The following is a 115,343-nucleotide window of genomic DNA, read 5'->3' on the forward strand; positions in this document are numbered from 1 at the left end:
GGCTCGTCGCGCTGGATGAAGACGATGCTGTTCCCGGAGGGGTCCAGGAGCGTGAAGCGGGAAGCGCCGGGACGGTACCTGGTGATGCGCGGCAGCCCTTTCGCGAGGACCTTGCCGTACGACGTGCGCATCGCCGCGGTGAACGCTGCGTGGTAGGACGCCACGTCGTCGACGAACACCAGGCAGCCGCCCGTGTCCTCGTCGGCCGGGTCGATCCCCTGGGGTGCCTTCTTGTAGTCCAGCTGGAAGCCGCTCATCGCGAACGAGAGATAGAGGTACGGCTTGTGCATCTCGTACGCGACGTCGAAGCCGAGCGCCCGGTAGAACGCGGTGGTCTCCTCGCCGGAGACACAGGGCAGCATGGGGACCGTCATCTCGTTCGCCCGGATGCCGGCTGCCGACGAGGCGGTGGTCGGCAGGTCGGTGGCGTTCTGGTTCACGCAGGACTCCTCGGGGGTCGGGTGCCGGGGAAGGCTAGACCGGATCGCGAAGGGACGCACATGAAATCGTTTTCGCGCCGATAGGAGCGACTCCTCGGCCCGGCCCCCACCGCCGAGGACGCGCTCGCCCACCTCACCGACGAGCTGCGCACTCGGCAGCACCAGTGACGCAACACCGGTAACCGGGCTGATCACGCCCGTTGCCGTGCCCGCACCACCCCGATCAGGACGTCCACCAGCACGAAGGCCGCGAGCGTGTACCCGACGAGCGGGAGGAACCACCCGATCGCGACGGCGCACACGACCACGGCGGCCAGGCCCCACCACGGCGCGCCGCGCAGGGCGCCGCGGACCGGCGGCGGGCCCGCGAGCGCGCGTGGCTCGCGGGTCGGCCGCCGCTTCCACCACATGAGGTACCCGAGCACCACCATCGATCCGATGCCCAGCGCGAGGACGAAGAGCACGATCTGGTTGGCCAGGCCGAACAACAGTCCCATGTGCAGGTCGATGCCCCAGGTGGTGAGCTTGGCCGCCAGCGGGAAGTCCGCGAAGTCCGCCTGGTCGACCACCTCCATGGTGCTTCCGTCGATCGCGACGGAGTCGCCGGCGGTCGGCACGCTGCTCTTGTTCTCCTGCACGACCCACGCGGTGCCGGGCTCGGCGGGCGGCTTGATCTCCACCTCGCCCGTGTTCACGTTGACCCGCTGTGCGATGGCGAGCACCGCGTCGAACGTCGCGGGGTTCGCCACGCCCGTGTGCTCGCCGGGCGCTCCCCCGTGCCCCGCATGCTCGTCGTCGCCGGCTGGAGCGTCGTCGGACAGGGCCGTGCTCACCGACGGGGTGAGCCAGCCGAGGCTGGTGCGCAGGGTCTCGACGTTCGCGCCGCCATGCTGGGACCAGGTGATCCCGGTGACGGACAGGAACAGCGCGGCCAGCACCACGACGGCGCCGACGGTGGTGTGCCAGGACAGCACGCGCCGGTAGCCGGTCCGCCGCCGCTTCGGTCGCGCGACGACGCCGGTGACGGCTGCAGCACGACGCGCGGCGCGCAGCCGGAAGATCCACAGCACGAGCCCCGCGGTGGCGACGATCCCGAGCCAGGAGGCCGCGAGCTCGCTGTACAGCCGCCCGGGGTCACCCAGGTGCAGGCTGCGGTGCAGGTTCGAGACCCAGGCGCGCAGCGGCAGCGAACCACTCGAACCGTACGCGACCAGGTCGCCCCGGACCTCGCCGGTACCGGGGTCGACGAAGATCGCGCGGGACTCGCTGGGTCCCAGCCCGTCCTGGCCGAACATGACCCGCGTGGTGTCGCCCGGCTCGGGCGCCGGGCGCACCGCTGCGAGCACCGCGTCCTCGCCGACGTGGTCCTGGGCGGCCGCTATCTGTTCGCCCAGGGTCAACGACGTGCCGGTGACGGGGGCGTGCAGCTCGTGGTCGTAGACCACCTGCTCCAGCGCGGGGGTCAGCGCGTACAGGGCGCCGCTGGTCGCGGCGACCAGGATGAACGGGCCGATCAGGAGGCCCGCGTAGAAGTGCAGCCGCCGCAGGAGCGGGCCGAACCACGGGCGGCGCCCCTGGTTCGGCGGGTTCGCGGAGCTCGAGGATGTGGGGTCGGTGTCGGCGGGGAGGTTCTGGTCGCCGGCAAGCGTCTCGGTCATTGAGGAGCCTGCTTTCAGGTGAGAAGGGTTTCACCGACAAAGCCGCCCTCGGCGCACCCCGGCGGGATGGCGAAGACGGCCGAGCCGATCGGCACTGTCCATTCGTTGAGCAGGTCGAGCTGGTCCAGGCGTTTCTGGATCGGGACGAACTGTCGGTCGACGTCGGCCTGGAACGAGACGAAGATCAGTCCCGACAGGGAGACCGCCTCCCCGATGGGCCGGTCGTCGTAGTTGTAGGCGCGCCGGAAGATCCGCTCGGCGGCGTTCTCGCTGCGCGCGCGGCGCACGTGGGAGAACTCCGGGATCACCGGGAACCCGATGGGCGTGGTGGCCTCGAAGTCGGGCTCGTCGAACTCGTCGGTGCCGGTCAGGGGCGCACCGTTGGACAGGTAGCGGCCCACCGACTGCTCGCGCCCGCCGCGGTCGAGCCGGTCCCACTTGTCCAGGTCCATGCCGATGCGGCGCACGACGGCGCTCGTCCCGCCCGCCAGCCACCCGTCGCGATTCCACACGACCTGGTCGAAGTCCGCGGTGCCGGGCGCCGGGTTGGACGTGCCGTCGACCTGACCGAACAGGTTGCGCATGGTCGTGCCCGGCCGGACGCTGCCGTGCGCGCGCCGGAACCCCTGCTGGCTCCAGCGCACCGAGGCAAAGCTCCGGGTGTCCTTGAGCAGCATGCGAGCGGTGTGCGCGACGGCGAGGGGGTCGTCCGCGGCGATCTGGAGCAGCAGGTCGCCGTCGCTGAACTCGGGCAGCAGCCGGTCGACGGCGAACGCGGGCAGCGCCTTCAGCCAGCCCGGCGCGATCCCACGCGCCCGGGCGACGAACCCGGGACCGAACCCGAACGTGACGGTGAGCCGCGCAGGGACCGTCGCCAGCTCGGGCTCGGAGTCCGCCAGCGCGGGGCTCCCCTGCGTCAGGCGCGCGGCGTCGTCGGTGAGGATGCGCATCATCCGCACCAGGTCCTCGCGGGTGGTGCCGTCGAGCAGGTCGAGCGCGACGAACAGGCCGTGGGCCTGGGCGGCGGTGTCGATCCCCGCCTGGTGCGTGCCGTAGAACCGCACGGTCTGCTCGCCGTTCAGCGCCACCCGCTCGGCGGAACCGTCGGACGTGGCGCTCACGGCGAGGTCAGCGCCGATGGCGGCGGCCGCGCCGACACCGGCGACAGCTCCTCCGAGGAGGAACTGCCGCCGGGTCGACCCGGCCCGGCCGGAGCTCACGCTCTTACCGGGCCCAGTCATCAGCGGTCCGTGCCCGTGCCGTCGGCACCCATGCTGTCGGCGTCGCCCATGTCCGTCTCGGCGTCGCCGCCCACGTAGTTCTCGTTCGCCCCCGAGAAGTCCTTCACGGGCGCCGTGAACTCATAGGTCGAGTCGTCGGCGAACGTGAGGGTGAACGCGACCTCCTCGCCCGCCTCCAGCGGGTCGGTGAGGTCCATCAGCATGATGTGGCTACCACCGGGCGCCAGGGTGAGGGTGTCGCCGGCGGGGATGACGAACCCGCCCTCGATCTCCCGCATGATCATCTCCCCGGACTCGTTCTCCACGGTCTCGTGCAGCTCGAGCATCGAGGACGCCTCGGTGGTCGCGGAGACCACCGTGACGTCGTCAGGCCCCGCGTTGGTCAGCTCGCCGAACGCGGCGGACATCCCGGAGTCGGCCGCCTTCACCCAGCCGTCGGAGAGCGTCACGTCCTGGCCGGCGGGTTCGGCCGCGCCGTCGGCGCCGTCGGGCGACGCGCCGGCGGTGGTGCCGCAGCCCGCGAGGGCCAGGGCGACCGTCGCGAGGACGACGCCCGACCGGAGGCCGGTCTTGCTCTGGGTCTTGCTCTGGGTCTTGCTCTGGGTCTTGCTCTGACGAAGGGTCAGCAGGTTCATCACGGGAATACCTCTCACACTGATCACACCGATTCCGAGGAGCTCGGCTCGTCGCCGGGCTCCTCGGCGCCGCCCACATCGCTGCGGCGGCGCAGGAACTGGACAAGTACGAGCAGGGCCACCGCGACGGCGGCCCCGCTCGCGCCGACGAGGGCGACCCGCCAGGGCCCCTCGTCCTCCTGTGCGATCTGAGTCTGCGTACTGCTCTGCGCGTCGGTCCCCGGCACGCTCGCCTCGCCCGGCTCGGCGGCACCGGGCCCAGCGGCGCCTGGTTCGACGCCGCCCGCCCCGTCGGCCAACGGCTCCCCGTCGCCGACGGTGAACGGGACGACACCCGTGATCGGGTGCCCGTCGGACGACACGACCCGCCAGCGGATCTCGTACCCGGCGTCGGGCATGCCCGGGTCGAGCACCGCCGTCACCGTGGGGCCGTCGACCGTCGGGACGGCGGACACCCACTCGGTGCCGGCGGCGTCGGAGACGACGACGGCGGCACCCATGTCCAGGACGTCGGCGGAGAACGTCAGGGACACCTCCGCCGGCGCCTCGGCCAGCTTCTGGTCGGACGTGGGGTCGCTGGAGATCAGCCTGTCGTGGGCGGACGCGGGAGCCGCCGTCGCGCACAGCGCGACGACAGCCACCGCGAGCCCGGCCACGAGGGGACGGGATCGGGGCATGGGAAACCTCTCCTCCGACGTCGCACAGCGACGTCAGCACGCACAGGGACACGGGGTCCCCGCTCGCCGCTCGGGTGCGCACGGAGTGAGCACAGGGCGAGCACGGAACAGACCACGGGCACCCGATGTGCCCGTGATGCGGAGCTCAGACCGCGTGCGGTGCGGGAGGTCCCCTGCGGAGCAGAGGGGAAAGCTGAGGGCTCGGGTGCAGCGACCGGAAGGTCGCGGCGACGACGCCGGGCAGGGCCGGGAGCACGAAGGAGCCGACGTGGTCGACGACGGCGCGCCCGCCGAGCAGCCAGGCGGCCGCCCGCGCGGCGAGCTCGCGCAGGCGGAGGAGCATCAGCTCCCCGCGGTACAGGACCGCGATCGTGACGACCGCGGCCAGGCCGTGCGACAGCCACATCGAGGGGTCGGCTTGCGCCATCTCGGTGGCCTGCCCGGCGGCCGGCGCCGGCGGCGTCATCATGCCTTCGTGCCCGGCGTGCACGCCGGACCCCGCGAGAGCCGGCCGGGATCCTGCCGGGGTGCCCAGCGTGAAGAGCACGTGGAAGAACAGCTGACTCGCGACGACCGAGGCCGAGAGCCCGGCCAGCGACAGGCGCCCCGACCAGGCGATGCAGATAGGCAGCGACAGAGCGAGCGGAACGACGATGCCCAGCAGGCCGGGCATCTCCCCGCCGCCGGCGATGTGCGAGATGAGGGCGACGAACGTGGCCGAAGACGCAGCGAGACCACCACGCAACGCGCGCGCACCCCTGGTGCGGTCGTCGCGTGCGGGCATCTGGTCGCCCTCCGTCTCACGGTCGGCCAGGTTCCGGCAGCTCGGTACGACGCCGTGGCCTGGAAAGTGTCGAGCGAAGCCTAGCCGCCAGGGGGCTCCCAGAACAGCACCGATCCGACATACTGGCGGCGACCGGGCGCCCTGCGCCCGCAGCTCGTCGTGCCGGGTGGGGTGCCACGAGATCGGTCAGTTGCACGCGGCTCGTAGTGAGTTCGGTCGGTTGCTCTGAGATCGGTCCATTGATTGACCGATCTCAGAGCAACCGACCGAACTCGAACTACGGCCGAAGCAACTGACCGATCTCGCGACCCCTGGGCCGTATGAGGTGCAGGACCACGGTCTCGATGAGGCCGAGCACGATCAATCCCGCCGACCACGCCCACCACACGCGCCGTGCGCCCAGCCCTGGCCGCATGGCGATAGTGTCGCGCGGGCGCCCGCACCGAGGGACCAGGATGCCGGGCACTGACATCAACAAGATCGGGGAGGCGGGCAGCTATGGCGGTGGACATCTCGCTCTACCGGGTCGATCAGCCGGGAACGAGCCCCCGGCGAAGGAAGCTGACGCTGCTGGGGTCCTACTCCGACCGTGGTGACGTGCTCGCGGAGGCGTGTGCGGCGACGTCGCTTCCGATGATGGTGCGGGTCAAGCCCTACGGGTCCCTGGTGCTGCTGCCAGGAGACATGGAGCAGTTCGTCGACGAGCTGCGCGAGCTCCAGCTCGAACCCTCAGCCAAGGCGGAGATCCTCGCGCTCGCCAGGGCCTGTGCGGCAGACCAGAACACGGAGCTGCACCTCGACGGAGACTGACCGGGTCGGGCTGCGCGCCGGCACGGCAACCCTCAGCCGACGACCTCCCGGCCCACGTCCCGCAGCGCGTCAAGCACCGTCCTGACCGCGAGCCGTTCGGCCCGGTCGGGCCGCAGGATCGCGACGATCCACCGCGCGGCGTCCATCCCGTGCACCGGCCGCAGGACTATCCCGGCGCCGGGCGTGGTGCTGTACCGGGGGAGCACCGCCACGCGGTCGCCCGACGCGACGAGCGCCTCCACCAGGCGGTTGTCGCGGAGCCGCTGGACCACCCGGACGGGAGTACCCGTCACGGTCTCGACGGCGATGCGCAGGTCGTCGAACGGGTAACCGAGCGGCACCCCGTACCACTCGTGGAGCACCAGGTCCTGCGCCGTGACCCGCGCCTTGGTCGCCAGCACATGGTCGGCCCGCATGGCGATGTCGAGCGGTTCGCGGAGCAGTGCCGCGGTGACCAGGTGCTCCGCTCCGGCGGGCACGGGTCCGGTAAAGCTGTGGCCGACGACGATGTCGTGGTCGGCCACGATCCTCGGATACTCCGACTCGGCGATGTCGACGTCGGTGCACTCGAGGCTGACCGCCGTGTCCGCGAGCCGGCTCAGGACCTCGGGCAGCAGGACCGCCGCCGCGCTCGGCAGCGCCGCCAGGCGCACGGTGCCCGACGCCGAGCCCAGGTACGCATCCCACCTGGCCTGCACCTGGGCGATCGTCCGCGCGACGTCGCGACCGCCGTCGGCCAGGAGCCTGCCTGCCTCGGTGAGCCGCACGCCCCGGCCGTGCGGCTCCACCAGCGGGATCCCGCCCAGCTCGCGCTGGGCCGTGCGGAGCTGCTGCGACACGGCCGACGGCGTCCGGTGGGTCGCCGCCGCGACCGCCGTCACCGACTGCCGGTCGGCGAGCTCGCGGAGCAGGTCGAGATGACGAGGATTCATGAAGGCAACCTACAAGGACCTGTAGAAAGTTTCGCTTGTCCTTCAGAGCCGCCGCCGCACACACTCGGGCCATGCCGATCTCGCACCGCCTGCTCGCCGTGTCCGTCGCGGTCATGTGGGGCCTCAACTTCATCGCGATCGACGCCTCGCTCGGTCAGTTCCCGCCGTTCCTGCTCGTGGCGCTCCGGTTCGCGATCATCGCCGTCCCGACCCTGCTCCTCGTGCCGCGTCCGCAGGTGCCGGTGCGCTGGCTGCTCGGGTACGGCATCGGCTTCGGCACGCTGCAGTTCCTGTTCCTGTACTGGGGGATGGCCGTCGGCATGCCGACAGGGCTGGCGTCGCTGGTGCTGCAGTCGTCGGCGCCGTTCACCGTGCTGCTCGGCGCGGTCGCGTTCCGGGACCGGGTGTCCGCACGGCAGCTGGTCGGGCTGGCCGTGGCGACGCTGGGGCTGGCAGTGGTGGGCTGGTCGCAGGCGCAGGCCGCCGCGTTCGCACCCTTCCTGCTGGTGCTGGCCGGCGGGTTCGGCTGGGCGATCGGCAACGTGTCCAACGCGCGGGCCAGGGCGGCGAACCCGCTGCACCTCACGCTGTGGATGTCGGTGGTCCCGCCCGTGCCGATGTTCGCGCTGTCCCTGGCGGTGGAGGGTCCGGACGCGATCACCGCCGCGTTCGTCCCCGGACCGCACCTGGTTCCGGCGCTGGTCGGGCTCGTCTACACGGTGCTGATCGGCACGCTGGTCGGATCCGGGATCTGGACATGGCTGATGGCCCGGCACCCCGCCGGCGTCGTCGCTCCGTTCTCGATGCTGGTCCCCGTGGTGGGACTCAGCGCGTCGGCGGTGCTGCTGGGCGAGCACATCGAGGTCGCGACCGGGCTCGGTGCGGCACTGGTGATCGGTGGTGTGCTCTGGGGGTCGTTGCGCAAGACCGGCGCTCCGGCCTCTCCGACCTCGGGCGGGAGCGTGGAAACTGTGGCCCCGCCGCCCTCGACGCGAGAGCCGGTCGGGTCATAAAGTGTGAAGGAATCGTGAGCGACTGTAGGTCCTCAACCGGAGGCGACCATGGACGTCGTACTGCTGATCGGCCGGGTGCTCTTCGTAGCGCTCTTCCTCGGGAGCACCGTCGGCCACCTGACCCAGACGGACAGCATGGCCGGCTACGCGGCGTCCAAGGGTGTGCCGATGGCGAAGCCGGCGACCATCGTCAGCGGTGTGCTGATGCTGCTCGGTGCGCTGTCCGTCCTGCTCGGCGTCTGGGGTGACCTGGGCGCGCTGCTCCTCTTCCTCTTCCTCGTCCCGACGGCGTTCCTCATGCACGGGTTCTGGCGGGAGACGGATCCGACCGCCAAGCAGATGGAGATGGTCCAGTTCAACAAGGACGTGGCGCTCGCGGGCGCGGCGCTGGCGTTCTTCTGGGTGTTCAGCCAGGATCCGGGCCTGACCCTCACGGGACCGCTGTTCTCGATGGGCTGACCAGTACGTCTTCCCATGACGACTCACCACAACTCACCTCGGAGGCAGTCGTGAAGTCAGGTCTGATAGTGCTCGGCGCCGTTCTTCTCCTCATGGGCGCCGTCTTCGCCTTCCAGGGACTCGGCTACCTCGCAGGCAGCGCGATGACGGGCGTGACGCTGTGGGCGGTCGTCGGCCCGATCCTCGCCGTCGTCGGAGTCGTGCTCATCATCTGGGGCGCACGAGCGGGCAGGCCCGGTAAGCACAGCTGACACAGGGTGTGGCGCTCGGGCGGCGCTGGCAGGGCTCGGCGGGACGGCCTCAGGCGGCCGGCCCGTCGGCGTCCTCCAGCTGCTCCGGGTTGGGCAGCCCGGCCAGGAACCGGAACGACACGAGCGCGACCAGCGTCGCGATGCCGCCCGCGATCAGGAACGGCGCGCGCAGGTCGATCCGGCCGAGCAGCCCGCCCAGCAGCGAGCCCAGCGGCATCGTGCCCCAGAGCAGCGTGCGCCACGTGCCGTGGACCCGGCCGAGCAGCCGGCTCGGGATCGCGGCCTGGCGCAGCGACATGACGAGGATGTTCCACGCCGTCGTGCCGCCTGCCGACAAGAAGTAGCCGAACGCGACGACGCCGAGCACGGGGACCGCGCCCATCAGGACCAGTGCCGCGAGCGAGAGGGTCTGCGCGACGGCCATCACCGGTCCCGCCCCGAACCGCTCCTTGAGCCGGTTGGCGACCGACGCCGCGCCGAGCGAGCCGACCGCGCCGGTCAGGATGAACGCCCCGTACCAGGCCTCCGGCAGGCCGAGCCGGTTCAGCACGTAGAGCACCATCGTGGCCGTGGCGGCCGAGAAGCACAGGCCGATCACCACGCTGATCAGCCAGAGCCTCCGCAGCATCGGGTTGCCCATGATGTACCGGAACCCGTCGGTGAACTGCCGGTACCAGGCGACGTGCGGCACGCCGCTCGGGTCGGTGTGGTGCCTGCCCGCCGCGGCGAGCGGCAGGAACACCGCCATGACGGCGGCCACCGCGTAGGTCAGCACGTTGATCCCGAGCGGCACCACCACGGAGACCGCGAACAGCGCCGAGGTGAGCGGGCCGGACAGGAACTGCTGGACGACGATCTCCCCGGCCTCGACCCGCGAGTTGGCACGGGGCAGGTCCCGCTTGGCGGCGATCGACGGCAGGACGGCGCGGAGTGCGCCGTCGTACACCGTCTCGAACGCCCCGTACGCGAACACGACGCCGTAGAGCCACCAGATGGTGAGCTGGTCCGTGGCGAAGAGCGCCAGCATGAGGACCGCGAGCAGCGTCCGGACGCCGTTGGCGATCGTCATGGCGCGCCGCCGGTCGATCCGGTCCAGCAGGATCCCGGCGGGGATCGAGAAGATCAGCCACGGCAGCATCGCCACGGCGGCGATCCCGGAGACGAGCAGCGGGTCGTCGGTCAGCCGCGCCGCCAGCAGGGGAGCCGCCACCCTTGCGATGCCGTCGCCGAGGCTGGAGCTGACGTTCGCGATGATGACGTTCCTCAACGCCCGCCCGAGCGGCTGCCTGTTGCTCACGACGCGAGCCTATGGGGCGATGGGTCGGCTCTCGCCAGTCCGCGAGGCCGCGGGTGTGCCCTCAGGGGGTTCCTCGGCCAGGCGGCCCGCGATCGTGCCCGTGATCTCCGCCAGGGCGTCGAGCTGCTCGGGCGTGAGCGCGTCGATGACCAGCCGCCGCGCCGTCGCGATGTGCCCGGGAACGGAGTGGATCAGCTCGCGTCGGCCGGCGCTCGTCAGGCCGACGTTGGTGGCGCGCCGGTCCTCGGGGCAGGGGGCGCGGGTGATGAGCCCGCGCTTCTCCAGGCGCCCGCACACGTGGGACAGCCGGGGCAGGGTGGAGACGGTGGCCTCGGCGAGCGCCGTCATCCGCATCGTCGGCCCGTCGCTGAGCTGGAGACTGGAGAGCACGACGAACTCGAAGTGCGTCAGCCCGGAGTCGCGCTGGAGCTGCCGGTCCAGCGCGGCCGGCAGCAGCTGGAACACGGTGGTCAGGCCGAGCCAGGCCGCCGACTCCTGCTCGTTCATCCGGGGTACGCGTCGCTTCACGTGCCCCATCCTAGCGTTTAGTTGACGCGACAAGTAATCGGTGCGAGACTCGGAGCGTTGGTTGTAGGAACAACTATTTTGGGAGCGCACATGACCACGGTCACCGTCATCGGAGCAGGAAACTTCGGCAGTGTTGTTGCGGGTATCGCGGCGAAGGGCGGGACCGGCATCCAGGTGCTCGCCCGCGACGTCGAGAAGGCGCGCGCGGTCGCCGGCCCGCTGGGCGGCACGGCAGGCACCGTCGGTGACGAGGTGACCGGCGACATCGTCGTGCTCGCGGTGCCCTACGGCGCCGTCGCGGACCTGGTCGAGGTCTACCCGAGCGCGTTCGACGGCAAGGTCCTCGTCGACGTCACCAACCCCGTCGACTTCAGCACCTTCGACGACCTCGTCGTCCCCGCCGACTCCTCGGCGGCGAAGCAGCTGCAGGACGCCGTCCCCGGCGCGAAGGTCGTCAAGGCGTTCAACACGAACTTCGGCGGCACGCTCGCGAGCGGCGAGATCGGCTCCGTGCCGACGACGGTGCTCGTCGCCGGTGACGACGCGGGCGCGAAGCAGACGCTCGTCGAGCTGGTCACCGCGGCCGGGCTGCAAGGGCTGGACGCCGGTTCGCTCAAGCGGGCCAGGGAGCTGGAGTCCGTCGGCCTGCTGCAGATGACGCTCGCAGGCGCCGAGAAGATCTCCTGGGGCGGCGGCCTCGCAGTGATCTCATGAGCACGCCGAACATCGTCCCCGCGTGGCGGCAGGGCAGTGTCGCCACCGCGGGGACGGCGCCCGACGGCACCCGGATGGACACCGTGGAGCTGCTCGTCCGCGACCTCGACGCCATGACCGCGTACTACCAGGACGCGGTGACCCTCGACGTCCTCGACCAGTCGGGCGCGAACGCGACGCTGGGCCGGGGCGGCGTGCCGATCATGGTGCTCCGCCAGGAGAAGGCCCTGCCGGGCGCGGACCCGCGCGGCGCCGGGCTCTATCACACGGCGATCGTCTTCGAGGACGAGCGGCGCCTTGCCGCGTCGCTCGCGTCCATGGCGCAGCGGGTGCCGGAGACCTACACCGGCAGCGCCGACCACCTGGTCAGCGAGGCGTTCTACTTCACGGACCCCGAGGGCAACGGCGTCGAGCTGTACCGCGACCGCCCCCGCGAGGAGTGGACGGTCCGTCCGGACGGGACCGTCGCCATGGCCAGCGAGTACCTCGACCCGAACCAGTTCCTGCGGCAGTGGCACGACCCGGCGGCGTCCGACACCGGTCCGTCCGCCGCCATCGGGCACGTGCACCTGCAGGTGGGCGACCTCGTGTCGGCGCGCCGGTTCTACGTCGACACGCTCGGGTTCGACGTCACCGCGCAGCTGGGGGATTCCGCCCTGTTCGTCTCGGCGGGCGGCTACCACCACCACATCGGCATGAACACGTGGCGCAGCGCGGGGGCGGCGCCGCGCGCCTCGACGCTCGGCCTCGGCGACGTCCGGATCCTCGTCCCCACCCGGTCCGACGTCGAGGCCCTTGCCGACCGCCTCCGGTTCCACGGCATCCCGACGTCCGACGACGGTGCGACGCTCCGTTTCGCGGACCCGTGGAACACGCGGCTCGCCGTGTCGCCGGAGACCGAGGGCTGATCGGCGGGCCGGTCGGCGGGCCGCTCGGCGGGTCACGGTCGTAGCCTGGTCGTATGCCGCGCGATCCGAACATCCCCGACGCGTTCGACGTCTACACGGTGGTCGTGCTCCGGCGCCCGCCGGACGCGCCGGAGATGTCGGACGAGGAGCTGGACGCGCTCCAGGCGCGCCACCTCGCGTACCGCGCCGAGCTGGCCCGCCGGGGCACCCTCGTCGCGAACGGCCCGTTCGACGCGCAGAGCGACCAGTCCTACCGCGGCATGTCGATCTTCGCGTGCGACGCCGCCGAGGCCGCGCGGCTCTCCGACGCGGACCCGTCAGTCCTGGCGGGCCGGCTCGCCTACGACGTCATGGAGTGGTGGGTGGGCGCCGGCTCGCTCGCCTTCCCGCACGCCGGCGGGCCGGTGGGCGACCGCCGGTCGATGCCCGACGACTGAGCGGTCGCGCGCCCGGCCCGGCCCCGACGCCTCGTCACTGACGAGGGACCGGCACGCCCGCGGCGCGCAGCCTGTCCTCGACGAGCGCGGTCAGTCGGGCCGACGTCGGCCACTCCTCCTGGCCGTGGGTGTTGACGATCCCGTACCGCGTGGCTGTGTCGGGCCGGGCCCGGAACCCCGCGGGCATCGCCAGCAGCTCGGGCTTGGCCAGCAGGTTCGCGGCGAGGGCCGAGGCCAGCTCCTCGACCCGCGGGTCGTCCGGGTCCCAGGACAGGGCCTCCCAGCTGCGCTGGGTCAGGTCGACGAACTCGGGGTCGTCGAGCCTGTGTTCCAGCTGGGTCACGAAGCTGTCGAAACCCTCCGGCACCAGCGCCCGGAACAGCACCAGCGCCTCGCGCTGGCCCGCGACGTAGTCGGGGCTGAGGCCGAGCTCGCGCATCCGCTCGAGGACCGCGCAGGCCCGGTCGGGGAGCAGCGCCCGGTCGTCGGCGAGCCGGTGCAGGGTGTCGCGGCGGGCGACCAGCTCCTCGATCTGGTCGGTCAGCCGCTGCTCGACGTCGGTGAGGGACAGGGCGAACCGCTCGGCGTCGGCGTCGAGCATGCCGCCGATGTCGGCGAGCGGCACCCCCGCGGCGGCCAGCGTCCGGACCTGCACGAGGCGCAGCAGGTCTTCCGACCCGTACCGCCGGTACCCGGAGACGTCCCGGTCCGGCTCCTCGACCAGCCTGAGCTTGTGATAGTGCCGCACCGTCTTGATCGTGACGCCTGCGAACGCCGCCGCCTGGCCGATGGTGATGCCGCCCGCCTCCCTGCTCATCGCCCGGTCCGGCCCTGCGTGCTCACGGTGGCGGCGAGCTCACGGACGACGGCGGCGACGGCGGGGGAGTCCTTGCGCAGGATGCTGCCGTGGTTGCTGGCCACCTTCGCGCCCACCTTCAGGTTCGGGTTCTCGACCAGCAGCGGGTCGAGGGTCTTGCGCATCTGTTCCTGCAGGTCGTCGCGGCTGCCCATGCCCTCACCGGACGCCACGACGTACCGGACCGGGATCGGCACCGTCTCGAGGATCGGCGTGAGGGCGGCGTGCAGCAGGTGTGCCTCGATGGCGACCTCGACGTGCTGCTCGCCGGAGAAGCGCGCGGCCATACCCAGCCGGGCGGCCAGCGGGATGAACAGCCGCATCCGGCGGAACACCTTACGGATCTCCTCGTGCTCGGCTGCCGTGGTCCAGCCGACCGGGAACGGGCCGTCGACGCCGACCACACCCAGGGCGCGGTCCGGGCTGCGGTGCGCCCAGTGCACCCCGAGCAGCGCGCCATAGGACCAGCCCACGAGCAGGACCTGGTCCACGCCCCGGGCCGCCAGGACGGCGTCGAGGTCGCGGAGGCACGCCTCGAACGAGTAGTCCGCCGAGAGCTTCGACCGTCCGCGGGCGCGCTCGTCGAAGGCGATGTGCCGGTAGCCGTCGCCGAGGTCGGCGATCACTCGCTTCCAGTGCCGCTGCGAGGCATAGGAGCCGTTGAGATAGATCACGGGAAGGCCGGCGCCACCGGTGTCGGTCACTGCCAGCTCCGTGTCGTCGACGGGGACCATGCCGGACCAGGAGGCGTTGTTCGGACGGGGTGCGTTCGTGTCGAGGTTGCTCATGCGACGAGCCTCCGGGTTGACCTCGGGTCAAGGTCAAGCCCCGGCATCAGACGTGCTCTTCGGCCGGCGGTTGCCAGCTGGCGCTGTGTCGGTCCAGCTCCGCGGTCAGGTTCTCGAACGCCGCCCGGACGCGCTCCTCGTCGTCGGTGACCAGGAGGTCGACGAGCAGACCGCGCAGCGTCGAGAGCAGCGACGTCGCCAGCACGGAGGCCTCCGGCTCCGGGCAGCCGTGGCGCACCAGGCCCGCGGCCAGCAGGGCCGTCCGCTGCTGCATCGACCGCGCCACGGCGTCGCGCAGCTTCGGGTTGTCGTGCATGGCGTGCCCGGTGATCGCGGTGAACAGCCGGATGTAGCGCCGCCCCTCGTCCGACGTCGCCCGCCGCCAGATGGTCTCCAGCGGTTCCGGGTCGTCGTCGACCAGGTCGGGCAGCGCGAGCGTCTGGGCGAGGACCAGGTCGACGATCGCGGCGACCAGGTCGTCCTTCGTCGAGAAGTGGTGCACCAGCGTCGCGTGGCTGACGCCGACCGTCTGGGCCACCTTGCGCAGCGACAGACCGGCCAGGCCGTGGTCGAGTGCGTGCTCGGTCGCGGCGCGCAGGACTTCTCCACGGCGATGTTCGAAGCGCAGCTTGCGGCCGTCCACGTGCTCGTTCACCCTCCGACCCTAGTCAACGACCGCCGTGCATCAATCTCAAGAATGTCTTGACCGAGTGGTAGAGCTACTTTATCGTCGGTTCGGTCAGTTGTTGTCTCACCGATCTCGAAGGGGCGATTCATGAGGCATCTGATCCGCAAGGCTGGTGCAGCGCTCGTCACAGGGCTGCTGCTCACCGGCACCGCCGTCGTGGGCCTGCCGGTCGCGCAGGCTGCCGACAACCCGTACGAACGTGGTCCCGATCCGACCGTGTCGAGCATCGAGGCTCGCCGTGGTTCGTTCGCCGTCGCCGACGTGAGCGTCTCGCGTCTTGCTGTCACCGGTTTCGGTGGCGGCACCATCTACTACCCGACCAGCACCGCCGAGGGCACGTTCGGAGCGGTGGCGGTCGCACCCGGCTACACCGCCTCGCAGTCGAGCATGGCCTGGCTCGGCCCGCGGCTCGCGTCGCAGGGGTTCGTCGTCTTCACCATCGACACGAACACCACCTCTGACCAGCCGTCCTCGCGTGGGGACCAGCTCCTGCGGGCGCTGGACTACCTGACGACGCGCAGCGTGGTCAGCAGCCGGATCGACGCCGACCGGCTGGCCGTCATGGGCCACTCGATGGGCGGCGGGGGATCGCTCGAGGCGGCCAAGGACCGGCCGTCGCTGCAGGCCGCGATCCCGCTCACGCCGTGGAACACCGACAAGACGTGGCCCGAGGTCAGCACGCCGACCTTGATCGTCGGCGCGGAGGACGACTCGATCGCTTCCGTCCGCTCGCATGCGGAGCCGTTCTACCAGTCGCTCCCCAGCGGTGCCGACAAGGCGTACCTGGAGCTGCGCGGTGCCAGCCACTTCGCGCCGAACACGGACAACACGACCATCGCCAAGTACAGCATCTCCTGGCTCAAGCGCTTCGTCGACGACGACCTGCGCTACGACCAGTTCCTGTGCCCGGCGCCGTCCACGAGCACGACGATCAGCGAGTACCGGAGCACCTGCCCGTACTAGGCCCTCTCGCCTGGGCCCGTCTCCGTTGGTCGAGCTTGTCGAGAGCCATCAAGGTCTCGACAAGCTCGACCAGCGAAGGAGGCTCGACCACCGAGGAGGGCTATGCCGGCCTCGGGAGCGTGAGGATCTCCGCCCCGTCCTCGGTGATGGCGATGGTGTGCTCGCTGTGCGCCGTCCGGCAGCCCGTCGCGCTGCGGAGGGTCCAGCCGTCGGCGTCGGTGACCAGCTCGTCGGTGTCCGACATGACCCAGGGCTCCAGCGCGAGCAGCAGCCCGGGCCGCAGCTTGTAGCCGCGGCCGGGCCGGCCCGTGTTCGGGACGTGCGGGTCCTGGTGCATCGTCGATCCGATGCCGTGCCCGCCGAACTCGACGTTGATCGGGTACCCGGCCGCGCTGAGCACCGCGCCGATGGCGTCGGAGATGTCACCGATGCGAGCCCCGGGGCGGGCGGCGGCTATCCCGGCCCGCAGGGCGCGCTCGGTCGTGTCGATCATGGCGACGCTCTCGGCCGGCCTGGTGTCGCCGACGATGAAGCTGATGGCGGAGTCCGCGGCGATGCCGTCCAGCGAGACGGCGAGGTCGAGGGTCAGCAGGTCGCCATCGGCGAGCTGGTAATCGTGCGGCATCCCGTGGAGGACGGCGTCGTTGACGGCCGTGCAGATGTAGTGGCCGAAGGGTCCGCGCCCGAAGGACGGCGCGTAGTCGACGTAGCAGGACTGCGCACCGGCGTCGACGATCATCGCCTTGGTCCACCGGTCGACGTCCAGCAGGTTCGTGCCGACCACGCACCGCTCGCGCAGCGTCTGCAGGATGGTGCCGACCAGGGTGCCCGCACCCCTGGCCCGGACCAGCTCGGCGGGGTTCAAGATCTCGATCATGGGATGCCCTTCGCACGTCTTCCAATAACTATCCCGGCCATACTATCCCGGTACTATGATCGGAAGCATGGTCAGGTTGCCGCTCACACCCGCGGAGGTCGAGCGCGGACAGCGTCTCGGCGCCCTTCTGCGTCGCGCCAGGGGCGAGCGTTCGATGCTCGAGGTCGCGCTCGACGCCCGCGTCTCGCCCGAGACCCTCCGGAAGATCGAGTCGGGTCGTGTCGCCACCCCGGCCTTCCCGACGGTCGCGGCGATCGCAGAGGTCCTCGGGCTCTCCCTCGACGCGGTGTGGGCAGAGATGAACCCCGCCGACGACGGCGTGGGTTCCGCCAGGACGGGTCGTAACGCGCGGGAGTGGTTGGCGTCGTAGATGCACGCGGTGCGGGCAGCAGCGGTTCAGGGCTCTCGCGGTGACCACCGGAGGGTGGACACCGCGAGAGCCCTGGCGGTAGTTCGCTCGTCAGCTGCGTGCGGCGTCGAGGATGACCCGGGTAACCGCCCCGGGCTGGGACATCATGACGACGTGCGAGCTGTTCACGTGGACCGTGGTGGCTCCAGCGCGTTCGGCCATCGCCCGTTCGGCCTCTGGCGGGATGATGCGGTCCTGGTTGGCGACGACGTACCAGCTGGGAATCTCTTCCCAGGCCGCCGGGCCGGAGGCGAGGAGCAGCGCACCGAGGGCGCCGGGACGCTGGCTGGCGGCCATGAAGCGGGCCTTGTCGCGAGGAAGGTCCTGGGCGAAGAGCCGGTGGAACCAGGCGGGGTCGATGTAGGCGTCGGCATCGTTGGGCGGCGCTCCCGGGTACGGGCGCAGGACCAGGTGGTCGGTCACCACGGTGTGGCCGCCGCCGAGGGTGTTGGCGGTGGCCACGTTCTCGCCCTCGGCAGGGGCGTAGGCGGCGACGTACACGAGTGCTTTGACGTCCGGGTCGCCGGTCGCGGCGTTGGTGATGACCGCGCCGCCGTAGGAGTGCCCGACGAGCACGATGGGGCCGGGGACGGTGTCGAGGAACTGGCGCAGGTACTCGCCGTCGGACACAGGCCCGCGCAGCGGGTTGGAGAACGCCAGGACCGGGTAGCCGCGGTCGGTCAGGCGGTCGGTGACGGCTTCCCAGCCGCTGGAGTCGGCGAACGCGCCGTGCACCAGCACGATGGTGGGCTTCGGGCCGGGGACCGGGTAGCCACTCTGACCGCCGTGCGTGCCGGCGGGCGAGGTGGAGCCCGCAACAGGTGAGAGTGCGAGCAGTGCCGTGGCGAGTGCGGCGATCAGAGCGGTGGGGCGGGTGATGCGTCTCCTGGTCATCAGGGGGCCTCCTGTCGGGGTGGGGACAGAAAAGATCATCCGCATCCGGCCGGGTGAACTGGACCACGTGAACCGCGTAGTCTCTCGCCGCCGGTCCTACCGTGGAGGGCATGGAAAATGCCGATGTGCTCCTGGGCCGTGATGACGAGCAGCGTCGGCTGGCCGCGCTCCTCGGCGCGGCGCGCAACGGACGCGGCGGCTCCCTGCTGGTCCTGGGGGAGCCAGGAATCGGAAAGACCTGTCTCCTGACCGAATCGGCACGGCAGGCGAGCGTCGACGTGATCCGGCTGGATGGGTACGAGTCGGAGTCGGCGATGCCGTTCGCCGCCGTACAGCGGCTGGCCACCACACTGCAGAGACACCACGCGGCGCTTCCAGAACGTCAGCGGCAAGCGGTACAGGTCGCGTCCGGTATGGCTGATGGTCCGGCACCGGACCGGTTTCTGGTCGGTCTGGGTGTGCTCGGGCTCCTGGCGGCGGCAGGTTCGGACCGGCCGGTGGTGTGCGTGATCGACGACGCGCACCTGATCGACTCGGAGAGTCTGGACGCTCTCGCGTTCGTGGCTCGTCGGCTCGCGGTGGAGCACGTCGCAGTCGTGTTCGCGGGCCGCGACGGGGAGGGGTTCGCGGACCGGGTGGGTGGCGTTCCGCAGCTGGTGCTGTCTGGACTCGACCTCGCCACCGCCGTCCGGCTGCTGAACCGGTCGGCGACGATGCCGTTCGCGCCGTCTGCGGCTGCGGCGATCGCACGCGCGACCGGTGGCAACCCGCTGGCCCTGATCGATCTGGCCGGTGACGCGCTCGTGCACGAGCTACCCGACCTGGGACTGGATGGGACACCGGTGCCCGTAGGCCAGCACCTCGAGGCGCACTACGTTCGCCGGGTGCGGCAGACAGGCCCCGGCGTCCAGCCCTGGATGCTCCTGGCCGCCGCGGACTCGACGGGAAACGTCGACCTTCTGACCGCGGCGGCGGCGAACCTGGGGCTCAGCCCCGACGGCGGCGACCGAGCCGAGATCGCCGGCCTCGTGGAGCTCGAACCTGTCGTCCGGTTCCGGCACCCTCTGGTGCGTTCTGCTGTGTACAACGCCGCACCCGGCGCCGAGCGCCGCCGGGTGCACGACGCCCTCGCCCGAGCGGCGGGCCGGCTCGGGCTCGTGCAGACCGAGGCGTGGCACGCCGCTCGTGCAGTGCTCGGGACCGATCCTGACGTGGCCGACCGGCTGGCTCATTCCGCGGATCTGGCGGCTCGGCGTGGTGGCCTGGCCTCGCAGGCGACCATCCTGACCCGCGCGGCCGAGCTCACACCATCCGGACCGGTGCGCGATGCACGTCAGGTCGGTGCGGCGGAGGCAGCTCTGGCGGCCGGGGCGATCCACGTGGCCCACCGCCTCGTCGACCAGACCGACCATCCCATGGCCGACGCTGTCACCCAGGGACGAGCCATCTCCGTGCGCACTGCGCTCGGACTGTTCTCTGGCGGCCCGGACGGGGTGCGGGGGGCAACGGCCGGGAATCTGCGGGCGGCCGACGCTTTCCACGGGCACGATCCCGAGCGAGAGCAACGAGCGCTGCTCAGTGCGTTTCACACCGCTTGTACCGCCGAACGAATGATCCTGGGCACGACCCCTGACGCCCTCGGCCACCGCATCGTCGCGGGCGCCGGAGTGGCCGACGGCCCTGCATCGGCCATCCTGCTCGGCCTCGGCGCACTGGCCCTCGAGCCCTACGAGCAGGCAGTCGTGCCCGCCCGGGCGGCGCTGGATGCAATCCTTGCGCTTCCCGATCACGACATGATGCAGATGGGCTCGGTGATCGCCTCCCTCGGGACATTCCTGTGGGACAACGAGGGACGTACCGCCGCTCTCGCCCGAGCAGCTGCCGCTGCTCGCGATGCCGGAGCGCTGCAGCTGGTCGACTCCCTGCTGTGGATCATGGCGCTGTCCGAGCTGTGGGGCGGCACCCTGCGTCGCGCCGTGACGTACGACGAGCTGGTCCGCGAGGTGCGCCGCGCCATGGGCTACGACGCGGAGAACGTCATCAACGCCGCCGTCATGGCCTGGACCGGGTCACCGCTCGAGGTCGTGGCGGCGATCGCCGACGGAGCGGACGCGACGGGGTTCGGCGGCGTCAGCTCGTCAGCGCGCGCGTCGGTCGCGGTGCGCCACCTCGCGGACGGGAAGTACCAGGAGGCGTACGAGCAGCTGACCCCGCTCGTCACCGACGCGTTCCTGCACACCACACCCACCTACTACCCCGACTATGCCGAGGCCGCTGCACGCAGCGGGCACCACGACGATGCCGAACGGGTCGCGACACTGCTCGCGCGGACAGCCGACGCGAACGGCTCGCCCTGGTGCTTCGGGCTCGCCCAGCGTGCGCTGGCCCTGCTCGGCACAGAGGACGCCGAGCCGCACTACAGGGCCTCGATCGAGGCGCTAGGCAAGACCGGTGCCGAGATGGACCTGGCGAGGTCCCACCTCGTCTACGGGGAATGGCTGCGCCGTGCCCGCCGACGCCGCGAGGCCGGCGAACAGCTCCGGCTCGCCCTCAAGCACTTCCGCCACAGCGGCGCCGACCTGTTCGTCGCGCGGACGACCGCTGAGCTGGCGCCCCTCACCGACTCCGGTGACATCGACAACTCACCGCGGGTGTTCGACCTGACGACGCAGGAGCACACGATCGCACAGCTCGCGGCGATCGGGCGCACCAACTCCGAGATCGCCGCGAACCTGTTCATCAGCCCCAACACGGTCGACTACCACCTCCGCAAGGTCTTCCAGAAGCTGGGTGTGTCTTCCCGACGTCAGCTCGCCGACCGCCTCACACCGACGCCGACCGAAGAGGATCCCGCCACTTCGTAGTCGGGGACGGACTACGAGGATCACGTGGTCCGGACCTACCGGGCCCCGAGGCAAGGTCGAGCTGTCAGAGCTCGACCGATACCGAGGAGGCCCACCATGCCTTACATCACCACCGACGACGGCGCTCAGATCTTCTACAAGGACTGGGGCACCGACGGCACGCCCGTCCTGCTCAGCCACGGCTGGCCGCTCAACTCCGACGCGTGGGAGGCGGCAGCGTTGTTCCTCGCCGAGCACGGTCACCGCGTCGTCGCACACGACCGGCGCGGCCACGGCAGGTCCAGCCAGAGCTGGCAGGGCAACGAGATGGACACGTACGCCGACGACCTCGCCTGCCTGATCGACGCCCTCGACCTGCGCGACCTGACCCTGGTCGGCCACTCCACCGGCGGCGGCGAGATCACTCGTTACGTCGGCCGCCACGGGACCGCCCGTGTGGCCAAGCTGGTGCTGGTCTCAGCGGTCCCGCCGCTCATGCTGCAGACCGACGACAACCCCGACGGGCTGCCGATCGGGGTGTTCGACGGGATCCGGGCGGGAGAGAAGGCTGACCGGTCCCAGCTCTACCGTGACCTGGCCGACGGCCCGTTCTTCGGCCACAACCGGCGCCAGGACGTCGACCAGGGGTTCCGCGACGCGTTCTGGCTGCAGAGCATGGCCTCCGGCCACCGTGGCGCCTACGAGTGCATCGCCGCGTTCTCCGCGACCGACTTCCGTCCCGACCTGGCGAAGATCGACGTCCCGACGCTGGTCATCCACGGCGACGACGACCAGATCGTGCCCTTCGACGTCGGCGGCAAGCGGTCCGCCGCGCTCATCGACGGAGCCACGCTGACCGTCTACGAGGGCAGCGGCCACGCGCTGCCCGACACCGACAGAGACCGCCTCCACGCCGACCTTCTGGCGTTCATCGACGCCTGACCGGCGTCGGACCGTTCACCACCGGACCCTTCACCACGAGGAGCAGCAGCATGAATGCAGCACAGCCTGACACCGTCGTCCTGGTCCACGGCCTCTGGATGACCCCGCGCAGCTGGGAGGGCTGGATCTCCCACTACGAGGCCAAGGGCCTCAAGGTCCTGGCCCCGGGCTACCCGGGCTTCGAGATCGAGGTCGAGGCCCTGCGGGACAACCCCGAGATCATCGCCGACCTGACGGTCCCCGAGACCGTCGACCACCTCGCCGCCGTCATCGAGGCACTGGACAAGCCGCCGATCATCATCGGCCACTCGTTCGGCGGCACGCTCACCCAGCTCCTGCTCGCCAGGGGCCTCGGTGCCGCGGCCGTCGTGGTGGACTCCGCACCCACAGAGGGCGTGCGAGTCAACCCGCTGTCCCAGGCCAGGTCCTTGTTCCCCGCGCTGAAGAACCCCGCAAACCGGCACCGCGCCGTCGGGTTCACGCCCGAGGAGTTCCACTACGCGTTCACCAACACCCTCTCGGCCGAGGAGTCCCGGCGGGTCTGGGAGCGGTACGCCATCCCCGCCCCGGGCAACTGGGTGTGGGAGTACGGCCTCTTCGCCAACTTCAAGCCCGGCCCCCAGGAGACCTGGGTGGACTACACCGCAGACCGAGCCCCTCTGCTGTTCATCGGCGGCAGCGAGGACCACATCATGCCGCCCTCGGTGAACAAGTCCAACGCCAAGCACTACGCCAAGTCGCCCGCGATCACCGAGTACTACGAGTACGAGGGCCGCGACCACTGGACCTGCGCCGCACCCGGCTGGGAGGCCGTGGCCGACCACGCCCTCACCTGGGCGCTTGCGCACGCGACGGCGAGCGACCCCGCCGTCTGACCTGCGTCGGCCCAGCTTCCCGCCGCACACGGTGGGCCCACCCGTACCGCGCAGAAGGCTCGCGGGTGGGTCCACGGTCCCGAGACCGAGCCCGGCTCGTTGCGTTCAGTCCACCAGCGCGCCGCCGGTCAGGTTCACCACCGTGCCGGTCATGGCTCGGGCGCGGTCCGAGGCGAGGAAGGCTGCGGTCTCCGCGACGTCGGCGAGCGTCGGCAGCCGCTTGAGCAGCGTCCCCTGCTGCATGGCGTCCTCCAGGAGCTCGTCGATCGACTGACCGGACGCAGCCGCCGAAGGCCCGAAGACGTCCTTGGTGTAGGAGCCCGCGGCGACCGCGTCGACGACGGCGTGCGGACGGATGTTGATGACGCGGATGTCGTGGGGAGCCAGCTCCGCGGCCAGCAGCCGGGAGAACGCCTCCTTGCCGGCCGCGCTCACGCCGTGGCCGAGGATGCCCTCGACCGCTAGCTTCGCACCCGGCTCGGACAGGTTCAGGATGACGCCGGGGCGCTCGCCGCCCATGTGCCGTGCCACGGCCTTGCTCGTGATGAAGAGCGTCCGCAGGAACCCGTCGATGGGCCGCATGAACTCCTCCAGCGAGAGGTCCGCGAGCGGCGTCCCCTGGTCGTGCATGACGCTCACGGCGTTGAGCGCGACGTCGATATGGCCGGCCGTCGCGGCGACGGCGGTGGCGTGACGCTCGACCGCTTCCGGGTCCGCGGCGTCGACGAGCGCCGTCTCGACCTTTCCGCCCGCAGCCGTGATGTCGCGCGCCACCGCGTCGAGCTTCGCCTGCGTCCGTCCGGCGATGAACACCAGCGCACCCTCCCGGGCGAACACCCGCGCGACGGCGCCGCCGATGGCGCCCCCTCCGCCGTAGATCACGGCGTTCTTGTTCTCCAGTAGCAGTCCGCTCATTGCTGTTCTCCAGGGGTTCGGGAGTGGTAGTCGGCCCAGGTACGACGGCGGGTGGTGGGGAAACTCATCGCGTGGGCTTCCGGGAGGCGGGGCGAGCGGCTCATGACGCCTCGTTCGCCGATGCAGGTGCCGTAGACGTACGTCGGAACGGTCGAGGTGGTCTCGGTCATCGCGTACCGGCGCGTCCGCTCCCGGATCGGGGGCATGGCCGGGAGCATGGGTCGACTCGACGGACGGGCTGAGGGAGCAGAGCCATGGGATTGACCGGACATGTCGTCGTCGCGCGGAGCGACGGCCCCCTCGAGCAGGTGTCGACGCTGGTGTCGCTCACGCCGCCAGGGTCGCCTGAGGGTGGCGTGACCTCGCGGTGGCCGGTCACCACGGGGTGGCAGGCGGTGGAGATCACCGCCGGCTACTGGGACGAGATCCGGTTGAAGGAGCTCATCGAGCTGGTCCGGGTGACGGGCGCTCCGGCGAGCAGCGCGTGGGTCCTGGACAGTGACTGCGCGATCGTGACCGGCCTGGCGCCAGGCGGCAGACCTTGGCGTGTAGGGCTGAACGTCGACACGCTCGTCGAATACGGACAGTACGATCCAGAAGCGATCCTGTGCACCGACGACACGGACATCGAGGAGTACGGCGACCGCATGCGGGCACACGTCCCGCACGCCGCCGCCGACCTCCTGGCCTGGGCGGCGGCAGCCGGATTCACCGGAGCGTCCCAGCGGGAGATCGAGGACCTGCTGCGGTCGACCTCCGTCTTTGCCGAGGACATTTGGGAGGACGTCCTCGTAGCGCTCGGCTTCCCGCTGCCGTGGACCGAGGCCCCTGCATCCTCGTGAGCGAGGCCGCGACCTACGCCCGCGTGATGCGGATGGAGCCCGACACGATCCGGGTGGTCATCCAGGAGATCCCGCGCGAGAACTGGGGCGTGGGCGGTGTGACGCTCGCTGATTCGGGTCAGGACGAGAGTCTTCCGCGGTAGCGCAACCTTTCGCCGGGCAGGCGGAGGGTTCGGGAACCGAGTATTCCGTTGCCGGCCGAGGCCGGAGCCCGTGAGGCTGTCCGTCGATGATGCCGTTGACCGAGATCGATCGTCTGAAGCGAACAGTCACCCCCGCGTGGGAGAGCCCGGTCGCTGACCAGGTCGCAGCGGCATGGGGGTACCCGGCCGGGACCGCGAAGTGGTGGCGTTCCAGCGCCTCCCATGTGTTCGTCCTGCCCGACCCGCGAGGGAAGCGGTACCTGCGGTTCGTGCCCGATGCCTACCGGGACGCCGGCGCGGTAGTGCCGGTAAGCGTCCTCATGCACCGGCTCGCTGCGGGCGGTGCGGCAGTGGTGAGCCCTGTTCCCACCGAGACGGGCGGCCTGACGGCGACGGTGCAGACGGCGCTGGGCACCATGCACGCCATGGTGGTCGAGGCCGCGGCGGGACAGGAGATCGACGCGGAAGACCTCACGGACGACCTGGCGCACGAGTGGGGCCAGGCTCTTGCCCTGGTGCACGACGGCGCGGCCGGAATCGACGACGGCCTCCCGGACGCCTTTGCCGAGCTGGCCGAGATCCCTGACCGGTTCGCCGAGGATCCCGCGTTCGTGAAGGCCGCCGCCCGGCTGGCCGACCGGCTCGCGCGCCTGCCGCGGGACCGATCGCGGTTCGGGGTGGTGCACGGCGACTTCGAGCTGGACAACCTGGCCTGGGACGCAGGCCGGGCGACAGCCTTCGACTTCGACGAGGCGGCGCTGTCCTGGTACGCCGCCGACGTCGCCTACGCCCTGCGCGACCCGACCGGTCCTGACGGGGAGCCGGACCCCGCCCGCAGGCACCTCGTCCATGCGTTCGTCGCCGGGTACCGCGGCGTGCGGGCACTCGATGACGCCGACCTGGCGAACCTGCGGCTGTTCGCCGGCGCACACGCGGCCTGCTCGGCGGTCCGCATCGCCCGTGCTCTCGAGTGGTCCGGAACTGACGAGCCGGAGTGGAGAGCGGAGCTCCGCGCCGACCTGACCGGCATGGCGGGCGCACAGCGGGACCTCGCTGTCTCTGTCGCCGAGCGGAACTAGCCGCCGTCCCGGCCGGATCCGGGCCCCGCACGCGGCCGCCCCGGGCGTCCAGCCCTTTTCGCGGCATACGTTCCACCGTTACGGAACCGTGATTTCCAGTGCTTGACCGAACAGAGGCATGCCCCCTACCCTCATGTTCACGTTAACTTGTTATCGTTAACATCGGGCAACGATGCCCAGCGGCCTTCAACGGAGAGTGGCGCATGACAGAGATTCCGGTCGTCGAACCGGCTGAACGGCGATGGCTATGGCAGTCACGCTGACGGGGCCGGTCGTCCAGTCCGAGACGCTGACGGTGAAGAAGCCGAAATCGCTGCTGAAGAGCATCGCCCGCAACAAGGTGCTGCTCCTCATGTGCCTTCCGGCGATCGTGTTCTTCCTCGTCTTCAGCTACGGTCCGCTCCCCGGTGTGTGGATCGCCTTCACGAGCTTCAACTACCGGGACGGGATCTTCGGCAGCGAGTTCGTGGGAATGCGGAACTTCGAGTTCCTCATCCAGTCCGGGCAGCTGTGGCAGCTCACGCGGAACACGCTGCTCTACAACCTGGCCTTCATCATCCTGGGCAACATCCTGCAGATCGCGCTGGCGATCATGCTGAACGAGATCAGGTCGAAGTACTTCAAGAAGATCAGCCAGGCCATCATGTTCCTGCCGTACTTCATCTCGGTGGTCCTGGTCGGCGTCATCGCGTTCAACCTGCTCAACTTCGACACCGGTGCGATCAACGCGCTGATCGAGCAGACGGGCGGCGACCCGATCAAGATCTACAGCACGGCGGGCCTGTGGCCGATCATCATCATCCTGTTCCAGCTCTGGCAGAGCACCGGCTACGGATCGATCGTCTACTTCGCGGCCATCATGAGCATCGACAACTCGTTGTTCGAGGCCGCTGCCATCGACGGGGCCTCGGCCTGGCAGCGCATCCGCTACATCATCCTGCCGAGCCTGAAACCGACCTTCATCATTCTTCTGCTGTTCTCGCTCGGCGGGATCATGCACGGCAACTTCGGGCTGTTCTGGAACCTGGTGGGCAACAACGCTGCTCTGTTCTCCACCACCGACATCATCGAGACGTCCGTCTACCGCATGATCCTCTCGCAGAACAACTTCACCTCGTCGACGGCCGTGGGGCTCTACCAGTCCCTGTTCGGGTTCGCCCTCGTGATGCTGGCCAACTGGATCGTCCGAAGGATCAACAAGGACTATGCGCTGTTCTAACCTGCGCCGTTCTGACAGAGAGGGGGCGTGATGAGTCACGTCGTCGCAGTGAAGCGGCCGAGGAAGGTCAGGCTCGACAAGAGCGACTACATGCTGCGGGGTATCTCCTACTTCACGGTCACGCTCTTCACCTTGTTCTGTGCGCTGCCTTTCATCATGATCGTCTCCGCCTCCTTCTCCAGCGAGGGCGCGATCATGAGGGAAGGGTTCGGGCTGCTGCCCAAGGAGTTCACGCTCGACGCCTACGAGTACATCTTCCGGGCCCCCCGGCAGATCATCGGCTCGTACGTCGTGACCATCCTGATGACCGTGTGCGGTACGGCGCTCGGGCTGTTCATCATCGCCATGACCGGATACGCCCTCCAGCGGCGTGACTTCCCCTTCCGGAACTGGATCTCGTTCTTCATCTACTTCACGACCCTCTTCTCCGCGGGCCTGGCGCCCACCTACCTCTGGGTGGCGCGTGATCTCGGGCTCAAGGGAAGCTACCTGGCGGTATTCCTCCAGCTCCTGATGACCCCGTGGCTCATCATCCTGATGAAGAACTTCGCGCGGTCCATGCCCTACGAGATCATCGAGTCCGGAAAGGTCGACGGCGCGGGGGACTTCCGGATCTTCCTGCAGCTCGCGCTCCCGATGATGAAGCCGGCGCTGGCCACTCTCGGCCTCTTCCTGGCGCTGGGCTACTGGAACGAGTGGTATCTCTCCTCGCTGTATCTGGGCAGCACCGTCGAGTTCAAACCGCTCCAGTACCACCTGTACAACATCATCAACACCGCGAATGCGCTCAGAAACTCGGTGGCAGGCTCGAACGTGAGCATCACCGAACTGCCGAGCAACACCCTGAAGATGGCGAGCGCCGTCGTCGCCACCGGGCCGATCGTGCTCCTGTACCCCTTTGTCCAGAAGTATTTCGTCTCCGGAATCACGGTCGGGGCCGTGAAGGGCTGACGCCCACTTTCATGAGTGCTCGGAACATCCGCAAGAACATCTGCAGTACGAACCATGATTCGAGGGAGTCTCAACGATGAGAAAGTCTTTCGCGAGGGTCGGGGCGGCAACGCTCGCCCTGGCCATGAGCACGGCAACACTGGCAGCCTGCGGTCCCAGCGGTGGGTCCGACTCCGGGGAGCCGACCGAGATCACCATGCTCGTCCTGGGTGACAAGCCGGAGAACGGCCGCCTGGAGGCGATGCTGGAGGAGCTGAACCCGCACCTCATCGAGGAGGCGAACGCCACCCTGGACTTCTACTACGTGGAGTGGGCCGACTGGCAGACGCAGTACAACACCCAGCTGCTCTCCGGTGACGACAGCATCGACCTGATCACCACCGCCACGGACTGGCTGTTCGCCTGGGAGAACGCGGAGAAGGGCGCCTTCCTGCCGCTCTCCGAGGAGATGCTCCAGGAGCACGCCCCGCGGACGTGGGAGCAGGTCGAGGCGAACGGGAACTGGGACAAGGTGACGCTCGACGGGGAGATCTTCTTCATCCCCGAGGACAACTTCACCCAGTGGACCAACCACGGGTTCTTCTACCGCGGCGACTGGGCGAAGGAGGCGGGCTTCGAGGACGGCACGATCACGAAGTTCGAGGACTTCACCACCTACTTCGAGTGGGTCAAGGAGAACAAGAAGGACGCCTACCCGTGGGACGTCGCTGGGGCCAACGACCACGCGCTGACCGGGTACCTCCAGGGGCACACCGATGGCCAGACCCTCCAGCAGATCACCGCGGGCAACTACTGGCCGTTCCAGACCACCGAGGCCGACCCCGACACGGTGACCTCCTGGTACATGGAGGGCGACGAGCTGCTGGAGGCCGCCGAGCTGGCCAAGGAGTGGAACGACATCGGCGTCTGGCGCGAGGACGCGCTGAACTACGACGGCGTCACGCGTGAGCTGTTCTACGCGGGTCTCTCCGGCGCGGACCAGCACCACGCGCAGACCTACATCGGCGCGATCGTCGACAACATGAACAAGAAGCAGCCCGGCTCCGACCCGAAGTTCTTCTACTGGGGTCAGGAGAACGGGAACTTCTTCCGGGACATCCCCACGCACGGGGCCATGGCCGTGAACGCCACCTCGGGCAACCCTGAGAAGGCGCTGGAGGTCTACGACGTCCTGCGCAACGACGAGGAGGCCTACAAGCTGCTCAACTTCGGCATCGAGGGCACCGACTACGTCATGACCGACGAGGGCAAGCTCGACCGTCCGGAGGGCTGGGACGAGACCACCGACGCCCTGGGGTCGAACTTCTGGGGCGGCCGGATGGACGAGTTCGAGCCGGACCGGGTCACGGACGCGCCGAACAAGCAGGAGATCTACGACGAGCTCGACGCGGCGGCGAAGGACTACCCGTACACGACCCTCATCGTGAACAAGGACCTGATCGACCCCTACCTGGCTGCCATGGGCGGCGTGCTCTCCGAGTACATCCCGCAGCTCCAGTACGGCAAGTTCGACGACCCGGCAGCCGCCATCGCGGACATGCGCGAGGAGCTGGAGGCCGCGGGCTACAACGAGGCGAGGGACGCCATCCAGGCCGACCTGGACGCCTGGGCGGAGACCCAGGGCTAGTTCGCCGTCTCGGTGGCCGAGCTGGTCGAGACACGGGTCCCGACCGGCTCGGCCACCGACAGCCGTACCACCGGCCACATCAAGAGACAGGGCGATCGTGAGCAAGATCTTCCACCCGGACTCACCGCTCCTGCGGTTCCTGGACAAGGTCGCGGACGTGATGATCCTCAACCTCGTGTTCATCGCGACGGCGATCCCGGTCGTCACGCTCGGCGCCGCTCTGACCGCCCTGAACTACAGCGCCATGAAGATCGTGTCCGGCGGGAGCACGTCGGTGGCGAGCGACTACCTCAGGTCGTTCCGGACGAACTTCAAGCAGGCGACGCTCCTGGGGCTGGCCGTCGTGTTCCTCGCCCTGGTCCTGGCGGCCTGGTACGTGGTCGTCGACAACCTCGACGTCCCCGTCATCGTCCGGATCGTCCTGCTGGTGGTGTTCTACCTCGTCGCGTTCCGGTTCGTGCTGGCGACGCTGTACGTCTTCCCGTACACCGCAACGTTCGAGAACACCGTCCTGGAGGTGCTGAACAACTCGCGCCTGATGTCGCTCCGGCACCTCTTCGGGTCCCTTGCCATCGCCGCGGTCACCGCGCTCCCCGTCGTCGTCACCGTCTTCTACCCGAGGGTGGCGGTGTACGGGCTGCTCTGGTTCCTCATCGGTTTCGCGGGCCTCGCCGTCGTGAACGCGGTCCTGTTCACGAGGATCTTCCGCACGTACATCACCGAACCCGCCACAGAACCCAGCACTGAACCCACCACCGAACCCGCCGAGAGCGAAGGTACGAGATGACGACGCAGACGGACGCCACCGTAGGGCTGCGGCCCTCCGGGCTCGTGCTCGACGGCGCCGAGCAGGTGCACCTGTGCGCCTCGCTGTTCTACTTCCGGGTGCCGCGCGAGGCCTGGGCGGACCGGCTGGCCCAGGTGGCGGCGTCCGGCTACACGCTCGTGGACGTCTACGTCCCGTGGAACTTCCACGAGACCGCGCCCGGCCGGTGGGACTTCACCGGGCGGCGCGACGTCGGCGAGTTCCTCGACCTGGCCCGCGACGCCGGGCTCGGTGTCGTCGCGCGGCCCGGCCCGTACATCTGCTCCGAGTGGGACGGCGGCGCGCTGCCCGCGTGGCTGACCCTCGAGGACGGCCTGGCGCTGCGGCAGGCCGAGCCGCGCTACCTGCGGCACGTCGAGGCATGGTTCGACCAGGTGATGCCGCTGCTCGCGGCCCGGCAGCGCGACAGGGGCGGCGCCGTCGTCGCGATCCAGGTGGAGAACGAGCTCGACTTCTTCGACACCGCCGACCGCCCCGCGTACCTGGCTCGGCTGCACGAGCTGACCCTCGGCCACGGCATCACGGTGCCCGTCGTGGCCTGCGCCGGGCAGGGCGACCTCGCGGGGGCCACCGGGGGAGTCGACGGCATCACTCCCGCGTTCAACTTCTACCCGGACGACCTGTCGCCGTTCGTCGAGGCCGAGGTACGGCAGCACGCCGACCTCGTCGCCGACCGCGGTGAGCCGCTGCTGGTCATGGAGACCAACCGCAGGCACGCGACGCTGCGCCGGCTGCTGGTCAGCGGCGCGAAGGTCATCGCGCCCTACCTGCAGGCCTCCGGCTTCGACTTCGGCTACACGCCCTCGGTGGGCAACTGGGGCGACCCGGGCGGGTTCATGTCCCATGACTACGACTTCGGCGGGTACCTCGACCCCGTCGGCGTGCCCCGCCCCGAGATGGCCGAGGCCCGCGTCCTCGCGCGTGTGCTGCGCACCCTCGGACCCGCGCTCGCCCGGTCGACCACAGCCTCCGCCGACGGCGCCTTCCGGGTCGACGTCGCCACCAGCGCCTCGCCGTCCAGGCTGGTGCTCGACGGCGGGGGCGAGCTGACCGGCATCCCGAACCTGACCGACGGCGCAGGGACCGCCGCGTTCCCTGCATGGTTCGGCGGGCCCGAGGTGGCGGTACCGCTGCCCGCTGCGTCGTGCCTGCTGGTGCTGCGGGACCTGCCGCTGGACCGGTTCGGGCTGCCGGGGACCCTGCGCCTGGCGAGCGCCGACCTGGTCGGCGCCGGCCCGGACGGGATCGAGCTGGCGACGGCCGGCGCGAGCGTCGTCGTGCTGGAGGCCCCGGGCGGGCGGCCGGTGCTGGTCGAGCTGGCCGCACCCGCGCCCGGCGCCCCGGTCCGCGCACGGATCGAGGCAGGGGTCGACGGCGTGACGTGGGCGGTCGTCGTCCGCCATCCCGCGGACGTGGACGCGGACGCGCCGTCCGACGGCGGAACCGCCGCGGACGATGCGGCCGCCGAGCACCCGTCACTCACGGCCCTGACCGCGCTCGACCTTCCGGCCCGCACCGGGCGCACCACGCGGCACGACGTGCCGCCGTCGTCGGAGGAGGTGGGTGTCTACCGCGGGCGTACGCACTACTCGACAGGCCTCGACGGGGCGGACGAGCTGCTGATCGAGGGCGCGTCGGACATCGTGGACCTCGCGCTCGCCGGGGCCGCGCTCCCCACGGTCGCGGGCTTCGGTGCCACCTTCCGGCTGCCGGTGGCCGGGGCGGGTCGCCTCGACGCGACCGTCGAGACCTGGGGGCACGCGAACTTCGACGACGTCCGACTCCCGGCGCTGCGCCTGGGGTCGTCGCGCGGGCTCGGCAGGGTGTGGTCGGTCGTCGGCCGGTCCGACGTGTCCGTGCTGTGGCGCGTGAGCGCGGCGGGCGGCTGGCCGGGCGAGCCGGCACCGCTGCGCACGCTCGGCGGCTGGAGCAGCACCCGCGTCGGAGAGCCGACCACCTACTCGCGCGGCCTCGACGTCGATGATGCGCACCACCATGCGTTGCGCCTGGCCGGGGTCGCGGGGTCGGTCCGGGTGACCGTGGACGGCGTAACGCACACCGTGACAGAGGACGACCCCTGGCTACACCTTGCCCCGGGTACGGGGCACGCGGTCGCGATCACCGTGCCGCACCGGCCGGGAACCGGCCTGGCCGCCGAGCTGCTCCGCCTGGAGCCGGTCAGCGGCTGGGACGTGGAGCCTCAGCCGGACGAGGCGATCCTCGACCTGTCCCGCGCCGACGCCGCAGGGGAGGCCGTCGCCCTGCCGCTGGAGCTGGCACCCGGCGAGGAGCGGTGGTTCGAGGCGGCGGTGCCGCCGGGCGGGCTCTCGCTCGGGTTCGAGGGCGCCCAGGTGCGGGTCAGCGCGTTCGCCGGCGGGGAGCTGCTGGGCCGGGTGTGGCTCGACGACCCCGCGCGGCCGCGGTTCACCGGCGGCGACGCCGGCCGGCTGTGGCTGCCTGGCGCGTGGAACGACGGGACCGTCCGGCTCCTGGTCCGCGCCACGCGCGGGGTCGAGGCCCCGGTGCTCGGAGGAGTGCGCCTCACCGCGACCCAGGGCTGAGCCCGACCACGGAACAAGGCCGCGGAAACGAGTTCGGATGCGGGGTTGACCCTGACGCAGGGTCAACCCCGCATCCTCGTCGCATGAACACAAGAACGGACATCGGAACGAGTCCCGGAGCCGGCGCGGGAGCACCCGCGATCCGCGTGCGCGGGCTGGAGAAGTCGTACAAGGACCTGCAGGTGCTCAAGGGCGTGGACCTCGAGGTCGCGCGCGGCAGCATCTTCGCCCTGCTCGGCTCCAACGGCGCGGGCAAGACCACCGCCATCAAGATCCTGTCCACGCTGCTCAAGGCCGACTCCGGCACCGCGAGCGTGAACGGGTACGACGTCGCCACCCACGCCGCCGAGGTGCGCGAGTCGATCAGCCTGACCGGTCAGTTCGCCGCCGTCGACGGAATCCTCACCGGCCGGGAGAACCTGGTCCTGGTCGCCAGGCTGCGCCACCTGGCCGATCCCGGCAAGATCGCCGACGACCTGCTCGCCCGGTTCTCGCTCACGGAGGCCGGCGGGCGCAGGGCCGCTACCTACTCGGGCGGGATGCGGCGCCGTCTCGACATCGCGATGAGCCTGATCGGCAACCCGTCGGTCATCTTCCTCGACGAGCCGACGACGGGCCTCGACCCCGAGGCACGCGTCGAGGTGTGGCGCACCGTCAAGAAGCTGGCCGACGGCGGCACGACGGTCCTGCTCACCACCCAGCACCTCGACGAGGCCGAGCAGCTCGCCGACCGGATCGCGATCCTGCACCAGGGCCGCATCATCGTCGACGGCACCCTGGCCGAGCTCAAGGCGCTGCTGCCGCCGGCCGAGGTCGAGTACGTCGAGAAGCAGCCCACCCTTGAAGACGTCTTCTTCGCCACAGTCGGCGGCGACGGCACCACCGCAGGCAACGGCAAGAGCAGCGAGGACCAGCGATGACCAGCCACTTCTTCAGCGACACCGGCACCCTGACCCGGCGCTCCCTGACCCACATCCTCCGCAGCCCGGACACCATCATGACGACCGCGCTCATGCCCATCGGGTTCATGCTGATGTTCGTCTACGTACTTGGCGGCGCTATCGACGCAGGCACCGGAAGCTACGTGAACTACCTGCTGCCCGGCATCCTGCTCATGACCGTCGCCTCGGGTATCGCCTACACAGCGTTCCGGCTCTTCCTGGACATGCAGGGCGGCATCTTCGAGCGGTTCCAGTCCATGCCCATCGCACGGTCGTCGGTCCTCTGGGCGCACGTGCTGACGTCGCTGGTGGCCAACCTCGTCTCGATCGCCGTCGTCGTGCTGGTCGCGCTCCTGATGGGCTTCCGCTCCGGCGCGGACGTCCTGGTGGCGTGGCTCGCCGTGGCCGGCATCCTTGTCCTGTTCACGCTCGCGCTGACCTGGCTCGCGGTCATCCCCGGGCTCACCGCGAAGACCGTGGACGGCGCCAGCGCGTTCTCCTACCCGCTCATCTTCCTGCCCTTCATCAGCTCGGCCTTCGTCCCGACCGAGACCATGCCCGGGCCGGTGCGCTGGTTCGCCGAGAACCAGCCGGTGACCTCGATCGTCGACACGATCCGCGCCCTCCTGGACCAGCAGCCGGTAGCTAGCGACATCTGGGTCGCCCTGGGCTGGTGCGTCGGCATCCTCGTGGTCACCTTCTACCTCGCCATGGCGGCCTACCGCCGCAAGATCTCCTAGGGCACGCTGGACAGCATGCTGACGATCGGCCAGGTGGCGTCGTACGCCGGGGTGACAGTGCGCACGGTTCGGCACTATCACCAGATCGGGCTGCTTCCGGAGCCGGAGCGGGACCGCTCCGGCTACCGGTCGTACGACGTCGCCGCGGTCGTCCGTCTGATCCGGATCCGCACCCTTGCCGACGCCGGCGTCCCCCTGGCCAGGGTGCAACAGCTGCTCGACGCCGCTCCGGAGGAGTTCGCCGACGCCGTCGAGGAGATCGACCAGGGACTGCGCGCCGAGATGCGGCGGCTGCGGGAGAACCGCAGGCGGATCGCCAGGCTCGCCGCCGGAGAGAGCCTGGCGCTCCCGCAGAGCGTCCTGGACTACCTCCGGCGGCTGCGTGGCCTGGGGCTCGACGAGCAGTACATCGAGCTCGAGCGGGACGCCTGGATCATGGTGGCCGCCCGCGCGCCGGACCAGATCGACGCGGTGATCGCGATGAAGCAGCGGGAGCTGGACGACCCCGACACGGTAAAGCTCTACCTGCTGATCAACGAGGGCGTCCACTGGTCGGCCGACGACCCCCGGATCGTCGAGATCGTCGATGTCCTGGAGCGTGTGGTGCGGCGGGCCGTCGACGCCGGCGAGCAGGGCGACGAGGCGCTCGACCAGTCCTTCGTCGACCTGATGGACCGGACGGTGGTCGAGTCCTCGCCGGCCGGGGCGCGGGTCATGGCGCTCCTGGAGGAGCGCGGCTGGAAGGGGTGGACCCGGATCGAGCAGGTGCCGCCGAGGTAGCCCGTGGCCCGTGGCAGAATCGCCCGGGTGCAGATCGGGATGATCGGGCCGCTCGAGGTGCGTCTGGACGACGGCGTCCTCGCCGAGGTACCGGGCTCGCGGCTGCGGGCGCTCTTGATCGCCCTTGCTCTCAACGCCGGCCGCGCGGTCCAGAGAGCGACGCTCGTCGACTGGATCTGGGGCGAGCAGCCGCCGTCCGACGCGACGAACGCCCTGCAGCGCCTGGTCTCCCGGCTGCGGAAGGTCCTCCCGGACGGTTCGATCGAGGGGCAGCCGAGCGGCTACCGGCTGCTGGTGGACCCTGACGCCGTCGATGCGCTGCGGTTCGAGCGTCTCGTGGACCGGGCGCGTACCGCCGACGGTCCACGGCGGGTGCAGCTGTTGCGCGAGGCGCTGCTGCTGTGGCGTGGGAAGGCCATGCAGGACGTCGACCTGGAGGGCAGCACGGCGTTCGACGCAGCGGTCACCCGGCTCGAAGGGCTGCACCTGACCGCCCTGGAGGACCGCTTCGATGCGGAGATCAGCCTGGGTCACGGTGCCGGCCTGGTCCCGGAGCTGACGGATCTGGTAGCGGCCCACCCGCTGCGCGAACGGCTCGTCGCCGCGCTGATGCGCGGGCTCGCCGCCGCCGGCCGCGACACGGACGCGCTGCTCGTCTACCAGCGCACGAGAGAGGCCCTGGCCGACGGGCTCGGCGTCGACCCCTCGACGGAGCTGTCCGCGCTGCACGTCGCGCTGCTGCGCGGCGAGGTCGGACCCCGGGACGAGAGTCGGAGGACCAACCTGCGTGCCGAGCTGACCAGCTACGTCGGCAAGGACTCGGATATCGCCGCCGTCCGCGCCATGGTCGGCGAGCACCGGCTGACCACCCTGACCGGGCCGGGCGGTGCGGGGAAGACCAGGCTGGCCACGGAGGCCGCCCGCACGCTGGTCGACGACGTCCCGGACGGCGTCTGGCTGGTCGAGCTCGCGGTCGTCGGCGCCGACGGCGACGTCGCACAGGCGACGCTCGCCGGTCTCGGCCTGCGCGACACGCTGCTCGGGGAGGCGACGGACCTCGAACCGGCCGAACGGCTCGTCGCCGCGCTCCGCGAGCGGGAGATGGTCCTGGTCCTGGACAACTGCGAGCACGTGATCGAGCACGCGGCCGCGTTCGCCCACCGCCTCCTCGGAGAGTGCCGGCAGCTGCGGATCCTGGCGACGAGCAGGGAGCCGCTCGGCATCACCGGCGAGGCGCTGTGGCCGGTGCTCCCACTGGAGGTGCCGACGCAGGACGCCGACCTCGGTGAGATCGAGTCGGCGCCGGCCGTCCGGCTGCTGCGCGAGCGGGCGAGGGCGGCCCGCCAGGACCTCACGGTCGATGCCGTGACGCTGACGACCATGGCTCGCATCTGCCGGTCGCTGGACGGGATGCCCCTGGCGATCGAGCTGGCCGCGACCCGGCTCCGCACGATGTCCGTCGACCAGCTCGCCGACCGGCTCGACGACAGGTTCCGGGTGCTGACCGGCGGCAGCCGCACCGCGCTGCCCCGGCATCGCACGCTGCGCGCGATGGTCGACTGGAGCTGGGAGCTGCTGACCGACGCCGAACGAACGGTCCTGCGCAGGCTGTCGGTGTTCGTCGGCGGGGCGAGCCTGGACGCGGCCGAGCGGGTCTGTGCCGGCGACGCCGCCGGGGAGGCGGAGGTACTCGACCTGCTCACGGCACTGACCGAGAAGTCGCTGCTGATCGCCGACGCCGGTGGCAGCCCGCGCTACCGGATGCTCGGCACGATCAAGGAGTACGCCGCACAACGCCTCGCGGAGGCGGGCGAGTCGGACCTGGCCCGCCGGGCGCACCTGGACTGGTTCGTCGAGCTCACCGAGACCATCGAGCCCCAGCTGCGCCGGCCCGAGCAGCTGCAAGGGCTCACCACGCTCGCGGGCGAGCACGACAACCTCAGCGCCGCGATGCGCGGTGCGCTCGCAGCGGGCGAGACACGCGCGGCGATGCGGCTCGCGGCGGGAGCCGGGTGGTACTGGTGGCTCAGCGGGCACAAGACCGAGGGCCTGGAGCTCATCACCGCGGCCGCCGAGCTGCCCGGCGAGGTCGACGACCGGACCCGCGCCGCCGTCTACTCGCTCGTCGTGATGTTCGCGAGCTCCGGGCGGGCCGCCGACGAGCGGCAGGCAGCGGACTGGATCCACAAGGCCTACGGGATCAGCCTGCGCGACGGGCCGCACAGCCCGCTGCTGGGGCTGGTCGTGCCCCTGGAGCGCATGCTGCAGGGATCTGATCCCGTGAGCGCGTGGGAATCGGTGCTGGACAACGACGACCCCTGGGCGCGTGCGCTGGGCCGGCTGCAGCTCGGCAAGATGCGCGTGGTGCTCGGCCGTCCCGGACAGGACGCCGACGCCTACCTCGAGCAGGCGCTCGCCGAGTTCCGGGCGCTGGGCGAACGGTTCGGGATCTCCTTCGCCCTGACCGAGCTGGCGGACCGGGTCGCGACGCGCGGCGAGTTCGCCATGGCGTCCGAGTACTACGAGCAGGCAGTCGCCGTGGTGGCAGAGGTCGGCGCCGTCGAGGACGTCATCCGGATGCGGTCGGGGCAGGCGCGGCTGTACCGGCTGCTGGGCGACGAGGACGCGAGCGTCGCGGCGATGGTCGAGGCGGCGCGGCTCGCGGAGCGGGTCACATGGCCGGAGGCGTTGGTGGAGGTGGCGCTGGCCAGGGCGGAGCTCGCACGGTGGGCCGGCGACGTCGAGGAGGCTCGCCGACAGATTGATCTCGTGCTGACGAGGCTGGGCGACGGGACGGCGAATCTCAGCGCGGTGACGCACCACCAGCTCGGCTACCTCGCCGACGACCTGGGCGAGTCCCGCAGGCATCGCGCGGCGGCCTGCCGGGCCGCCGCCGAGGCGGGGTACGCGCCGATGCTCGCGCAGAGCCTCGTCGGGGTCGCGGACCTCGCGCTGCGGTGCGGACGTCCCGAGGAGGCCGCACGGCTGCTCGGGGCCAGTACCGAGGTGCGCGGGCTGCCGGACCGCTCGGACCCGGACCTGGCGCGGATCGAGAAGGTGGCGCGGAGCCGCCTCGGCGACGACGGCTTCGCCGAGGCGGCTCGCGTGGGTGCGGAGACGGGCTGGGATCGGCTGGTCGCGGTCACGCTCGCTGCTACATGAGCCCCAGGACCAGGGCCAGGGTGCCGAACGTCGACATCAGGAGGGTCGTGCCGACGTGCATGCCGATCGACAGGCGGAGGTCCTTCTTCTTCCAGACGAACCAGGGCCCGGGGAAGAAGAAGATGACGCGGGACAGGAACACCCACGGTGACCAGAGGTGGTACAGCGAGAAGAGGACGGTGCTGAGTACCGGGGCCCACGCGCCGAGGTGCGCGAGCCGGGGCATCAGGAACCCGCGGAAGTAGTACTCCTCGATGAGCGGGAGCGAGAACCCGGTGAACGGGATGGAGGCGGCCAGCGTGATGATCATGACCGTGCGGCTGTTCCCGTCGAGGTAGGTGGTGGCGCTCGCGCCGACGTCGTCGAACGGCAGCCACGTGAAGAACGCCTCGAAGACGACGGCGTCCAGGGCGGTGAGCGCGCTCGAGACCGCGACGAACCACACGATGAGCCCCGCGACCATCGCCACGAGCCTGCCGCGCGGCACCGGCTTATCCAGGTAGCCCAGCACGCCACGCAGCGAGTACCGCCCGGTGCGGCGTCGCCCCAGCCAGAGCAGGCCGAGCTGGAGCGGGAAGAGCACGACGGTCAGCGCGATCGCCCAGCCCAGGAACGACGGATAGTCGAGGGCCCGGACCAGTGGCTGGGCGAGGGCGAGGTAGACGGCGACGATCAGGACGCCTGGTACGAGGTGGAGCGCTATGGACAGCGGCAGCGAATGGCGGTCGGCGAGCAGCAGATCGACCATCCGGTTCGTTCGGGTGTCTGGTGCGGAGGCTGCGAGCCCCTGTGTGTTCTCCATGCCGGAGATGTTCGCCCGGTCTGCGGACACCGTCCTGACACGGCGCTGACACCGCCCCGGTCAGTGCTCGCAGACGAGACCGTCCTCGAGGGCAGCCAGGTTCTCCCGCATCATGTCCATGTAGTCCGCGTTCGGGTCGGACCGACCCTCGATGGGATCGAGCTTGGCGGAGTCGATCCCGAGGTCCTCGGCGAGCGCCCTTGCGACCTTCGGGCTGGTGATCACCTCGAAGAAGACGGTCTGCACGTCGTCGTCCTGGACCACGGAGCGCACGGCGCGCAGGCGGGCGGGTGAGGGTTCGGCCTCCGGGTCGATCCCGGAGATGCCTACCTGGACGAGGTCGTACCGCTCGGCCAGGTACCCGAACGCTTCGTGCGACACGACGAGGGTTGCCCCGGCACACCGCGCGAGCCCGTCGCGGTAGTCCTGGTCCAGGGCGTCGAGCTCGGCGACCAAGGCGTCGGCGTTGGCGGCGTAGTCGGCCGCGTGCGCCGGGTCGGCGTCGGCGAGCTCTGTGGCGATGCCCTGTGCGACGTCCGCGAGCCGGGTGGGGTCCTGCCAGAAGTGGGGGTCGAGCGCGGTGCTGCCCGACGGCGCCGCGGCGGCACCGTTGGGCCCGGCCTCCAGCCCTGCCGCCTCGGCGGCGTCGAGCAGACGCTCGGGTGGGCCGGCCTCCAGGGCCTCGTCCGTCGCGGGCTGCATACCGGAGAGGTAGACGACGAGATCGGCCTGGCCCATCTCGCGCACCCGGGCCGGCGAGAGCTCGATGCTGTGCGGGTCGGCGGCGGCGGGCGTGAGGTTCGTGACGTTCACGTGCTCGCCGCCGACCTGCTCGGCGACGTACTGCAGCGGGTAGAACGACGTGAGGACGTCGACCGTGTCTTCCTGGGCGTCGGGTGAGCACGCGGCGGTCGTGGACAGGACCAGCAGCGTGGCTGCTGCGGCGGACAGCGATCGGGCACGGGGGCGGGAGGTCATGAGGTTCCTCGGCGGTGTGGTGAGAGGTGGAGCAGTGCTGAGGGCAGGAGTGGTGGCCGCGACACCGGCGGTGTCGCGGCCACCACTCCTGCGGGGCGCCAGGGTCAGCCCTGGTCACTCGTGTCCGAGTGGGTCGCCGTCCTACTCCTCGGAGTGGTCGTCCTCGGGGTGCTCGTCGCTCTTGCCGAACTCGGTCGACCCCTCCTCGACGTTCCCGGAGATGCCGTTGATCTCGTTGGGCTCGACCTCGAGCTCCTTGGTCAGCCAGACCTCGCCGGTCTCGATGTCCACGGCGTGGATCGACCTGGTCGCGGGGTCGGTGACGTACGCCGAGCCGTCGAGCATGAAGATCGCCGGGCGGGGAGTCTGCCACTCGATGGGCTCCTCCCACTCGTCGATGACGGGGATCGACTTGACCAGCTTCTTCTTCTCCGGGTCGATCACGTGGATCTGACCGTCGGTCCCCAGCACGAGGCCCTCGCCGTCGTCACCGCGCGCCAGCGACCGGAAGGTGTAGCTCGAGGGCAGGTCAACGAGCGTCAGCTCGCCGGTCTCGGTGTCGGTGAGCGAGATGCGCTCGGGACGCTCCAGCTCGGCGTCCTCGTCGACCTTGTAGTCGCCCAGCACGACGCTGGACTCCTCGCTGCCGGCCTGGTTGCCGATACGCCCGTAGGAGTCAGGGCTGTCGACCTTGGTGATCTTGCCGTCCTTGTAGATCAGCACCCCGTCCTGGCAGCCGATCAGGACCACCTCGTCGGCGGCGACGGCCTCACCGTGCACGCCGGGGCACTCGTCGGACGACGCGATCTCCTTGTCGTCCTTGTCGAGCACCCGGATGCCAGTGCGGGCGTCCTCTGTGCCCTCGGAGACGACGAGGGAGCCGTCGTGCAGCTCGACCGCGACACCGTGGTGGGCCTCGGGCGTGGCGAACGAGCGGGTCTCGCGCTCCGGGTCGGTGACCTCGCTCGCGTCGAAGACCGTCACCTCGCCCGTGCCGTCGTCGAACAGTGCGACGCGGCCGTGGTGGGGCACGACGTGACCGGGCGTCTCGGCGTCGAACCTGACGTCGGTCAGCTGCGGCTCGGCGGTGTAGTAGTGCGAGTGGTCGCCGTGCGGCTCGGCCCACGCCGCGGCGTCCAGGACCTGGAACCCGCCCGTCGTGGAGACCAGGAGGTGCCGGCCGTCGCCGACGTCGTTGAGGCGGTTGAAGCCGTCGAGCTCGAACTCACCGACGGAGTCCAGCGTCCCGGCGTCGAGCACCTGGATACCGCCGTCGTAGGTGATCGCGATGCGAGGGGTGTAGGTGGCCTCCTCGGTCGCCGGGTTCTCCGCGGCTTCGCTGGTGGCCGGTGAGGCCGGTTCGTCGGAGCCGGCCCCGGCCTCGCCCGAGGAGCAGGCAGCCAGTGCCGTGAGGGGAAGAACGAGGCCGAGGGCGACCAGGGTCCTTGCCTGTGAGCGGGTTCGTGCGGTGAGTTTCATGCGTTTCTGAGCTCCGCGGGGTGTCGCGAGGGCGGAGCTTGCTCCTTTCAAGAACGGGTCATGGCGCGGCCATGGCCGCGGCGCAGACCATATCAGAAGTGAGAATCATTATCGTTAACGCCTTGCGGGTACCCCGGGGGTGGGTGAACTTGCGGGACCTGCTCTTGATAATGGTTCTCACTACTGCTTCACTCCTCGCGTGCATGAGAATCGTTCTCATTTGTCCGCGTTCGGGCGTGCACCGAGATGGAGGAATCAGATGATGATCGAGCGAAAGAGCGGGCGTCGGATCGCGACGGTGCTGGTCACGATGGGTGCGACCGCTGCGATGGCCGGGGCCCTTGCGGCACCGGCGGCCGCTGCCGACCGCACCTCTGGCCATTTCGACGTCGCCGCCGAGGTCGAGTGCGATGCGTTCGGCGGGGTGACCGACGTCGCGGTGCACGTGCACGAGCACGTCGGCGGCACCGAGGTGGAGCTGCCCGCGGGTGACTGGCTGACCTTCACCGGCACCACCGGTCCTGAGGTCGGCTTCACCGTCGAGCCCGGCGCGTCGTGTGGCGGTCTCGACGTCGTGTTCGAGCCGAACGTGCTCGCGGGATCGAGCACGGGCGGGCGGGTCTCGGGGACGGGCGGCGCGGGCAGCTTCACAGCCACCCGGACGGCCGCCTCCGGCAGCCTCGTGCTGGACGGTTCCGGGCACGAGGACCTCGCGTGGTCCTTCAGCCGCACCGGGACCTACCGGCTGTCGTTCGACGTGAGCGTCAACGGCGGTGCGCCCGTGCTGTCCGAGACGCTTCCGCTCAAGCGCTCCTGACCTGGTCGGTAGTCGCTGGTCGGGGAGGGCGGCCGTACCGCCCTCCCCGCACTACCCGGGCCCTGCTGGACAGGCCCGCACCGAGATGGCCCGCACCGAGATGGCCCACACCGAGAGGAACGCCCTTCGTGGTCAGAACGTCCGTACCGGGTCGCCGCGCCGCGGCTGCCGCACTTGCCGTAGGGCTCGTCGCGGTAGGTATGCCTGTCGCAGCATCCGCCACGGCCTGGTCGGCGCTGGCCGGCACCGGAAGCGAACCGCCGTCGCGCATCGTCCTCGACGAGGGCAACGCGTTCGTGAACGCCCTGCTCGTGGACGGTGAGCCGGCGATCGACGTCGGCTGGTCCGCCGAGGCCGGCCCCACCACGATCTCCGACCGGTACGCCCCGGACGACGTGGTCGTCTCCGTGCCGCGGCCCATCGCCCTCACGACCCCGGACGACGCGGGGCTGGCGCCGCTCGGTCCGCCCGGAACACCGCTGTGGGCCACGAGCCAGGACTTCCCGACGCTGGACTACGCGGGGACCGACGTCGTGCCGCGGCTGAACAACTACGGCCTGCCGCGCGAGCAGGTCGCCCGGAACGGCGTCGCATGGGAGATCACCGGGGTGCGCGGAGGCGGGCTGGTCGCGATCGGCGGCCCCGTCCCGATGCCCGACGTGCCCATGAGCCGCGTCTGGTACGCCGGGTACGGGCTGCGCTCCGACGTCATCTGGACGCCGAGCACGACGAGCATCTCGCCGCCGCAGGCCCAGGGTTGGCTGTTCTCGGAACTGGGGCTGCACTGCCTGGACCTGCGGGTCTCGGTGACGGGTACCGACGGACAGGTCCGGACCTCGCCGACGGTGACCGTGCGCGTGGCCGTCGGGAACGTGCCCGACGCCGCGACGGCCGATTGTGGTGCCCCGGTCGATCCCGACCTCCCGGTGCTCCCGCCCGACGGTCCTGGCGACCCCGACCCCGATCCCGACCCGGGCACCCCCGACCCGGACGACCTGACCGACCCGCGCAACAACGTGCTGCTGCCCGCCACACACTCCGACCTGTCCCTGCGCCCCGGCGCCGACGAGCTGCGCCTGCTGGTGCGGGAGTCCCACGGCAGCACCCTCAGCTGGTACGACCCGGCGACGCTCGTGGTCCACGTGCCCGACGCCGCGCGGGTCACCGTGCCCGAACCGACGGCGTCCGCCGACTCGACGTTCCTCGCGCCCGCGGGCTCGGTGATCCACCGGCTGCCCAAGGTGCCGAAGACCGGCCTGCCGTGGCTCGGCGTCTCCTCCGAGACGTTCAGCGCGCAGGACTACGAGAGCCTGCCGATGCTGCGGCTGGAGAGCGTGACCGGCGCGGACGGCGGCCCGCCGCCCGGCGAGTTCTTCCTCGGCGCCGACGAGGACCACGTCCGCTCCGGCGCAGCCCCTTGGTTCTCCACCCGGCAGGGCCTGCCCCAGGCCCACCCGGCGCTCGCGCCTGCGCTCGCCCACCAGCACCTGAGCTGGGACTTCACCGCCCCGGGCACGTACTGCGTGCGGCTCACCTCCACCGCCGCGGCGGTGGAGGGCGGTGCGCGCGACGACGACGCCGTGCTCACCTTCGTGGTCGGCGGCTCGGCCCACGATCCGACGTCGGCGCCCACCTGCATGCAGCGCGACGCCGACCGGGCGCGCAGCCATGACGACACCCCGGAGGATGCTGTTCCGGGCGAGGTGACGCGCGTCCCCGCCCCGGAGGAACGGGGGCGGGCATCCTTCGCCGCGCTCGCACCGCGCCTGGCCGACGGCGACCTGCGGGCCGACCTGGTGACCGGGGACCTGCGCGGGCACGGCGTGCGCCACGACCCGGCGGACGTGGTGCTCGCGACGGGCACCACCTCGCGCGGCCTGCACGTCGAGCGCCTGCTCGAGAACTGGCGCGACGCCGAGCAGGAGTACGTGGACGGGTACCAGCTGGGGCCGGGGTCGGGCCTGCTCAACGCGGTGGACCTCGACCTGGCGCACCTGGACCGGGACGCGTGGCGCGGGGACCTGACCTGGACTCTCGACCGGGCGACGGGCCCGGGCGGCTTCCTCGTGGTCGACGACCAGCAGGCGCTCGTCGCCGGGCACAAGGGGGCGCTGCTCAGCACCGTCCCGGGTCACGAGGCGTCTGGCTCGTCGGTCAGCCCGGGCGGGGTGCACCTGCTGCGCTGGGTCTTCACGGAACCCGGCCGGTACTGCGTGACGACCATGCTCGCGGGCGCCACGGCAGACGGGACCGCGGCGGCGGCGACCACCACGCTGACCGTCGCGGCAGGCATCGACCCGGCAGGGGTGGAGCCGTGCCCGCCCGGCGGTGATCCCGGCGACCCGGACCCGGGCGACCCGGGCGATCCCGGTGGCCCTGGTGACCCGGACGGGTGGCCCGTCACGGACCGGACGGTCCTGCGCAGCGGCCACGTCGACCTCCTGGCCCGGATCACCGGCGCCGGCCTCACCACGGTGGTGCGCGACGACGCCGCGGTCCCGTCCGAGGAGCACGACCCGTCGGAGGTGGCGTTCGCCGTGCCGGACGGCGCGGGCGTCGTCGTACCTGACGACGAGCGGTACGCCTTCCTGGGCGAACCCGGCGACCGGATCTGGGTGCTGCCCGAGAGCCCGACCCCGGACCTCGTCTGGCCGGGCTGGAACCTCGACGTGGCGGACGGCGGCGCCGCGGACGCCGTCCGCTGGGCGCTGCTCGCCGTGGACGGACCCGGCGATTTTGTGCTCTTCGACTCCGGCGGTGACGGCTTCGGCGCGCCCCGCGTGCTGCTCGGCCCCGGCACGGACCGGCTCGACTACGCGCAGCACGCGCACGGCTCCTGGGCGTTCGACGTCGCCGGGGTGTACTGCCTGGACGTCTCGCAGACGGCGCTCGACGGCGACGGCCCGACTTCCGCGACCGACGCGGCGACCCTGCTCTTCGCCGTCGGCGTGGACGCCCGCCGCGTGACGGAGGAGCACTGCGGCCTCACCGCGGAGGAGTTCGACGCGGGTCCGGACGGTCCCGGCCCGAGCCCGAGTCCCAGCCCGAGCCCCGGCCCGGACGGCCCGGGCCGTGACGACGACCCGACGCCCCCGCCCGGCGCCTCGCCGACCGGGAACGACGGAACACCCCCGACCGCCACCGCGCCGGACGGCGGGCACCTCGCCGCGACCGGATTCAGCGCAGGCACGGTCGCGCTGCTCGCGATCGCGCTCGTCGGAACCGGCCTCGTGCTGGTCGGACTCCGGCGCTGGTCACGAGCGCGGCACCGCGCCAGCGCCGGGTGAAATGCCACATTCGTTCTTGATAACGATTCTCAGTCCTGGTTCACTTCGATCCGTGACTGAGAATCGTTCTCATAAGTTCGGAGCCCTTGCGGCCGCCGTCGCGCTGCTCAGCGCGGTGGTCGTCCCCGCGCTCGGCCCGACGGCGCTCGCCGCGGGGCCGGCGTCCGCCGCGGTGCCCGACCGCCAGTTCGTCCTCGACCGCGGCCACGTCGACGGCTTCGAGACCACGTACGACGCCGAGACCGGCAAGCTCGCGCTGTCGGTCCGGGACGACACCCGGATCTACGACGGCGGGCCCGTCTACCGGACCCCCGAGTCGACGACGTTGGCCTACGAGGACGCGCAGAGCCAGGTCACGCTTCCCGCGGCGGAGGGCGGCTGGGCCTTCCTCGGTGAGCACGGCGGAGCCACCGTATGGCTCGGCTCGCAGACCGGCGAGGACCAGGGGTACAGCCCCTGGGTCGGCTGGAGCACCGAGCGGCTCCTGGACTCGCTGGCCGGGACCGGGATCACTCCCGCCCCGGGCCGGCCGGTGTCGCTCGACGTCGCCGTCGACGGTCCGGGTGACGTGTTCACCTTCCAGAACGACTCGTTCGGCCAGCCGGTCAACCGGTACGTGGACACGACGACCTCGGACGGCGGGACCATCCCCGTCGCGGCGAACGCGCACGTGCACAGCAACTGGGTGTTCACCGCCGAGGGTGACTACACGCTCACCGTGACGCCGTCGCTCGCGACGTCGGACGGCGCGACGGTGACCGGGGACGCCGCGACCTACCACGTGCGGGTCGGCGAGCGGCCGGAGCCCACTGCGACGCCCACCCCGACACCGAGCCCCACACCCAGCGCGACCCCCACCCCTACGCCGATTCCCAGCCCGACCCCGACGCCGCGCCCCACACCGACCCCGAAGCCCACGCCCAGCCCGACGCCGACCGACCCGGGCACCGCCCCGGTACCGGACCAGGACCGCCGGTTCGTGCTCGACCACGGGCACGCCGACGTGTTCGAGACCAGGTATGACGCCGCGTCCGGGCGCCTGGCCCTGTCGGTCAAGGACGACAGCCGCATCCATGCCGACCGCACCGTCTACCGCTCGCCGTCGAAGGTGACGCTGGCCTACGCGGACCCGCGCGGCCAGGTGGAGCTGCCCGAGGCGACGGGCGCCTGGGCGTTCCTCGGCGAGCACGGCGGCAAGACTGCCTGGCTCGGTTCTCAGACGGGCAGCGACCAGGCGTACCTGCCGTGGGCCGGCTGGAGCACGGAACGGCTCCTTCCGTCGCTCGCGGGGACGGGGATCACGCCCGCCGCGGGCAGTCCCGTGTCCCTGGTCGTGAAGGTCACGGGCCCTGGTGACGTGTTCACGTTCCAGAACGACTCGTTCGGGCAGCCGGTCAACCGGTACATCGACACCAGGGCGTCCGACGGCGGGAAGATCCCCGTGGCCGCGAACGCGCACGTGCACACCAACTGGGTGTTCACCGCGGCGGGCGACTACCACCTGAAGGTGACCCCGCGCCTGCGGACGTCCGACGGCCGCACGATCACCGGGCCCGCCGTCGACTACCACTTCCGTGCGGGAGCTGAGCAGACCGACGACCCCGACGGCGACGGCCCGGGGAAGGACCCGGGCAAGAACCCGGGCACCGGTCCGGACGACGACCCGGGCACGGATCCGGAGAAGGACCCGAGCGACGACAACAACCCGGGCACCGACCCGGGAGCCGTCGGGACCGGCCAGGACGACCCGCAGTGCGTCGCCCAGCCGGTCACCAGCGAGGTGAGCACGCCCGAGGTGGGCGGCATCTCCTCCGGTCACTTCGACTTCGGTTCGATGGTGGAGGACGGCAAGCTCGTCGCCCAGGTGAAGGACGACCGCGAGCAGCCCTCGTCCTGGGTCGACCCGGCGTCGCTCACCTTCAAGCTGGGCGAGGCGGCCGAGGACAAGGTCCCTGCGGGCAGCGAGTTCGCGTTCCTGGGCACGGCCGGCTCGACCATCTGGTCGGTCGGTCAGGTCCAGGAGACCGGCGTCCCGTGGATCGGCTGGAACACGCAGCACCCCAGCCTGATCGAGGCGGCGGACGGACCGGTCACCTTCACGCTCGACGGCGTCGACGGGCCCGGCGAGCTCGGGGTGTACGCGACGGGCACGTTCGGGGGAGTGGGGGCCAAGAACTTCGGCACCCTGGAGGGCTTCCCGAGGTCCATGTCCGTGCCGCTCAACCAGCACGTGCACGCCAGCTGGGCGTTCACGAAGCCCGGCGTCTACTCGGTGACCATGACGCAGTCGGTCCCGCTCAAGAGCGGCGGCACGGCCTCGGACGCGGCGACGTTGAAGTTCTCCGTCGGTGACACCGCGGGGACCACCACGAGGACGACCTACGTGGGGCGGACGCCGTCGGGCGAGGAGTGCGACCTCAGCGCCGCGCAGCGCGCGGCCCTGGCGAGCACGGGTGCGAGCGTGTTCCAGCCGCTCGCGCTGGCGGGCCTCCTCCTGCTCGCGGGCGGGCTGCTGATCGTCGTCGCGCAGCGGCGTCGCCGGGCATGACCGCGACCTCACGAGGGCGGGCCGCCGCGGTCGGCATGGTCGCGGCGTGCTCGCTGGTCCTCGCGGGCTGCGCGGGTGACACCGGCGCGGCCGACGACGGCAGGCTCCACGTGGTGACCACCACCGCGATCCTCGCCGACCTGGTGCGGAACGTCGCCGGCGACGCGGTGGACGTCACCTCGATCGTGCCGCCCACCGGCGACCCGCACTCCTACGACCCGACCCTGCGGGACGTGCGCGACGTCGTCTACGCCGACGTGGCCTTCAGCAACTACCTGCTGCTGGAGGACCACTCGGTGGTCACCACGCTCGACGCGAACCTGCCGGACGGCGCCCCGAACATCTCGCTGGCGGAGTCGGCGACGAAGTACGCCGCCGAGGTGATCCCGCTGGTCGAGAACGTCAACCTGGACACCGTCTGGCTGGGCCTCCGGGTGAGCGGCGCGGGCGAGGAGCTCGGGGCGACGCGCGCCTCCGAGGTGCGCCTGCGCGCGACGGACGTCGAGGGGCCCGGACGCCTGGCGGGATACCTGACCGAGACGTTCGGCCGGCCGCGCACCTACTTCGACTCGGGTGACGGTTTCGACGCCGCCGACGGGTACGCCCGGGACACGGCCACCCTGCCCACCGACGCGCACACGCACATGAGCTGGGCGTTCACCGAACCGGGCAGCTACCGGCTGGAGCTGGAGTCCGACCTGGTCGCCGAGCCGGGCGGTCAGCCGCAGGAGCTCGGCAAGGCGACCGTGACGTTCGCCGTCGGCGTCGACCCGCACTCCGTGCCGGGTATGGCGGGCGCGCGGGTGCTGGACGGCGGGCACGCGGACGTCACGGTGGACCTCGACGACGGCGCGATCCTGTTGCAGGCCGACGCGCCGGTGGACGAGGCCGCGGACGAGGACGAGGGCGACCACGACGATGGCGGGCACGCGCAGGCCGCGACGCTGGACCCGGCCCGGACCGTGGTGTCGGTGCCGAACAAGGCGCTCGCCTCGGTGCCCGCCGAACCGGGGTTCGGGTTCCTCGGCCGCCCCGGGGACCAGGTCTACCTGCTGCCGCAGGCGGTCCTCGGCAAGCACGTGCACGGCGAGATCGACCCGCACCTGTGGCAGGACGTGCGCAACGCCCAGGCGTACGTCGAGGTCATCCGCGACACCCTGGCCGCTGCCGCACCCGGCCAGGCGGCCCGGTTCCGGGCGAACGCCGAGTCCTACCTGGCCGAGCTGCGGGAGACGGACGCCTACGTGGAGCGCACCATCGCTCAGATCCCCAGGTCGCGCAGGCACCTGGTGACCACGCACGACGCGTTCGCCTACCTCGGCAGGGCGTACGACGTCGACATCGCGGGCTTCGTGACGCCGAACCCCGCGTCCGAGCCCAGCGTCGCCGACCGGATCAAGCTGACCCGGACCGTGCAGGCGCTCGACGTGCCCGCCGTCTTCCTGGAACCCAACCTCGCCGCGCGGTCCACGGTGCTCACCGAGGTGGCCCGCGAGAACGACCTGCGCGTGTGCGCCATCTACTCCGACGCGTTCGACGACCGCGTCACCACCTACGTCGACCTGATGCGCGCCAACGCCGACAGCCTCCGCCGGTGCCTGACATGAAGGAGTACCCCATGACATCCCGGACCACGCGGATGACATCCCGGACCGCGCGGCGCCGCAGCGCGGTCGCGTGCACGGCGGCGCTGCTCGCCGGCCTCACCCTCGGCGTCGCGCCGGCCGCCCTGGCCGACGCGCCGTCCGCACGCTCGGACGAGGCCGGCCTGCAGCAGACCGTCGAGGCCGACGAGAAGGTGGTGACCGAGGACGCCGTGGTGACCGACGGGCACGTCGACGTCGGGCCGCGGTTCATCGACGGCGAGTGGACGATGCTCGCGCGCGACGACCGCGAGGTCCCGTCCGTCTGGCGCGATCCCGAGCGCACCGTCCTGCACCTCGGCGACGCGGCGGTGCTGCCTGCGCCCGACGGCCCCGACTACGAGTTCCTCGGTGTCGAACCCGGCACGCCGCTGCACGTGGTGCCGCAGACGCAGGCGCCCGGCGTCGTCTGGCTCGGCTGGAACACCCAGGACCCCCGGGTCGTGGACGCGGTGGAGCAGGGTGCGTCGCTGCGTCTCGACGGCGTGGACGGTCCCGGCGAGGTGTTCGTGTTCCTGCAGGAGGGCGTCACCGGGCCGCCCAACGTGCTGTGGAACTCGGGCGAACCCCTGCCGCAGGAGCTGTGGATGGAGGTCAACACCCACGTCCACGCCAACTGGGTCTTCACGGAGCCCGGCATCTACCGCCTCGACGTCACGATGCTCGCCGAGCTGACCGACGGGACCCAGGCCGAGGACGAGAGCACCCTCGTGTTCGCGGTCGGCGAGGACACCGATCCGGCGGAGGCGCTCGCGGCGGTGGCCGACGACGCCACCCCAGCGGCGGGCGAGCCGAGCGCAGGCGGCTCACCGGACGCCTCGCCGTCGTCCGACACGGATGCTGGGGTCCTGGACGCGCCGGAGGCGAGCGCCTCCTCGGACGACGCGGGCCTGGCCGCGCCGGTCTGGTGGGCCGCGGCAGCCGGACTGGTGCTGCTCCTGGTCCTGATCGTCCGCGTGGTGCGCACCCGCCGGGCGCGGGCCGCCGCCGACCAGGACGCGGGGGAGGAGGCATGACGGCGACGATCTCGGGCGACGCGAGCACCTCGGTGGCGGCGGCGTCCGCCGCTGTGCTCGAGGTGCGGGACCTGGCGGTCGTGCTCGGCGGCCGGCCCGTGCTGGAGGACGTCCGGCTCGACGTCGCCGAGGGCGAGCTGCTGGGCCTGGTCGGCCCGAACGGTGCGGGCAAGACGACACTGCTGCGGGCCGTGCTGGGACTGGTGCCGTCGTCCGGCCGGATCAGCGTCGCGGGCGAGGAGGTCCGCTCGGGCAGGGCACGCGCCCGGTCGGCGCGTACTCGGTCGGCCCGTGCGACGCGGTCGATCGGCTACGTGCCGCAGCGCCACGAGTTCGCCTGGGACTTTCCCGTCACCGTCGAGGAGGCGGTGCTGACCGGGCGGGTCGCGCGGATCGGCTGGCTGCGCGGCGCCGGGACGGACGACTACCGGGCGGTACGCCGCGCGCTGGACCGCGTGGAGATGATCCACCTGCGGACCCGGCCGGTCGGCGAGCTCTCGGGCGGGCAGCGGCAACGGGTCCTGGTGGCTCGCGCGCTGGCCCTCGATCCGCGGATCCTCCTGCTGGACGAGCCGTTCACCGGCCTGGACGTACCCACGCAGGAACACCTGACCGAGCTGTTCCGCGAGCTCGCGGACGAGGAACGAGCAGTGATCATGACGAACCACGACCTGGTGGGCGCGGTCCACGCGTGCGACCGCCTGTGCCTGCTGAACCGGACGGTGGTCGCGTCGGGCACGCCGGCCGAGCTGGCCGGGCCCGAGCCGTGGATGACGGCGTTCGGCGTCTCCGCCGGGTCGCCGTTGCTCACGGCGATCGCGCAGGTCGCGCAGGGCCGGCCGGACGGCGGTGGCCGCGCGTGATCTCGCCGGTCGACTTCGTGGGCGACCTGCTCAACCCCGACCTCGCGTTCCTGCCCAAGGCGCTGCTCATGGCGGTGCTCTCCAGCGTGGTGTGCGGCGTCGTCGGCACCCACGTGGTGCTGCGCGGCATGGCCTTCATCGGCGACGCCGTCGCGCACGCCGTGTTCCCCGGCCTCGCGATCGCCTTCGTGCTGCAGGGTTCGCTCGTGCTCGGCGGCGCCATCGCGGGCATCACGACGGCGCTGCTCGTCGCGCTGTTCTCCCAGAACCGCCGGCTGCGCGAGGACTCGGTGATCGGCGTCTTCTTCGTCGCCGCGTTCGCGCTCGGGATCGTGATCATCTCGGCGGCCCCCGGGTACGCGGGGTCGCTGCAGGACTTCCTGTTCGGGTCCATCGTCGGCATCCCCGAGGAGAACGTCATGATCGCGCTCGTGGTCGGGCTGGTGCTGATGACGGTGCTGTCCGCCTTCCACAAGGAGCTGGTCGCGGTCAGCCTGGACCGGGAGACGGCCCGCGCCCTCGGGCTGCCCGTGCTCCGGCTCGACCTGCTGCTGTACGTGGTGGTCGCGGCCGCCATCGTGATCTCGGTGCAGACCATCGGCAACGTGCTGGTCCTCGCGCTGCTGGTCACGCCAGCCGCCGCGGCCCGGCTCCTGACCGACCGGCTCGGCCCGATGATGCTGCTCGGCCCGACCATCGGCGGGGGATCGGCGCTGGTGGGCCTGTACCTGTCGTGGAGCCTCGACCTGCCGGTCGGCGGCACGATCGTGCTCGTCGCGACCGCCGTCTTCCTCCTGGCCTGGCTGCTCGCACCACGGCACGGGGTGCTGGCCCGCGCCGTGACGCCGCGGCCCGCATGACGAGACCCGGGGCCCTCGGGCCCCGGGTCAGCCTCGTTCGTTGTTCGCGATGATCTCGTCGAACTTCGCCTTGAGGGTCCTGGCGCCCTGGAGCAGCCGGCGCGCCGACTCGTCGAGCGTGGGGCCCGCCTCGAAGCTGGTGGCGTCGGCGCGGTGCCGCAGGGTCTCGCACTCCACGACCAGCGGGTGCCGTCCCGGGGCAGCCGAGAGGACGGGCATCAGGGCCTCCATGCCCAGTGCGGCCCGCAAGATCTTGATGCTCCGTGAAGTCGGCTCGGCGGTCAGCGCCGCTATCGCCTCGCCCAGCCCGTCCGACGTCGCGCGCAGCCCCATGAGGACGTCCCCCTGGCGGGCCTTGGCGTCGGCGACCGCGCCGATCACCTCGACGTAGGCGAGGCGGTGGGCCGGGCTGACGGTACGGGTGAGGAAGCCGACCACCCCCGCGGCGTCCAGGCAGGCCATCGCAGGCTCCCACTGCCGGGAGTCGACGTACCCCTTGCTGATCGCCCGGAGCCGGTTCATCAGTCCGGGGGCCTGTTCCAGCTCGGAGTCGGACAGCTGCGACAAGGTCTCGGCCGCGCCGAGCTGCGACAGCATGCCGCCCAGGCGCAGCTGCACGCCGCTGGTGGCGATGCCGATCCCTCGGCGCAGCTCGGGCTCGTCGATCACCGAGCCGGTGTCGGCGTCCGCCCTCAGCACGTAGGCCTCGGTGAGCCGTGCGGCGGCCTCGACGAACTGCGACTCCACCAGCGCGGTCTGCCCTGCTGAGGCCAGCGCCCAGGCCCGTACCGGGTCGAGCTCGGGGCGGTCGAGCGCCTCGAACCGCACCACCCGGAGCGCGGCCTCGGCCCGGGTCGTGCCGTCGCCGTCCGCGAGGGCCACCGACTCGGCCTCGTACAGCTCGTCCACCGCGTGCCGGAGCGCGGGGGAGGAACCGGCCAGCGCCCGGACAGCCGCAAGGCCGTCACCGGTGGACACGAAGGTCAGGGTGTGGCCGTCGGCGGTATGGGCCGCCGGCCGGGACCGGGCAGCGGCGACGGGCCGCCACGGTGCCCACGGGGTCCCGTCCAGGTAGGGCCACTCGTCCAGCGCGAGCGCCGAACGCAGCGACTTCCGCAGGAGCACCAGGAGCGACGGGAGCCCTGGCAGCGGGTCGGCGCGCAGCAGGTCGGCGGCGAGCGGCCAGTCGTCCAGCGCTGTGAGCTGGGCGTGGACGGTGTTGTGCATCATGCCCTCGAGCAGGGTGACACCGCGCCCGGCGTCGTCGAAGCTGACCATGTAGGCGATCCCGTTCTTCCAGGTCCCCTTCTTCAGCTGCTTGAGCCAGGCGCGCCCGTCCTCGTTCGAGGCCCAGGTGATCTCGCGGGGGAGCTCCCGGCCCGGTTCGATCTCGACCAGGAAGCCGTGCGCCCGCCGTGCGCGCCGGAAGACGTACAGCACCGCCTGCTCGGCCGGGTCCTGGCGGCCGACCAGGCCGATGACGCGCCGCAGCTCGATCGGCGCCATGGCGTCGCGCAGCCAGGGCGGGTCGTCGACGACAGGGAGCATCGACCGGGCCGCGGCACCCGCGAGCCGTTCGAGCTCGCCGTCGTTGGCGGCGGCCATCGCGTACAGGACCGCTCGGGCCTCCGGCGTCCCCTGCGCGGCCAGCTCCCGGAGGACGGCGTCGCGACCCGGGCCGTCGCAGAGGTCGGCGGTGAGGTGCAGGGGGATGCTCGCCACGGCGCCGAGGTACTCGGCCAGCACGGCGTCCGACTGCTGCAGGAGGTCGGCGCTCCGGAGCAGCGCGTGGCGGACGGCGTGCTCGACGTCGACGGACCGGTGCATGCGTCCCATGATCCCGTACGCCGCCGACGGATACCATGACCTGCGAACACGCTCATGCTTAACGAGGAGCCACGGTGTCACTGAGCTACTACCTGTACATCTCGGACTCCAAGATCGACATGATGCTGCCGCAGATCGACCCCGGCTCGACGAAGGGCCACCAGACCGAGCTGTCCATCGGTCTGAAGATGTTCGGCGCAAGGCGGACCTCCGTGTCGGTCCCGGGCGCCGACCGGATCGCCCGGCTCGAACGGGTGGTCCGCCACCTGAGCGACACCCGGTCGGTCGGGTCGCTCGACGCACCGGAGAGCTTCTTCTGGGGGCTGATGCCCATGCGCTGGCGGGTGATCCCGAGCGAGACCGGCGGACCGCTCGCGTTCTTCGGCGGCACCTGGGAGGGCAAGTCGGTGGGGCTCGGCGGGTCAGGCCGCCATCTGCTCGGCTCGGGCACGCCGGAGAGCGGGCTCTCCACGGGGTCGATGGCCCCGGAGCTCCTGGACGGGATCGCCTCTTCCGAGCTGGAGGACGAGCTGGTCGTCGACGCGGTCGAGGACGAGATCGACGGGGATCTCGGCGCGCTCGAGACCGTCCGGAAGGCGGTACGGGACCTGCGCGGACCGACGCAGAACCTCGAGTTCGTGGCCAAGCGGCTGCTGGACGGCGACGCCGGCGGCCCGGACGGCCCGCAGCCGGTGCTGCTCGGCACGCCCGTGTACGTGGCCCTCGTGGACTGAGCCGGCATGCCCGCTGCCGAACGGACCTCCGACTGGCGGCCCGGCGAGGTGATCCTGGACCTCTACGAGGTGCTCGGGAAGACCAAGGGCGGCATGGGCGTGGTCTACCGGGTGCGCCACCGGGACTGGGGGATCGACCTGGCGGTCAAGGTGCCGCGCACGGCCCTCCTGCGGCACTCGCCGGAGTCCCTGCGCAGCTTCGAGGCCGAGGCGGAGACCTGGGCCGGCCTGGGCGTCCACCCCCACATCGTGAACTGCGCGTACGTGCGCCGCATCGAGGACACCCCCGGCGTCTTCGCCGAGTGGGCCCCTGGCGGCAGCGTCGCCGAGGCGGTCGGCTCCCGCCGTCTGTACGCGGACGACCCGCTGGGATCGGTCCTCGACGCGGCGATCCAGTCGGCCTGGGGCCTGGCCTTCGCCCATGCGCAGGGCGTGGTGCACCAGGACGTCAAGCCCGCCAACCTCATGCTCGGCGCCGACGGGACCGTCAAGGTGACCGACTTCGGCCTGGCCAGGGCGCGCCGCTCGGCAGGCGAGCCGCCGGGCGGGGCGTCCGACCTGGCGGTCAGCCTCGGCGGACTGACCGCCGCGTACTGCTCGCCCGAGCAGGCGGCCGCGGCGGGCGACACACGGGACGGCGCGGCTCCCGCCCTGACCGCCGCGACCGACGTGTGGTCCTGGGCCGTGACCGTCGTCGAGCTGTTCCTGGGCCGGCGCCCGAGCGAGTACGGCCAGGACGCCGGCGCGGCCTTCGCGGACCTGCGCAGCAGCGGCAGCGTCGACGGCCCCGCGCAGCTGCCCGATCAGGTGGCGGACCTGCTGGCGGAATGCCTCCGCGCCGACCCCGCCGAACGCCCCGCAGACATCGGCGCCCTGGCCGAGCGGCTGATCGCCCTGCACGCCGAGCTGCTCGGCCGCCCCTACCCGCGCGTGCTCCCGGCCCAGGCACGGCTGCTCGCCGACGGGCTCTCCAACCGGGCGCTGTCCATGCTCGACCTCGGACGGCCCGACCAGGCCGAACGGCTCTGGGAGCGGGCGCTCGAGGCCGACCCCCGCCATCCGCACACCGTGTACAACCGCGGGCTCCACCGCTGGCGGCACGGCAGCGCCACCGATGCCGAGCTCGTCCAGGAGCTGACGGGCCTCGCCCAGGGCCGTACCGCCCAGAGTGAGACGGACGACTGGGTGGACGACTACCTGCACGGCCTGGTCCAGCGGGAACGTGGTGACCTGGCCAGCGCCGTGTACCTGTTCGAGAGCGCGGTACAGGCCGCCCCCGGTGAGGTGGTGGCTGCGGAGGCGCTCGCGGAGGCCCGGGCGGCAGGTACGACGGCGGAGCCGCTGGACCTCGAAGGGCACGACTCCGACGTCGTGTCGGTGGCCGTCAGCGCGGACGGCGCTGTCGGCGCCGGCCTGGACGAGGGGGGCGTGCTGCGCGTCTGGGACCTCGACACGGGCGCCCGCCGTACCGCGATCCCGGTGACCGAGAACGGTGGCGCAACGGTGGCGCTGGCCCCGGACGGCTCCTTCGCCGTGGTCGTCGACGGCATCGGCTACCCGACGGTCTGGAACCTCTCCGCCCCCACGGCCCCGCTGCGGCTCGGCTCGCGGCTCCAGCGCACCCACGACGTCGTGATCACCCCGGACGGGCTGCGGATCCTCACGCTCGGGACGGACGGGCGGGTCAGCCGCTGGGACCCGGCCACCGGCTCGCTCCAGGACACGTGGGAGCCGCCGGACGCCGTCCGCGACGCCCGCCCGCTCGCCGTCGACCCGACCGGCACCTGGCGCGCCGACCTGCACGACGGCGCCCGCCTCACCCTCTCCGCCGTCGCCGACCCGGCCATCGCCGACCGGGCAGAGAGCACGGTGCTGGACGGCTGGAACACCGACCTGAGGTTCGCCTCGACGGGCGGCACCGCCCTCACGGTCGCCGACGACGGGACGGTCCGCGTCTTCGCCCAGGTCAGGGACACCCCGGGCGACGGGGACGACGTGGAAGGCCCGTGGCGGCTCACGGGCGAGCTCCGGGGCGCGCGCTGGCCGGTCCGGCCGAGCGGCGACGGCCGGTTCGCCTTCGGCGGCGGCGCCTGGTGGGACCTCGCCGGAGGGCGGTGCCTGCACACCGGCACGGACCGGGACGGGCTGGTGGCGCTCGATCGGGCAGGCACGGTCGCCCTGGCCGCTCTCGGGAACAGGGTGACGGCGCACCGCAGGCCCGACTCGTCGTTCGTGGCGCCCTGGAGCTACACGCGTCCGCGTGACTCGATAGCGCTCTCGACCGAGTCCGACTCGGCGAGCCGCGCGCTCGACCGTTCGGCGCGCCTCGCCGCCGTCGGGCAGCTCCAGGAGGCGGCTCGGGTGGTCCGCGCCGCGCGCGACCTTCCCGGCCTGCGCCGCGACCCCCGGCTCACGGAGCGGTGGCGCGCCCTCGGCGCGCGGGCCCGGAGGCTGCGCCTGGCGGATGCCTGGCCCGTCAGGGAGCTGCGGGCGCCGTCCGACCAGGACTGGCAGCTGGGCATCGCGGCCGCGAGCCGGCTGGCGCTCGCCCACAGCCCGCGGCACCGCACGCCCTGGATCGTCGACCGGTGGGCGCCCCGGACGGCCGGCCCGCTGCGCTACCACGCCGGACCCGTCACGGCGGCGGCGATCAGTCCGGACGGCGCGGTCGCCGTGTCCGGCGCGGCCGACACGCGCGTCGTCGTGTGGGACGCCGCGCGCGGCTCGATGCGGTACCTGGTCGAGGTCCACAAGAGCCCGCCGCTGGTCATCGCAGTGGACCGGCACGCAGCCATGACCGGCTCCGGCGCCGGCGAGGTGGGCATCATCGACGTCGCCCAGGGAGGGCTGCGCGGGTTCCGCGACGCGCACGCCGGTTCCGTGCGGGCCCTCGCGATCGCCGACGGCGGCGAGATCGGCCTCTCCAGCGCCGAGGACGGCCGGATCTGCTCGTGGGACCTCAGGTCCGGCGCCCTCCTGCACGCCCTGCAGCTCGACGACGCCTGGGCGCACCGGGTAGCGCTCAGCAGCACCGGGCACCGCGCAGTGCTCTGGACCACCGACGACGAGCTGCGCCTGTGGAGCCCGCGCAACGGCGCCACTCTCGCCGTGCTGAGCCAACCCCGCGGAGGGCGGCCCACGACCACCGCCGCGCACTCCAGGTACGTCACCACCTCCGAAGCCGTGGGTGCGGAGATGTGGGACCTCGACCGGCAGGGCGGCAGGGTGGCGGTGAGCGCCGACGGACGATGGGCGCTCACCTTCGATCGCGCGCGTGCCCCGCGGATCTGGGACCTCGACTCCGGGCAGTGCACGATGACACTGCAGGAGAAGGAGTTCGGCGTCACCGCGCTGGCCGTCACCCCCGACTTCGGTCTGGCGGCGATCGCGGGCCTCGACGGCATCGACCTGTGGGACCTCGCCACCGGGACGCTGCTCCGGTCCATCGACCCGGGGCCGGGAACGGTAACGGATATCGCCCTCGCGCCCGACGGCTGCGCGATGGTCGTCTCGGACGGCAGCGGCAGGCTGCGGGAGTGGGCGCTGGACTGGGAGCTCGAGCTCCCGGAACAGGGCGACCCGCTCGACGTCGGCTCGCACGAAGGTGCCGTGCCCGCCGAGACCGGCGCCGGCCCGGAGACCGGGACCGACCTGCGCCTCGGTGACGAGGAGGAGCACCTCGGGACGCCGTGGCTGCGGCTGCTGGACACCGAGCTCACCCGGCGAGAGCTGCGCCGGCAGGTGGAACGGACGCTCGTCCACGCGGCAGACCCGGAGGTCGGGAGCGACCGGTCGGCCGACGCCGCGGCGATCGCCCGGGCGGTCGCCCTGCTCGACCTCCGCGCCTCCGGAGTGACCACCGAGGAGCGGTCGCGGCTCGCCGAGTTCCGGGGGCGGGTGCGGGACGAGCTGGCGGCGCTCGCCGAGACGGCCCGCTCGGCGGAGCACGCCGGACGGCACGGCGAGGCCGAGCCGCTGTGGCGGCTCGCGCTGGGCATCCGGTCCAACCTCGACGGCGTCTCGGCCCCGGACACGCGGGCCGCCGTCGCCGACCTGGCCGCGTGCTGGTCCGCGCTGGGGCGCGCCGACGAGGCGGCGGCGCTGCTGGACGCCGTCACCGCCGCACCCCCTCCGGTGGACGGCGGTCCCGCAGATCCGGCCGCCCTCGAAGCGGACGTCAGGCGTATGACGGACCGGCTCCAGGCCCTCCAGGCCGAGTCGAGGCGCCTGCTCGAGGACCCTGACCGGGGCCTGCGAGCGGCCATGGGCCCGGCGCAGACGGCGCTGGCGGTCGCCCGGATCAGCGCCGCCCAGGACCGGTTCGGCGCGCCCAACCTGGCTCTGGCCCTCACGATCCTCGGCGACCTGAACAGAGCGGCAGAGCTGCCGTTCGCCGCCGTCCGCTACCTCGCCGAGGCGCTCGTGGTCTCGGCGCGGGCCAAGCTGGACGTACCGCTGGTGATACCGCTCGACAAGGTGGCCGGCCTGGTCGTCGCCGCGGCCATGACCATCGACATGCCGTACGGCGCGTGGTTCCGCTCGGGCGACAACGCCGAGGTCCGTGCGGCGATCGACCCTGCTGAGCGCGCTCTGCTCCGCGAGCTGATGCACTGGTGCGACGAGGCAGGCCGGGTGTTCAGAGAAGGAGGCGCCTCGAACTGGGCGTTCTTCTGCCACAGTGCGTCGATGGTCGTCGGCGAGGTCATGCGCGAGGACGACCCCTCCTTCACGGCCCCGCTGTGCGAGACGCTGCTGACGACCGCCGACCTCAAGTGCGCCGTCGGCGACCCGGCGGGTGCAGGGCACCTACTGCGCCGCGCGATAGGCCTCGCGTACCACGACTGCCTCGCGGACGAGGAGGACGTCACGAGGCAGCGGACCCTCGTGGCGACACTCAGCGGCAGCGTGCCCGCCCTGGAGCAGCTGGGCGAGACCGCGCGGGCCCGGGCGGCCGAGGAGGCGGCTGCTTACGTGCGCGCGGAGCTGGTCGGAGCGAGGCGCGCGCGGCCGGTCCCGGACGAGGCCGTGGACCGCATCCGGGACGTGGTCGCGGCCGAGGGCTGGCGCGCCTGACCGGCGTCCCGCTCAGGCCGTTCTACGCTGCCCGTCATGCCCCACGCCGCTCTCCCTGGCCTGTCGTTCACCGCGATCGACTTCGAGACCGCCAACCCGAAGCGGGCCTCGGTCTGTGCCGTCGGGGTCGTCAAGGTACGGGACGGCGTCGTCGTGGACACGCTGGAGACCCTGGTCCAGCCGCCGCCCGGCCACGAGTCCTTCGGCAGCTTCAACGTGGCGGTCCACGGGATCACCGCATGGGACGTGATGGGCGCGCCCACCTGGGACGTCGTCTACCCGAAGGTCGCGGAGTTCGCCGGTGGGGACGCGCTCGTCGCGCACAACGCGTCCTTCGACCGTTCGGTGCTGACGCAGGCGAGCGCCGTGCACGGGATCACCGTGCCGCGCTCGCAGTGGCTGTGCACACGCGACACGGCGCGGTCGGTGCTGGACCTCCCGTCCTACAAGCTGCCCGACGTCTCGCGGGCGCTGAACATCGCCGCGCACTCCCACCACGACGCCGGAGCGGACGCGCGGCAGTGCGCGCTGGTGCTCGTCGAGCTGTGCCGACGGCTCGGCCCGAGCTGGGCGGGTCAGCTCGGGCAGCACCTCAGGACGTGGTGAGCCGGCGCGTCGGGTAGCCGATCGCCGCCAAGGCCCAGGGCAACCTTTGGCCCACACTCTCCGTAGTGGATGGCATGAGGCAGGAGAGCGGGGCGACCGTGAGCGACTTCGGGACAAGCATGCCGCCGGAGGACGGCGGGCCGCACGACGTGCGGGTCGAGGTGTCGCGCGACCGGGACGCGGAGTTCACCGCCTTCGTACGGGAATCGGGCGCGTACCTCCAGCGCACCGCGTACCTGCTGTGCGGGGACCGGCACCGTGCCGAGGAACTGGTCCAGTCGACGTTCGAGCGGGTCTACCGCACCTGGGCCAAGGTGCGCCCGGGGACGCAGCGGGCCTACGCCCGCCAGATCCTGGTCAACCTGCGGATCGACGGCTGGCGGCACGGCCGGCGGGAGATCTTCCCGGGCGACGACAACCTGCCCATCGCTGCGACGCCGGACCATGTAGGCCGTGTGGCGCTGCGGGACGAGCTGGTCCGAGGGCTGGCCCAGCTACCGGCCAGGCAGCGCAAGGTCGTCGTGCTGCGGCATCTGCTGGACCTGCCCGAGGCGGAGGTCGCCCGCGAGCTCGGCATCGCCGTCGGCACGGCGAAGGCGGCGAACTCCCGCGGGCTCGCCCGGCTGCGCGACGTGCTCAGGGCGAGCGCGGAGGCCGTCGAGCCCCCCGAGCTCGACGAGAGCGTCGTGCTCGACCGGAGCCGCGCCGCACTACGACGGCGCCGGACTGGGCAGGCAGTGGGCGCCGCATGCACGACCCTGCTGCTGGCGCTCGGGGTGCTGACCCGCGGCCCGGTAGAGCTGCCCTGGGTCGGGCCCGTGGTGCTGCCGGGCGGCCAGCTCATCACGTCTCTGTTCGACGCGGGACCCACCGACGGGCTGGGACCCCACCTCGGGCCGGGAAACACGCCGCTGGAGTGTCCCGGGCGGCTGCCCGACCCGACGCCGACCCGCGCCGCCGAGCCCGGCGACGACATCGGCCCGCTCGATGACCCAGTCATGGTCGACGCCGCCGACACTCGCGCCCTGACCTGCCACGACGTCAACGTCGAGGCAGTCACGGGCGGCACCCTCGATGGTGTGGGGCTGCCGGTCACCGCCAACGGAGAACCGCTGCCCGAGCCCCATGGGATCGCGCACACGGGCAAGATCTGGCACTTCAGCTACGCGGAGCTTCTCGACGACGACGAGGAGACCGACGCCGCGTACATTCAGACGAGGACCTGGGCGGGCAACGCGTCAAGGTCCGCGAGCAGCCTGACGCACTACCAGGGCAGGAGGGTGTTCCCGACCGGGCTCGCGGTTACCGGGGATCGTGTGGTCTGGAGTGAGCGCGCGGCGGAGGGCACGTCGCCCCGCAGGAGCTTCCTCCGTACGGAGAGCGTCTCCGGCGAGAGCGTCACCACCCTCATCGATCCTCTGGTCAGCACGGAGGAACGGCTGTGGCTACTCGCCACCACCGAGGACCGCGCGTTGTGGACTGCTGGGGCCACTCGCGACGACACCCGCTTGTTCGCCACCACGCACGACGGCGACGGCACACCGACGGAGCTCGCGGAGGGAGTTACGGCGCTCGCGGCGGACGACGACGAGGCGGTGGCCGCCGTCCTGGTCCCTGGTACCGGCCCGATCCGCGTGACGACGATCCGGCTGTTCGACGACCTGGCGGGCGGGGGCAGTTTCGGCACCGATCTCTTCGAGATCGAGCACGCCTCGTCGGCCGAGGTCACCCAGCTGGCCATCTCGGACGACGTCATCGCGTGGACGGTCGTGCCCGTCGGCGGTGGAACGGGTGCCCTCTACGTCCACGACCGGCTTGGTGACGGCGACAGCGTCGTGCAGCTCCCCGACGGCATCGTCACCGACCTCAGCGCGTCGGGCAGCCTGGTCTCGTGGACCAGCAGCACCGACACCGCGGCCGAGAGCCCGGCGGACGTGTCGTACCTGTACCGCGCCACGGCGTCGGCCTCCGGCTACGACGGTCCCGACCTCGCGCGCTTCCCGGGCGGATCGGTGACGGCGAGCCTGGCGGGCGACCGCACCGCCTGGTTCGAGGAGGCCGGTACGCGCCAGTGGCTCGTGGAGGGCGCGATCGTCCCGGTCCTGGAGCGTGGCTGAGCCGGCTTCGCCCATGGAGCCGAAGCCCGAGCCCCAGCCCGGGTCCGGCTCCAGCCCGAGTCCGGGCCCAGCCCCGGAGCCGGGTCCCGACCCGAGCCGTAGCCCGGGCCTCTACCCTGATCGGAGCCTACGTCGGAAGCCCGGCTCTTGGCCGGTGTGGAGCAGGTGAAGTCCGGGTGAGCCTCAGGAGACGCGCAAGGTCGGGCCGTCGACGTCGACCGGCCCGTGCGCGGCCGGGTGCTCGATCTGCAGGTTCACGGTGCTGCGCGACGTCGGGATCACAGCGAGCTGGGCCTCGTCGCCGCTCGTGTTGATGGCGCGCACGTGGAGGTGCCCGTCCTTGAGCTTGAGCGCGAACTGGTGGGCCCCGGAGATGAAGCGCACCTCGCTGTCGTCGGTGATCACGGTGGGGCCAGAGGGCAAGGTCTTCGGCATGCGTACAGCATGCCTCGCGTGGCGAGGAGCGCTCGCCGACGCCCACGGTGTGACACGTGCGGGAGCTCTTTGCGACCCGGGGTCTGGCCTACGCGTTCGCGGGCGGGAGCGTGTCGAGGATCTCCGCCCACGGGAAGTCGTCCGCTGCGTCGTCGCCCGACTCGTGCGGCTCGCTCGGGCCGATCACGACGTGCACGCCCCACTCCTTGAGGGTGGCAAGACTTCCCTGGTAGGTCGGGTGGTTGGCGAACCTGGCGTTGACGTAGGGCCCGACGGTGACGGGGATGTTGCGGCCCACCTGTTCGGCCAGACGCGTCAGGACATAGGTGTCGGCGATGCCCAGTGCCCACTTCGTGACCGTGTTGTAGGTGGCCGGCGCCACGATCACGGCGGCAGGGTCCGGGAGCGAGTACCCGACAGTGGTGTGGAAGTCGGTTCGCACCGGACGGCCCAGGACCGCAGCGATCTGCGCCACCACCTCGGGGAAGCTGCGCGCCGCCTGATCGGTGGCGAGGACGTGCACGTCCCAGCCTCGTTCGAGAGCCGGTGGCAGAAGGCGTGTCGGCACGTGCCGGATCGCGCCGGCACCGGCTACGACGACGTACAGCACAGATGAGCTCACGGTCCTGAGGCTACTGGTGCTTCACAGACCCCTCCTCAGTGCGGTCTTGCCCGTGTGCCAGAGGGAGCCACTCGAGCTGTCCGAGCATCGGTACGTCGTCAACAGACCCCACTGCGGCCAGGGCGTTGTGCCGCACGTACACGGCGATGCGCCCGTCGTGGTCACAGTGCGGACATTCGCACAGCCAGGCGTCGACGACGACGTACGACGCAGCGGGATCGCCGACATCCCTGTTGCGACCCCAGCGCAAGACGTCGCCCAGCTGATAGCGGTACTGCCACACCGCGCCGTACCGGAACTGGATCTCCCGTGGCGCGACAGCCTGGCAGGAAGGGCAGGCGACGGTCACGTCGAGCGAGTTGAACAGGCCCATGTCACTCCGCGATCTGGCCGCGCTCGGCGAGCTGCGCGCCGAGCGGATCCAGAGCGAGGGCGCACGCAGCCGTGTCCTCGTCAACGGTGAGGTCACGCTGCCCGACGTGCTTTCGGTCGGGTGACAGGACCGATCGCACTATGTGGCGCTCCCAGACGATGTTGGCGCCGCTGACCCGGGATCGCGAGGACTCTGCGGACCTGCTTCTCCACGCCACCCCGCCGTCAGGTCGCGCGCGACCACCGTGATGGTGCCGCCGCGGAATACGAGCTCGTGACTCACACCATCGGCGTGGGGTAGCAGCTCGTCGACGAGCAGCCCACCGTCTTGGTCGCCATCGAGCTCGATGCGGGACACACCGTCGTACCGCAGGACGAATTCAGGCGGAGCGCCGCCATAACCCGCGAGAACCAGGGTGCCCACCAGGCCGTCGTCGGTGAAGCGCGTGGACAGCTGGTCGAACGACGCACTGCGGGGGCACCACTGGTGCGTGAAGTTGTAGTGCTCTGCGTCGAGCGCGAAGGCTCGGGCGCTGGGCGGCAGCTCGTCGGCATGCGCGTCGAGCCACGCGAGGTAGGGGCGGACGTCGGTCGTCGTCCCGCCGTTGGAGAACTGGACGGTTGCGTAGCGCACGGCCGGAGTTTCCCACGGCCCCAGTACGTTCGAACTACGAATTTGGGGTCACGTCGACAAGCGACCAGCGCGGGTAGGGGGCCGCAAGAGCCGGTGCGAGGAGCTTGGCGGCCGCGCCGCCGTCCTCGCCGGGCATTCCCAAGGTGAGCATGTCGAATCGGTTGGTGACCACATACTCGCCCGACTCGGTACGAGTGAGGGCCCAGTGCTGCCGGAAGGCGCGTTCCTCGGCGGCCGTGCCGACGTCCACCCCCGAGGCGCTCTCGGTCCCCACGAGAGTGAGCAGCTTCCGCGTCTCGAGGGATACGACCGTGGTGAGCCACATCGTCGTGATCCCTCGAGGGCGCTGCAGCTAGGCAGCCCGAGGGTGCGGGTAGACCGGCTCGCGATCCTGGAAGCTCAGGATGCTCGGGTTCTGGATCACGCCGTCGTGGATCTCGATGGCGCGCGAGATGGTGAGGTCCTCCGCCCACGCGGCCGGCCCTTCCATGACCGTGCGCAGGAACGGCAGGGTCGCCTCGCTGATCTCCCAGGTGGCCGAGTTCCAGAGATACGAAGGGCTGTGGTCGACGGCGTAGTAGTCGACGTCTCGGCCGACCTTGAACATCGGCTCGTCGAACGTGGTGGGCCTCGCCCAGTCGAAGCCCATGCCCTCGTCGCACGAGACGTCGATGATCAGCCCGCCTGCGGTGAAGCGCTCCAGGTCCTCGGTCCGCAGGTAGGTCAGCGGCGCGGCGACGTCCTGGAGGGTGCAGTTGACGACGATGTCGTGCGACGCCAGGAACTCCGGCAGCACGACGTTACCCGTCGTCGTGAGGACCTCGCTGAGGTGGGTCGGGCCCTCGTCGGTGTTGAGCTGGGTGATGTGTGCGGTGTGGATCGGGGAGCCGACCGCCGCGACACCACGCTGCGTGAGGACCTGGATGTCGTGGATCCCGTGCGCCTTGAGCGCGGTGACGGCGCCCCGTGCCGTGGCGCCGAAGCCGATGACGACCGCGCTGAGCCGCGGCCCGTAGTCGCCGGTCGAGCCGACCAGGCTCAGCGCGTGCAGCACGGAGCAGTAGCCGGCGAGCTCGTTGTTCTTGTGGAAGACGTGCAGGCTGAAGTCGCCCCCACGGGTCCAGTGGTTCATCGCCTCGAAGGCGATCAGCGTGAGCCGGCTGTCGATCGCCGTCTGTGTCATGCCGGCGTCCTGCACGCAGTGCGGCCACCCCCACAGGACGCGGCCCTCGGGGATCGCTGCGACGTCGGCCGCCTGCGGCTTGGGGAGCAGCAGGACGTCAGCGGACCGGAGTACCTCGGAGCGTTCCGCGACCCTGCCCACGCGCGACTCGAGGTAACCGGGTTCCAGCCGGAAGTCGGCGCCGTAGCCACGCTCGACCACCATCCGGGCGCGCAGGTCCGGGTCGATCCGGTCGAGGTGATGGGGGTGGATCGGCAGTCGCCGCTCGTTCTCCATCGAGGAGCCCGCGAGCAGCCCGAGAGTGAGCAGATCGCCGCTCGGTGATGAGCTGCTCGACGAGTTGGTCGGGACAGCGGGGGAAGGCTGAGTGGCGTCGGAAATCGTGATTCCCATCATCGGGGAACCGAGGTCGGTTCCTCCTTGACTGTACGCCGGTCTCCGAGGGCCCCGTCGACGGCGAACCCAACACACTCCCCGCCATCACCGGCGTGTCGCATGCAGTGTGTAGGGGTGGCCGGTTCACTGCCTCCGACCTGGACTACCGGCCGCCAGGCCGTTCACACGACAGGACCAAGGTCGAGCTGGGCTCGCCAGTCCTCGAGACCTTCCAGTGCCGGCACCACGACCTGCTGCTCGGCTCGGGGGCCGGTCGGCGGGTTCGAGCTCGGCCTGGGCACTGCTCGCTTCCCGAACACGGCGTCGTGAGCGGTGACGACAGGGCCGGCGTTGTCCTCGAGCCATGCGCCGAGGGGCGTGGGGTTGAGCCGACCGTTCTCCCAGGCGAGGAGGGTGCCGTCCGGGAGGCCTTGAAGTCGGGCGAGCCGGTCACCGAGCTGCTTGACGTTGCTCTTCAGCGAGTCGGGTGACAGGCGTGCTGCCCGCGCCGCGCCGCTCCACGTTCCGTGGGTCCGCGCGAGCAAGTACAGACGCGTCCTGTAGATGAAGTCCATGATCCCCCTCGTGCCGGCAGGTCTTGCCGTGGGTGATGCTGCCTAGCCGTCACCTGCACGGTCAAGCAAAAGAGGGGTGAATTAGAACCGGTATCAAGTAAACGCCCATTACGGGACTGCTCGACACCCGGTCAAGAGCACGCCGTCTTATCTCACCCGGCTTATTCGCCCCCTCCTGCGGATGCCAATGATCGTGCATGCTCGGCCGTGCAGGTCCGGCTTGTCCAGCCGCCGGGCGTTACAACGAGGAGCTCGAGATGTATCCCCCGGTGCTCGGCAAGTCAGCCCTGGCAGTGCGACGGACGTCCGTACCAGCGAGGGCCGGAGCTGCTCTGGCCGGTCTGGTGGCCGCAGCGGTCGTCCTCGCGTCCGCCGTGTCCGCGGCGCCGAGCCAGGCGACCGAGGCACCGGTGGACGACGTGGTGACCCAAGAGAACGTGGTGAGCGGGAACGCGATCGGCAAGGCTCCGGATCCCACCGAGACGGACCCCGCAGAGGTGGCGGCTCTGACCGAAGCCGCGGAGACGGGCGACCTCGTGGAGATCACGTCGCAGCGCGGCGAGTCGCGGGAGGTGTACGCGACCCCGGGCGGCGACATCGAGGTGCGCGAGTTCGTGGTGCCGAGGTGGACCCGCGGCGACAACGGGTGGGTCGCTGTGGACACCACCCTGGAGCCGTCGGCGGAGGGTGTCGCGCCGGTCGCATCGATCTCTTCCGTGGTCTTCTCCGCCGGCGGCGAAACGCAGCCCCTGGTCTCCATGGAGCGGCACGGCAGGGTGCTGGAGTGGACCTGGCCGGCGCCGCTCCCTGAGCCCGCGCTCGACGGGGACACGGCGACCTACCGCGACGTGATCGAGGGCGTCGACCTGCAGATGAAGGCGACGGAGGACGGCTTCGCCTCGTACCTGGTGGTCAAGACGCCGGAGGCGGCTGCGTCGCCCGAGCTCGACGAGGTCACGTTCGCGATGGACACCCAGGGCCTCGAGGTCGGTGTCACCGCCGACGGAGTGCTCGAGGCGACGGACGCGAAGTCGGGTTCGGTGGTGTTCGAGGCGCCTCCTGCCTCGATGTGGAGCGCGGCACCGGATGAGGGCGCTGCCACCGCGACGGCCTCTCGTTCGACGAAGACGTCGAAGACGACGAAGACCGCGATGACGGCGATGACGAGCGCCGAGAGCGCCCCGAGCGGCGAGGGCGAGGTCGCGCCCGTCGGCGTGGAGGTGTCGCCGGAGGGCGATGAGCTGACCCTCGTCCCGGACCAGGACCTGCTCGATTCCCCCGGGACGACGTTCCCCGTCACGATCGACCCTGCTGTGTCGGTGCCGAGGACCTCTGCGTGGACGAGCCCGAACGAGTCGTTCCCCTCGACGTCGTACTGGCAGTTCAGGGGTGAGACCACCGCGGGGCTGGGTACCTGCACGGGATGGGCGGACTGCCCGGGTGGGTCGACGTACCGGCTCTTCTACCAGTTCGACGTCTCGAGGTTCAAGGGCAAGGAGATCGGCTCGGCGACCTTCCAGGTGCCGAACACGCACTCCGCGGTCTGTGAGAACCGCGAGGTGCACGTCTACCAGACCAGGTCGATCTCGTCGCTGACCAGCTGGAACTCGCAGGCGGCATCCGGGTTCTTCAAGAAGCGGGTCGCCACCGAGTCGTTCAACTACGGCGGCAACCAGTCGGGCTGCAAGAGCGCAGGTGACGCCGAGTTCTCGGTCAGGTCCCTCGTCCAGGAGGGCGCTGACGCAGGCTGGAACCAGGTGACGCTGGGCATGAAGGCGGACTCCGAGTCCGACAAGAACCACTGGAAGAAGTTCGGTCGGGCCGCGTACCTGCGCGTCAGCTTCAACACGGTGCCGTTGCAGGTGTCGCGGTCGGCGCTGTCGTTGAAGTACGGCGGTTCGTGTGCCGACACCTCGGCCGAGGACCCGATCCGGATCCGGTCGGTCGACGGCAACGAGATGCGGGTTGCCGAAGGGGCGGTCAAGGACGCGGACCCGAACGAGGAGGTGCGGGTCGAGTTCCAGCTGGAGCGGGCCGACGGAACGCTGATCGACAGCATGGTTTCGGGATGGGCCAAGCGAGGTTCCTACACCACGGCCTCCATCCCGGCGTCGAAGATCCCGGAGAACCAGCGCATCCGCTGGTCCGTTCGAGTGCAGGACCGCAAGCTGGACAACTCCGGTCCGGCCTCGTCGAGCCCGTGGTCGTACCCGGGCTGCTTCTTCATCCTGGACACCAAGGCGCCTCCCGCTCCGACCATCGTCTCGCTCAACGACGAGTACCCGGAGCCGGACCCGTCCGATCCGAACGACATGCCGCACGGCGGCGTCGGCGAGTTCGGGTGGTTCGACATCGCCTCGGCGGCGTCGGACGTGGCACGGATCGAGTACTGGTTCGGGGACGGCGCCAGGACGTCGGATCCGGGTTCGAGCGTGCGGGTCGCCTATCTGCCGCTCGATCCCGGCCAGCACACTCTCTATGCCCGGGCGTACGACGCGGCCGGCAACAAGCTCAGTACCCCGACCGAGTACGCGTTCCGGGTCAGCTACGGACGCAACCCGGTGGGCAACTGGACGTTCGACGACGAGGCCGCAGGACAGCAGGCGCCGTCGCCGTACGCCCTGCGCGGGAACGCCGTACGTATCGATCCGGAGACTCGGACGCCTGTGGTCGACCGGGCCGAGGGTGACGCTCTCGAGCTCGATGGCGCCGGCGACTACGTCTCCGGTGTGAACGCGACAGGGGCTCCCGTAGGCATCGTCAACACCAAGTACCACTTCTCGGTCGAGGCGTGGGTCCGCCCCGACACCTTGCCCGCCGGTTCAGGGATGTCGTTCGTGGCATCGCAGCCGGGCGAGCGGCAGCAGGGCTTCCGCCTCTACTACGCGGGTGCCGAGGGCGAGTGGTCGTTCTCCCAGCACAACGACGACGTCGAGGGTTCCTCGGGGCCTCGGGCGATGAACCCGGCTCCTGTCACGCCCGGCAAGTGGGTGCACCTGCTGGGTGTCCATGACGGGCACCGGGACAAGCTCGTGCTGTACGTCAACGGGGTTCCCGGTCCGGAGATCACCCTCGACTCGCCGTGGACCTCGGCGGGGCCGGTGACGATCGGCGCCTCGAAGTACGGCAGCGCCTACGGGAACTACTTCGACGGCCTCATCGACTCGGTGCGCACCTACGACCGGGTGGTCACCCCGAACGAGGCGGCCGCACTGGCGACACGGCTGCCGCAGGTCAAGGCACGGTGGAACTTCGAGGGCGCCGACATGCAGCTCGACACGGCGGGCAAGGCCGTGCTCGCCCACGGTTCCAGGAACCCGGCCGGGGCACGGGTGGGGCCGAGCCTTACCTTGCCCGCCGGCGCGACCCAGAGCGAGGACTTCTCCGGGAAGGTCGACGTGTCCGCGTTGAACCTCGGATCTTCGGCTGCCGCGTACACCGACCTGAACGCGGTGCCCGTGACGCTGGACGAGTCGTTCACGATCACCGGGTTCGCCCAGGCGGTCGGTGCGCCGACCTCGCCGTCCACGGTGCTGTCGGTCTCGGGTTCGAGCGAGTCGGCACTGGTGGTGCGCTTCGAGCCGGGCCCGGGTGAGGACGAGGCGACGGGCGGAACCTGGAACCTGTACGTCCGTGAGGCGAACAGCAGCACGGGCGAGCTGCACAAGGTGCAGTCGGGGGAGGGGGCGTCAGCCACGGAGTGGAACCACTTCGCGGTCGTCTACGACGCACCGCGGCAGACCGCCCACCTGTACGTCAACTCGACCTCCAGCGAGGACATCGGTGTCGGGCGGACCGCACCCGGTGCGGTGCCGTTCACGAGCGTGACGCGCCTCAACCTGGGGCGCGGGCTGGGCGGCGGGGCCTGGAACAGTTTCTGGGCCGGCGGCCTGGACGACGTGTGGGTGTTTAAGGGTGCGCTGAACCAGACCCAGATCCGTTCCCTGGAGAACGGCACCCCTGGGCTGCCCACGAAGGTGCCAGGGGCGACGCAGTGAGCCCGCGACGGGTGAGCACGGGCACGAGCAACGGACCGACCACGACGGATACGAGCACGGGAGTTCTGGGATGACGGTCCGGGTGGTTGGACGTACGCGACGAACGTGGCAGACGACGGCGTTCGCGCTCACCGGTGCGCTGCTGGCGGCAGGCTTCGTGGCGGTGCCGCCCACGGCCGCCGGCGACACCGGTGACAGGGTCAGCGACCCCGACCCGGGCGTCATCGTGCACGGCAAGGACGCGGGACGGCTGAACCCGTCACCGATCAAGAAGGCGACGCCGCCCGAGCCCGGACCGGCCGACCTGCCTCCCGGCGGGGCCGGTGTCGTCGAGGTCGCCCCGGCCGCGGCCGCACGCGAGAGCGCGCCGCGGACGGCGGACACCGAGGTCGGCGGCCTGCCGGTCGGCGTGGCGCACCGGGACGGTGCCAGGCTCGACAAGGTCGACGTCGAGGTCGTCACGGCGGACCGCCCCGGTCGTGAGGGCGCTGCCGACGTCCTGGTCACCCTGGCCGCACCGGCAGGCAAGCAGGCCAAGGCGTCCGGCCGGGGGACCGCGTCAGCGGCCGGCGGGACGAGCACGGTCGACGTCGCGGTGGACTACTCCGCTTTCGCGGGTCTGCGGGGTGGCGCGTGGGACCAGCGCCTGACCCTCGTCCGGTTGCCCGCGTGCGCCGTCGACACCCCCGAGAAGGCGAGCTGCCAGGTCGGCGAGCTCGCGGCAACCACCAACCGCACTGCCGACGACACCCTCGTGGCCCAGTCCGTGCGCATGCCGGCCGACGGCTCGCCCGTGGTGCTCGCCCTCGCCGCCGACACGTCGAGCGGGTCGGGCAACTTCGGTGCGACGCCCCTGTCGCCGTCGAACACCTGGTCCACCGATCTCCGCTCCGGATCGTTCTCCTGGTCCTACCCGATCACGGTGCCCGACGTACCCGGGTCCTTCGTCCCGACGCTCGGGCTGTCGTACTCCTCCGGCGGGGTGGACGGCAGCGTCTCGACGTCGAACAACCAGGGCTCCCTGGTCGGCGACGGCTTCGACCTGTGGCCCGGGTTCATCGAGCGCAAGTACAAGTCGTGCGCTCTCGACGACGTGAAGAACGCCGAAGGACGCGCGATCGGCGACCAGTGCTGGGACTACGACAACGCGTTCATCTCGTTCAACGGCGCCGCCGGCGAGCTCGTCCCGACCGGCACGGCCAACACCTGGAAGGTGCAGAACGACGACGGCACCATCGTCGAGAAGCTGACCGACAGCGCGCGCGCCAACGGTGACAACGACGACGAGTACTGGAAGGTCACGACCGACAACGGCACCCAGTACTTCTTCGGTTACCACCGGCTGCCGGGATGGGCGTCCGGCGATCCGGTGACGAACTCCACCTGGACCGTGCCGGTCGTCGGTGACAACTCGGGCGAGCCCTGCAGCACCGCCACCGGCAAGATCTGCAGTCAGGCCTGGCGGTGGAACCTCGACTATGCGGTGGACGCGGCGGGCAACAAGATCACCTACCACTACACCAAGGAGAACAACTACTACGGCAAGCTCGGCGACCCTGCCGCCGGCACCGCGTACACGCGTGGCGGCACGATCGCCAAGATCGACTACGGCATGCAGGGGACCGACCTGGTCGGCACCGGCGCGGCGCAGCCGCTGGGCCGGGTGAGCTTCTCCTACGGCGAGCGGTGCCTGAGCGACGGGTCGGGGCAGTGCACCAACATCGCCACACTGCCCAACGGCTGGCACGACGTGCCGTGGGACCTGAACTGCGCCTCCGGCAGCACCTGCGACAACGGTCGCACGTCACCGTCGTTCTGGACCCGCAACCGGCTGACCGGGGTCAAGGCCCAGGTGTACGTCGCCTCCGCCTGGAAGGACGTCGACTCCTGGGCGCTGACCCACGAGTGGGGCACCTCCAGCTCGGCCTACCAGCTGCTCCTGAAGTCGATCAGACGGACCGGGCACACAGGCCCCACCGGCGCGGTCAGCGCGAGCACGCCGCCGGTGAACCTGTCCTACATGCCGATGCAGAACCGGATGGACCGGGACGGCGACGGTATCGACCCATTCTTCAAGATGCGTCTGTCCACGGTCGTGGACGAGGTCGGCGGGCAGGTCAACGTCACCTATTCCGCGACGGCCTGCAACCCCTCGAACCTGCCGTCGCCGCAGTCCAACACGACGCGCTGCTTCCCGACCAAGCGCAAGCCTGGTCCGGAGCTGGAGCCGGTCATCGACTGGTTCAACAGGTACGTGGTGGAGTCCGTGGAGACCGTGGACCGCACCGGGAAGGCGCTGCCGACGACGACGGCGTACCAGTACCTCGACGGTGCGGCATGGCACTGGGACGAGTCCACGGGCATGATCCCCGCCAAGGAGAAGACCTGGTCGGACTGGCGCGGGTACGGGCACGTCCGGGTCTTGACGGGTGAGTTCGGCAAGCCCGCCGCGCAGACCGATCACTGGTTCCTGCGGGGCATGCACGGAGACCGCGACGGCAGCGGTGGCACCAAGACCGAGGTGATCACCCTGGCGGAGGGCGAGGGCGACCCGATCACCGACCAGCCCTACTGGGCCGGGTTCGCGTACAAGACCGCCACGTTCACGGGTCCCGGCGGCGACGTCGTCTCCAAGAGCGTCAACCGCCCCCGGTGGAACCAGACCGCGGTCAGCGCGCGTGACTGGGGAACGATCCGCGCCGGGCACTCCGGGGTCGGACGAGAGACCGGCTTCCAGTCCATGGACGACGGCGGATCCCCGTGGCGGATCACCCAGACCGACACCGGGTACGACTCGGAGTACGGCCGTGTCATCAAGGTCTCCGACCAGGGCGACACGTCCATCAGCACCGACGACCTCTGCTCGACGACCAGCTACGCGACGAACACCGGCTCGAACATCCTGGGCCTGCAGGCCAGGCACCAGACGTGGTCGGCCGGCTGCGATGTCACGCCGACGGCCGCGCAGCTGATCAACGACGTCAGGTACGCCTACGACGGGCAGAGCTTCGGAACGGCACCGACCAAGGGCAGGATCACGCGGACGGCGGACCTGGCGCGCGTGGACGGCACCACACGCCACTACGTCGAGACGTCGGCGACGTTCGACACCTACGGGCGTCCGCAGAGCCTGACCGACGTCTCGGCCAACCTGAGCGCGCCGTCCAACGGGAACGGGGCGCTGAGCCGGACGGCCCGGACCGACGGGCACACCTCCACCACCGCGTACACCCCGGCGACGGGCTTCGCCACGCAGATGACCGAGACGACGCCGCCCGCCACGCCGGGGAACGCCGCCACGGCCCTCACGACCACCACGGTGCTCGACCCGGTTCGTGGGACACCCACGAGGGTGACCGACACCAACGGCAAGGCGACGAACGTCGCCTACGACGCGCTGGGACGCACGTCGAAGGTCTGGCTGCCCGACCGCCTCACGTCCCAGACGCCGTCGTCGGAGTTCACGTACCGGATCAACGGGACCGATGCGGCCGCGGTCGGTACGACCGTGATCAACCACAACGGTGACCAGCGCACGTCGTGGGCCATCTACGACGGCCTGCTGCGTCAGATCCAGACGCAGCAGCCCGGCCCGACCGTGGACGGCAAGCCGGGAATGATCGTGGCGGACGTGCAGTACGACGCCCGTGGGCTGGTCTCGCGGACCTACAACCCCTACTACACCACCAGCGCGGTCGGCGGCCGGCTCTTCGACCCCTACAAGCAAGCGGTGGTCGACGGGCAGGTCCGCACGAGCTACGACGGGCTCGGGCGCCCCACCCTGTCGCGGCTGATGGAGGGTGACGGTGACGGCGGCGCGGTCAAGTCGACCACCCGCACGATCTACCACGGGAACAAGACGACCACGATCCCGCCTGAGGGTGCCACGGCCACCACCACGGTGACCGACGCGCGAGGACGCACGGCGGAGCTGCGACAGCATCACGACCGTGCGTCGGCGGCACCGACCGACACCACCGGTTACGACCGGACCCGGTACACGTACACAGGCCGGGACGAGCTGGCCACCGTGGTCGACCCCGCGAACAACAGCTGGGCGTACACCTACGACCAGCGCGGCCGCCAGACCAAGACCGTCGATCCCGACTCCGGGGCCACGACCACGGTGTTCGACGACTTCGGGCGCGTGGTCTCCACGACCGACGCCGAGAACCAGACCCTGGTCAACCTCTACGACGGGCTCGGGCGGAAGATCGAGCAGCGCGAGACCTCCGCGACGGGTGCACTGCGCGCGTCGTGGATCTACGACACGGCTCCCGACGCCAAGGGCTACCTGGCGCAGTCGATCCGGTACGACGGGACCAACAAGTACATCAACAGGGTCCTGGAGTACGACAACCTGTATCGGGCCGTACGCAACGTGGCTCAGATCCCGGCCGTCGAGGGCGCGCTCCAGGGCAACTACATCACCACGACCAACTACGCGGTCGACGGGTCGCTCGAGGGGATGGGGCTGCCGGCTGCCGGCTCCCTGCCCGGCCAGAACGTCGCCTTCGACCTGGATGCCGACACCGGTAAGACCACCGGGGTGCTCGGGCCGAACGGCATCACCTCCAACGTCACCTACGACCACGTGGGCCGCCTCATCGGTATGAAGATGAAGGCCGGTGTCGGTGAGCTGATCACCAGCAACTACTCCTACGACTACACCACCGACCGGCTCACGGAGTTCACCGCGGACCGTTTCCTGCAGCCAGGGATCGACCGTTCGGAGAGCTACCGGTACGACGACGCCGGGAACATCACCTCGCTCGAAGACGTCTCGCGCACCGGTACGGACATCCAGTGCTTCGACCACGACTACCTCGGGCGCATGGTCGACGCGTGGACCCAGACCACGGCCGGATGCCGGGCCGACGGTCAGGCGGCGGCGGACGCGGGCCTGATCAGTGGGTCCGTCGCGCAGTACTGGCACGAGTACACCTACGACAAGGCAGGATCCCGGGCCCAGGAGATCCAGCACTCCGCTCCTGGCCAGCCGACCAAGACCCGTACGTACCAGTACGGCGCCGCGCAGCCCCACACCGTCGTCGGTGTGACGGAACAGATCGCCGCCTCCGGATCCAACCCGGCGGTCACCGCGCAGGAGACCTACACCTACGACCGGACGGGGCAGACCACCAGTCGCCAGATCGGCGGGGACACCCAGACCCTGACCTGGAACCCCGAGGGACGGGTCGAGACGGTCGAGAACGCCGACGGGACCGGCGCCGAGTACCTCTACGACGCCGACGGCAACCGCCTGATCGCACGCAACACGACAACCGACCAGGCCGGCGCCGAGACCACCAAGTCGACCCTGTACCTCGGACACACCGAGGTCACGGTCAGCTCGGCCGAACCGACGACGGCCAAGGCAACGAGGTACGTCGACGTCGGTGGCGGGCACACCGCGCTCATCGACAACGGCGGCAACGTCACCTTCGTCCTGGCCGATCACCACGGCACCGGACAGCTGAGCATCGATGCGTCGGACATGGCGATCAGCCAGCGCCGCACGACTCCGTTCGGTGTCGAGCGAGGCGCCGGAAGCGTCGGACCCGGCCAGTGGGCCAGCTCGCGCGGCTTCGTCGGTGGGTACGACGACCGTGCTGTCACTGGGCTGGTCTCTGTCGGGGCCCGCGAGTACGACCCCGACCTGGGCCGGTTCATCAGCCTCGACCCGATCATGGATCTGAGTGATCCCCAGCAGATCCACGGGTACACGTATGCGTCGAGCAACCCGGCCAGTGTGTCCGACCCGACCGGCCTCATCGAGTGGGACAACGGGACGCCCGGGTCCGCACCTCCGGAAGCGTCCGTCGAGAGGGCGAAGGACGGTGGTAACTGCTACCAGAACTGCACCGAGGCGGGTTCGTCGCGGGGGCCTGGTGTGACGGTGACGGGTGGCGGTGGGTCGGCGACAAATACTGGTGACTCCGGTGCGGCCACGCAGGGCCCTACGGCCGAAGAGATCGCCCGTGCCGAGGCCATCCAGGACAAGACGGTCATGGATGTCGCTCTCGAGCTCGGCTGGGAGCTGCTCAAGGACTTCGTTGGCTACAACGACTTCATGGGTTGCCTCAATGCCGACATCTTGGCCTGCGGCATGCTCATCATCGGTATCACGCCCTGGGGCAAGGGCGCGAAGGCGATCAAGGCCGGCTGGAAGATCATCGAGGGGGTCGAGACCCTCTACGCGAAGCAGAAGTGGGCTCGTAGGGTCGTAGCGCAGGTCGACGAAGTTGCGGACACAGCATGCAAGGGCGGATCGTGTGGCATTCCGGGAGGCTCATGCTTCGTTGCTGGCACGCTGGTCCTCACCGAGGCAGGGCCTACGTCGATTGAGGACATCGAGGTCGGAGACAAAGTCTGGGCCAGGGACTTGACCACCGGTGACGATGTGCTTCGGGTTGTCGATAAGACGTTCGTTCGGAATACCGAGCACCTTGTCCACCTCACGGTGGACGGTGCAAAGTTGTCGACCACCGCTGAGCATCCATTTTGGGTGGATGGCAGAGGCTGGGTCGACGCTGGAGACTTGAAGCCCGGCGACGTGCTCGTCACTCCGGACGGTGTAGCGACGCTCGATAGAAAGCTTGTCGAGCAGCGCGGCGAGACCGTCTACAATTTCCGGGTCGAGGGACTGCATAATTACTACGCCCTGGCTGGCGAAACGCCGGTGCTGGTTCACAATGCTAACTACAAGATCCATGCGTCTGTGGCATACGGAGATTGGGGCAATAAGGGCGCTCACGTTCACATTGGCAGAAACGAGGTTCGTATCTTCCCGGACGGGAAGGGGGGTATCGGCGGCAAGCCGATTCGCCTTCGGCACGGGTCGGCCAGCGACGGCGAAGTCAAAACTGTACTGGCTGAGATCGACAAGAACCCCGCACTCCGCGAAGACATCATCGCCAAGGCGACGTCGGCCCGAAACTCGATGAATGCTGGCGAATATGGAACGCAGGTTAACCGGGCGGCGGAGATGCAATTTCTAATTAAGGCGCTAGAGAAAAAGAAATGAGCGCACTATCGCTATGCGTTGACTTCATAACATCTGGTCAGATTCTTGGCCAAGGGATGGATTCAACGACCGACTCCTGGGACGCGGCTCTTGGGGACCCCGAATGGCCACTCGTTGATGTCGATCGGCGTCGAATGCGGAGAGACTTCGGCCTGATCGAATTAGCGTTCGAGCGGAGAGCCGCGGACTGGGCCTGCGTCCATATTGCCGTCCAGGCACATCGTCTGCGCGGCGATCTAGAACTCCTGATACCGCCAGGGATCGACAGGGAATATGGTCCTATCGAGACAGTGATAGCGTACTCTGATGTCCTGGAGGCTATTTCATCAAGAGGCTTTCGTGCGAAACTCATGCCTGATCGCGACACTGCGATGTACTCCCGATACTGGTTTGAGGAGAATGGCACCATTGTTGCTGTCCAGGGCCCAGGCAACGAGTCTCCCGGTTCGTTGTGGGCAATTGGTAGGGCGCGCGATGCCACCAACTGGAGCCAGGCACGATGATGTCTCGGTGGCATTTGGGTGTTGCGCTCGGTAAGGCTGTCGGCCTTCGACATGGTGACAGAGGGCCATCGTGTGAGGGGTGCGGCCTCGTCCACCAAGGTGGCTGGCTATCGAGCCCAGAGCTGGCAAGAAGAACGTCGAGGCGACACCTGATGCCAGCCCTGCAGCGGCAAGGAATCACGGTGTGGGACCGGTGGCTTGCGGCCCGTTAGCGAGGGCGAGACGGACCATGACCGCGGCTGACTCGGTACACAGGAACGGCCGCCGAGGCACCGACGCGGCCGACGACGGAAACCGAAGCGCGATGCATTGTGACCAGTAATAGTGTGCCAAGCGTGCGCATGGACTAACCGAATCGTGCCTCGCACGAGCTCCCGCAGCGGGTTGGACAGTCCCCCAGGCGAAACTTGCCGCGGAGGGCGTTCTCGGTGCTGACGCCATCACGTTCACGGTGATTGCCATGTTCGCCAGCCCGGCTGCCGAGATCGCGATCTTCGGGCTGCTATTCACATGAGTTGGCCGCGGCGATCGTCTGGGCGCGCTGTCGCGATCAGTTGAGAACGGTGTCTCCTTCGGTGCCTATGCCAGGCATCTGCATTTGTGAGGGCGTCGACGAAGGAGTCTGACTCGTGGGGCCCTACGCAGAGGGCGGGATGTGGCAGCTAGGACAGGCAGGGCACCGGCTTGGTTGACGGTGCCGGTGGTTCGTCGCAGGCGCTGTGAACGACTGTTGGCGCGCGTCCCATCGCGGCTGAGCGCTCCGCCCAGACCAGCATGAAGCGTGGCGCGAGCTCAGGAGGCTTCTGTGGGCGTACATCCCTCCTGAAAGTTCATCCTGCCGAGTCGCTCACGCAAGCGGCAGAATGTGTGCCACGTTCCGCTTGTTCGAAATGACGGTCCGGTGTGCCATCCTCGAGGTATGGATATCGATCGTGAGATCGCCCACCGCTCCTATTTTGCGTGATTTCCCAATCTTCCATCCAACGGAAGAAACCTGAACCGAGACATTGTCTAGTGGCGTCGCTCGCCAGGTCTCTGTCATGGTCACCCAACACCAAGGAGACGCATTGCGATCAGCGCGGGACACAAGTGCGAGAGTTGGGCGGCTGGCCGGTACTCCCCGACGCGGCGCATCGGCGAAACCGAGGGAGCTTTTCAGGAAATCCCCCGTGCGTGTCACTAAGAGGTTCGTACGCGAATCCATGCACGTCAAGAAGTACGACATATTCGTTGAACTTTTAATCGCTATTGGTATCGGTGGATTGGTGACTCTCGGGTTCACGACATATCAGAACAGCATTGAAGCAAATAGGAGTGAGCGGGCTGAGATGCTCGCGGACGTCGCCTACATTCGTGAGACGCTACGCGACGGTGGCCCGAAGTTATTTCACAATATGAACTTGCGCGATGCGAACCTCTCAGGTCTGGACCTCGGGTGTGACATCGCTTTCCTTCACAACGGTGTCCCAACCCCCGGCGGCCCATCAGCAAATGACGATGTCGACACTGCAGGAGATGAACACTGCGCAGACTTCTACGGTTCGGACTTCACCGGCGCAGACTTGAGCGGTGCCGATTTCACGGGTGCTCAAATGAATCGGGTCAATTTTGCGCCAGGCCACACGGAGGACATCATACTTACGGCCGCGGAGCTTTCCGGTGCGATCGATGTCCTAATCGCTCGGGCAGATCTTCGAGGAGCAACACTCGCGGGGGCCTTCTTGCCGCACGAGCACCAGGCGGAAGATAGTTCGGCGCTGATCGTCCAAAGCGACCTCCGGGGAGCAAGGTTCCGCATCGAGGAACATGCGAACCTGACAGTCTCGATCGCGTCAAGCGACATATCTGCTGTTCATTTCGACCAAGGGGTCGATGGTCACCTCGGGAACTGTGAAATACCAGTATCGGACGAATGTGCGCCGCAGCGAGGCTTGACCGGTGCCGGTGCCGGTGTTCGTGCTTCGGGCGGCCTGCACTTCCCGCATAGGCTCCAGCAGGCATTCAATGAGTATTGGTCCGAGAGGTAGACCAAGACAATTCCGAGGGCCGGGCCGGTGTTCGCCGCCTTCTCGGATTCGAACGTGCCGATCGGATGGCGCACGCCGTCTGGCCCGGTGTACCTGGCTCGCCAGCGGTTCGGGCCGCGCTGCCTGACGTTCCCGTAGGTGCGGCGGATGCTGCGGCAGGGGCGCTTGGTCATGCTTCAAGGTGCGCGCCGCCAGAGGAGCGTGCTGAAGGATCTGGGGCTCAATCGGTGAGTCGAGGGTTCGTCATCGCGCTCACACCTGGATGTCCAGGCCGGCTAGGAGACCGCCATGAGGCCACCGAGAGTTTCAGAACTCAGCGCATCCCTGGTCTGGATGAGCCCTGCGATTCGTGTCAGGGCAACTCACTCGATAGGGGCTGCCTCTTCGGCGCCCGTCGGTTCGCCGATCTGTTTGGCGCCGTAGAAGACGAAGACATCGTGCGGCGTGTCCACCATCTCGGGCATCGCCTGAAAGGCCGCGACCGGACGTCTCTCACCACGGGGCTTCCACCCGTCTCCTCGATCGTCTCGTGTACAGCAGCAGCCTGTGGCGTCTCGTCGTTCTCGACGGTCCCACCCGGGGCATCCCAGCCGATCTGGTCTGTAGTGAATCGGTGGCGCCGCATGAGCGGCACGTTTTCGCTGGCGTCATTCAAGACGATCGCGGTGGACTCAGGCGGAGCCGCACCACGTGGTGCCAGAATCGGTGGCCGTCGGGCGGTTCGAGAGGACTGCGTCGCCCAGCTGGCTGAGCGTGCTTGCGGCGAGGAGAACGAGCCAGGCGCGGGGGAGACATGCCCGTGACCCTGAGGGATCGACCGGGTCGATGGTCAACGACTGCGCGGCGGGGGGCGAGGCTGTGGGCCTCGCCCCCCGCCGGCACAGGGTCAGGCAGTGGGCGAGGCTGAGGGCCTCGCCCGTCGCCAGCACTGTCTCAATCAGGGATCACGAAGTCGTGATCGTCCAGACCTGGTTGGTGCTACCTGTGTTGCAGGTGATCTGCTTCAGGCGGGCGCTGTTCGCGGTGGATGCGCCCGGGACCTCGATGCACTTGCCGGAGTTCCGGTTCTTGAACTGGTGGTCGCTGCCCACACTGATCCGCTCCCACTGCTGGTTGGCGCCCGCGTTGCAGGTGTACTGCGTGATGGCGGCGCCGTCGGCCGTGGAAGCGCCAGGAACCTCGATGCACTTGCCCGAGTGCTGGGCGACGAGGTTGTAGTAGCCGTTGCCGAGGTCGTTCAGCGCGATGCGCTGGTTCGTCCCGGTGCCGCAGGTGTACTGGGCGACCTCGGCCGAGTTCGACATCGAGGCGGCGACGACGTCCATGCACTTGCCGGAGTGCTTGGCGGCGATCGTGCCGACGCGGGACCCGGAACCGGTGCCCCCGCTGGGGTTCACGGCGTCGCCCATGGCATACCGGTACTGGTTGGCGCCCGAGTAGTTGCGGATCGTCATGTCGAGCGCCGTACCGCTGCCGCTCTTGATGTACATCGAGTACCAGTCGTAGCCGATGCTGCCCTGCTTGCCGCCGGTGGCCGGCCAGTACGTGCCGCCCATGGAGTTGTCGCGCATGACCTGGGCGACCGCCCGCAGGTATCGGACCATGTTGTGGGTGCTGCCGCTGTCGTTGTAGTTCAGGCCGCTGTTCATCGCGGAGCCGAACTCGGTCGCGACGGCGCGTGACGCGCAGTTCCCCAGGCGGGTCGTGATGTGCGACCGCCAGGCGTCGTAGGTCATCGCGCCGTACATGAACGTGTACGTGTGGAACGACAGCAGGGTGTTGTTGAAGCGCGAGTCGTTGCAGACGTCGCGCAGGTCCTGGCTGAAGCCGGTGCCGCCGATCAGGACCCGGCCGTGGGGTGCGTTGCTGTGCGAGCTGAGCCAGGCGGCGGCCGTGTTGCGCCAATCGGACGACGAGTAGCCGTGCGGCTCGTTCATCGGCTCGAAGTAGACGAGGCTGTTCGAGGCGTACTGCGACAGGACCGTGTTCCACATGGAGTTCCAGGCGGCGGTGTTGGTGACCCTGCCGCCGGAGGCGGCGCCGTCCTCCCAGTACGCGAGGATGACCTTCCACCCGCGGGCCGTGGCCGCGTCGATCGTGCCGCGGTAGGCACCCCACCAGGCAGTGCCGACCGTGTGGGTGTTGACGGGCAGGCGGACGGTGTTGACGCCGAGCGTCGACCCCATGTCGTCGTAGAGCGCGTTGGCCTTGGCCCGCACGGTGTCGTAGCTGTCGGACGACGAGAGCCCGTCGAGCACCAGCGGGCTCGTCGAGAAGTTGTCGCCGGCGACCGCCCAGTTCATGCCGCGGAACTGGGAGGTGGCCGCAGTCGCGGGAGCGCTGCCCACGACGGCGGTGAACGGCAGGAGGGTCAGGGCCAGCAGGGCGGCAGCCAGGCGAGCTCGGGGTCTTCTAGGGCGTGGGGAGGTAGGGCGGAGTGTCGTCACGGTTCAACCCATCTCGCGCTTCGTTGCGCGTGTTCGTCGGTGAACTAGCAGAGGGCTTCGATGCTGATCGTTTCCGAGGCCAGCATCGCCGTAAGAGTCCCACCCGAACAGTAGGTGGTCAAGAGTGGGTTGTAAACGATCAGAAACGATCACGCATGGGATGTCCGCCGCAGCCAGTACCACCCGATGACGACGCACACGAGACCGTTGAGCACCCCGACGACGACGTCGCTCGGATAGTGCATCCCCCGGTACAGCCGGGAGTAGACGACGAGCAGCGGCAGCACGAACAGCACGACGGTTACGCTCACGCGCAGCCACGTGCGCTCGATCCGCTGCGCCATCAGCGCCAGCGACAGGTAGAGCGCTATCGAGGCGCCGGAGTGGCCGCTCGGGAAGCTCGACGTCGGTGGTGCGTGGTCGAGCTGTTCCACCTCGGGGCGTTCGGCGCCCACGACGAGCGCCGCCAGCATGAAGACCGCCGCCTGGACGGCGACCGCGATCGCCGGGACCACTGCATACCACCACTGCCCGGTGCGCCACCAGACGACGCCGGACACGACGAGGCAGATCCCGATGATCGTCTCGGTGGTCCCCATCACGCTCCACACCTCGGTGACGGTGTTGAGGGTTGCCGTGCGCTGCTCGACGAACCACTCGTTGACCGCGTTCTCACGCTCCTTGAGGCCCACCAGCGGGCCGGCGAGCAGGAGGCCGAGCCCGACGACGATCACCCACCACACCACTGCCGGGATTGCTACACGCAGGCCGAGGTCGCGCCGCGCCTCACGCCCGCTGGGTGCCGAGGTGTCGTCCGCCCACCGCTCGAGGTCGACCATCAGGACTCCTTACCGGACTCGGGGCGCGGCGTCGGCCAGTGCCGGTAGGCGAGGTACGACGCCAGCACGAAACCGACCCCGAAGAGGATGCCGGCCACCACGTCGGAGGGGTAGTGGACGCCGAGCATGACTCGGTCGACTGCTGTGGCGACGGTGAGCACTGCGGCCCCCGCTATTGCCGTGGCCCGCAGGGCCCGCGATCTGAGCGACGGCCACACGAGCACCACCAGCGCCGTCGTCATCGCCGCGGTGTTCGCGGCGTGCCCTGACGGGAACGAGTAGCCGGCGGCGCTCTCCACCGGCTGGTCCAGTACGGGCCGCGCGCGGCGCACGACCTCCTTCAGCAGGTTGGACAGTCCCCAGGCGGTGAGGATCGTCGAGATGGCCCACCAGGTGCGCGTGGTGTTGCCGGTGCGCCACCAGTAGGCGAGGCAGATCGCGGCGACGGGCACGAGCAGGTGGATTGCAAGGAAAGCCCACTGCCAGAGGATGAGCGCGCGCAGCAGCTCGGGGTTCTGTGCGGCGATTGCTGCGCCCTCGGTCACGGCGCGCTCGTCGAGCTGGAGGAGCGGCGGCCACTGCTCGCGCACGAGAAGGGCGATGGCTATGAGGGCGACGCCGGTCGCGACGCCGGTCAGTGCGGCGCGGAGGAGGCGGCGTGCTCGGCCTGTCGGCTTTCGCGGGGCTCCGGCGGTCCGCTGATCGCGCCCGGGGCCGCGGTGCAGTGTGGGCCTCATGCGGACACGCTGCCACAGAGCGGCTCCACTAGCCCGTCTGCGTGCGTGCGGCGACGGAACCTCGGGAGCGCAGTGGCATGGGCAGGCGGTGGACGAGGCCGTTCGCGCCGGCTGGTCTTGAGCCCTCCGGGTTCTCGACCAGCTCCAGCAGCAGCTCCACCGCACGTCGGCCGAGCGCGCGATGGGGGAGGGCGAACGTCGTAAGCCCGGGGCGAAGCCATCCGGCGACGGACGCGTCGTCGAAGGAGACCACGGAGACGTTGTCGGGGATGGTCAGGCCCGCCTCCTGGACTGCCTGGTAGGCGCCGAACGCGAGGCGGTCGTTGAAGCACAGGAGGGCGAACGGGGTGGCCGCGCCGCGCGCGAGGATCCGTTGTGTCGCTTCCCACCCGTGCTCGGGCAGCCAGGACGGGTCCGCAAAACCGGAGGCAGGCTCGATGCCTGCTTCCTCCAGGGCGCTCAGGATGCCGCTGAGCCGCTGGTGCGCGGCAACCGACACCGAGGACCAGTCGTCCGGTCCCGGCCCCGCTCCGATGAGGTGGATCTCTCGGTGACCCGCCTCCAGGAGAAGTTCCGCGGCCTCACGTCCCGCGCGCTCTTCGTCCGGCAGGACGCTCGGAATCTTCGCGCCAGGAGGGGGGACAAGGTTGAGGAGGACCGCGGGTGTGCGATCGATGTCGGCGGGCAGCGGTCGTGACCGGGTGAACATCGAGGCGAGGATGATCCCGTCGACCTGTCGGTCGAGCATGGCCTCGACGAGCTTGGTCTCCTCTGCGGGCTTGCCGCCGGTCTCGCCGATGAAGAGCATGAATCCGTGCTCGCGGGCCGCCTCGATGGCGCCCTTGATCATGTCGCCCGCGAGGCGTGAGGACGCCACGCTGTCGGACACGAACCCGAGCGTCCGTGTCGTGCCCTTGCGCAGGCCGACCGAAACCGCATTGGGCCGGTACCCGAGCTCCTGGGCCACGTCGCGCACGCGTGCCTGCACGGCCTCGGAGATCCGCAGCTCCTGCCCGCGCCCCGTCATGACGAGAGAGGCGGTCGACGACGACACGCCTGCTGCCTTGGCGACATCGGCAAGGGTGACTCTCTTGGTTCCCACGGGCCTCCACTCCTCGCGTGAATCCTAGTCAGCGGGTGATCCGAGGACGACAACCAGCTGCCCGTCGCCTGCCGGGTACTTGACACGCCTCGTCGGCGGAGCCCATATTGACGGTGCTAAGTCGGTTTAGCAACCTGGTGACGAAGCCAGGATCCGGCGAAAAAGGAGATGACGGTGTCTCGTCGACGAGGAACCACCCGCACACGCCTGGCCACCACGGCTGCCCTGGGCCTGAGCGCCACGCTCGCGCTGGCAGCATGCTCGCCGCCGGGAGCCAGCACGTCCGGCGAGCCGGGTGGGCCCGCCGCCTCGGCCGCCTCGGACGGCTCAGCGCCGAGCTGCGGCTCTGCGGACGTCAGCCTGAGCTCCTACATCGAGACAGGCTTCCCCTTGTTCAAGGCGCTGAGCGACGAGTTCACCGCCCAGCACCCCAATGTCACGTTCGACATCCGGGAGGACCAGTTCGCGGTCATCACCCAGAACGCACCGCGGGTCCTGGTCGACGACCCGCCGGACCTCATGCGGCTGCCCCAGGTGTCCGAGCTCGCGGCGGACGGCCTGCTGCTGGACCTCGACGGCTATGCCGAGGCGTTCGGGTGGGACGAGTGGCCGTCGTCGCAGCTCGAGCAGATGCGCGTCGATGACGAGGGGCGTCGTGGCGACGGCCCGCTGTACGCCATGGGGCTCAACTTCTCCATGACCGGTGTCTTCTACAACAAGGAGCTCGCCGCGCAGATCGGGATGGACGAGCCGCCGGCCACGCTGGACGAGCTCGACGCCCTCCTGCAGGAGGCCAAGGACGCCGACCTCACGCCGATCACGCAGTTCAACGGCGGTGCGACCGGGGGTCTGGCCTTCCCGCTCCAGGGGCTCATGGCGTCGTACGGCGACCCGGCCGAGATCAACTCCTGGATCTACCAGCAGCCCGACGCGACGATCGACTCGCCGTCCAACCTCGAGGGTGCGGAGCATCTCCAGCGCTGGATCGACGCAGGCTACTTCTCCGAGGACGTCAACTCGCTGGACTACGCGGCGATGATGAGCCGGTTCATCGAGGGCCGCGGAGTCTTCATGTTCAACGGCGACTGGGAGTCGGGGAACCTCGACGAGCAGATGGCCGGGAACGTCGGGTTCTTCCTCATGCCGCCCGTTGAGGCGGACGGCGGGATCGGCGCCATGTCCGCCCCGCTCACGTACGGCATCTCCGCCCAGGCGGAGAACCCGGACTGCGCGGCCTACTTCCTGGACTGGATCGCGACGAACGACGAGGCCCGCACCATCGCCGTCGAGGTCGGTGGGTCGCACCCCATGGGCCCGTCCGACGCCTTCATGCCAGAGGTCGACGCCGACACCGTCACCGCGCAGACGCTCGAGGCCGGTGCCGCGGTGGGCGAGAACAACGGCGCGATGGACTTCATCGCGAACGCGACCGGCTCGATCTACGCCAAGAGCTGGACGCCGAACCTGCAGAAGATGGTCGCCGGCGAACAGGATCCGTCGGGCCTGCTGGACGCCGTCCAGTCCGACTACGAGAGCCAGATCGGAGGCTAGGGCGACCTCATGGCCGAACTACAGCAGACCCTCGTCGCGCCCGCACGCGGCAGGGCCGGCGCTGACACGGGCCCGGGCCAGACCGCCAGGCGCCGCGCCTCCCGGGCGCGGCGCCTACGGCAGGGCGGGGCGGCGCTGCTGCTCGTCGCGCCCGCCGCGATCGCGTACGCGGTGTTCGTGCTTCGCCCCATCTCGTACACGATCCAGTACTCCTTCTACGACTGGAACGGCGTCACCGAGTCGACCTGGGTCGGGCTGCAGAACTACGCACGGATCCTCACCGACCCCGAGCTGTTCGGGCCGATCCTCCACGCGTTCGAGCTGATCGTGTACTTCAGCCTCGTGCCGGTCTCCCTGGGGCTCGTCGCCGCCGCGACGATCCGCAAGTTCGCCGCGAGCCGAGTCGCCGTCGTGGCGCGCGTCGTCCTGTTCCTGCCCCAGGTCATCCCGCTCGTGGCCGCGGGCATCATGTGGACCTGGCTGTTGTCCACCGACGGCGTCGTCAACCAGTTCCTGCGCATCATCGGGCTCGGGTCCGTGACCCGCGCCTGGCTCGGGGACTTCGACACGGCGCTGCCCGCCGTCGGCCTCATCGGTGCCTGGGTGTCCCTCGGGCTGTGCATGGTCCTCATGCTCGCCGGCATGACCAAGATCGACCCGGCGCTCTACGAGGCCGCACGGCTCGACGGCGCGGGAGCAGTGCGCGAGTTCTTCGCCATCACCCTGCCCAGCGTGCGGCAGGAGCTCGGCGTCTGCCTGACCGTCACCGTGATCAGCGCGCTGGCCAGCTTCGACATCATCTACATCTCCACACAGGGCGGACCGGGCAACAGCACCCTCGTTCCCGGCCTGGAGATCTACTACCTCGCCTTCTTCGAACGTGAGGTCGGCCAGGCCTCCGCACTGGCGGTCGTCCTCATGCTCGTCGTCCTCGCGGTCGTCCTGCCGCTCCAGCGCATCACCCGGGGGAGGGAGTCTTGATCACCTCGTCGCGCGAGACGTGGCTCGGCCGCGTCCTGCTCGTCCTGCTCATGGTGTTCACGATCGTGCCGTTCGTGACCCTGTTCATCACGGCTCTGCACGCACCCGGCACCTACCCCGGAGGCCTTTCCCTTCCCGAGACCCCGCACTGGTCGAACTTCGTCACGGCGTTCCAGTCGGCGAACATGGCCGAGATGCTGGCCTCCAGCGTTCTCATCGAGCTGGGTGTGGTTCCTGTCGCCCTCTTCATCAGCACGCTGGCCGGGTTCTCCCTCGGCCATCTGCGACCGCCGGGGCACAGGGCGATCTTCATCGCCTTCCTCCTGGGCCTCACCCTTCCGTTCGAGGGTGTCGTCGTGCCGCTCTACTACCAGATGCGGGAGCTCGGCCTGCTGAACACACGCTGGGCGATCATCCTGCCGCTCATCGGGCTCTACATGCCGTTCGCCGTGATGTGGATGCGGGCGCACTTCGTCAACATGCCGGACGACCTCTCCGAGGCCGCACGCATCGACGGTGCCTCCACGTGGCAGCTCTTCACGAGGATCCACGTCCCGCTGTCGATGCCCGCCCTGTCCTCGTTGGCGATCCTGCTGTTCCTGTGGACGTGGAACCAGTTCCTGCTGGCGATCGTCCTGGTCGACGACCCGGCCAAGCGCACGATGGCCGGGGCGCTGGGCGCCTTCCAGGGCCAGTGGGGGACCGACATCCCGCTGCTGTGCGCAGGGTCCCTCCTGATCCTGACGCCCACGCTCGTGGTGTTTCTCGTGTTCCAGCGGCGCTTCGTCACCGCTCTCATGCAGGGAGCGGTCAAGGGCTAGGAGCCCCGCAGCGCGCGCCGGACCGTGCCGGACGCGCGCTGCGGTCGGCCCTATCGGCCCTGGGCGAGCAGCCACCGAAGGATCGCGGGATCCTCCAGGGTGGGCGCCGCTGCGAGGTGCCGGTCCGGCAGGGTGAACGCGTCGTCGCCGTACTCGGTCCAGCGGGCGAGCCGGTCGATGCGCTTCATGCTCAGGCCGCGGGCCTCGTAGGCCGCGACGAGCTTCTCGTACGACGCGCGCGCGTTGGCGACGGGGAGCAGGTGGTCGCCTGTCCCGTGGGTGATCCACATCGGGACCTCCGCCGCGGCGATCGGCGCGAACTCGTCCGCGTCGCCGGGAAAGCCGCCGGTGAGCAGGCCGCCGGCGAACAGGTCCGGACGGGTGGAGAACGCCTCCCACATGAGCTGCGAACCGTAGGAGACCGAGGTCGCGTAGACGCGCCGCCGGTCGACCGCGAAGCGGGCCGTGAACTCCTCGACCAGCTCGACGACCTGCGCGCCCTCGGCGGCCTTGCCGATCCGGCGGTTCTGGGGCGCGACCACTATGACGTCCTGGTGGGTCTCGGTCCACTCCTCCTGGGTCCAGGCGAGGGCGAGCATGTCGGACGCGAGCTGGACGCCGCGGTTCTGCCCGTCGTACCCCATGCCGTGGCCCGGCAGTGCGACGACGAGCGGGTACCTCTTGCGGGGGTTGTAGTGGTCGGGCAGGCGGTAGTCGTACAGGAGCTCGCCCGACGTCGTCTCGAGCGACCCGCTCACGAACTGGTCGACCTCGCGGTCGATCGACTCCTCGGTGATCCGGTGCGGCGTCTCCGGTGCGGCCGCCGAGACGACTGTCCCGCGCGGGCCGACGACGTCGTCGAGCTGCGTGACCTGGGTGAGCTGGTCCGGGTTGACGCGCACCGAGCACAGGAACGTCGGGCATCGTGAGGTGATGACGGTCCAGCCGCCCTCCGGGTCGTCGGCCAGCTCGAGGACGACGTACCGTCCGCGCCGCTCGGGCCGGTCCCGGTCGAGCAGGCGCGCGGGGTCGTCGGTCGTGTAGACGTCGGCGATCGGCCGCTCCACGAGGTTCCCGAGCTCCGAGGCCGGGTCGAAACGGAAGTTGTAGCCGGAGTCCTCGACCCGGAACGTCTGCGGCGAGAGAGCCCTGCCGTCGACCTGCGCGGCGTACTCGACCACCACCTTGGTCACCTGCTGCCCGAACGAGCCGACCTCGGTGACGGGCGTGACGCCCAGAACGTGGTGGTCGTTGCCGCCCTGCTGCGACGAGCTCGGGATCGCCTCCGGGGGAGAGATTGCTGACGCCGGGCCGGTCGAGGCGAGGACACCGCTCACTGCTAGCGCGGCGGCCATGGCTGCCGCGACGAGGTGGCGTGGACGGCGTCGACCAGAGGCGCGTGGTCGATCTGCACGGGGTGGTAGGGGTGTGCGCATGTGTGTCTCCCTTGACGGCGCGGAACTGTCGGAGACGGCATCGGAGGCCGCGTCTGCTCCAGTCCCTCGACCTTTGCTAGATCGATTGAGCAAGGCTAGCGCGCCGGGAGCGCAGGGATGAAGGGTGCGACGGTCGGGCGGGCGTGATCGGTCTGGAAGCCTTGCGGGGTGGCGTTCGGATGACGCGGGTCAACCGGCCGGAAACGGCTCAGGCAGCGTCGACGTTGGGTCGCACGGGCATGAGGAGTACGACGGCGTCGAGGCCGCCAACGGCGGCGAGGCGGATGGCGTCGCGCTCGCCGACCGTCAGCCGCAGATCCGCGTCGCCGAAAGAGCGGACGGCGTCGGCGAGGTACTTGCGGTCGAAGGCGACGGCGCGGGGCGCGTCGCCGATGTGGACCTTGGTGGGGTCGAGACCGATCATGACCAGGTCGTTGCGTGGCCTGGCGTCCGGTCCACTCCTGGCCTCGTCCCGTATGACTTGTTCGAGCAGGTCAGGTGCCGTCACGGTAACGCCGGCGGCGGGTTCCTTTGTGTCCCCCGGATGAGACCCGTGTGCCGCGAGGAGCGCCCGGTAGTCGGGGTAGAGCGCATCGATCGGGGCGCCGTCCAAGGCCCCGAGCGCGACGTGGCCGGCGGCCAGTGACATGCTGACTTGCGCCGTCTCTGTGCGGTCCAGGAACGCGTCCACAACCGTGACCGGCACGATGACCCGCACGGGCGGTCCCTCCACGTCCGTCACCGGTAGGACGGTGGTGGCCAGTCGGTGCCGATCGGTGGCAGCAAGCCGGAGGGTGGCGTCGTCGACGTCGAACAGCACGCCACGCAGTGCCGGCCATGAGGAGTGATCTCCTGCGGCGTGCCGGATGGAACGCAGTGCGGCACGCAGCTCGGCGGCTTTGACCGTGAGGCGGGTGGTCGCCGCCAGGAGCTCCCGCACGTCGGCGAGATGGGCGGTCGCGGTGGCGAGCTCGGCCTCCAGGCGGCGCTGGTGGGCATCGACGACCCGACGAGCGCTGACGGGATCGGCGGTGATGACGCGGCAGATGTCGGCTACCGGCATACCGGTGAGGCGCATCCGCGCGACGAGTCCGGCTCGTTCTACCTGGCTCGGCGTGTACCAGCGGTAGCCGGTGGCCGGATCCACGTGCGCGGGCCGGAGCACGCCTGCGGCGTCGTAGTAGCGCAGGGCGCTGACGGGCAGACCCGAGGCGCGTGAGAACGCGCCGACGGCCAGCATCTTTGCGTGGTGCACGGGTACAGGATGGACCCTCGACCAGGTCGAGGGTCCAGACGAGGTCAGGTCGACGCCGGTTCGCGTGCCGCCGTACGGAGCCGGGTGGCCGCTACCGCGCATACCCCGAGCACGGCGGCGCAGCAGTACAGGGCGGCGCCCGGAGAAACTTGCTCGGCGAGGGCACCGAGCAGGTTGTTGGACACCACCATGGGTGCGAGCTGTGCCAGTGCGGTCCATGCCTGGACCCGGGCCAGGTGCGTGCGGGGCGCGCTGCCCAGCACGAACGGCCCCAGATGCGCGACGGCGACGCCCGTCCCCGCCCCGACGACGACGGCCGCACCAGCGGCCTGGGCCATCGCGTTCCCACCTCCGGACGCGACCAGTGCCACGCCACCCGCCGCAGCGGCGAGCCCCAGCGCAACGGCCTGCCCGGTCTGTCGCGCCGTCCCGGTCCGGGTTATGACGAGCGCAACGCCGATCGCCCCTGCCGCCTGGGCGCCGACCACGACCCCTGTCGCGCCTGCGTCCCATCCGGACGCCCGCCCGAGCAACGGCACGAGCAGCGACGACACCGGCAGTACGACGGCGGCCACGGCGCCGGTCAGTACGAGCGCCCCCGCCAGGCCACGTGAACTGCCGACGACGCGGGCGCCATCGGACAGTGAGTGCCAGAACGATCCCGCGGACGGGCCGACGCTGCGCCTGGGCCGGAGTACCGCCAGGGCGACAAGTACCGCGGCGAAGCAGACCGCGTCGGCGACCGCGATAACGGGCAGGCCGACTGTAACGACCAGGATGCCGCCGACCGGCGCGCCTGCAAGCAGCACGGCCTGACCCAGGCCTTGCCGCAGGGCCATCGCGTGGGGGAGGGCGGCGTCGTCCACCAGGTGGCGGGGCATCGAGCCCAGTGCCGGCAGGGAGAACGCCGAGACCACACCGGATGCCAGGCCTGCAGCGGCAAGGAGCCACGGTGCCGGGCCGGTGGTGTGCAGTCCGACAGCAAGGGCGAGACAGGCGATGACCATCACGGACTCGGTACACAGGAGCAGCCACCGGACACCTACACGGTCGGCGACGGAGCCGCCCACCAGGACCAGGAGCAGCCAGGGCAGGCCGGACGCGGTGAGTACGAGCGCCGCGACCTGGCCGCCGTGTGACGCAGCGGCCCAGCCGAGGGCAAACCAGAGGACCGAGTTGCCCAGCTGGCTGAGCGTGCTTGCGGCGAGGAAGACGAGCCAGGCGCGGGGGAGCGGGGTAGGCATGCCCGTGAACCTGGGGGATCGACCGGGTTGAGGGTCAATGACTGCGCGCGTATTGGCCGTGGATCCGTCCGCTGTTACAGCGGTAGGGGCAACCGGGGTCCCGTGCATGGTCACGACGGCCGCATGGTCAACTGCGCTGTATCGCGTCGCAGTGAGGGGGCGTAGCTAGGGTGGACGGATGGAGCCAGTGTTGGTGCAGGTGACGAGCACGTTCGACGACGAGGCCGCTGCCCTTGAGCTTGGTGAGGGCGCCGTGCTGGCCCGACTGGCGGCGTGCGCGCAGCTTGAAGGCCCCATCACGTCGGTCTTTCGATGGCAGGGAGAGATGCACCGGGAACGCGAGTGGCGGCTCGTCCTCAAGACCCGGCCTGCCTTGGCCGAACAGCTTGTGCGGCACGTGCAGGCTCTGCACACGTATGAGGTGCCGGAGATCGTAGTCACCCCGATCATCAGTGCGAGCCCGGAGTACCTTGCGTGGGCGATGAGTGGGTCCGACGAAACTACGAGTCCGGAAGTGGGTCGTGCCGAGGGATCGTGACCGCGGTGATCGACATGCTCATCCAGATCACGCCCGGCGGTGTGCGCCTTCCAATCGACACGGCGTTGGGCAGGTAATGGCCACTCGGCACCGTCTCTGCCTTCTACAACGCTCGAAGCCCAGGTCAGGAACAGTTTCCGACCCTGAGCGGGTGACGGAATTAAACCCGCGCAATTAGTTTGGAAGCCTTGCCAGGTGGCGATTGGATGATGCGGGCCAACCGGCGGAAAAGGGCTGCTGACCTGGTCTTATTGTAATGCTGGAGTGGGTCGGCGTGGGGTCGGGACTGGCCCTTATTGGCCCTAGCTAGGGCCAGATTGGCGAGAGTTAGGGCCAATAAGGGCCAGTCTCGTCAGGCCTGCTTCGCCAGGAACGCCAGTGGGTCGCCCCGACGTAACACTCAGTCCGGCTGGACGGTTCGACGCTAGGTTGGCGGCCGTGAGCGACATGCCAGCGAAGATCGTCCCACCCGTCGATGAGCTCGACTTGTCCGGCGTCCTGGTTCGAACGGACTACACCGACGATGCCCGCTTCCAGGAGGTGCTCGCCGAAGCTCGCCAGCAAGTTGGGCCGAATGGTACGGACAGGGCAAGCCTCCTGATCGTGGAGGACCCGCGGTTGGCCCGAATCACTCCTGCGAGAATCCCGGAGATGGTCGAGGTGGAGGATTTCGTCTTCGTCGCGGACGCGCGGTCGATGCTCGACAGCACTCTCCTCGTCGTGGATGTCTTCAACGGTTCCGAGACGTACCTAGCTACGTTCAGAATCGTCCCTGAGGCTGTCCTCGCGATTGAGGTGAACCTTGTCTTGGCGAACCTCGACTTCATCGATTTCCTGGAGGTCGTGGACCCCGATGGGGTCTTCCGAGAGTCGTTCGGCTAGGCCGGTGGCGTCACCGCAGGGGCGCCATCCCACTACCGGGGAAGGCGGCCATTTTGCATGCTCCGGGAAGATTGCTCGAGCTCGTAGGAGGGACTCCACCGCACGCACCTTCGGCACCCGGCGGCACGGGCACAGCCGGCGAGCCGCCATGACGGACGAGCACGTGGCTGCGCGCAGCGCGACTGACACGGCTGCGCGGCTAGGGCAGTCGAACGGCTGGACGGAAGGTCCCGCGGACCGCCCCGGAGAAGGCCACACGCCTCTTGCAGATCGAGGCACCTAGAGCGATTTAGCTCGCCTTGGGTGCGGGCTGCACACCTCGTGCTGAGGAGGTGTGCGGCGTATGGCTGTGACGATTGCTGTGATGTCGGGCGGGGACGGGTATTCGTACTTCATGAGGTCGGTTGCGGCCGGAGACGGCGACCGGTCGATGAGTACCCCGTTGACGCGGTACTACACCGAGACGGGCACTCCGCCCGGCCGGTGGATGGGTTCCGGGGTCGCGAGCCTGGGCTCGAACGAGCTGGGGCGCCTGCTCGTGGGGGACATGGTGACCGAGGAGCAGATGGCCCGGCTGGCGGGCAAGGCCCTGGACCCGATCACGGGGGAACAGCTCGGTCGCGCCTACCCGGTGTACGGACCCAACGCGGGCGGTAAGTCTCGGCGTGCGGTGGCGGGGTATGACTTCTCGTTCGCGCTGCCGAAGTCGGCCTCGATCTTGTGGGGTGTGGCCGATGCCGGGGTCCAGGAACAGATCGTGGCGATCCACCACGCGGCGGTGGCCGAGGTGTTCGCGTTCATGGAACGCGAGCTGGCCGCGACCCGGACCGGAGCGTCTGTCGCCGGGAACGCGACAAGCGCGGCAGGGGAGGGCGGCGCGGTGGCGCAGGTCGGTGTCACTGGCCTGATCGGTATGGCGTTCGATCACTGGGACTCACGGACCAACGACCCGCACCTGCACACCCACGTCGTGGTCTCCAACAAGGTCAAAACGCTCTTGGACGGGAGGTGGCGGTCTCTGGACGGGCGGGGGCTGCACGCTGCGACGGTCGCGATGTCGGAGCTGCACGAAGCAATCGTGATGGACCACCTGACCCGCACCTTGGGTGTTGGGTGGGAGCTGCGGCCCAGGGCCGGGCAGGGCCGCAACCCGGGCTGGTCGATCAAGGGCGTCCCGGATGATCTGATGGTGGCGTTCTCGCGCCGGTCGGTACAGGTCAACACTCGCGCTGACGAGCTGATCGCGGAGCACGTCGCGAAGTACGGGCGCCGCCCTAGGCGGCCCACGATCAACAAGTACCGGCAGCGGGCCAGCCGGGAGACCCGTCCGGACAAGACGCACCACTCCCTGGCCGATCTGGCCAGAGCGTGGCGGCTGCGTACTGCCCAGGTCCTGGGCCGCGACCCCGGTACGTGGGCCGGCGACCTCGTGTCCAAGGCGCCGCCTCGAGTGCTGCGGGCTGATGACGTCCCGCTGGACGTGATCGATGACCTTGCCGAGATGGTGGTGGTCGTGGTTTCGGAGAAGCGGCCGACGTGGCGGCGCTGGAACCTGTATGCCGAAGCGGCCCGGCAGACCAAGGCCCTGCGGTTCGCCTCCGCGGCTGACCGGATGGCCGTGGTCGCGGCGATTACGGACCGGGCAGAGGGCGGTTCGGTGCGGTTGACGCCGCACGACCTGGCCGTCACCCCCGAGGAGTTCCGCCGCCCGGACGGAAGCAGCATCCTGCGCCCGAAGGACTCGGCCCTCTACTCCTCGCAAGCCCTTCTGGACGCCGAGGCACGGCTCCAGGACCGTGCTGGCACCCGCACGGGCCCGACCATCCGCCTGGATGCGGTCGAGCACGCCACCGCCACGGGCGGTCCCGGTGAGCGGACGTGGGCGGTCTCAGTCGAGCAGGCTGAGGCCATCGCCCGTGTTGCTGTCTCGGCTCGGCAGGTGGACCTGCTGGTCGGCCCGGCTGGCACCGGGAAGACGACCACCATGCGAGCCCTGCGCGCTGCATGGGAGCACGAGCACGGCCCCGAGTCCGTCGTCGGGCTCGCGCCGTCGGCGGCTGCCGCAGCGGTCCTGGCCGAAGATTTGGGGATCGCGTGCGAGAACACGGCCAAGTGGCTCTACGACCACGTCCACCAGGCCGCCGTGTTCCAGCCGGGGCAGTTGGTCATCGTTGATGAGGCCACGCTCGCCGGGACCCTGACCCTGGACCGCATCACCGCACATGCCGCCGAGGTGGGGGCGAAGGTGCTGCTGGTCGGCGACCCGGCCCAGCTCCAGGCCGTCGAGGCCGGCGGAGCGTTCGCACTCCTCGCCGCCACCCGGGAGGCCGAGGACAGGGTGCCGGAACTGACCGAGGTGCACCGGTTCGCCCACACGTGGGAGAAGCACGCCTCCCTCGCGCTACGCCACGGACACGATGAAGCGATCGACACTTACCTGGACCACGGACGGGTCCGCGACGGCGACGCCCAGGACATGGTCGAGACCGCGTACGCCGCGTGGAAGGACGACCTCGCCGACGGCAAGACCTCCGTGCTCGTCGCCTCGGACAGCGAGACCGTCCGGGCGGTCAACGAACGCGCCCGCACCGAACGACTCCAGACCGGCGCCACCGATGCTGGCCGGGCCGTGCGGCTCGCTGATGGGCTCGACGCGTCGGCAGGGGACGTGGTCATCACCCGGCGCAACGACCGCCGCCTGCGAACACGGAATGGCTCGTGGGTGCGTAACGGCGATCGATGGACGCTCGTGAAGGTCCGCGGTGACGGGTCGGTCGTCGTACGTCGACCCGAAGCCGAGTACGGCAACACGGTCGTGCTCCCCGCGGCGTACGCGGCCGAGCACCTGGACCTCGGCTACGCGGTGACCACCCACCGTGCCCAAGGGCTCACGGTCGACACCAGCCACCTCATCACCGGGCCAGGCATGACCCGGGAGAGCCTGTACGTCGGCCTGACCCGGGGCCGGGAGAGCAACACGGCCTACGTCATCACCGACACTCCCGTGGAGATCACGCCGGACGACCACGAGGACCCCACACCCCGAAGCATCCTGGCCGGGATCGTCCGCACGGTCGGAGCCGAGAAGTCCGCGACCCAGGTCGGCAAGGACGAGGCGCAGCGGTGGGGTTCGGTCGCGCAGCTCGCCGCCGAGTACGAAACCCTGGCCGCAGCCGCAGAACGCGACCGCTGGACCCGACTACTCCACCAGTGCGGCCTCCCACCCCGGGACGCGGACCAGGTCATCACCGCGCCCGCGTTCGGAGCCCTGACCGCCGAGCTCCGCCGCGCCGAAGCAGACGGCCATGACATCGAGAGTGTGCTGCCCCAGCTCGTGGCCCAGCGGGGTTTGGACGACGCCGACGACCCGGCAGCCGTCCTGCACCACCGCCTCGCGACCGCCACCGCGCGACCCGTCCGCCAGGACGGACTGACCATCCAACGACGCCCATCACGACGAATCGCGGGCCTCATCCCCGAAGCTGGCGGGCCCATGACCGATGAGTACCGCCAGGCCCTCCAGGAGCGGGCAGTGCTTATCGAACAACGTGTCACCGTCCTCGTCCAACGCGCCATCAACGACCATGAGCCCTGGCTCGCCGCGCTTGGTCCTGAATCAGGCGAGCCCGGAGCCCGACACGCATGGAACGCCGCTGCACGCATGCTCGCCGCCTACCGCGACCGCTACGGCATCACCAGCAGCACACCACTCGGAGACGGCCCAATTACTACTGATGCTCAGGCGGTCGTTGCTGCGCGCGCCGCTACCGCCCTCCGTCAAGCGACACGATCTCCGGTCACGCAGATCCAGCGGCCGGACGTCATACGCCGCGGGCAAGGCATCCGCATGTGAAACAAGCGCAGTTCTCGTCGCACGTAATTGACGCTGCGACTGTGATTCCCATCGGAGATCACCCTGCGATCACCCGCTGCTCGGTGCCACACGCTCGAAGTCGGCCGTAGTCTGCTGCGTAGCGCTAGGGTGCCCTGGACCGCAAGGCTCAATCGCCGCAGCCGCCGCAATCGTGATCCTGTTGATCCTCGACCGATTCTCTGCAGTATCCCGCGAAACCGGTCGCGAGGTCGGAGGTAACCAAATGGATGGTTTTGATTTCCTGAGTCTTTTCGACGACTCGTACTCAATCATCAGTTCTCCGGCTGCGGCTTCTAGGCTTCCGGAGCGGGATGGACGACGGTGCGGCTGATCAGCCGAAGGCTGATCATTTCCACGCCTCGTCGCTTTGATCGTTGTGATCTGCACCTGGGCGGACAGCAAGCGCATTGGAGGCGGCATGGAGATTGATGGCGATCAGAGTGTTGAATCGTGGGAGCCTGATCTTGTTGCGTCACACGTTGCCTACTTCTTTATTCCCTTGCCTGATGCCCTGACGCTCCCATCGCCCTATATGTTTAGGGCGATTGAGCAAGTGCCTCACGATCGGATGCAGAAGGATGGACTGCCCCCGATGTGTGTTGGGGCTTCACTCTGCTTTCATCAGATCGAAGTGCCTGCGCCGGGTCGGGAAGAAATGCTCGCGCTCTTTGAGCTTGCCGCACAATCTCTCCCGGATTCGTCTAGGCCGTCGAATCCGACAGGGTCGCCTGGAAAACTGGATGCACCTAGCATCACAATGACCGTCGTCGAGATGGCGGTCGCAGTCGATTTGCCGGAGGGTGTCGATGATGCACCCGAGGAATCGGGTGCCACCGAGGATGGTGTCATTGATGACCCGATTTCAGATGCGTTCGACCGAGGCCTGGAGTATGTCCGAGAATTTCAAAGAGCGCATTATATTGCAAAACACATCCCAGTGCGTCTCGTGACGCGCGAATCCCTGCCGTTTGCTATCCCATTTGCAGTGCGAGAACTGCGGGACAAGGATGGTCAGCCGCTGCCCTTTGAGGCTCCGATGTCCATGTACCTTCTAAATGCGAACATTCCTGGGGTATCAGTCGAATGGTCGGAAGGTGATGCGCATTTGCTGAACACGGCGATTGCGCACCAGGCTGCAGGTTCCGCTTTCTCATCATATGCAGACTTAGTGCGAGAGGCCAATGTTGCCTTCTCCAGGGATGGTTCCTACAGGTCTACCGTATTGTTTTCCGCGACCGCGTGCGAGGTCCTGTTCGACGAGCTCTTGTCACATTTAATGTGGGAGGAGGTTCATCGCCCCGAATCTGCTGCAGAGATCTTTGATTCGCTCGAATCCATTTCGAAGCGTGTGAAGACGCAGTATCACGAGCGCTTGGGCGGGGTGTGGTCGCTGGATGCAGAGGGCCCGGTCAACCGGTGGTGGACGGACGTCGCAACACTTCGAAATCGTGTCGTTCACGGGGGTTACGGGCCAACCCTGAACGAGGCGCGCGCTGCTATTGATGCAACACAGAGTCTCGTTGAGTTTATGGGAGATCGTGTTGCGAGTAAACTTAAGAAGTATCCGCGTACGGCGATGATTCTGTCGGGCCAGATCGGGCTTGAGCGCAGGGGTAAGTGGAGCAGGCGTATGCGGGATCTCGTGGAGAGCAAGACGGAGGTTCCGTGGCGGGAGACTTTCGCTCGATGGCGTTCTGCTATGCAGCGTGCGCGTGTGGACGGTCGACTCGGAGGCGCACCGTCGGCTGTCGACTCCCCGGTGCTGCTTGTGGTCAGAACGTCGGGGTCGGACCAGTGGGTTGTGCATGATGCGCGCAGCGGAGCGGCGGCAGTTGTTGATTCGACATCTGTCCTGGGCATTGAGCCCGCGCAATTAAATAGGATCGCGAAAATTCGCGAGTCATACTCAAAGGACGGGGAACGGCGCAATGTCTCGGCTTTCATTTATGGGGCCCGTGTAACGTCTGTTCCAACGGATGCCTGGATTCCTGACTACCGACTTGTGCCAGAAGCGAGTGTCATGGTGGATGGCAATGATTTGGACCCGGTGTAGGTCGTTTTGAACGCTACAGCCAGCTCGGTTGGTTGGGGAATGTGCGCATATGGACTGCGGTAACGGCCAAGGCGCGGGCTGAACAGGCGAGGACGACCTGTGCCTAGCGAGGACACGTACTGCGTCGCCCTCGTGGGCGACTCCTGACCGCACCGCCTGAGCAGGTCACGAGGGCGAGTCGGGCGCCATGGATCTGCGGGCTCGGGTCGGACGCGTCGGGCGCGGGCGAGGGTACGGTCAGTACATGCCGACTCCGTCGCCAGGACCAACTGCTTATAGGGTTATGCAGGGGCAGGAGAGCGTATTGAGCGACCCTGCAATGACTGCCATCGTCTCGGTGGCACTCGGTGCCCTACTAACCTTCCTTGTCCAATGGATGTTGTCGGGCCGGCAAGCGCGTCATGAGGTCGCGAAGGAGGACCGTGAGTCTCGCCGAAGCCTCTACGTTCGGGTTGCGCTGGCCTTCGATCAGATCAACCACTTGATCCTCGAATGGATCCGCCTCGATCTGGAAGGTAAGGCTGGCGAGGATGCAGACAGGGTCCGGACCGGCTATGGCCTTGCGGAAGCGATGAACCTCATGACCGCGCTGGCCTCGGAGGTCGAGATCACCGGTCACCCCGTCCTAGCCGAGTTCCTTCACGACGTGGCGTCGCGCGAGAACTTGCCTCTGGATGAGCACGGACACAACCGGCTCATATCGGACGTCACTTCCGACGAGTGGGAGGATTTTCGCCGCAAGCTTCTCCATCAACGCGGAAACGCGGTCGCCCTCATGCGAGTTGACATCGAGGCACTCAGTGGCCGACTGGCTCCGTGGCCGATCCGTGCGATCTGGGCCTGGCGCGCGCGCAGGGCTTTGCGCGAGGCGGGCAGCACCGCAGAGACGGGCGTGGTTTAGCAATCCGGGATTGTGCAAACGCACCGCCTCGGCATCAGCGCGGCCCATGCTGGCACCCAAGTCCTCGCGACCGGCGACCACGCCACTGTCATCAAACTCGCCACCGGTGAAACTCTCTCCGCACACCTCATCGAGCGAGCCCCACAAGACCTACTTGCACAACCACGAAAGACGCACGCGGCGGCGTGTTTTTGCTGCAACCGCTATAGAAAGTGACGACGACTTTTCGGGACTCAAGTCGCTAGAAAAGGCGGCTATCCTCGTCGTATCGCGCCGACCTCTTGGATGTAGGGCGTCGCAACTTCTCAAGTTCAATGTAGATGAGGTGCATGACCGAGTCGAGCTTTTCGGAAGGCAACTCTCGGTGAGGTCGAGGATCGTTCCACGGAGACTTCTGCGGTAGTTCCTCGCACTCGGGGTACCGAGGGACGAGGTGGGCATGCACGTGGGATTCAGTATTGCCGAGCACAGCAACGTTGACACGCTCGCAGCCTGTGGCATTGCGGATTGCTGTGCTGGCGCGACGTACATCCATAAAGAACCCGAGGACGGAATCTGGTGAAACGTCCTCGAGGCGGTCGAAGTGCTCGTGCAGTGTCACGATGCAGCGTCCGGGAAACCGCTCATCACTATATAGGCCGATATTGGAGTGGCTGAGACGATCTATCGGGTGGTACAGGCTAAACCCGCACTCGGGACACGCATCTGCGTGTTGCGTGTCCGTAATGGGCTCAGTCTTGTTCGTCATCGTCTCCACATTCTAGAATGTTAGGTATTTCCGTGCAATAGGAGCTAGGGTCTCGGAAAAGAAGACCTCTTCAAGGTGTGTCTGAAGCTGGCGTGCCAGTTTCCGTGCCCGCGCGAACTCTGTTGGCGCTCGTGGGTCATTAGTCTCCGTGCACTCTCGTTTGACCCGGTCACGCCACTCCTGCTGACCGAGGAGCCCGTTGAACTCGTCCGTGACATCAAGGGTCTGTGCGATCGCACGGACAGCCGATGTATCCCCTTTGGAGTGAAGGACTGCCCCAAGATCGAGCATGCGGAGGATTGGGGGCCGAGAGTACGCATCACAGAGGGATGTGTGGAGGTCGGGATGCTCCGCCAAGACGACGGTCATGAGCGGTGCCAAGGCACTCGCGTAGGTGAACTTGCGAGAGATGAGGAGCTTCAGGTATCGCAGCGAGTAGCGGGCTGGTGGCGGTGTCTTCGCTTGATAGTCAATCGACAAGGTTCGCCAGTACCGCGCCAAGTCGTTGAGGAGAAAACGAGGCATGCCACTCGCGCTCGGCGGGCGCGCTTCTAGATAGCGCCCGATGATTGCTTCGATTAGGCGCGCGTGTTTTGCGGGATCGTAGAGGGAGACCGACTCTTCCAAGAGGAGCACCCGCCGCGAATGAGAATGGTTGGTATCGCGCTCCAGCCCGATAACATCAACAAGGTCGGGTGCGGATACCATGATGCCAAATAGCCCGGACGTGCCAGGCTTGCGGATGTCGTTGGCTTCTCCGATTGTGGCACGGAGGTTATCCGCAATCGTCAGGGTGCGCCGGTACGCTCCAGGCTGGACATCAAGGCCATACGCGATTACGAGATAGTCAAAGTCGGAGGCTGGAGTCATCTCAAAGCGTGCCATGGAACCGAACGCCACTACGTCTATGGGCGGATCTGGCTCGCCGAGCTCGTTCTTCAGTACTTCCCGAGCGCGCTCAACTCTCGTTGCACTGAGGTTGATAGCTGCAAGGAGGTTGGGATACCGGTCGGCGTCAAGGGACAACACGCCGAGCGCACGAGTGAACTCTTCTTCAACCTGGCTCGGGTGCAACGCGTCAGACACGGTAGCCTCCTTGTCTGCGCGAGGTTAGCACTCGACCCTGACAGTCAGCCGATCGCTGTAAGTAATTCACCCGCAGAGGGCTACTGCTCACGCTCATGCGAGTCCCGCATCCGCGCCCCTGCTTCACGGAGCTGGGTGTGGATGTTCTTGGTGGAGACGCCGTAGTGATCCGCAATCTGCGGTGCGGTCCAGCCTTGCTCGTAGCGCGCCACCACCTCGGCAACCCGACTGTCCGGCAGTCCTTGCTTGCGCATCGTTACGCCCGCGTCCTAAGGAGGCCCAAGACCGTGCTCTTGCCGAGCGAGTGGCGCCGACATAGTTCAGGGGTTGGCGTCCCGCCAAGGTACTCAGCCACAAGGCCATCGACCTGCTCCTGAAACAGGCGATGGCTGATCTTCCGAGGCTGGCGCTGCTCGCGGAGGCGCGTTTCCCTGGTCGGGACCCCTGTTTATCTCCCGATGCACCTTGGTCAGGTCATCTAGACGGTTAGCGAACGTCCGGCTGCGCTCGACCCTGCCTCACCATCGATCTCATGCCCTGAATTGCGGACGAGTTCGTGCCACGGATGTGCCACGCATGAGCACCGTGCCACGCGCATGCCACGCTTCGAATGAGCCTGGGCGGGCGCGGTTGCGCATCAGCGCGCATCGGTGCCAGACTCGACGGCGAGCCCGCAGACCCGCGATATTTCAACGATCCCGCTGGTCGCGGACTCGCCACAAGAACAAGAACCAGACGGTCCGGTTGTAGAGCGTGGACTCGGCACCCCCAGAAGAGGCCGGGGGTTCGAATTCAAGTTCCGGAGATGAAATCCCGGCTTGGTCAGGGCGCTCGGTCGGGCGGACCTTCTCTTTCGCCTGTGAGGTGTCTGCCCTAGATTGTAGCCTCCCGGCGGCCCGTGCGTCGTCAGAGAGCCTTGGTTGAGGTGATTCGGGTCCGACTTGTGAGCCCGGTGCCGAGGTCGCGCAGGTACCGGTTAGTGGTCCGCGATGCCTGGCCTCTCTATTACTTGCACTTCTGCGTGTCGACGCCTTGCCGGGAGTCACTCGTAGTCCGTCGCGGCCCGGAGGGCGTCGTTGACGACTTCCCAGCCGTTCTGGGGAGGATGACGGGGGTAGTGCCCATCGGAGTCCTCGATCCACCCGGCGAGTGCTTCGAGGTACTCGTGCAGTGTCGGGTTGGTCCATGGCGCATCTGACGCCGATTCGATGGCTAGGGCTCGGGCGGTCTCGACCACGGCCCGCTTGCCGGAACCGAAAGGGGCTGAGGGGCATCCGCCAGCGTCACACTGCTCGTCGACGTCGAACTCGCCGTGCTCAAACTCGTAGTGGAAACACACGTAATGCATCTGCTCGAAAATGTCGTACTCGGCAGCGCTGACGGCCACGCGTCGGTGGCACCGACGGCACAGGAGCTCCATCCGGCGATCATGGCAGAGTGGGGTTCCCCGGCAGGCCCCGCCACCGCGACCGAGAGGGCGGGACCTGTTGTCCTGCAGCGGCGTGAGCGCGACGACCTTCCATGAGTTCGTCGCGATTGACCGTGAGCAAGAGTCCATGCGGCTGGTCGTCGCGTCGGACGACTAACCCGCCACGGCCTGTGAGGTGCTGAGTGGGGATGAGGCGAACGGGTAGCCTCAGCGTGGAGCAGACACGAGTCCTGCTCGTCGAGTATTACGACAGCCCGTCGCAGTTCCAGCTACTGCCCTCGCGGTAGCGGCACACCGGCCCGAATCCCCCACAGTTCCCCCAAGGCGCCAGCCGGCCGGCGAACCAGGAGGTCAGGGCCAATCTTCGTACCCCCGGGGTGCCGCCAGTGACCCGCCCGTGAGGTGACTCCTTGCCGGCGGAAAGACCTACCTCACTGGGTCAGCGGTCGAGCTGGCGCTGGAGCGCTGCCTGGATGGCCGGCAGTGCGGGCTTCTCGAAGCCGGCCGTGCGCAGCCCGATGCGGTGCAGGTATCGGTCGTCGTCCTCAGCGCGGCCGTCTTCGTGCCGGCGGATCTCCTTGACCTCGAGCAAACCGAACCACTCCAGGGTCTTGCGCGCAGCGGAGTAGGGGTCGCGGTGGATGCCGTAGTGGCGCAGCCTCACGGCACCGGGGAAGGCCCGCAGTCCGTCCTCGACCCACGAGCCGGTGCCGCAGGAGGCCATTAGCAGCACGGCGATCTCGGAGTCCTCGAGGACGTGCAGCCAGCCGTTGAGGATCAAGCCGGGCGGCATCGCGAAGGCCGCGGCGGACGTCTCGGGGATCGCGTACTCCTCTCGCTCGCCGTGGGCTTGGACGCCGGCCTCGTGGAGCGGCACGAAGCCCTCGAAGCGGTTGCGCTCTCCGGGCTTGCCGGGGACGTCGACAAGTCCGACCCCCTCCAGCCGCTCCAGGGCCTTCCTCACCGTGCGTGCGCGCTTGTCGCGGGCGTTGTGGTAGATCCCGCCCACGTTGCTGTCGGTCGGCAGCGCAGCGACCAGGTCGGCCCAGCCGGTGTGCTGGCTGTCGCCAGCGATGGGAATCTCCAGGTCCGCGAGGTGAGCACGTGCCCCCGGCTTCCGGTGCAGTTGCAGCAGCGCGATGACGGTCAGCTCCAGGCGCAGCGCCGAGCCGAGGCTGGAGGAGATCCGGGTCGCCGGCGGCCGGAGCTCGCGCGGCGGGGCTTTCCGGTCTGAGCTGTCGTCGTCGATGGGGTCGGTCAGGTGCGCGAACGGTCGGCGCAGCCGGAGGCCGACGGTCCGGAGCTTGCCTACCGACCGCTCATAGCCCAGGAGTTTCGCGTCGAGGGCGTTTAGGTGCGCAGGCAGCCCGGGCACCTGCAGGCGCAGGAGACGGCGCTGGAGCTGCTCTCGTTCCTTGGCGGTGGGCTTTCGCGTCCAGTCAATCACCAGCTCCGGCACGACTTCCCACCTCGTTAGGTTGATTCAATCGGAACGTGTTAACCAGCCAGAAGTCGGGTCATCTGGGTCTGGCTGAGTCGAGTCGCGACTGGCCGGTTAAGGCGCGTCTCCAGTCTACTGGATCGGTGGTCGTCGGTGTGTCTCTACTGGACTCACACGGCGCCGACCGGGCGCCCGACCACCTAGAGAGGGGAACGCGTGGGTACGCAGCGTGAGCCGCCCAAGCGGGCGCCGAACAAGCCGCGGCGGCCTGGAGACCTGAGTTGGCTTCGCACCGCGCTTCAGGTCATCCAGACCGCCGCCATCCTGTTCCGCACGTGGCACGACCTGTGAGGTCGTAGCGGTCGGAGGGCCCGGCTGGTTGCAGCCGGCTGGGGCCTCCGACTTCACACGCGACTTCTTCGAGACTAGTACGTCCCCTCCCACCTGTCGCTCGACGAACTCATCTCGAACTCGTCTCAGGGGTGGGAGGGGGCGCCACTGTGGGGACCACCATGGACTTACGAGCCGTCTTCGAGCTGCCGGTCTACATCTGGGTCATGCGCGAGGCCCTCGGCGGGACGTACCCGACCGGCTTCGGCCAACTCGCCCAGCCGCAAGATCAATGGGGAGCGGTTATAGGCCGGTCAGGGGCAGTTCGAATCCGGCAGGTCCGTCCCCGGTGACGCTGCGCCATTGCGCGCGACGGCGGCCTTCCTCGCCACGGGGGTAGGGCAGTCCTGCCTCTAGTGCGGCGGCTTCGATCGCGCGCATCGTGATGCCCACGCCGGACGGAATCGGTGCGTGCCTCACCCAGAAGCCGTCTTGGAGGGTCCATGCTTCACATCGGGCCAGGTCCGGTCCGGTGCCGTGCCATACCCGCAGTGCGGCCGGTCCGGGAGCGGTCTGCTCGGCGGTGGCGATCTGCGCGGCCAGCGGCGAGAGTGAACCGTCCACAGCAGGGATAAGAGAGGCCAGGACGGGCAGAGCGCCAGCTTGGTCGATGGTGCCGGTGGTTTCGTCCGCGGCGCTGCGTACGATCGCTGGTGCGTGTCCCATCGCGACTGAGCGTCCGGCCCAGGCCAGCATGTCGAGGTCGTTGACGCCGTCCCCGACCGCCACCGTGTGATCCGCACGGATATCCAGGTGGCTGCGGACGGTGTCGAGGGCGACAGCCTTGTTGACGCCGGGTGCAGTGACGTCGAGCCAGTCCACACGTTGTGGGGCCGCCGTGACCCCTGTGGCGCGGAGCGCGTCGGTGTAGCGGCGGAGATCGGGGGCGGTGAGCGCGATGCGGGTCGCAGGCTCGGCCATGAGGTCGGCTAGCGGGACAGCCTTCTGATGCCCGTTGAGTTCGCCAGGTTCGAAGGGGCTGCTGGTGCGCCAGCCCCATCCGATCTCCTCGATCGCCACTCGCACGGCCGGCGCTACGTCCACGGCGCACTGGATGACGGGTGCAGGGTCGAACAGGCAGACCTCGACAATTTCGTAGCCAGACGGTGTAGACGGGTCCAGGTGAATGGTCAGGGCTCCGTTGGAGCACACCGCCCACCCGGTGGTGAGGCCCAGCCGGGTAGCGATCGGCAGTAGCCCCGCCAAGGATCTGCCCGTGGCGAGCACAACCTCATGGCCGGCCGCACGGACCAGGTCCAGCGTCTCGACCGTCCCGGATGGAATCCGCCGGTCGCTGTCTATCAGCGTGCCGTCGATATCCAGAGCAACGAGGACCCGAGCGGATGTGGCGGTCACGGCACTCATAGGGCCACGACCTGCCGCAGCGCTGAACGCACCTGGACTTCCAGACCGTCGTGCTCGCCAGTCCACAGCGTGTGCCCGGGAACGAACATGCGGTGGTCCAACGGGGACTCGCACCCCAAGGCTCGCGCGATCTGCTCTCCGCGGTTGATGTCCGTGGGCTGTAGGCAAATCCGGCCACGAGTCAACGTCACGATCTCGATCTGGTCCGGGCCCACCGTCCGCAGAGCGTCCGTGGCGGCGGCCATGGCGAAGATGAGCTGATCCATGGCGGTGAGCGCCCCGTCATCGCGGGTCGACCGAACTCTCATCGCGCTCTCCTCTGTCCGATACAGGGGCGGCAGTGCGCCCTCGATTTCATGGCTCGGGAGCCGATTGCCGGATCCGAGCAACTTCTGGCACCTTACTGCCTTTTTAGTAAGGTGCCAAGGATTAGGTCCGGAACTAGAGGCAGAGGCGCTACGTGCTTGCAACGTAGAGTGAGTGCGCGCGTCGGCTCTTTGCGCAGGCTGGAGCAGGTGTGAAATGGAGCAGAGGAGCGATCGAGGATGAGCAGCGACGGGCAGTGGACGAGCGTGTCTCTGCCATACGTGACCGGCGAGCCGGGCGATGTCTGGGCTGCAGAGGCCAAGGCTCATGGCGGCAAGGGCACGCAGCGGCTCGTGGCCGTGGACACGCGGCCCGCTCCCGAGTCCGTCGCCCGCGCTTTGGGGCTTCAGCCCGGTGAGGAGGTAGTGCTGCGCTCCCGTGTGATGCTCCTGGACGGCCGCCCGGTGGAGCTCGTTGACTCGTACTACCTGGCCTCGATCGCGAGCGGTACTCGGCTGGCCGAGATGAGCAAGATCCCCGGCGGCGCCGTCGCCCACCTGGTAACTCTGGGCTACCCGTCTCGGCGGGTGGTCGAGGACGTCACCGCACGCATCGCGACCCCAGCGGAGGCCGAGGAGTTCGGCCTGGAGCTCCCGGCAGTCGTGGTCGAGCTTGCCCGAGTGATCTTCTCCGATGACGACCGACCGGTTGAGGCCAGCGTGATGATCTCGCCGGCCGAGACCCGCAGACTGCGTTACGAGATCACCCCGTGACACACCGGACACGTGCGGGAGCAGGCCATGCCCCGCGGAACTGATCAGCGGCCTCGCCACGAGCAGGTCGCCGCTGAGCTGCGCGAGCAGATCCTTTGCGGTGATCTGGCGCCCGGGGCGCAGCTGCCGTCGACCGCCCAGCTCATGGCGCGGTTCGACGCGGCGAATGCCACCATCCAGCGTGCGCTGAAGTCCCTGAAGGACGAAGGGTTCCTCAACAGCCGTGTCGGCAAGGGCGTCTACGTCCGCAACCAGCCGCCGCTGGTCATCGACACCGGCGCCTACCTACCACCGGATGGCTCGTTCTCCTACGAACTGCTCGACGTCGAGACCGTCAACCCGCCCGCCGACATCGCCACCGCCCTGGGCCTTGCTGACGGAGAACAGACGGTGCGGCGCCGCAGGATCCTGCTCCACGATGGGCAGCCGCTTGAACTGTCCGCCTCGTACTACCCGGCAAGCATCGCTGAGGGCACGCCGCTATCCGGACCAGGCAAGATCGCCGGCGGTGCGCCCAAGGTCTTCGCGAATCTTGGTCTGCCTCCCCGGGCCTTCGTCGATCGCGTCTCAGCAAGGCCTCCAACACGAGAAGAGGTCGAGATGCTCGACTTACCCGTGCGTGCCCTGGTGATCCGCCAGCTCCGCGTCGTGCTCTCCGACGACGACCGGCCAGTCGAAGCATCGGTACTGGTCAAGGGAGCGCACCTGTACGAGCTCCAGTTCAGTCGCCTGGTGCCCGACTCGGACTGAATCCAGTCGTGACCGAGACAAGCGGTTGGCCCGGGGTGACCACGCGCAGGATCACTCTTGCTGTGTCTCGTTCTGCACCCACTCCAGGTACTTCTGGTGTCCGCCGATCACGGGCGTCACCAGAACTTCCGGAACATCGTAGGAGTGTTCACGCACGATGTACTCGGTGAGCCGGTCCGCGAGAGCAGCGGTCGTCTTGAACGTGACGCGCCATTCCTTGTCCTTCTGCACTGCGCCGTCCCAGCGGTACACGCTCGTGACCGGGCCCTCGGCCTGCGCGCATGCCGCGAGCCGCGCTTCGACAGCCGACGAGGCGAGAGCCTCGGCTTCCTCCACGGCATCAAACGTCGTCGCAACCTGCACGAACTTCACGTCGCCCGGATTGTTCGCCATGGCAGCGAGCGTACCGGCGTCGGGCAAGCGTGGGATTGAGGCGCGGGTGCCCGCTATTGTCGCCCGGGTACTGGTGCGGTGTCAGACTCGCGCTGGCGACACGGCGAGGGGACGGTGGGTGCGATCGAACTGCTTCTGGACCGCGCGTCGGACACTCGTCGTCTGGGTCGAGGCGTTCGTGAGTTCGGGCAGGTCCCGGCCGAGGACCGCCCCTGGGCTGGCGTGTGAGGCGCGGGCCAGGGCGGATCGACAGGCGGTTCGTCGTGCCGTTCTATCTGAGGATGAGCGGTGCCAGCGCGCTTGCCTATTTGCCCGACGTCGAACGGGGCCTTGTGCGCGCGAGCGGCAAGATCACTGCGACGGAGGTGCGGTGGCTGCTGAACACAGGGGACTGGCGGCGGATGGCTATGGGTGCGTGGTTCGCCCTGGCAGTCCCGGCGGAGGAGGTCCGCGACACCGTCGTCGCCGGCATGGCCGAATCACACCGCGATGACTCAGCGCTGCCACTTGCGGCCGTCAGTGCGATGCTCGCCGGGCAGGATGCACTGGGAGCGATGGAGACCTACCTCGAGCGGATCATCGATCAGCCTCGTCGGGACCAATCGTTTGAGATCGTGGCCGCCGCGATCGCCCACCTCGGAGGCACACCACCAGTGGCTCCCGCGACGTGGGCTGTCGAGGCATTCGAAGAACTACTCGCCACCGCGCAGGATCTTCAGAAGACGTTCCGGACCCGGCGCCCTCGAAGACGAATGTAACCGCCGCGGGGACCGCTGTGCGCCGAAGTGGTGTGCGCATCTGACCTGCACGGATGTGTCCGCACACCCTGGTGTGCGGACATCTTGGTGTGCGCAAAGCGTGCGCTCGCCAGTCATCATCGACGCATGGATGTGTACGTGTGCGCGGGTCGCCCGGCAGTGGCCGGCGGGTCGAGTCCGCTGCGCCAACCGTGGGGCCATGCCCATGCGCGAGCGCGCGCCGATTCCACGTTCAGCCTGTGAGCGATGCTCACGAGTTGGGGGACATGTGTTCGCCCTGTTCGCTGCCATGTCCCCCACCCGGAACGTATCTGGAAAGGCTGCATGGGGGACGTCAACTGGTACCTCGCCGGGTACAGGTGGGGTGCACAATCGTGAGCATGGGGCAGGCAGGTGCAGGTGCATGCGGGCTAACTCGGACATGCGCGGTGGTGGCAAATTGCCACCACCGCGGGACCTGCGGGTTCGCTCCGGCCTGCCGCGCGGTCAGAGCTGGGCCGCCTCCAGCTTTAGGGCTAATCCGGACAGTTGCGGTGGTGCCAATTTGGCACCGCCGCCTGACCTGGGGTTCTACCGAACTACCGACGCGCCACTGGGTTCCGGCACTGGAGAACAAGCCGGACAATAATGGTTCTGCCAATTTGGCAGGACCATATGACCTGGGCAGACGCCCCGGGTCCCAGCGTCAAAATTGCTGAGTCCAGGTGTCGACGTCGGCATCGATCACCGACCACCGCACCAGGACGACCACCGCCCGATCCGAGGGTCCGGAAGCGATCCAGGCCGCGCCCACGACTGAGCGCGAGGAACAAACCGGACAAGTATGGTCCCGCCGATTTGGCGGGAGCGTACGACCTGGGCGAACGTCCCAGCGCCCAGCACTGGATCTACTTCGTGCAGGCCTCGACGTAGGCCTCCACCGCAGACCGTCGCACCACGACCCGTCGGCCGACCCGAGTTCCGGTTAGCAGCCCACGCCGCACCAACTCTCCGGCCGTCCACGATGAGACACCGAGATACGCACCGATGTCCTTATACGTCAGATACGGGTCCTCAGGGTCGCCCGCTTGCTCGGCCCGGTACCGGTCCAGCACCGACCGCCGCACCCGCAGCCGGCCAGCGATCCGCGCGCACGGTCCGACGCGTCCCCGGCGCACCAGCTCGCCGAACCACCAGCGAGACACTCCCAGCACCTCGGCGGCCTCGGCCGCCGTCAGCAGGGGATCGTCAACGGCAAACGGCAGCACACCCTCGGTATCCATCTCTGACTCCTGTCTGGCAACGGTCAACGACAGGTAGGTGTGCACGAACCTCCAAGAGCCCGCCGCTGCCCAGCCCCGCAGAAGGGGTCGGGCAGCGGCAGGCGTCACCCGCTCAGCCCAGGGAACTCCACGACATTGGACGCCCGCCTCGCCGCATGGATTTCGGCCATGCGTGCCGCCAGACGTTCGTCGCCGTCGTCGGTGGCGTGCTGGTAGACCATCGCTGCGGCGACGGTCGAGTGCCCGATCCGCCGTTGCAGCTCGGCCAGCGTCGCCCCGGCCTCGGCGGCACGAGTAGCCGCGAGATGTCGCAGGTCGTGCCAGCGGAGTTCAAGAGGCGCCCCAGCGCGCCTCTTGGCGCGAGAAAACATCGACGAGCGGTTCCCGCCGCGCACCGGCCGCCCCGCCGCCGTCGCGAACACCAGCGACCGTGGACCGGGCCCGGTGTAGCGCTCCAGGTGGGCCAGGAGGACTCGGGCGGCCTCCGGCGGCAGGTGGACCTTGCGACGGCCAGCGTCCGACTTGGGCGGGCCGAACGCGACCGGCTTGCCCGGCACGTCGACGAGGGTCTGCCGCACGTTGAGCCGCACGCCGCCCTGCGGCGTCCGCTCGACGTGCTGGCGTTCGAGCGCGAACAGCTCGCCCGCCCGAAGCCCGGAGTGCGCGGCGACGATCACCGCCGCGCGGTACCGCTCGGACGGTCCGTCGAAGGCTGCTGCGATCGCGTCGACCACGGAGTCACCGGGGACCACGCGTTCCGCCGGCCGGGTCTGACCGGCGCCGCGAATGCTGCACGGGTTTGCCTCGATGAGCCGGTCGCGCACGGCGTCGCCGCAGATGGTCCGCAGCAGCGCGTAGGCGTGCGCGGCCTGGGTCCGGCCGGTCACGATCCCGGCATGCCGCGACTCGACCGACGCGGCACGCGGCTGCCCGGCGGATTGCCACGCCTGCCAGACCGCCGCCGGCATCCGCCCGGAGTCGCCCACCGGCCGTCCAGTCGACCGTGCCCACGCCCGCACGTGGGCCGCGTCGCTCGGCCCACCACCGCGTGCCAGCCACTCCGCAGCAGACGCCGCCGTCGCCACCAGCAGCGCGGCGTACCACTCGCTCACCATGGTGTGAGAGAGCGAGCGCAGGGGGAGTGAGCCGAGGTCGAGCTGCCGCGCACCGCCCGGGCTCGGCAGCGGCGCGAGGATCCAGCGCTGCAGCAGTCGCTCGTAGCCGTCGAGGGTGGAGGGCTTGAGGTCGCGGGTGGCGAGCCACCGCTGCGCGTACTCGCGCAGCGGCACGTCGCCCGTCTCGGGCTCGCGGTACGTGCCCTGGTAAACGTCGCTGAGCACGCGGGCCAGAGCGGCGTTCGCCGCCTTCTCGGACCCGAACGTTCCGATCGGACGGCGCACACCGTCGGGTCCGGTGTACCTGGCCTGCCAGCGGTTCGGGCCGCGCTGCCGGATGTTGCCGTAGGCGCGCCGGATGCTGCGGCGGGGACGCTTGGTCATGCTTCGAGGTGTGCGCGCGCTCCCAGAGGGAGCGCCCTGCGGATCGGGTGAAGCGAACATTGTGGCTCCGGCTCCTGGCCCTGCCGCGAGCGACTTAGGGCCATTTAGGGCCAGTCGGCGCCGCTTCCAACCCTCCAGAATGCACGAAGCCCAGGTCAGAAACACTCTCTGACCTGGGCTTCCGTGCTCTGAGCGGGCGACGGGAATCGAACCCGCGTAATTAGTTTGGAAGACTAAGGCTCTACCATTGAGCTACGCCCGCAAGCCCCGCACTCGAAGCGCGGCGCGGGTGTTACCTTAGCAAACCTCGGCGCCTGCGAAGTGCTCCCGGTGCACCGCGCGCGTCGCCGTCAGGCCGCGAGCCGCTCATGCAAGCCGGGTACCGGTGGGCGGAGCCTGGTCGACGTCGGTCCACACCTCCGTCATGTCGACGATGAGGCCACCGCGCACGGTGATGAATGTCGCCACCTCGAAGTGCTGCTGCTCGCCGTCTGCCATGCCTGTCACGTGGGCACGCCCGGCAGCCCGCTCCTGGTCGGCTACGCAGTCCTCGAGCCGAAAGTTCTGGAAGCCTGGGTAGTCCGCGTTCAGCCGCACCCACGAGTCCGCGTCGAACGTCTCGCCGGTGTGTACGTAGCGGCAGGTGAACGCGGGATCGAGCAGCGTCGGCAGTTCCTCCCACCGGTGCCCGTCGATGACGTCCGCGAGCCGTTCCATGACCTCTCTGGCTGACATCGCTGCAGGATGCCAGACGTTGGCAGGGGCTCCGCAACCCGGAAACCTCAGGGCGCAGCAACCAGAACGTCCCGCACCAGCGTATCCAGCTGCGCATCCGCCTCGAGGAACTGCCGCAAGGTCCGCCGCGCCGGTCCGAACCCGGCGAACTCCTCAGGCGCCAGCCCATCAGGCTCATGAGCGGCCCGGAAGTCCGGCAGGCAACGCAAGAGCGTCTCCAGGATCTCCGGATCCACAGGTGAGTCGATGCGCGACGGCAGCGCCAGAGAATTCCGGTTGATCGAGTCCTGCCACTCGAACGGCGGCGAGATCACAAGGTCACCGCCCACCAGCTCCGACAGATGCAGATGGGTCCGGAACGCCGCAGACAGCACCCGGGTGCGATAGCCCCGCTCGACGAAGATCCGGTAGGCATTCTTCAGAGCAGCCACCCCCGCCCAGTCAAGAGTCCCCGGCGGCAGCAACAGCCCCTCCCGTGCCGCCACGATCTTGAGCCAGTCGTCCAGCCGCCCGCCCATGATCGTCGCAACGGCCCCCATTTCCTCGACCGGCAGCCCCTCACGCTCGCGCCGGTCGAGACCACGCTCGACCGCCTCAGCCACAGCCACCGCCTGCGCCACGGTGAACGACACCGTCGCGTT

Annotated in this window: 95 protein-coding genes, 1 tRNA gene and 1 pseudogene (2 of these 97 only partly in view); 50 read left to right on the forward strand and 47 right to left on the reverse strand. The window is 69.5% G+C overall.

The genetic code is table 11. From position 1 onward, the window contains the following. The 6 genes from AB0I32_RS03475 to AB0I32_RS03500 form a co-directional block, all read right to left on the reverse strand. A protein-coding gene (locus AB0I32_RS03475; RefSeq protein ID WP_357502907.1) for a glyoxalase crosses the window boundary here: on the reverse strand, positions 1–440 show its 5' portion. 346 nt of this gene lie to the left of the window's left edge; the window shows 440 of its 786 coding nt (coding positions 1–440); the start codon lies at positions 438–440; the stop codon falls past the left edge of the window. A gap of 191 nt (positions 441–631) precedes the next feature. After that, positions 632–2,098, reverse strand: coding sequence for a PepSY-associated TM helix domain-containing protein (locus tag AB0I32_RS03480; RefSeq protein ID WP_357502909.1), 1,467 nt, complete (start codon positions 2,096–2,098; stop codon positions 632–634). A 14-nt stretch (positions 2,099–2,112) separates the two neighbouring features. Then, a complete protein-coding gene (locus AB0I32_RS03485) occupies positions 2,113–3,339 on the reverse strand; it encodes a Dyp-type peroxidase (RefSeq protein ID WP_357502911.1) in 1,227 nt (408 codons plus the stop codon). After that, complete coding sequence (locus AB0I32_RS03490; protein WP_357502913.1) at positions 3,339–3,974, reverse strand: copper chaperone PCu(A)C; 636 nt, start codon at positions 3,972–3,974, stop codon at positions 3,339–3,341. Before AB0I32_RS03490 ends, AB0I32_RS03485 begins: the two co-directional genes overlap by 1 nt. A gap of 23 nt (positions 3,975–3,997) precedes the next feature. Beyond that, the gene (locus AB0I32_RS03495; protein ID WP_357502915.1) at positions 3,998–4,651 is read right to left on the reverse strand and encodes a copper resistance CopC family protein; all 654 of its coding nucleotides are present in this window, start codon (positions 4,649–4,651) and stop codon (positions 3,998–4,000) included. Between the two features lie 145 nt (positions 4,652–4,796). Next, the gene (locus AB0I32_RS03500; RefSeq protein ID WP_357502917.1) at positions 4,797–5,435 is read right to left on the reverse strand and encodes a hypothetical protein; all 639 of its coding nucleotides are present in this window, start codon (positions 5,433–5,435) and stop codon (positions 4,797–4,799) included. A gap of 498 nt (positions 5,436–5,933) precedes the next feature. On the opposite strand from AB0I32_RS03500, the gene AB0I32_RS03505 reads away from it, so the two are divergent. Then, positions 5,934–6,245, forward strand: a complete 312-nt coding sequence (locus AB0I32_RS03505; protein WP_357502919.1) for a hypothetical protein — start codon at positions 5,934–5,936, stop codon at positions 6,243–6,245. 32 nt (positions 6,246–6,277) lie between these two features. Here AB0I32_RS03505 and AB0I32_RS03510 read toward each other — a convergent pair whose 3' ends face one another. Then, complete coding sequence (locus AB0I32_RS03510; RefSeq protein WP_357502921.1) at positions 6,278–7,177, reverse strand: LysR family transcriptional regulator; 900 nt, start codon at positions 7,175–7,177, stop codon at positions 6,278–6,280. A gap of 71 nt (positions 7,178–7,248) precedes the next feature. Between AB0I32_RS03510 and AB0I32_RS03515 the strand changes: the two genes are divergently transcribed. From AB0I32_RS03515 to AB0I32_RS03525, 3 genes are read left to right on the forward strand one after another with little or no spacing between them, the layout of a single operon-like run. After that, positions 7,249–8,190: an EamA family transporter gene (locus AB0I32_RS03515; RefSeq protein ID WP_357502923.1), complete on the forward strand. Its 942-nt coding sequence runs from the start codon at positions 7,249–7,251 to the stop codon at positions 8,188–8,190. A 48-nt stretch (positions 8,191–8,238) separates the two neighbouring features. Further along, entirely contained in the window at positions 8,239–8,649 is a 411-nt protein-coding gene (locus tag AB0I32_RS03520) for a DoxX family protein (RefSeq protein WP_357502925.1), read from the forward strand. A 50-nt stretch (positions 8,650–8,699) separates the two neighbouring features. Continuing rightward, positions 8,700–8,900 (forward strand): hypothetical protein, encoded by a 201-nt coding sequence (locus AB0I32_RS03525; protein ID WP_357447393.1) that lies wholly within the window; start codon positions 8,700–8,702, stop codon positions 8,898–8,900. A 49-nt stretch (positions 8,901–8,949) separates the two neighbouring features. On the opposite strand, the gene AB0I32_RS03530 is transcribed toward AB0I32_RS03525, so the two are convergent. Together AB0I32_RS03530 and AB0I32_RS03535 are read right to left on the reverse strand one after the other, a co-directional pair. Beyond that, positions 8,950–10,197 (reverse strand): MFS transporter, encoded by a 1,248-nt coding sequence (locus AB0I32_RS03530; protein ID WP_357502927.1) that lies wholly within the window; start codon positions 10,195–10,197, stop codon positions 8,950–8,952. 9 nt (positions 10,198–10,206) lie between these two features. Next, positions 10,207–10,725 (reverse strand): MarR family transcriptional regulator, encoded by a 519-nt coding sequence (locus AB0I32_RS03535; RefSeq protein ID WP_357502929.1) that lies wholly within the window; start codon positions 10,723–10,725, stop codon positions 10,207–10,209. 90 nt (positions 10,726–10,815) lie between these two features. On the opposite strand from AB0I32_RS03535, the gene AB0I32_RS03540 reads away from it, so the two are divergent. Genes AB0I32_RS03540 through AB0I32_RS03550 form a run of 3 tightly spaced genes read left to right on the forward strand, consistent with a single transcriptional unit; the run spans position 10,816 to position 12,784 of the window. After that, entirely contained in the window at positions 10,816–11,439 is a 624-nt protein-coding gene (locus AB0I32_RS03540) for an NADPH-dependent F420 reductase (protein ID WP_357502931.1), read from the forward strand. Continuing rightward, complete coding sequence (locus AB0I32_RS03545; RefSeq protein ID WP_357502933.1) at positions 11,436–12,347, forward strand: VOC family protein; 912 nt, start codon at positions 11,436–11,438, stop codon at positions 12,345–12,347. The genes AB0I32_RS03540 and AB0I32_RS03545 overlap by 4 nt, the downstream gene beginning before the upstream one ends. A 53-nt stretch (positions 12,348–12,400) precedes the next feature. Next, a complete protein-coding gene (locus AB0I32_RS03550; RefSeq protein ID WP_357502935.1) occupies positions 12,401–12,784 on the forward strand; it encodes a YciI family protein in 384 nt (127 codons plus the stop codon). A gap of 34 nt (positions 12,785–12,818) precedes the next feature. Here AB0I32_RS03550 and AB0I32_RS03555 read toward each other — a convergent pair whose 3' ends face one another. From AB0I32_RS03555 to AB0I32_RS03565, 3 genes are read right to left on the reverse strand one after another with little or no spacing between them, the layout of a single operon-like run. Beyond that, positions 12,819–13,601, reverse strand: a complete 783-nt coding sequence (locus tag AB0I32_RS03555) for a MerR family transcriptional regulator (protein WP_357502937.1) — start codon at positions 13,599–13,601, stop codon at positions 12,819–12,821. Next, positions 13,598–14,428, reverse strand: coding sequence for an alpha/beta fold hydrolase (locus tag AB0I32_RS03560; protein ID WP_357502939.1), 831 nt, complete (start codon positions 14,426–14,428; stop codon positions 13,598–13,600). The genes AB0I32_RS03555 and AB0I32_RS03560 overlap by 4 nt, the downstream gene beginning before the upstream one ends. Positions 14,429–14,474: 46 nt before the next feature. Further along, positions 14,475–15,083: a TetR/AcrR family transcriptional regulator gene (locus AB0I32_RS03565; protein ID WP_357502941.1), complete on the reverse strand. Its 609-nt coding sequence runs from the start codon at positions 15,081–15,083 to the stop codon at positions 14,475–14,477. A gap of 120 nt (positions 15,084–15,203) precedes the next feature. Here AB0I32_RS03565 and AB0I32_RS03570 point away from each other — a divergent pair, with 120 nt between their 5' ends. Next, positions 15,204–16,079, forward strand: coding sequence for an alpha/beta hydrolase (locus AB0I32_RS03570; RefSeq protein WP_357502943.1), 876 nt, complete (start codon positions 15,204–15,206; stop codon positions 16,077–16,079). Between the two features lie 100 nt (positions 16,080–16,179). Here the strand turns inward: AB0I32_RS03570 and map are convergent, their stop codons facing one another. Further along, positions 16,180–16,956 (reverse strand): type I methionyl aminopeptidase, encoded by a 777-nt coding sequence (gene map / locus AB0I32_RS03575; protein ID WP_357502945.1) that lies wholly within the window; start codon positions 16,954–16,956, stop codon positions 16,180–16,182. 67 nt (positions 16,957–17,023) lie between these two features. Here map and AB0I32_RS03580 point away from each other — a divergent pair, with 67 nt between their 5' ends. After that, positions 17,024–17,326 (forward strand): helix-turn-helix transcriptional regulator, encoded by a 303-nt coding sequence (locus AB0I32_RS03580; RefSeq protein WP_357502948.1) that lies wholly within the window; start codon positions 17,024–17,026, stop codon positions 17,324–17,326. A gap of 90 nt (positions 17,327–17,416) precedes the next feature. Here AB0I32_RS03580 and AB0I32_RS03585 read toward each other — a convergent pair whose 3' ends face one another. Then, on the reverse strand, positions 17,417–18,259 hold the full coding sequence (locus tag AB0I32_RS03585) for an alpha/beta hydrolase (protein WP_357502950.1): 843 nt from the start codon (positions 18,257–18,259) through the stop codon (positions 17,417–17,419). 110 nt (positions 18,260–18,369) lie between these two features. On the opposite strand from AB0I32_RS03585, the gene AB0I32_RS03590 reads away from it, so the two are divergent. The 3 genes from AB0I32_RS03590 to AB0I32_RS03600 all read left to right on the forward strand — a co-directional run bounded on the left by AB0I32_RS03590 (position 18,370) and on the right by AB0I32_RS03600 (position 22,919). Then, complete coding sequence (locus tag AB0I32_RS03590; protein ID WP_357502952.1) at positions 18,370–21,123, forward strand: AAA family ATPase; 2,754 nt, start codon at positions 18,370–18,372, stop codon at positions 21,121–21,123. Positions 21,124–21,219: 96 nt separating this feature from the next. Continuing rightward, the gene (locus tag AB0I32_RS03595; protein ID WP_357502954.1) at positions 21,220–22,044 is read left to right on the forward strand and encodes an alpha/beta hydrolase; all 825 of its coding nucleotides are present in this window, start codon (positions 21,220–21,222) and stop codon (positions 22,042–22,044) included. Between the two features lie 50 nt (positions 22,045–22,094). After that, positions 22,095–22,919 (forward strand): alpha/beta hydrolase, encoded by an 825-nt coding sequence (locus tag AB0I32_RS03600; protein WP_357502956.1) that lies wholly within the window; start codon positions 22,095–22,097, stop codon positions 22,917–22,919. Positions 22,920–23,024: 105 nt separating this feature from the next. On the opposite strand, the gene AB0I32_RS03605 is transcribed toward AB0I32_RS03600, so the two are convergent. Then, the gene (locus AB0I32_RS03605; RefSeq protein WP_357502958.1) at positions 23,025–23,834 is read right to left on the reverse strand and encodes an SDR family oxidoreductase; all 810 of its coding nucleotides are present in this window, start codon (positions 23,832–23,834) and stop codon (positions 23,025–23,027) included. Further along, positions 23,831–24,040, reverse strand: coding sequence for a hypothetical protein (locus tag AB0I32_RS03610; RefSeq protein WP_357502960.1), 210 nt, complete (start codon positions 24,038–24,040; stop codon positions 23,831–23,833). Before AB0I32_RS03610 ends, AB0I32_RS03605 begins: the two co-directional genes overlap by 4 nt. A gap of 48 nt (positions 24,041–24,088) precedes the next feature. Between AB0I32_RS03610 and AB0I32_RS03615 the strand changes: the two genes are divergently transcribed. The 12 genes from AB0I32_RS03615 to AB0I32_RS03670 all read left to right on the forward strand — a co-directional run bounded on the left by AB0I32_RS03615 (position 24,089) and on the right by AB0I32_RS03670 (position 38,705). After that, on the forward strand, positions 24,089–24,676 hold the full coding sequence (locus AB0I32_RS03615) for a hypothetical protein (RefSeq protein WP_357502962.1): 588 nt from the start codon (positions 24,089–24,091) through the stop codon (positions 24,674–24,676). After that, the gene (locus AB0I32_RS03620; protein ID WP_357502964.1) at positions 24,673–24,819 is read left to right on the forward strand and encodes a tautomerase family protein; all 147 of its coding nucleotides are present in this window, start codon (positions 24,673–24,675) and stop codon (positions 24,817–24,819) included. Before AB0I32_RS03615 ends, AB0I32_RS03620 begins: the two co-directional genes overlap by 4 nt. Before the next feature lie 86 nt (positions 24,820–24,905). Next, on the forward strand, positions 24,906–25,898 hold the full coding sequence (locus AB0I32_RS03625) for a phosphotransferase (protein ID WP_357502966.1): 993 nt from the start codon (positions 24,906–24,908) through the stop codon (positions 25,896–25,898). A gap of 247 nt (positions 25,899–26,145) precedes the next feature. Then, the gene (locus AB0I32_RS03630; RefSeq protein WP_357502968.1) at positions 26,146–27,117 is read left to right on the forward strand and encodes an ABC transporter permease subunit; all 972 of its coding nucleotides are present in this window, start codon (positions 26,146–26,148) and stop codon (positions 27,115–27,117) included. A 30-nt stretch (positions 27,118–27,147) separates the two neighbouring features. Next, entirely contained in the window at positions 27,148–28,068 is a 921-nt protein-coding gene (locus tag AB0I32_RS03635) for a carbohydrate ABC transporter permease (RefSeq protein ID WP_357502970.1), read from the forward strand. Positions 28,069–28,144: 76 nt separating this feature from the next. Next, positions 28,145–29,695, forward strand: coding sequence for an extracellular solute-binding protein (locus AB0I32_RS03640; RefSeq protein ID WP_357502972.1), 1,551 nt, complete (start codon positions 28,145–28,147; stop codon positions 29,693–29,695). 97 nt (positions 29,696–29,792) lie between these two features. After that, a complete protein-coding gene (locus AB0I32_RS03645) occupies positions 29,793–30,482 on the forward strand; it encodes a DUF624 domain-containing protein (protein ID WP_357502974.1) in 690 nt (229 codons plus the stop codon). Continuing rightward, the gene (locus AB0I32_RS03650; RefSeq protein ID WP_357502976.1) at positions 30,479–33,082 is read left to right on the forward strand and encodes a beta-galactosidase; all 2,604 of its coding nucleotides are present in this window, start codon (positions 30,479–30,481) and stop codon (positions 33,080–33,082) included. The genes AB0I32_RS03645 and AB0I32_RS03650 overlap by 4 nt, the downstream gene beginning before the upstream one ends. 83 nt (positions 33,083–33,165) lie before the next feature. Next, positions 33,166–34,002, forward strand: coding sequence for an ABC transporter ATP-binding protein (locus AB0I32_RS03655; RefSeq protein ID WP_357502978.1), 837 nt, complete (start codon positions 33,166–33,168; stop codon positions 34,000–34,002). Continuing rightward, the gene (locus AB0I32_RS03660) at positions 33,999–34,763 is read left to right on the forward strand and encodes an ABC transporter permease (protein WP_357502980.1); all 765 of its coding nucleotides are present in this window, start codon (positions 33,999–34,001) and stop codon (positions 34,761–34,763) included. Before AB0I32_RS03655 ends, AB0I32_RS03660 begins: the two co-directional genes overlap by 4 nt. Before the next feature lie 15 nt (positions 34,764–34,778). Further along, positions 34,779–35,543 (forward strand): MerR family transcriptional regulator, encoded by a 765-nt coding sequence (locus AB0I32_RS03665; RefSeq protein WP_357502982.1) that lies wholly within the window; start codon positions 34,779–34,781, stop codon positions 35,541–35,543. Between the two features lie 3 nt (positions 35,544–35,546). After that, complete coding sequence (locus AB0I32_RS03670) at positions 35,547–38,705, forward strand: BTAD domain-containing putative transcriptional regulator (protein ID WP_357502984.1); 3,159 nt, start codon at positions 35,547–35,549, stop codon at positions 38,703–38,705. On the opposite strand, the gene AB0I32_RS03675 is transcribed toward AB0I32_RS03670, so the two are convergent. The 3 genes from AB0I32_RS03675 to aztD form a co-directional block, all read right to left on the reverse strand. Next, the gene (locus AB0I32_RS03675) at positions 38,698–39,507 is read right to left on the reverse strand and encodes a CPBP family intramembrane glutamic endopeptidase (RefSeq protein ID WP_357502986.1); all 810 of its coding nucleotides are present in this window, start codon (positions 39,505–39,507) and stop codon (positions 38,698–38,700) included. The two genes, AB0I32_RS03670 and AB0I32_RS03675, sit on opposite strands and share 8 nt — an antisense overlap. A 60-nt stretch (positions 39,508–39,567) precedes the next feature. Beyond that, on the reverse strand, positions 39,568–40,485 hold the full coding sequence (locus tag AB0I32_RS03680; RefSeq protein ID WP_357502988.1) for a metal ABC transporter substrate-binding protein: 918 nt from the start codon (positions 40,483–40,485) through the stop codon (positions 39,568–39,570). A 141-nt stretch (positions 40,486–40,626) separates the two neighbouring features. Next, positions 40,627–41,964: a zinc metallochaperone AztD gene (aztD, locus tag AB0I32_RS03685; protein WP_357502990.1), complete on the reverse strand. Its 1,338-nt coding sequence runs from the start codon at positions 41,962–41,964 to the stop codon at positions 40,627–40,629. 259 nt (positions 41,965–42,223) lie between these two features. Between aztD and AB0I32_RS03690 the strand changes: the two genes are divergently transcribed. From AB0I32_RS03690 to AB0I32_RS03720, 7 genes are all read left to right on the forward strand, one after another. Further along, a complete protein-coding gene (locus AB0I32_RS03690; RefSeq protein WP_357502992.1) occupies positions 42,224–42,781 on the forward strand; it encodes a hypothetical protein in 558 nt (185 codons plus the stop codon). A gap of 128 nt (positions 42,782–42,909) precedes the next feature. Further along, positions 42,910–46,068 (forward strand): choice-of-anchor M domain-containing protein, encoded by a 3,159-nt coding sequence (locus tag AB0I32_RS03695; protein WP_357502994.1) that lies wholly within the window; start codon positions 42,910–42,912, stop codon positions 46,066–46,068. Positions 46,069–46,120: 52 nt separating this feature from the next. Further along, positions 46,121–48,616, forward strand: coding sequence for a TIGR03773 family transporter-associated surface protein (locus AB0I32_RS03700; protein WP_357502996.1), 2,496 nt, complete (start codon positions 46,121–46,123; stop codon positions 48,614–48,616). Next, positions 48,613–50,223: an anchored repeat ABC transporter, substrate-binding protein gene (locus tag AB0I32_RS03705; RefSeq protein ID WP_357502998.1), complete on the forward strand. Its 1,611-nt coding sequence runs from the start codon at positions 48,613–48,615 to the stop codon at positions 50,221–50,223. Before AB0I32_RS03700 ends, AB0I32_RS03705 begins: the two co-directional genes overlap by 4 nt. A gap of 11 nt (positions 50,224–50,234) precedes the next feature. Then, positions 50,235–51,275, forward strand: coding sequence for a choice-of-anchor M domain-containing protein (locus AB0I32_RS03710; RefSeq protein WP_357503000.1), 1,041 nt, complete (start codon positions 50,235–50,237; stop codon positions 51,273–51,275). Next, the gene (locus AB0I32_RS03715; RefSeq protein ID WP_357503002.1) at positions 51,272–52,138 is read left to right on the forward strand and encodes an anchored repeat-type ABC transporter ATP-binding subunit; all 867 of its coding nucleotides are present in this window, start codon (positions 51,272–51,274) and stop codon (positions 52,136–52,138) included. The genes AB0I32_RS03710 and AB0I32_RS03715 overlap by 4 nt, the downstream gene beginning before the upstream one ends. Continuing rightward, the gene (locus tag AB0I32_RS03720; protein WP_357503004.1) at positions 52,135–52,998 is read left to right on the forward strand and encodes an anchored repeat-type ABC transporter permease subunit; all 864 of its coding nucleotides are present in this window, start codon (positions 52,135–52,137) and stop codon (positions 52,996–52,998) included. Before AB0I32_RS03715 ends, AB0I32_RS03720 begins: the two co-directional genes overlap by 4 nt. Positions 52,999–53,025: 27 nt before the next feature. Here AB0I32_RS03720 and AB0I32_RS03725 read toward each other — a convergent pair whose 3' ends face one another. Beyond that, entirely contained in the window at positions 53,026–54,825 is a 1,800-nt protein-coding gene (locus AB0I32_RS03725; protein ID WP_357503006.1) for a hypothetical protein, read from the reverse strand. Positions 54,826–54,899: 74 nt separating this feature from the next. Between AB0I32_RS03725 and AB0I32_RS03730 the strand changes: the two genes are divergently transcribed. The 4 genes from AB0I32_RS03730 to AB0I32_RS03745 all read left to right on the forward strand — a co-directional run bounded on the left by AB0I32_RS03730 (position 54,900) and on the right by AB0I32_RS03745 (position 63,355). After that, complete coding sequence (locus AB0I32_RS03730; RefSeq protein WP_357503008.1) at positions 54,900–55,559, forward strand: SAVMC3_10250 family protein; 660 nt, start codon at positions 54,900–54,902, stop codon at positions 55,557–55,559. A gap of 6 nt (positions 55,560–55,565) precedes the next feature. Next, positions 55,566–60,632, forward strand: a complete 5,067-nt coding sequence (locus AB0I32_RS03735) for a protein kinase (protein ID WP_357503010.1) — start codon at positions 55,566–55,568, stop codon at positions 60,630–60,632. Between the two features lie 36 nt (positions 60,633–60,668). Then, the gene (locus AB0I32_RS03740; protein WP_357503012.1) at positions 60,669–61,238 is read left to right on the forward strand and encodes an exonuclease domain-containing protein; all 570 of its coding nucleotides are present in this window, start codon (positions 60,669–60,671) and stop codon (positions 61,236–61,238) included. A gap of 74 nt (positions 61,239–61,312) precedes the next feature. After that, complete coding sequence (locus tag AB0I32_RS03745) at positions 61,313–63,355, forward strand: SigE family RNA polymerase sigma factor (RefSeq protein WP_357503014.1); 2,043 nt, start codon at positions 61,313–61,315, stop codon at positions 63,353–63,355. Between the two features lie 183 nt (positions 63,356–63,538). On the opposite strand, the gene AB0I32_RS03750 is transcribed toward AB0I32_RS03745, so the two are convergent. From AB0I32_RS03750 to AB0I32_RS03760, 3 genes are all read right to left on the reverse strand, one after another. Beyond that, the gene (locus AB0I32_RS03750; protein WP_357503016.1) at positions 63,539–63,790 is read right to left on the reverse strand and encodes a hypothetical protein; all 252 of its coding nucleotides are present in this window, start codon (positions 63,788–63,790) and stop codon (positions 63,539–63,541) included. A gap of 88 nt (positions 63,791–63,878) precedes the next feature. Continuing rightward, the gene (locus AB0I32_RS03755; protein WP_357503018.1) at positions 63,879–64,412 is read right to left on the reverse strand and encodes a flavoprotein; all 534 of its coding nucleotides are present in this window, start codon (positions 64,410–64,412) and stop codon (positions 63,879–63,881) included. Between the two features lie 10 nt (positions 64,413–64,422). Then, positions 64,423–64,785 carry a hypothetical protein gene (locus tag AB0I32_RS03760; protein ID WP_357503020.1) on the reverse strand — a complete coding sequence of 121 codons (363 nt, stop codon included), beginning with the start codon at positions 64,783–64,785 and terminating at the stop codon, positions 64,423–64,425. Here AB0I32_RS03760 and AB0I32_RS03765 point away from each other — a divergent pair. Next, on the forward strand, positions 64,784–64,909 hold the full coding sequence (locus AB0I32_RS03765; protein WP_357503022.1) for a hypothetical protein: 126 nt from the start codon (positions 64,784–64,786) through the stop codon (positions 64,907–64,909). The genes AB0I32_RS03760 and AB0I32_RS03765 overlap by 2 nt on opposite strands. Positions 64,910–64,923: 14 nt before the next feature. On the opposite strand, the gene AB0I32_RS03770 is transcribed toward AB0I32_RS03765, so the two are convergent. The 4 genes from AB0I32_RS03770 to AB0I32_RS03785 all read right to left on the reverse strand — a co-directional run bounded on the left by AB0I32_RS03770 (position 64,924) and on the right by AB0I32_RS03785 (position 67,551). Beyond that, complete coding sequence (locus AB0I32_RS03770) at positions 64,924–65,418, reverse strand: hypothetical protein (RefSeq protein ID WP_357503024.1); 495 nt, start codon at positions 65,416–65,418, stop codon at positions 64,924–64,926. Between the two features lie 34 nt (positions 65,419–65,452). Further along, positions 65,453–65,743 (reverse strand): hypothetical protein, encoded by a 291-nt coding sequence (locus AB0I32_RS03775; RefSeq protein ID WP_357503026.1) that lies wholly within the window; start codon positions 65,741–65,743, stop codon positions 65,453–65,455. A gap of 27 nt (positions 65,744–65,770) precedes the next feature. Beyond that, entirely contained in the window at positions 65,771–66,877 is a 1,107-nt protein-coding gene (locus AB0I32_RS03780) for a N(5)-(carboxyethyl)ornithine synthase (RefSeq protein WP_357503139.1), read from the reverse strand. A 281-nt stretch (positions 66,878–67,158) separates the two neighbouring features. Beyond that, on the reverse strand, positions 67,159–67,551 hold the full coding sequence (locus tag AB0I32_RS03785; RefSeq protein ID WP_357503028.1) for a hypothetical protein: 393 nt from the start codon (positions 67,549–67,551) through the stop codon (positions 67,159–67,161). A 257-nt stretch (positions 67,552–67,808) separates the two neighbouring features. On the opposite strand from AB0I32_RS03785, the gene AB0I32_RS03790 reads away from it, so the two are divergent. The 3 genes from AB0I32_RS03790 (at position 67,809) to AB0I32_RS03800 (ending at position 81,106) form a co-directional block, all read left to right on the forward strand. After that, positions 67,809–71,549, forward strand: a complete 3,741-nt coding sequence (locus AB0I32_RS03790) for a LamG-like jellyroll fold domain-containing protein (RefSeq protein ID WP_357503030.1) — start codon at positions 67,809–67,811, stop codon at positions 71,547–71,549. A gap of 70 nt (positions 71,550–71,619) precedes the next feature. Continuing rightward, complete coding sequence (locus tag AB0I32_RS03795) at positions 71,620–78,576, forward strand: polymorphic toxin-type HINT domain-containing protein (RefSeq protein ID WP_357503032.1); 6,957 nt, start codon at positions 71,620–71,622, stop codon at positions 78,574–78,576. A 1,672-nt stretch (positions 78,577–80,248) separates the two neighbouring features. Continuing rightward, entirely contained in the window at positions 80,249–81,106 is an 858-nt protein-coding gene (locus AB0I32_RS03800; RefSeq protein WP_357503034.1) for a pentapeptide repeat-containing protein, read from the forward strand. A 496-nt stretch (positions 81,107–81,602) separates the two neighbouring features. Here the strand turns inward: AB0I32_RS03800 and AB0I32_RS03805 are convergent. The 5 genes and pseudogenes from AB0I32_RS03805 to AB0I32_RS03825 all read right to left on the reverse strand — a co-directional run. Further along, positions 81,603–81,920 (reverse strand): annotated as a pseudogene (locus tag AB0I32_RS03805) (NUDIX domain-containing protein); the annotation flags it as partial. Between the two features lie 130 nt (positions 81,921–82,050). Next, on the reverse strand, positions 82,051–83,553 hold the full coding sequence (locus AB0I32_RS03810; RefSeq protein WP_357503036.1) for a ricin-type beta-trefoil lectin domain protein: 1,503 nt from the start codon (positions 83,551–83,553) through the stop codon (positions 82,051–82,053). Positions 83,554–83,702: 149 nt separating this feature from the next. Beyond that, positions 83,703–84,392 (reverse strand): phosphatase PAP2 family protein, encoded by a 690-nt coding sequence (locus tag AB0I32_RS03815; protein WP_357503038.1) that lies wholly within the window; start codon positions 84,390–84,392, stop codon positions 83,703–83,705. Then, a complete protein-coding gene (locus AB0I32_RS03820) occupies positions 84,392–85,129 on the reverse strand; it encodes a phosphatase PAP2 family protein (protein WP_357503040.1) in 738 nt (245 codons plus the stop codon). Before AB0I32_RS03820 ends, AB0I32_RS03815 begins: the two co-directional genes overlap by 1 nt. Positions 85,130–85,157: 28 nt before the next feature. After that, the gene (locus tag AB0I32_RS03825) at positions 85,158–86,231 is read right to left on the reverse strand and encodes a LacI family DNA-binding transcriptional regulator (protein WP_357503042.1); all 1,074 of its coding nucleotides are present in this window, start codon (positions 86,229–86,231) and stop codon (positions 85,158–85,160) included. 174 nt (positions 86,232–86,405) lie between these two features. Here AB0I32_RS03825 and AB0I32_RS03830 point away from each other — a divergent pair, with 174 nt between their 5' ends. Genes AB0I32_RS03830 through AB0I32_RS03840 form a run of 3 tightly spaced genes read left to right on the forward strand, consistent with a single transcriptional unit; the run spans position 86,406 to position 89,584 of the window. Continuing rightward, entirely contained in the window at positions 86,406–87,782 is a 1,377-nt protein-coding gene (locus AB0I32_RS03830) for an extracellular solute-binding protein (RefSeq protein WP_357503044.1), read from the forward strand. 9 nt (positions 87,783–87,791) lie between these two features. After that, positions 87,792–88,763: a sugar ABC transporter permease gene (locus AB0I32_RS03835; RefSeq protein ID WP_357503046.1), complete on the forward strand. Its 972-nt coding sequence runs from the start codon at positions 87,792–87,794 to the stop codon at positions 88,761–88,763. Beyond that, the gene (locus AB0I32_RS03840) at positions 88,760–89,584 is read left to right on the forward strand and encodes a carbohydrate ABC transporter permease (RefSeq protein ID WP_357503048.1); all 825 of its coding nucleotides are present in this window, start codon (positions 88,760–88,762) and stop codon (positions 89,582–89,584) included. Before AB0I32_RS03835 ends, AB0I32_RS03840 begins: the two co-directional genes overlap by 4 nt. Before the next feature lie 50 nt (positions 89,585–89,634). Here AB0I32_RS03840 and AB0I32_RS03845 read toward each other — a convergent pair whose 3' ends face one another. The 3 genes from AB0I32_RS03845 to AB0I32_RS03855 form a co-directional block, all read right to left on the reverse strand. Beyond that, positions 89,635–90,939 (reverse strand): hypothetical protein, encoded by a 1,305-nt coding sequence (locus AB0I32_RS03845; RefSeq protein WP_357503050.1) that lies wholly within the window; start codon positions 90,937–90,939, stop codon positions 89,635–89,637. A gap of 289 nt (positions 90,940–91,228) precedes the next feature. Continuing rightward, complete coding sequence (locus AB0I32_RS03850) at positions 91,229–92,275, reverse strand: MerR family transcriptional regulator (RefSeq protein WP_357503052.1); 1,047 nt, start codon at positions 92,273–92,275, stop codon at positions 91,229–91,231. Between the two features lie 44 nt (positions 92,276–92,319). Continuing rightward, complete coding sequence (locus AB0I32_RS03855) at positions 92,320–93,519, reverse strand: MFS transporter (protein ID WP_357503054.1); 1,200 nt, start codon at positions 93,517–93,519, stop codon at positions 92,320–92,322. A 178-nt stretch (positions 93,520–93,697) separates the two neighbouring features. On the opposite strand from AB0I32_RS03855, the gene cutA (AB0I32_RS03860) reads away from it, so the two are divergent. The 5 genes from cutA (AB0I32_RS03860) to AB0I32_RS03880 all read left to right on the forward strand — a co-directional run bounded on the left by cutA (AB0I32_RS03860) (position 93,698) and on the right by AB0I32_RS03880 (position 101,767). Further along, complete coding sequence (gene cutA / locus AB0I32_RS03860) at positions 93,698–94,057, forward strand: divalent-cation tolerance protein CutA (RefSeq protein WP_357503056.1); 360 nt, start codon at positions 93,698–93,700, stop codon at positions 94,055–94,057. A 438-nt stretch (positions 94,058–94,495) separates the two neighbouring features. Then, positions 94,496–94,939 carry a hypothetical protein gene (locus tag AB0I32_RS03865; RefSeq protein WP_357503058.1) on the forward strand — a complete coding sequence of 148 codons (444 nt, stop codon included), beginning with the start codon at positions 94,496–94,498 and terminating at the stop codon, positions 94,937–94,939. A gap of 343 nt (positions 94,940–95,282) precedes the next feature. Then, complete coding sequence (gene mobF / locus AB0I32_RS03870) at positions 95,283–98,792, forward strand: MobF family relaxase (RefSeq protein ID WP_357503060.1); 3,510 nt, start codon at positions 95,283–95,285, stop codon at positions 98,790–98,792. 439 nt (positions 98,793–99,231) lie between these two features. After that, positions 99,232–100,866 (forward strand): hypothetical protein, encoded by a 1,635-nt coding sequence (locus AB0I32_RS03875; protein WP_357503062.1) that lies wholly within the window; start codon positions 99,232–99,234, stop codon positions 100,864–100,866. Between the two features lie 319 nt (positions 100,867–101,185). After that, positions 101,186–101,767: a hypothetical protein gene (locus AB0I32_RS03880; RefSeq protein WP_357503064.1), complete on the forward strand. Its 582-nt coding sequence runs from the start codon at positions 101,186–101,188 to the stop codon at positions 101,765–101,767. Between the two features lie 760 nt (positions 101,768–102,527). Here AB0I32_RS03880 and AB0I32_RS03885 read toward each other — a convergent pair. The 6 genes from AB0I32_RS03885 to AB0I32_RS03910 form a co-directional block, all read right to left on the reverse strand. Continuing rightward, positions 102,528–103,601 (reverse strand): DUF294 nucleotidyltransferase-like domain-containing protein, encoded by a 1,074-nt coding sequence (locus tag AB0I32_RS03885; protein WP_357503066.1) that lies wholly within the window; start codon positions 103,599–103,601, stop codon positions 102,528–102,530. An 80-nt stretch (positions 103,602–103,681) separates the two neighbouring features. After that, on the reverse strand, positions 103,682–103,855 hold the full coding sequence (locus AB0I32_RS03890; RefSeq protein ID WP_357503068.1) for a hypothetical protein: 174 nt from the start codon (positions 103,853–103,855) through the stop codon (positions 103,682–103,684). Between the two features lie 788 nt (positions 103,856–104,643). Next, the gene (locus AB0I32_RS03895) at positions 104,644–105,021 is read right to left on the reverse strand and encodes a hypothetical protein (RefSeq protein ID WP_357503070.1); all 378 of its coding nucleotides are present in this window, start codon (positions 105,019–105,021) and stop codon (positions 104,644–104,646) included. Between the two features lie 448 nt (positions 105,022–105,469). Beyond that, entirely contained in the window at positions 105,470–106,489 is a 1,020-nt protein-coding gene (locus AB0I32_RS03900; protein ID WP_357503072.1) for a hypothetical protein, read from the reverse strand. A gap of 615 nt (positions 106,490–107,104) precedes the next feature. After that, a complete protein-coding gene (locus AB0I32_RS03905) occupies positions 107,105–108,217 on the reverse strand; it encodes an HAD family hydrolase (protein ID WP_357503074.1) in 1,113 nt (370 codons plus the stop codon). A 5-nt stretch (positions 108,218–108,222) separates the two neighbouring features. After that, on the reverse strand, positions 108,223–108,534 hold the full coding sequence (locus AB0I32_RS03910; protein ID WP_357503076.1) for a hypothetical protein: 312 nt from the start codon (positions 108,532–108,534) through the stop codon (positions 108,223–108,225). Between the two features lie 237 nt (positions 108,535–108,771). On the opposite strand from AB0I32_RS03910, the gene AB0I32_RS03915 reads away from it, so the two are divergent. Both AB0I32_RS03915 and AB0I32_RS03920 read left to right on the forward strand, forming a co-directional pair. Continuing rightward, the gene (locus AB0I32_RS03915) at positions 108,772–109,305 is read left to right on the forward strand and encodes a UTRA domain-containing protein (RefSeq protein ID WP_357503078.1); all 534 of its coding nucleotides are present in this window, start codon (positions 108,772–108,774) and stop codon (positions 109,303–109,305) included. A 27-nt stretch (positions 109,306–109,332) separates the two neighbouring features. Then, positions 109,333–110,055, forward strand: coding sequence for a GntR family transcriptional regulator (locus AB0I32_RS03920; RefSeq protein WP_357503080.1), 723 nt, complete (start codon positions 109,333–109,335; stop codon positions 110,053–110,055). A gap of 51 nt (positions 110,056–110,106) precedes the next feature. On the opposite strand, the gene cutA (AB0I32_RS03925) is transcribed toward AB0I32_RS03920, so the two are convergent. After that, positions 110,107–110,448, reverse strand: coding sequence for a divalent-cation tolerance protein CutA (gene cutA / locus AB0I32_RS03925; RefSeq protein ID WP_357503082.1), 342 nt, complete (start codon positions 110,446–110,448; stop codon positions 110,107–110,109). Positions 110,449–110,711: 263 nt separating this feature from the next. Between cutA (AB0I32_RS03925) and AB0I32_RS03930 the strand changes: the two genes are divergently transcribed. Continuing rightward, entirely contained in the window at positions 110,712–111,206 is a 495-nt protein-coding gene (locus AB0I32_RS03930) for a DUF6000 family protein (protein ID WP_357503084.1), read from the forward strand. An 887-nt stretch (positions 111,207–112,093) separates the two neighbouring features. Here AB0I32_RS03930 and AB0I32_RS03935 read toward each other — a convergent pair. The 5 genes from AB0I32_RS03935 to AB0I32_RS03955 form a co-directional block, all read right to left on the reverse strand. Next, on the reverse strand, positions 112,094–112,513 hold the full coding sequence (locus tag AB0I32_RS03935) for a helix-turn-helix domain-containing protein (RefSeq protein ID WP_357503086.1): 420 nt from the start codon (positions 112,511–112,513) through the stop codon (positions 112,094–112,096). A gap of 59 nt (positions 112,514–112,572) precedes the next feature. Then, complete coding sequence (locus tag AB0I32_RS03940) at positions 112,573–113,967, reverse strand: tyrosine-type recombinase/integrase (RefSeq protein WP_357503088.1); 1,395 nt, start codon at positions 113,965–113,967, stop codon at positions 112,573–112,575. A 191-nt stretch (positions 113,968–114,158) separates the two neighbouring features. Beyond that, a tRNA-Gly gene (locus tag AB0I32_RS03945) sits at positions 114,159–114,229 on the reverse strand. Between the two features lie 104 nt (positions 114,230–114,333). Continuing rightward, entirely contained in the window at positions 114,334–114,702 is a 369-nt protein-coding gene (locus AB0I32_RS03950; protein WP_357503090.1) for a nuclear transport factor 2 family protein, read from the reverse strand. A gap of 47 nt (positions 114,703–114,749) precedes the next feature. Continuing rightward, on the reverse strand, positions 114,750–115,343 hold the 3' portion of the coding sequence (locus tag AB0I32_RS03955; protein WP_357503092.1) for a transaldolase family protein. The gene runs 516 nt beyond the window's last position; the window shows 594 of its 1,110 coding nt (coding positions 517–1,110); the start codon falls outside the window, past its right edge; it ends in the stop codon at positions 114,750–114,752.

It is taken from the genome of Promicromonospora sp. NPDC050249, from assembly GCF_040656015.1.
Taxonomy (GTDB): Bacteria; Actinomycetota; Actinomycetes; order Actinomycetales; family Cellulomonadaceae; genus Promicromonospora.

What these genes read in the sequence shown, in the direction of transcription:
- AB0I32_RS03480 (WP_357502909.1), bottom strand. Translation starts at nt 2,098, where the DNA reads ATGACCGAGACGCTTGCCGGCGACCAGAACCTCCCCGCCGACACCGAC.
- AB0I32_RS03485 (WP_357502911.1), bottom strand. Translation starts at nt 3,339, where the DNA reads ATGACTGGGCCCGGTAAGAGCGTGAGCTCCGGCCGGGCCGGGTCGACC.
- AB0I32_RS03490 (WP_357502913.1), bottom strand. Translation starts at nt 3,974, where the DNA reads ATGAACCTGCTGACCCTTCGTCAGAGCAAGACCCAGAGCAAGACCCAG.
- AB0I32_RS03495 (WP_357502915.1), bottom strand. Translation starts at nt 4,651, where the DNA reads ATGCCCCGATCCCGTCCCCTCGTGGCCGGGCTCGCGGTGGCTGTCGTC.
- AB0I32_RS03500 (WP_357502917.1), bottom strand. Translation starts at nt 5,435, where the DNA reads ATGCCCGCACGCGACGACCGCACCAGGGGTGCGCGCGCGTTGCGTGGT.
- AB0I32_RS03505 (WP_357502919.1), top strand. Translation starts at nt 5,934, where the DNA reads ATGGCGGTGGACATCTCGCTCTACCGGGTCGATCAGCCGGGAACGAGC.
- AB0I32_RS03510 (WP_357502921.1), bottom strand. Translation starts at nt 7,177, where the DNA reads ATGAATCCTCGTCATCTCGACCTGCTCCGCGAGCTCGCCGACCGGCAG.
- AB0I32_RS03515 (WP_357502923.1), top strand. Translation starts at nt 7,249, where the DNA reads ATGCCGATCTCGCACCGCCTGCTCGCCGTGTCCGTCGCGGTCATGTGG.
- AB0I32_RS03520 (WP_357502925.1), top strand. Translation starts at nt 8,239, where the DNA reads ATGGACGTCGTACTGCTGATCGGCCGGGTGCTCTTCGTAGCGCTCTTC.
- AB0I32_RS03540 (WP_357502931.1), top strand. Translation starts at nt 10,816, where the DNA reads ATGACCACGGTCACCGTCATCGGAGCAGGAAACTTCGGCAGTGTTGTT.
- AB0I32_RS03545 (WP_357502933.1), top strand. Translation starts at nt 11,436, where the DNA reads ATGAGCACGCCGAACATCGTCCCCGCGTGGCGGCAGGGCAGTGTCGCC.
- AB0I32_RS03550 (WP_357502935.1), top strand. Translation starts at nt 12,401, where the DNA reads ATGCCGCGCGATCCGAACATCCCCGACGCGTTCGACGTCTACACGGTG.
- AB0I32_RS03555 (WP_357502937.1), bottom strand. Translation starts at nt 13,601, where the DNA reads ATGAGCAGGGAGGCGGGCGGCATCACCATCGGCCAGGCGGCGGCGTTC.
- AB0I32_RS03560 (WP_357502939.1), bottom strand. Translation starts at nt 14,428, where the DNA reads ATGAGCAACCTCGACACGAACGCACCCCGTCCGAACAACGCCTCCTGG.
- AB0I32_RS03570 (WP_357502943.1), top strand. Translation starts at nt 15,204, where the DNA reads ATGAGGCATCTGATCCGCAAGGCTGGTGCAGCGCTCGTCACAGGGCTG.
- map (WP_357502945.1), bottom strand. Translation starts at nt 16,956, where the DNA reads ATGATCGAGATCTTGAACCCCGCCGAGCTGGTCCGGGCCAGGGGTGCG.
- AB0I32_RS03580 (WP_357502948.1), top strand. Translation starts at nt 17,024, where the DNA reads ATGGTCAGGTTGCCGCTCACACCCGCGGAGGTCGAGCGCGGACAGCGT.
- AB0I32_RS03585 (WP_357502950.1), bottom strand. Translation starts at nt 18,259, where the DNA reads ATGACCAGGAGACGCATCACCCGCCCCACCGCTCTGATCGCCGCACTC.
- AB0I32_RS03590 (WP_357502952.1), top strand. Translation starts at nt 18,370, where the DNA reads ATGGAAAATGCCGATGTGCTCCTGGGCCGTGATGACGAGCAGCGTCGG.
- AB0I32_RS03595 (WP_357502954.1), top strand. Translation starts at nt 21,220, where the DNA reads ATGCCTTACATCACCACCGACGACGGCGCTCAGATCTTCTACAAGGAC.
- AB0I32_RS03600 (WP_357502956.1), top strand. Translation starts at nt 22,095, where the DNA reads ATGAATGCAGCACAGCCTGACACCGTCGTCCTGGTCCACGGCCTCTGG.
- AB0I32_RS03605 (WP_357502958.1), bottom strand. Translation starts at nt 23,834, where the DNA reads ATGAGCGGACTGCTACTGGAGAACAAGAACGCCGTGATCTACGGCGGA.
- AB0I32_RS03610 (WP_357502960.1), bottom strand. Translation starts at nt 24,040, where the DNA reads ATGCCCCCGATCCGGGAGCGGACGCGCCGGTACGCGATGACCGAGACC.
- AB0I32_RS03615 (WP_357502962.1), top strand. Translation starts at nt 24,089, where the DNA reads ATGGGATTGACCGGACATGTCGTCGTCGCGCGGAGCGACGGCCCCCTC.
- AB0I32_RS03625 (WP_357502966.1), top strand. Translation starts at nt 24,906, where the DNA reads ATGATGCCGTTGACCGAGATCGATCGTCTGAAGCGAACAGTCACCCCC.
- AB0I32_RS03630 (WP_357502968.1), top strand. Translation starts at nt 26,146, where the DNA reads ATGGCAGTCACGCTGACGGGGCCGGTCGTCCAGTCCGAGACGCTGACG.
- AB0I32_RS03635 (WP_357502970.1), top strand. Translation starts at nt 27,148, where the DNA reads ATGAGTCACGTCGTCGCAGTGAAGCGGCCGAGGAAGGTCAGGCTCGAC.
- AB0I32_RS03640 (WP_357502972.1), top strand. Translation starts at nt 28,145, where the DNA reads ATGAGAAAGTCTTTCGCGAGGGTCGGGGCGGCAACGCTCGCCCTGGCC.
- AB0I32_RS03650 (WP_357502976.1), top strand. Translation starts at nt 30,479, where the DNA reads ATGACGACGCAGACGGACGCCACCGTAGGGCTGCGGCCCTCCGGGCTC.
- AB0I32_RS03655 (WP_357502978.1), top strand. Translation starts at nt 33,166, where the DNA reads ATGAACACAAGAACGGACATCGGAACGAGTCCCGGAGCCGGCGCGGGA.
- AB0I32_RS03660 (WP_357502980.1), top strand. Translation starts at nt 33,999, where the DNA reads ATGACCAGCCACTTCTTCAGCGACACCGGCACCCTGACCCGGCGCTCC.
- AB0I32_RS03665 (WP_357502982.1), top strand. Translation starts at nt 34,779, where the DNA reads ATGCTGACGATCGGCCAGGTGGCGTCGTACGCCGGGGTGACAGTGCGC.
- AB0I32_RS03675 (WP_357502986.1), bottom strand. Translation starts at nt 39,507, where the DNA reads ATGGAGAACACACAGGGGCTCGCAGCCTCCGCACCAGACACCCGAACG.
- AB0I32_RS03680 (WP_357502988.1), bottom strand. Translation starts at nt 40,485, where the DNA reads ATGACCTCCCGCCCCCGTGCCCGATCGCTGTCCGCCGCAGCAGCCACG.
- aztD (WP_357502990.1), bottom strand. Translation starts at nt 41,964, where the DNA reads ATGAAACTCACCGCACGAACCCGCTCACAGGCAAGGACCCTGGTCGCC.
- AB0I32_RS03690 (WP_357502992.1), top strand. Translation starts at nt 42,224, where the DNA reads ATGATGATCGAGCGAAAGAGCGGGCGTCGGATCGCGACGGTGCTGGTC.
- AB0I32_RS03705 (WP_357502998.1), top strand. Translation starts at nt 48,613, where the DNA reads ATGACCGCGACCTCACGAGGGCGGGCCGCCGCGGTCGGCATGGTCGCG.
- AB0I32_RS03710 (WP_357503000.1), top strand. Translation starts at nt 50,235, where the DNA reads ATGACATCCCGGACCACGCGGATGACATCCCGGACCGCGCGGCGCCGC.
- AB0I32_RS03715 (WP_357503002.1), top strand. Translation starts at nt 51,272, where the DNA reads ATGACGGCGACGATCTCGGGCGACGCGAGCACCTCGGTGGCGGCGGCG.
- AB0I32_RS03725 (WP_357503006.1), bottom strand. Translation starts at nt 54,825, where the DNA reads ATGCACCGGTCCGTCGACGTCGAGCACGCCGTCCGCCACGCGCTGCTC.
- AB0I32_RS03735 (WP_357503010.1), top strand. Translation starts at nt 55,566, where the DNA reads ATGCCCGCTGCCGAACGGACCTCCGACTGGCGGCCCGGCGAGGTGATC.
- AB0I32_RS03740 (WP_357503012.1), top strand. Translation starts at nt 60,669, where the DNA reads ATGCCCCACGCCGCTCTCCCTGGCCTGTCGTTCACCGCGATCGACTTC.
- AB0I32_RS03745 (WP_357503014.1), top strand. Translation starts at nt 61,313, where the DNA reads ATGAGGCAGGAGAGCGGGGCGACCGTGAGCGACTTCGGGACAAGCATG.
- AB0I32_RS03750 (WP_357503016.1), bottom strand. Translation starts at nt 63,790, where the DNA reads ATGCCGAAGACCTTGCCCTCTGGCCCCACCGTGATCACCGACGACAGC.
- AB0I32_RS03765 (WP_357503022.1), top strand. Translation starts at nt 64,784, where the DNA reads ATGTCACTCCGCGATCTGGCCGCGCTCGGCGAGCTGCGCGCCGAGCGG.
- AB0I32_RS03760 (WP_357503020.1), bottom strand. Translation starts at nt 64,785, where the DNA reads ATGGGCCTGTTCAACTCGCTCGACGTGACCGTCGCCTGCCCTTCCTGC.
- AB0I32_RS03775 (WP_357503026.1), bottom strand. Translation starts at nt 65,743, where the DNA reads ATGTGGCTCACCACGGTCGTATCCCTCGAGACGCGGAAGCTGCTCACT.
- AB0I32_RS03780 (WP_357503139.1), bottom strand. Translation starts at nt 66,877, where the DNA reads ATGGAGAACGAGCGGCGACTGCCGATCCACCCCCATCACCTCGACCGG.
- AB0I32_RS03785 (WP_357503028.1), bottom strand. Translation starts at nt 67,551, where the DNA reads ATGGACTTCATCTACAGGACGCGTCTGTACTTGCTCGCGCGGACCCAC.
- AB0I32_RS03790 (WP_357503030.1), top strand. Translation starts at nt 67,809, where the DNA reads ATGTATCCCCCGGTGCTCGGCAAGTCAGCCCTGGCAGTGCGACGGACG.
- AB0I32_RS03795 (WP_357503032.1), top strand. Translation starts at nt 71,620, where the DNA reads ATGACGGTCCGGGTGGTTGGACGTACGCGACGAACGTGGCAGACGACG.
- AB0I32_RS03815 (WP_357503038.1), bottom strand. Translation starts at nt 84,392, where the DNA reads ATGGTCGACCTCGAGCGGTGGGCGGACGACACCTCGGCACCCAGCGGG.
- AB0I32_RS03820 (WP_357503040.1), bottom strand. Translation starts at nt 85,129, where the DNA reads ATGAGGCCCACACTGCACCGCGGCCCCGGGCGCGATCAGCGGACCGCC.
- AB0I32_RS03835 (WP_357503046.1), top strand. Translation starts at nt 87,792, where the DNA reads ATGGCCGAACTACAGCAGACCCTCGTCGCGCCCGCACGCGGCAGGGCC.
- AB0I32_RS03845 (WP_357503050.1), bottom strand. Translation starts at nt 90,939, where the DNA reads ATGGCCGCCGCGCTAGCAGTGAGCGGTGTCCTCGCCTCGACCGGCCCG.
- AB0I32_RS03855 (WP_357503054.1), bottom strand. Translation starts at nt 93,519, where the DNA reads ATGCCTACCCCGCTCCCCCGCGCCTGGCTCGTCTTCCTCGCCGCAAGC.
- cutA (WP_357503056.1), top strand. Translation starts at nt 93,698, where the DNA reads ATGGAGCCAGTGTTGGTGCAGGTGACGAGCACGTTCGACGACGAGGCC.
- mobF (WP_357503060.1), top strand. Translation starts at nt 95,283, where the DNA reads ATGGCTGTGACGATTGCTGTGATGTCGGGCGGGGACGGGTATTCGTAC.
- AB0I32_RS03875 (WP_357503062.1), top strand. Translation starts at nt 99,232, where the DNA reads ATGGAGATTGATGGCGATCAGAGTGTTGAATCGTGGGAGCCTGATCTT.
- AB0I32_RS03880 (WP_357503064.1), top strand. Translation starts at nt 101,186, where the DNA reads ATGACTGCCATCGTCTCGGTGGCACTCGGTGCCCTACTAACCTTCCTT.
- AB0I32_RS03890 (WP_357503068.1), bottom strand. Translation starts at nt 103,855, where the DNA reads ATGCGCAAGCAAGGACTGCCGGACAGTCGGGTTGCCGAGGTGGTGGCG.
- AB0I32_RS03895 (WP_357503070.1), bottom strand. Translation starts at nt 105,021, where the DNA reads ATGGAGCTCCTGTGCCGTCGGTGCCACCGACGCGTGGCCGTCAGCGCT.
- AB0I32_RS03910 (WP_357503076.1), bottom strand. Translation starts at nt 108,534, where the DNA reads ATGAGAGTTCGGTCGACCCGCGATGACGGGGCGCTCACCGCCATGGAT.
- AB0I32_RS03915 (WP_357503078.1), top strand. Translation starts at nt 108,772, where the DNA reads ATGAGCAGCGACGGGCAGTGGACGAGCGTGTCTCTGCCATACGTGACC.
- AB0I32_RS03920 (WP_357503080.1), top strand. Translation starts at nt 109,333, where the DNA reads ATGCCCCGCGGAACTGATCAGCGGCCTCGCCACGAGCAGGTCGCCGCT.
- cutA (WP_357503082.1), bottom strand. Translation starts at nt 110,448, where the DNA reads ATGGCGAACAATCCGGGCGACGTGAAGTTCGTGCAGGTTGCGACGACG.
- AB0I32_RS03940 (WP_357503088.1), bottom strand. Translation starts at nt 113,967, where the DNA reads ATGACCAAGCGTCCCCGCCGCAGCATCCGGCGCGCCTACGGCAACATC.
- AB0I32_RS03950 (WP_357503090.1), bottom strand. Translation starts at nt 114,702, where the DNA reads ATGTCAGCCAGAGAGGTCATGGAACGGCTCGCGGACGTCATCGACGGG.